At 40.4% G+C, this 115,343-nt stretch carries 109 protein-coding genes, 10 pseudogenes, 2 CRISPR repeat arrays and 1 riboswitch (2 of these 122 cut by a window edge); of the genes and pseudogenes, 24 read left to right on the top strand and 95 right to left on the bottom strand.

Annotation, left to right across the window (positions count from 1 at the left end; translation table 11 throughout):
* Positions 1-964: the 3' portion of an FtsW/RodA/SpoVE family cell cycle protein gene (locus NST97_RS02155; RefSeq protein ID WP_341342879.1), read on the top strand. The gene continues 206 nt to the left of window position 1, outside the view; 964 of the gene's 1,170 nt are visible here — the last part of the coding sequence; its start codon lies beyond the left edge, outside the window; its stop codon occupies positions 962-964.
* On the opposite strand, the gene NST97_RS02150 is transcribed toward NST97_RS02155, so the two are convergent.
* From NST97_RS02150 to NST97_RS02125, 6 genes are all read right to left on the bottom strand, one after another.
* Positions 868-2,724 (bottom strand): IS1182 family transposase, encoded by a 1,857-nt coding sequence (locus NST97_RS02150; RefSeq protein ID WP_341342878.1) that lies wholly within the window; start codon positions 2,722-2,724, stop codon positions 868-870. The two genes, NST97_RS02155 and NST97_RS02150, sit on opposite strands and share 97 nt — an antisense overlap.
* Positions 2,725-2,946: 222 nt before the next feature.
* Positions 2,947-4,140: an ABC transporter permease gene (locus tag NST97_RS02145; protein WP_341342877.1), complete on the bottom strand. Its 1,194-nt coding sequence runs from the start codon at positions 4,138-4,140 to the stop codon at positions 2,947-2,949.
* On the bottom strand, positions 4,137-4,826 hold the full coding sequence (locus NST97_RS02140) for an ABC transporter ATP-binding protein (RefSeq protein WP_063389626.1): 690 nt from the start codon (positions 4,824-4,826) through the stop codon (positions 4,137-4,139). Before NST97_RS02140 ends, NST97_RS02145 begins: the two co-directional genes overlap by 4 nt.
* On the bottom strand, positions 4,823-5,950 hold the full coding sequence (locus tag NST97_RS02135; protein ID WP_063389625.1) for an efflux RND transporter periplasmic adaptor subunit: 1,128 nt from the start codon (positions 5,948-5,950) through the stop codon (positions 4,823-4,825). Before NST97_RS02135 ends, NST97_RS02140 begins: the two co-directional genes overlap by 4 nt.
* Before the next feature lie 7 nt (positions 5,951-5,957).
* On the bottom strand, positions 5,958-6,647 hold the full coding sequence (locus NST97_RS02130; RefSeq protein ID WP_063389624.1) for a Yip1 family protein: 690 nt from the start codon (positions 6,645-6,647) through the stop codon (positions 5,958-5,960).
* Positions 6,648-6,878: 231 nt separating this feature from the next.
* On the bottom strand, positions 6,879-7,781 hold the full coding sequence (locus NST97_RS02125; protein WP_341342876.1) for a hypothetical protein: 903 nt from the start codon (positions 7,779-7,781) through the stop codon (positions 6,879-6,881).
* 174 nt (positions 7,782-7,955) lie between these two features.
* Between NST97_RS02125 and NST97_RS02120 the strand changes: the two genes are divergently transcribed.
* Positions 7,956-8,657 carry a Crp/Fnr family transcriptional regulator gene (locus NST97_RS02120; RefSeq protein ID WP_341342875.1) on the top strand — a complete coding sequence of 234 codons (702 nt, stop codon included), beginning with the start codon at positions 7,956-7,958 and terminating at the stop codon, positions 8,655-8,657.
* A 541-nt stretch (positions 8,658-9,198) separates the two neighbouring features.
* Here the strand turns inward: NST97_RS02120 and NST97_RS02115 are convergent.
* The 10 genes from NST97_RS02115 to NST97_RS02070 all read right to left on the bottom strand — a co-directional run bounded on the left by NST97_RS02115 (position 9,199) and on the right by NST97_RS02070 (position 20,854).
* Complete coding sequence (locus NST97_RS02115) at positions 9,199-11,091, bottom strand: XylR N-terminal domain-containing protein (RefSeq protein WP_341342874.1); 1,893 nt, start codon at positions 11,089-11,091, stop codon at positions 9,199-9,201.
* 17 nt (positions 11,092-11,108) lie between these two features.
* A complete protein-coding gene (locus NST97_RS02110) occupies positions 11,109-11,378 on the bottom strand; it encodes a 2Fe-2S iron-sulfur cluster-binding protein (RefSeq protein WP_063389622.1) in 270 nt (89 codons plus the stop codon).
* A 325-nt stretch (positions 11,379-11,703) separates the two neighbouring features.
* Entirely contained in the window at positions 11,704-11,943 is a 240-nt protein-coding gene (locus NST97_RS02105; protein WP_341342873.1) for a 4-oxalocrotonate tautomerase, read from the bottom strand.
* Between the two features lie 461 nt (positions 11,944-12,404).
* The gene (locus NST97_RS02100) at positions 12,405-13,262 is read right to left on the bottom strand and encodes an alpha/beta fold hydrolase (RefSeq protein WP_339195349.1); all 858 of its coding nucleotides are present in this window, start codon (positions 13,260-13,262) and stop codon (positions 12,405-12,407) included.
* A 541-nt stretch (positions 13,263-13,803) separates the two neighbouring features.
* The gene (locus NST97_RS02095) at positions 13,804-14,718 is read right to left on the bottom strand and encodes a catechol 2,3-dioxygenase (protein WP_063389734.1); all 915 of its coding nucleotides are present in this window, start codon (positions 14,716-14,718) and stop codon (positions 13,804-13,806) included.
* Positions 14,719-14,779: 61 nt separating this feature from the next.
* Positions 14,780-15,205, bottom strand: coding sequence for a GlcG/HbpS family heme-binding protein (locus tag NST97_RS02090; protein ID WP_339229089.1), 426 nt, complete (start codon positions 15,203-15,205; stop codon positions 14,780-14,782).
* 29 nt (positions 15,206-15,234) lie between these two features.
* Positions 15,235-16,095 carry an FAD synthetase family protein gene (locus tag NST97_RS02085; RefSeq protein WP_339199741.1) on the bottom strand — a complete coding sequence of 287 codons (861 nt, stop codon included), beginning with the start codon at positions 16,093-16,095 and terminating at the stop codon, positions 15,235-15,237.
* Between the two features lie 17 nt (positions 16,096-16,112).
* Positions 16,113-16,598: a flavin reductase family protein gene (locus NST97_RS02080; RefSeq protein ID WP_063389616.1), complete on the bottom strand. Its 486-nt coding sequence runs from the start codon at positions 16,596-16,598 to the stop codon at positions 16,113-16,115.
* 20 nt (positions 16,599-16,618) lie between these two features.
* The gene (locus NST97_RS02075; protein WP_341342872.1) at positions 16,619-18,124 is read right to left on the bottom strand and encodes a 4-hydroxyphenylacetate 3-hydroxylase family protein; all 1,506 of its coding nucleotides are present in this window, start codon (positions 18,122-18,124) and stop codon (positions 16,619-16,621) included.
* Positions 18,125-18,793: 669 nt separating this feature from the next.
* Complete coding sequence (locus NST97_RS02070) at positions 18,794-20,854, bottom strand: thioredoxin domain-containing protein (protein ID WP_341342871.1); 2,061 nt, start codon at positions 20,852-20,854, stop codon at positions 18,794-18,796.
* Between the two features lie 283 nt (positions 20,855-21,137).
* On the opposite strand from NST97_RS02070, the pseudogene NST97_RS02065 reads away from it, so the two are divergent.
* Positions 21,138-21,809 (top strand): annotated as a pseudogene (locus NST97_RS02065) (IS3 family transposase); the annotation flags it as partial.
* Between the two features lie 146 nt (positions 21,810-21,955).
* Here the strand turns inward: NST97_RS02065 and NST97_RS02060 are convergent.
* On the bottom strand, positions 21,956-22,828 hold the full coding sequence (locus tag NST97_RS02060) for an AraC family transcriptional regulator (protein WP_341342870.1): 873 nt from the start codon (positions 22,826-22,828) through the stop codon (positions 21,956-21,958).
* Between the two features lie 400 nt (positions 22,829-23,228).
* A complete protein-coding gene (locus NST97_RS02055) occupies positions 23,229-24,416 on the bottom strand; it encodes a glycosyl hydrolase family 18 protein (protein WP_130157876.1) in 1,188 nt (395 codons plus the stop codon).
* Between the two features lie 432 nt (positions 24,417-24,848).
* Between NST97_RS02055 and NST97_RS02050 the strand changes: the two genes are divergently transcribed.
* The 5 genes from NST97_RS02050 to NST97_RS02030 are packed head-to-tail and all read left to right on the top strand — an operon-like array spanning position 24,849 to position 29,020.
* On the top strand, positions 24,849-25,574 hold the full coding sequence (locus NST97_RS02050) for a hypothetical protein (protein ID WP_341342869.1): 726 nt from the start codon (positions 24,849-24,851) through the stop codon (positions 25,572-25,574).
* A 15-nt stretch (positions 25,575-25,589) separates the two neighbouring features.
* On the top strand, positions 25,590-25,988 hold the full coding sequence (locus NST97_RS02045; protein WP_341342868.1) for a GntR family transcriptional regulator: 399 nt from the start codon (positions 25,590-25,592) through the stop codon (positions 25,986-25,988).
* Complete coding sequence (locus NST97_RS02040) at positions 25,988-26,863, top strand: ABC transporter ATP-binding protein (protein ID WP_341342867.1); 876 nt, start codon at positions 25,988-25,990, stop codon at positions 26,861-26,863. Before NST97_RS02045 ends, NST97_RS02040 begins: the two co-directional genes overlap by 1 nt.
* Before the next feature lie 2 nt (positions 26,864-26,865).
* Positions 26,866-27,801, top strand: a complete 936-nt coding sequence (locus tag NST97_RS02035) for an ABC transporter ATP-binding protein (RefSeq protein ID WP_341342866.1) — start codon at positions 26,866-26,868, stop codon at positions 27,799-27,801.
* Entirely contained in the window at positions 27,794-29,020 is a 1,227-nt protein-coding gene (locus tag NST97_RS02030) for an ABC transporter permease (RefSeq protein WP_341342865.1), read from the top strand. Before NST97_RS02035 ends, NST97_RS02030 begins: the two co-directional genes overlap by 8 nt.
* An 88-nt stretch (positions 29,021-29,108) precedes the next feature.
* On the opposite strand, the gene NST97_RS02025 is transcribed toward NST97_RS02030, so the two are convergent.
* Entirely contained in the window at positions 29,109-29,912 is an 804-nt protein-coding gene (locus NST97_RS02025; RefSeq protein WP_341342864.1) for a DNA-methyltransferase, read from the bottom strand.
* A 953-nt stretch (positions 29,913-30,865) separates the two neighbouring features.
* Between NST97_RS02025 and NST97_RS02020 the strand changes: the two genes are divergently transcribed.
* On the top strand, positions 30,866-32,227 hold the full coding sequence (locus NST97_RS02020; protein ID WP_328101957.1) for an IS4 family transposase: 1,362 nt from the start codon (positions 30,866-30,868) through the stop codon (positions 32,225-32,227).
* A gap of 536 nt (positions 32,228-32,763) precedes the next feature.
* On the opposite strand, the gene ggt is transcribed toward NST97_RS02020, so the two are convergent.
* Together ggt and NST97_RS02010 are read right to left on the bottom strand one after the other, a co-directional pair.
* Positions 32,764-34,344 carry a gamma-glutamyltransferase gene (ggt, locus tag NST97_RS02015; protein WP_341342863.1) on the bottom strand — a complete coding sequence of 527 codons (1,581 nt, stop codon included), beginning with the start codon at positions 34,342-34,344 and terminating at the stop codon, positions 32,764-32,766.
* Positions 34,341-34,688, bottom strand: a pseudogene (locus NST97_RS02010) (MFS transporter); the annotation flags it as partial. The pseudogene NST97_RS02010 and the gene ggt, both read right to left, overlap by 4 nt.
* Before the next feature lie 695 nt (positions 34,689-35,383).
* Between NST97_RS02010 and NST97_RS02005 the strand changes: the two are divergent.
* The 4 genes from NST97_RS02005 (at position 35,384) to ade (ending at position 39,003) form a co-directional block, all read left to right on the top strand.
* The gene (locus tag NST97_RS02005) at positions 35,384-35,860 is read left to right on the top strand and encodes an Lrp/AsnC family transcriptional regulator (RefSeq protein ID WP_063388247.1); all 477 of its coding nucleotides are present in this window, start codon (positions 35,384-35,386) and stop codon (positions 35,858-35,860) included.
* An 18-nt stretch (positions 35,861-35,878) separates the two neighbouring features.
* Positions 35,879-36,445: a chromate transporter gene (locus NST97_RS02000; RefSeq protein ID WP_341342862.1), complete on the top strand. Its 567-nt coding sequence runs from the start codon at positions 35,879-35,881 to the stop codon at positions 36,443-36,445.
* Positions 36,442-36,981 carry a chromate transporter gene (locus NST97_RS01995; RefSeq protein WP_341342861.1) on the top strand — a complete coding sequence of 180 codons (540 nt, stop codon included), beginning with the start codon at positions 36,442-36,444 and terminating at the stop codon, positions 36,979-36,981. The genes NST97_RS02000 and NST97_RS01995 overlap by 4 nt, the downstream gene beginning before the upstream one ends.
* Positions 36,982-37,109: 128 nt before the next feature.
* Positions 37,110-37,211: riboswitch (purine riboswitch) on the top strand.
* A 49-nt stretch (positions 37,212-37,260) separates the two neighbouring features.
* The gene (ade, locus tag NST97_RS01990) at positions 37,261-39,003 is read left to right on the top strand and encodes an adenine deaminase (protein WP_003352561.1); all 1,743 of its coding nucleotides are present in this window, start codon (positions 37,261-37,263) and stop codon (positions 39,001-39,003) included.
* Positions 39,004-39,273: 270 nt separating this feature from the next.
* Here the strand turns inward: ade and NST97_RS01985 are convergent, their stop codons facing one another.
* From NST97_RS01985 to NST97_RS01940, 10 genes and pseudogenes are all read right to left on the bottom strand, one after another.
* Positions 39,274-39,459 carry a helix-turn-helix domain-containing protein gene (locus NST97_RS01985; RefSeq protein ID WP_063388251.1) on the bottom strand — a complete coding sequence of 62 codons (186 nt, stop codon included), beginning with the start codon at positions 39,457-39,459 and terminating at the stop codon, positions 39,274-39,276.
* 426 nt (positions 39,460-39,885) lie between these two features.
* Positions 39,886-40,182: a 4a-hydroxytetrahydrobiopterin dehydratase gene (locus NST97_RS01980; RefSeq protein ID WP_063388252.1), complete on the bottom strand. Its 297-nt coding sequence runs from the start codon at positions 40,180-40,182 to the stop codon at positions 39,886-39,888.
* Between the two features lie 115 nt (positions 40,183-40,297).
* Complete coding sequence (locus NST97_RS01975) at positions 40,298-41,812, bottom strand: cobyric acid synthase (RefSeq protein ID WP_341342860.1); 1,515 nt, start codon at positions 41,810-41,812, stop codon at positions 40,298-40,300.
* Positions 41,813-42,300: 488 nt separating this feature from the next.
* Entirely contained in the window at positions 42,301-43,074 is a 774-nt protein-coding gene (locus tag NST97_RS01970; protein ID WP_341342859.1) for an ABC transporter substrate-binding protein, read from the bottom strand.
* A gap of 344 nt (positions 43,075-43,418) precedes the next feature.
* Positions 43,419-44,285 (bottom strand): alpha/beta hydrolase, encoded by an 867-nt coding sequence (locus NST97_RS01965; protein WP_341342858.1) that lies wholly within the window; start codon positions 44,283-44,285, stop codon positions 43,419-43,421.
* A gap of 349 nt (positions 44,286-44,634) precedes the next feature.
* A complete protein-coding gene (locus tag NST97_RS01960; protein ID WP_063388261.1) occupies positions 44,635-45,660 on the bottom strand; it encodes a FecCD family ABC transporter permease in 1,026 nt (341 codons plus the stop codon).
* Positions 45,653-46,660: a FecCD family ABC transporter permease gene (locus NST97_RS01955; protein WP_063388262.1), complete on the bottom strand. Its 1,008-nt coding sequence runs from the start codon at positions 46,658-46,660 to the stop codon at positions 45,653-45,655. Before NST97_RS01955 ends, NST97_RS01960 begins: the two co-directional genes overlap by 8 nt.
* Positions 46,661-46,680: 20 nt before the next feature.
* Positions 46,681-46,890: pseudogene (locus NST97_RS01950) on the bottom strand (iron-uptake system-binding protein); the annotation flags it as partial.
* 150 nt (positions 46,891-47,040) lie between these two features.
* A pseudogene (locus tag NST97_RS01945) lies at positions 47,041-48,407 on the bottom strand (ISLre2-like element ISGsp4 family transposase).
* A gap of 188 nt (positions 48,408-48,595) precedes the next feature.
* Positions 48,596-48,766: a hypothetical protein gene (locus NST97_RS01940; RefSeq protein WP_341342857.1), complete on the bottom strand. Its 171-nt coding sequence runs from the start codon at positions 48,764-48,766 to the stop codon at positions 48,596-48,598.
* Between the two features lie 207 nt (positions 48,767-48,973).
* Here NST97_RS01940 and NST97_RS01935 point away from each other — a divergent pair, with 207 nt between their 5' ends.
* Complete coding sequence (locus tag NST97_RS01935; protein WP_339195154.1) at positions 48,974-50,752, top strand: IS1182 family transposase; 1,779 nt, start codon at positions 48,974-48,976, stop codon at positions 50,750-50,752.
* 29 nt (positions 50,753-50,781) lie between these two features.
* Here NST97_RS01935 and NST97_RS01930 read toward each other — a convergent pair.
* Both NST97_RS01930 and NST97_RS01925 read right to left on the bottom strand, forming a co-directional pair.
* A pseudogene (locus tag NST97_RS01930) lies at positions 50,782-50,988 on the bottom strand (PH domain-containing protein); the annotation flags it as partial.
* Positions 50,989-51,100: 112 nt separating this feature from the next.
* Positions 51,101-51,316, bottom strand: a pseudogene (locus tag NST97_RS01925) (PH domain-containing protein); the annotation flags it as partial.
* A gap of 420 nt (positions 51,317-51,736) precedes the next feature.
* Between NST97_RS01925 and NST97_RS01920 the strand changes: the two are divergent.
* The gene (locus NST97_RS01920; RefSeq protein ID WP_341342802.1) at positions 51,737-52,966 is read left to right on the top strand and encodes an IS110 family transposase; all 1,230 of its coding nucleotides are present in this window, start codon (positions 51,737-51,739) and stop codon (positions 52,964-52,966) included.
* A 140-nt stretch (positions 52,967-53,106) separates the two neighbouring features.
* On the opposite strand, the gene NST97_RS01915 is transcribed toward NST97_RS01920, so the two are convergent.
* The 3 genes from NST97_RS01915 to NST97_RS01905 form a co-directional block, all read right to left on the bottom strand.
* Complete coding sequence (locus NST97_RS01915; RefSeq protein WP_245566479.1) at positions 53,107-53,382, bottom strand: hypothetical protein; 276 nt, start codon at positions 53,380-53,382, stop codon at positions 53,107-53,109.
* A gap of 246 nt (positions 53,383-53,628) precedes the next feature.
* Positions 53,629-53,766, bottom strand: coding sequence for a LacI family DNA-binding transcriptional regulator (locus tag NST97_RS01910; RefSeq protein ID WP_233504918.1), 138 nt, complete (start codon positions 53,764-53,766; stop codon positions 53,629-53,631).
* Between the two features lie 263 nt (positions 53,767-54,029).
* Positions 54,030-56,201 (bottom strand): YhgE/Pip domain-containing protein, encoded by a 2,172-nt coding sequence (locus NST97_RS01905; protein WP_339195149.1) that lies wholly within the window; start codon positions 56,199-56,201, stop codon positions 54,030-54,032.
* 239 nt (positions 56,202-56,440) lie between these two features.
* Here NST97_RS01905 and NST97_RS01900 point away from each other — a divergent pair, with 239 nt between their 5' ends.
* Positions 56,441-57,610, top strand: a complete 1,170-nt coding sequence (locus tag NST97_RS01900; RefSeq protein WP_339199677.1) for an IS256 family transposase — start codon at positions 56,441-56,443, stop codon at positions 57,608-57,610.
* Positions 57,611-57,934: 324 nt separating this feature from the next.
* On the opposite strand, the pseudogene NST97_RS01895 reads toward NST97_RS01900, so the two are convergent.
* From NST97_RS01895 to NST97_RS01715, 36 genes and pseudogenes are all read right to left on the bottom strand, one after another.
* Positions 57,935-59,301, bottom strand: a pseudogene (locus NST97_RS01895) (ISLre2-like element ISGsp4 family transposase).
* Between the two features lie 509 nt (positions 59,302-59,810).
* A complete protein-coding gene (locus NST97_RS01890) occupies positions 59,811-61,676 on the bottom strand; it encodes a PTS fructose transporter subunit IIABC (RefSeq protein ID WP_341342856.1) in 1,866 nt (621 codons plus the stop codon).
* 13 nt (positions 61,677-61,689) lie between these two features.
* Positions 61,690-62,604 carry a 1-phosphofructokinase gene (pfkB, locus tag NST97_RS01885; protein WP_341342855.1) on the bottom strand — a complete coding sequence of 305 codons (915 nt, stop codon included), beginning with the start codon at positions 62,602-62,604 and terminating at the stop codon, positions 61,690-61,692.
* 2 nt (positions 62,605-62,606) lie between these two features.
* Positions 62,607-63,356: a DeoR/GlpR family DNA-binding transcription regulator gene (locus NST97_RS01880; RefSeq protein ID WP_094245600.1), complete on the bottom strand. Its 750-nt coding sequence runs from the start codon at positions 63,354-63,356 to the stop codon at positions 62,607-62,609.
* Positions 63,357-63,659: 303 nt separating this feature from the next.
* A CRISPR array of direct repeats spans positions 63,660-64,094; the repeat unit is 30 nt; unit sequence GTTTCAATTCCTCATAGTTAAGATAAAAAC.
* Positions 64,095-64,346: 252 nt separating this feature from the next.
* Complete coding sequence (locus tag NST97_RS19175) at positions 64,347-65,150, bottom strand: glucosaminidase domain-containing protein (protein WP_375338781.1); 804 nt, start codon at positions 65,148-65,150, stop codon at positions 64,347-64,349.
* 83 nt (positions 65,151-65,233) lie between these two features.
* Complete coding sequence (locus tag NST97_RS01865) at positions 65,234-65,809, bottom strand: hypothetical protein (RefSeq protein ID WP_341342854.1); 576 nt, start codon at positions 65,807-65,809, stop codon at positions 65,234-65,236.
* 66 nt (positions 65,810-65,875) lie between these two features.
* Positions 65,876-66,184: a hypothetical protein gene (locus tag NST97_RS01860; protein ID WP_311066959.1), complete on the bottom strand. Its 309-nt coding sequence runs from the start codon at positions 66,182-66,184 to the stop codon at positions 65,876-65,878.
* 28 nt (positions 66,185-66,212) lie between these two features.
* The gene (locus NST97_RS01855) at positions 66,213-66,455 is read right to left on the bottom strand and encodes a phage holin (protein ID WP_311066958.1); all 243 of its coding nucleotides are present in this window, start codon (positions 66,453-66,455) and stop codon (positions 66,213-66,215) included.
* Between the two features lie 14 nt (positions 66,456-66,469).
* On the bottom strand, positions 66,470-66,739 hold the full coding sequence (locus tag NST97_RS01850; protein ID WP_311066957.1) for a hypothetical protein: 270 nt from the start codon (positions 66,737-66,739) through the stop codon (positions 66,470-66,472).
* Between the two features lie 25 nt (positions 66,740-66,764).
* Positions 66,765-69,635 carry a glycosyl hydrolase family 18 protein gene (locus tag NST97_RS01845; protein ID WP_339195259.1) on the bottom strand — a complete coding sequence of 957 codons (2,871 nt, stop codon included), beginning with the start codon at positions 69,633-69,635 and terminating at the stop codon, positions 66,765-66,767.
* Positions 69,632-70,435, bottom strand: coding sequence for a hypothetical protein (locus NST97_RS01840; RefSeq protein ID WP_341342853.1), 804 nt, complete (start codon positions 70,433-70,435; stop codon positions 69,632-69,634). The genes NST97_RS01845 and NST97_RS01840 overlap by 4 nt, the downstream gene beginning before the upstream one ends.
* Before the next feature lie 6 nt (positions 70,436-70,441).
* The gene (locus tag NST97_RS01835; RefSeq protein WP_041820878.1) at positions 70,442-70,642 is read right to left on the bottom strand and encodes a hypothetical protein; all 201 of its coding nucleotides are present in this window, start codon (positions 70,640-70,642) and stop codon (positions 70,442-70,444) included.
* A 2-nt stretch (positions 70,643-70,644) separates the two neighbouring features.
* Positions 70,645-72,132, bottom strand: a complete 1,488-nt coding sequence (locus tag NST97_RS01830) for a phage tail protein (RefSeq protein ID WP_341342852.1) — start codon at positions 72,130-72,132, stop codon at positions 70,645-70,647.
* A gap of 5 nt (positions 72,133-72,137) precedes the next feature.
* On the bottom strand, positions 72,138-73,175 hold the full coding sequence (locus tag NST97_RS01825) for a hypothetical protein (protein WP_341342851.1): 1,038 nt from the start codon (positions 73,173-73,175) through the stop codon (positions 72,138-72,140).
* A gap of 13 nt (positions 73,176-73,188) precedes the next feature.
* Complete coding sequence (locus NST97_RS01820; RefSeq protein WP_311066951.1) at positions 73,189-73,935, bottom strand: distal tail protein Dit; 747 nt, start codon at positions 73,933-73,935, stop codon at positions 73,189-73,191.
* A complete protein-coding gene (locus tag NST97_RS01815; protein ID WP_341342850.1) occupies positions 73,935-76,757 on the bottom strand; it encodes a phage tail protein in 2,823 nt (940 codons plus the stop codon). The genes NST97_RS01820 and NST97_RS01815 overlap by 1 nt, the downstream gene beginning before the upstream one ends.
* The gene (locus NST97_RS01810; RefSeq protein ID WP_311066949.1) at positions 76,758-77,147 is read right to left on the bottom strand and encodes a phenylalanine racemase; all 390 of its coding nucleotides are present in this window, start codon (positions 77,145-77,147) and stop codon (positions 76,758-76,760) included.
* A gap of 65 nt (positions 77,148-77,212) precedes the next feature.
* Entirely contained in the window at positions 77,213-77,515 is a 303-nt protein-coding gene (locus tag NST97_RS01805) for a hypothetical protein (RefSeq protein ID WP_010899649.1), read from the bottom strand.
* Positions 77,516-77,543: 28 nt separating this feature from the next.
* Positions 77,544-78,074, bottom strand: coding sequence for a phage major tail protein, TP901-1 family (locus NST97_RS01800; RefSeq protein WP_311066948.1), 531 nt, complete (start codon positions 78,072-78,074; stop codon positions 77,544-77,546).
* Positions 78,075-78,088: 14 nt separating this feature from the next.
* Positions 78,089-78,499: a DUF5072 family protein gene (locus NST97_RS01795; RefSeq protein WP_311066947.1), complete on the bottom strand. Its 411-nt coding sequence runs from the start codon at positions 78,497-78,499 to the stop codon at positions 78,089-78,091.
* A gap of 5 nt (positions 78,500-78,504) precedes the next feature.
* Positions 78,505-78,882 carry a hypothetical protein gene (locus tag NST97_RS01790; protein ID WP_010899652.1) on the bottom strand — a complete coding sequence of 126 codons (378 nt, stop codon included), beginning with the start codon at positions 78,880-78,882 and terminating at the stop codon, positions 78,505-78,507.
* Positions 78,879-79,181 (bottom strand): hypothetical protein, encoded by a 303-nt coding sequence (locus tag NST97_RS01785; RefSeq protein WP_341342849.1) that lies wholly within the window; start codon positions 79,179-79,181, stop codon positions 78,879-78,881. The genes NST97_RS01790 and NST97_RS01785 overlap by 4 nt, the downstream gene beginning before the upstream one ends.
* Before the next feature lie 2 nt (positions 79,182-79,183).
* Complete coding sequence (locus NST97_RS01780) at positions 79,184-79,507, bottom strand: phage head-tail connector protein (RefSeq protein ID WP_311066945.1); 324 nt, start codon at positions 79,505-79,507, stop codon at positions 79,184-79,186.
* Between the two features lie 12 nt (positions 79,508-79,519).
* Positions 79,520-79,762 carry a hypothetical protein gene (locus tag NST97_RS01775; RefSeq protein WP_311066944.1) on the bottom strand — a complete coding sequence of 81 codons (243 nt, stop codon included), beginning with the start codon at positions 79,760-79,762 and terminating at the stop codon, positions 79,520-79,522.
* A complete protein-coding gene (locus tag NST97_RS01770) occupies positions 79,762-80,133 on the bottom strand; it encodes a hypothetical protein (RefSeq protein WP_311066943.1) in 372 nt (123 codons plus the stop codon). Before NST97_RS01770 ends, NST97_RS01775 begins: the two co-directional genes overlap by 1 nt.
* A gap of 16 nt (positions 80,134-80,149) precedes the next feature.
* Positions 80,150-81,139, bottom strand: coding sequence for a coat protein (locus tag NST97_RS01765; RefSeq protein ID WP_311066942.1), 990 nt, complete (start codon positions 81,137-81,139; stop codon positions 80,150-80,152).
* A 16-nt stretch (positions 81,140-81,155) separates the two neighbouring features.
* Positions 81,156-81,863 (bottom strand): DUF4355 domain-containing protein, encoded by a 708-nt coding sequence (locus NST97_RS01760; RefSeq protein WP_341342848.1) that lies wholly within the window; start codon positions 81,861-81,863, stop codon positions 81,156-81,158.
* A gap of 161 nt (positions 81,864-82,024) precedes the next feature.
* Positions 82,025-82,213, bottom strand: a complete 189-nt coding sequence (locus NST97_RS01755) for a hypothetical protein (RefSeq protein WP_041820884.1) — start codon at positions 82,211-82,213, stop codon at positions 82,025-82,027.
* A complete protein-coding gene (locus tag NST97_RS01750; RefSeq protein WP_341342847.1) occupies positions 82,200-83,669 on the bottom strand; it encodes a minor capsid protein in 1,470 nt (489 codons plus the stop codon). The genes NST97_RS01755 and NST97_RS01750 overlap by 14 nt, the downstream gene beginning before the upstream one ends.
* On the bottom strand, positions 83,653-85,005 hold the full coding sequence (locus NST97_RS01745) for a phage portal protein (RefSeq protein ID WP_341342846.1): 1,353 nt from the start codon (positions 85,003-85,005) through the stop codon (positions 83,653-83,655). The genes NST97_RS01750 and NST97_RS01745 overlap by 17 nt, the downstream gene beginning before the upstream one ends.
* Positions 85,006-86,412, bottom strand: a complete 1,407-nt coding sequence (gene terL / locus NST97_RS01740; RefSeq protein ID WP_341342845.1) for a phage terminase large subunit — start codon at positions 86,410-86,412, stop codon at positions 85,006-85,008.
* Positions 86,405-86,878, bottom strand: a complete 474-nt coding sequence (locus tag NST97_RS01735) for a helix-turn-helix domain-containing protein (RefSeq protein WP_341342844.1) — start codon at positions 86,876-86,878, stop codon at positions 86,405-86,407. The genes terL and NST97_RS01735 overlap by 8 nt, the downstream gene beginning before the upstream one ends.
* 112 nt (positions 86,879-86,990) lie before the next feature.
* The gene (locus NST97_RS01730) at positions 86,991-87,353 is read right to left on the bottom strand and encodes a DUF2513 domain-containing protein (protein WP_341342843.1); all 363 of its coding nucleotides are present in this window, start codon (positions 87,351-87,353) and stop codon (positions 86,991-86,993) included.
* 118 nt (positions 87,354-87,471) lie between these two features.
* Complete coding sequence (locus NST97_RS01725; protein WP_341342842.1) at positions 87,472-87,948, bottom strand: hypothetical protein; 477 nt, start codon at positions 87,946-87,948, stop codon at positions 87,472-87,474.
* A 256-nt stretch (positions 87,949-88,204) separates the two neighbouring features.
* Positions 88,205-88,606 (bottom strand): DUF1492 domain-containing protein, encoded by a 402-nt coding sequence (locus NST97_RS01720; RefSeq protein ID WP_341342841.1) that lies wholly within the window; start codon positions 88,604-88,606, stop codon positions 88,205-88,207.
* A 519-nt stretch (positions 88,607-89,125) separates the two neighbouring features.
* On the bottom strand, positions 89,126-90,994 hold the full coding sequence (locus NST97_RS01715; RefSeq protein ID WP_341343164.1) for a DNA primase family protein: 1,869 nt from the start codon (positions 90,992-90,994) through the stop codon (positions 89,126-89,128).
* A 76-nt stretch (positions 90,995-91,070) separates the two neighbouring features.
* Between NST97_RS01715 and NST97_RS01710 the strand changes: the two genes are divergently transcribed.
* Positions 91,071-91,862 (top strand): hypothetical protein, encoded by a 792-nt coding sequence (locus tag NST97_RS01710; RefSeq protein ID WP_341342840.1) that lies wholly within the window; start codon positions 91,071-91,073, stop codon positions 91,860-91,862.
* On the opposite strand, the gene NST97_RS01705 is transcribed toward NST97_RS01710, so the two are convergent.
* Positions 91,846-93,531, bottom strand: coding sequence for a hypothetical protein (locus tag NST97_RS01705; RefSeq protein ID WP_341342839.1), 1,686 nt, complete (start codon positions 93,529-93,531; stop codon positions 91,846-91,848). The genes NST97_RS01710 and NST97_RS01705 overlap by 17 nt on opposite strands.
* 91 nt (positions 93,532-93,622) lie before the next feature.
* On the opposite strand from NST97_RS01705, the gene NST97_RS01700 reads away from it, so the two are divergent.
* Positions 93,623-94,333, top strand: coding sequence for a hypothetical protein (locus NST97_RS01700; protein ID WP_341342838.1), 711 nt, complete (start codon positions 93,623-93,625; stop codon positions 94,331-94,333).
* 57 nt (positions 94,334-94,390) lie between these two features.
* Here the strand turns inward: NST97_RS01700 and NST97_RS01695 are convergent, their stop codons facing one another.
* The 15 genes and pseudogenes from NST97_RS01695 to NST97_RS01625 all read right to left on the bottom strand — a co-directional run bounded on the left by NST97_RS01695 (position 94,391) and on the right by NST97_RS01625 (position 101,433).
* Positions 94,391-94,873 (bottom strand): DUF669 domain-containing protein, encoded by a 483-nt coding sequence (locus tag NST97_RS01695; RefSeq protein WP_341342837.1) that lies wholly within the window; start codon positions 94,871-94,873, stop codon positions 94,391-94,393.
* Positions 94,874-94,878: 5 nt separating this feature from the next.
* Positions 94,879-95,079, bottom strand: a complete 201-nt coding sequence (locus NST97_RS01690; protein WP_341342836.1) for a hypothetical protein — start codon at positions 95,077-95,079, stop codon at positions 94,879-94,881.
* Positions 95,080-95,107: 28 nt separating this feature from the next.
* Positions 95,108-96,898, bottom strand: a complete 1,791-nt coding sequence (locus tag NST97_RS01685; protein ID WP_341342835.1) for an AAA family ATPase — start codon at positions 96,896-96,898, stop codon at positions 95,108-95,110.
* 36 nt (positions 96,899-96,934) lie between these two features.
* Positions 96,935-97,219: a VRR-NUC domain-containing protein gene (locus NST97_RS01680; RefSeq protein WP_341342834.1), complete on the bottom strand. Its 285-nt coding sequence runs from the start codon at positions 97,217-97,219 to the stop codon at positions 96,935-96,937.
* 1 nt (position 97,220) lies between these two features.
* Positions 97,221-97,538 carry a hypothetical protein gene (locus NST97_RS01675; RefSeq protein ID WP_341342833.1) on the bottom strand — a complete coding sequence of 106 codons (318 nt, stop codon included), beginning with the start codon at positions 97,536-97,538 and terminating at the stop codon, positions 97,221-97,223.
* Positions 97,531-97,719, bottom strand: a complete 189-nt coding sequence (locus NST97_RS01670) for a hypothetical protein (protein ID WP_341342832.1) — start codon at positions 97,717-97,719, stop codon at positions 97,531-97,533. The genes NST97_RS01675 and NST97_RS01670 overlap by 8 nt, the downstream gene beginning before the upstream one ends.
* A pseudogene (locus NST97_RS01665) lies at positions 97,712-98,957 on the bottom strand (SNF2-related protein). The gene NST97_RS01670 and the pseudogene NST97_RS01665 overlap by 8 nt, the downstream one beginning before the upstream one ends.
* 83 nt (positions 98,958-99,040) lie before the next feature.
* Positions 99,041-99,220, bottom strand: coding sequence for a YqaI family protein (locus tag NST97_RS01660; protein WP_341342831.1), 180 nt, complete (start codon positions 99,218-99,220; stop codon positions 99,041-99,043).
* Between the two features lie 172 nt (positions 99,221-99,392).
* Positions 99,393-99,557, bottom strand: a complete 165-nt coding sequence (locus NST97_RS01655; protein WP_341342830.1) for a hypothetical protein — start codon at positions 99,555-99,557, stop codon at positions 99,393-99,395.
* Positions 99,554-99,742, bottom strand: a complete 189-nt coding sequence (locus NST97_RS01650; RefSeq protein WP_144597907.1) for a hypothetical protein — start codon at positions 99,740-99,742, stop codon at positions 99,554-99,556. Before NST97_RS01650 ends, NST97_RS01655 begins: the two co-directional genes overlap by 4 nt.
* Positions 99,742-100,002, bottom strand: a complete 261-nt coding sequence (locus NST97_RS01645; protein ID WP_144597905.1) for a hypothetical protein — start codon at positions 100,000-100,002, stop codon at positions 99,742-99,744. The genes NST97_RS01650 and NST97_RS01645 overlap by 1 nt, the downstream gene beginning before the upstream one ends.
* 12 nt (positions 100,003-100,014) lie before the next feature.
* On the bottom strand, positions 100,015-100,227 hold the full coding sequence (locus NST97_RS01640) for a hypothetical protein (protein ID WP_144597903.1): 213 nt from the start codon (positions 100,225-100,227) through the stop codon (positions 100,015-100,017).
* Between the two features lie 7 nt (positions 100,228-100,234).
* Entirely contained in the window at positions 100,235-100,540 is a 306-nt protein-coding gene (locus NST97_RS01635) for a helix-turn-helix domain-containing protein (RefSeq protein WP_144597901.1), read from the bottom strand.
* A 15-nt stretch (positions 100,541-100,555) separates the two neighbouring features.
* Positions 100,556-101,179: a BRO-N domain-containing protein gene (locus tag NST97_RS01630; protein ID WP_341342829.1), complete on the bottom strand. Its 624-nt coding sequence runs from the start codon at positions 101,177-101,179 to the stop codon at positions 100,556-100,558.
* Positions 101,176-101,433, bottom strand: a complete 258-nt coding sequence (locus NST97_RS01625) for a helix-turn-helix transcriptional regulator (protein WP_340880987.1) — start codon at positions 101,431-101,433, stop codon at positions 101,176-101,178. The genes NST97_RS01630 and NST97_RS01625 overlap by 4 nt, the downstream gene beginning before the upstream one ends.
* Positions 101,434-101,616: 183 nt before the next feature.
* On the opposite strand from NST97_RS01625, the gene NST97_RS01620 reads away from it, so the two are divergent.
* From NST97_RS01620 to NST97_RS01600, 5 genes are all read left to right on the top strand, one after another.
* Positions 101,617-101,961 carry a helix-turn-helix domain-containing protein gene (locus NST97_RS01620; RefSeq protein WP_144597896.1) on the top strand — a complete coding sequence of 115 codons (345 nt, stop codon included), beginning with the start codon at positions 101,617-101,619 and terminating at the stop codon, positions 101,959-101,961.
* 9 nt (positions 101,962-101,970) lie between these two features.
* Complete coding sequence (locus NST97_RS01615) at positions 101,971-102,432, top strand: ImmA/IrrE family metallo-endopeptidase (RefSeq protein ID WP_341342828.1); 462 nt, start codon at positions 101,971-101,973, stop codon at positions 102,430-102,432.
* A gap of 76 nt (positions 102,433-102,508) precedes the next feature.
* Positions 102,509-103,732: a tyrosine-type recombinase/integrase gene (locus NST97_RS01610; RefSeq protein WP_341342827.1), complete on the top strand. Its 1,224-nt coding sequence runs from the start codon at positions 102,509-102,511 to the stop codon at positions 103,730-103,732.
* 99 nt (positions 103,733-103,831) lie between these two features.
* Positions 103,832-104,200: a CRISPR direct-repeat array (repeat unit 30 nt; unit sequence GTTTCAATTCCTCATAGTTAAGATAAAAAC).
* A gap of 441 nt (positions 104,201-104,641) precedes the next feature.
* Positions 104,642-105,220 carry an AHH domain-containing protein gene (locus NST97_RS01605; protein WP_341342826.1) on the top strand — a complete coding sequence of 193 codons (579 nt, stop codon included), beginning with the start codon at positions 104,642-104,644 and terminating at the stop codon, positions 105,218-105,220.
* On the top strand, positions 105,220-105,780 hold the full coding sequence (locus NST97_RS01600; protein ID WP_339195165.1) for an imm11 family protein: 561 nt from the start codon (positions 105,220-105,222) through the stop codon (positions 105,778-105,780). The genes NST97_RS01605 and NST97_RS01600 overlap by 1 nt, the downstream gene beginning before the upstream one ends.
* Positions 105,781-105,976: 196 nt before the next feature.
* On the opposite strand, the pseudogene NST97_RS01595 reads toward NST97_RS01600, so the two are convergent.
* Positions 105,977-107,067: pseudogene (locus tag NST97_RS01595) on the bottom strand (IS3 family transposase).
* Between the two features lie 400 nt (positions 107,068-107,467).
* Here NST97_RS01595 and NST97_RS19170 point away from each other — a divergent pair.
* Positions 107,468-107,848 (top strand): annotated as a pseudogene (locus NST97_RS19170) (hypothetical protein).
* A 662-nt stretch (positions 107,849-108,510) separates the two neighbouring features.
* On the opposite strand, the gene csx20 reads toward NST97_RS19170, so the two are convergent.
* From csx20 to NST97_RS01560, 6 genes are all read right to left on the bottom strand, one after another.
* On the bottom strand, positions 108,511-108,903 hold the full coding sequence (csx20, locus tag NST97_RS01585) for a CRISPR-associated protein Csx20 (RefSeq protein ID WP_339195163.1): 393 nt from the start codon (positions 108,901-108,903) through the stop codon (positions 108,511-108,513).
* On the bottom strand, positions 108,900-110,270 hold the full coding sequence (gene csx2 / locus NST97_RS01580) for a TIGR02221 family CRISPR-associated protein (protein ID WP_339199690.1): 1,371 nt from the start codon (positions 110,268-110,270) through the stop codon (positions 108,900-108,902). The genes csx20 and csx2 overlap by 4 nt, the downstream gene beginning before the upstream one ends.
* 137 nt (positions 110,271-110,407) lie before the next feature.
* A complete protein-coding gene (locus NST97_RS01575) occupies positions 110,408-112,348 on the bottom strand; it encodes a TIGR03986 family type III CRISPR-associated RAMP protein (RefSeq protein ID WP_341342825.1) in 1,941 nt (646 codons plus the stop codon).
* A gap of 20 nt (positions 112,349-112,368) precedes the next feature.
* Positions 112,369-112,776, bottom strand: coding sequence for a hypothetical protein (locus NST97_RS01570; protein ID WP_339229130.1), 408 nt, complete (start codon positions 112,774-112,776; stop codon positions 112,369-112,371).
* A gap of 1 nt (position 112,777) precedes the next feature.
* Entirely contained in the window at positions 112,778-114,070 is a 1,293-nt protein-coding gene (locus NST97_RS01565; RefSeq protein ID WP_339229131.1) for an RAMP superfamily CRISPR-associated protein, read from the bottom strand.
* A protein-coding gene (locus NST97_RS01560) for an RAMP superfamily CRISPR-associated protein (RefSeq protein ID WP_339229133.1) crosses the window boundary here: on the bottom strand, positions 114,054-115,343 show its 3' portion. The gene runs 969 nt beyond the window's last position; only the last 1,290 of its 2,259 coding nucleotides appear in the window; its start codon lies beyond the right edge, outside the window; the stop codon is at positions 114,054-114,056. Before NST97_RS01560 ends, NST97_RS01565 begins: the two co-directional genes overlap by 17 nt.

Below are 115,343 nucleotides of genomic sequence, written 5' to 3'. Positions count from 1 at the left end.
AATTCAAAAAATGACATGGTATTTATACGGTTTTGGGATATTTCTTCTATTTTTGTTAATGATTTCACCGGCAAAAATTGCTAAAGAAATAAATGGCGCTAAAGCATGGTTTACTCTTCCCGGTTTTTCGTTTCAACCTTCAGAAATCATGAAAGTTTTCTTAATCATTGCTTTGAGCCATATTATTTGCAAGCATCATCAAAAGTATTTGCATCGAACCATTCAAACCGATCTCATTTTGTTATGTAAAATGGGTGTGACGACAGCAGTACCGGTATTGTTCGTTATACTGCAGCCTGACTTTGGGACTGCGCTTGTCATGTTTGCCATTTTAGCCGGCCTTATTCTTGTTTCAGGTATATCTTGGCGGATTCTTACATTAGGGTTTCTCATCGTAACCCTCTTTGCTGCAACAATTTTTTATCTTGTATTGCGAATGCCTGAATTTCTTGCCAAATATTTAGGTGTCAAGCAATATCAGTTCGGCCGGATTTATGCATGGTTAAATCCCGAAGGATATAAAAGCGCTGAAGGCTATCATTTGCTCAATTCTCTAAAAGCTATCGGATCTGGACAAATTTTCGGAAAAGGGGTTGGGCATGGACAAGTATATATCCCTGAAAACCACACCGACTTTATATTCAGTGTGATTGGGGAGCAATTTGGATTTATCGGCACTTGTATTGTCATTAGTTTATTTTTCTTATTAATCTATCACATCATTAAAGTGTCAATTGAAACAACTGAACCGTTTAATAGCTATCTTTGTACTGGCGTCATCAGCTTGTTTGTCTTCCATGTATTTCAAAATGTCGGCATGACGATTGGCCTTCTGCCGATCACAGGTATACCGCTTCCTTTTATCAGCTATGGAGGAAGCTCCCTTATTGGCAGCATGATGGCGATCGGATTGATTTTCAGTATCCGATGGCACCATCGTGTATCTATGTTTTCAAAAGAATAGGGCTTGTCTAAAAAGTCCATAAAAACAGAGCGAATGGAGAAAACAATGAGTTTTTCCATTCGCTCTGTTTCCTTATTTTTGAAATTGGTTTGGGAATTTGCGGCCCATTTCAGTATGTTGTGGGCCATTGCCACAATCCCGAATTCTGTTCGGACTTTATGAAGCCCCCGTAACAGAAATCGAGTGAAACGCAAATTGCCCTTGATGTTACCGAACACACTTTCGACATCCACTTTACGCTTCGCATAAAGAGCTGCCTTTTGTTCGTCACCAAGAGCTGCTTTGGCTTTCGCTTTCATTTCTTCATAAATCGTGTTCCAATATACTCGACGATTTCCTTTGGCTTTCGTACACCCATTCTTCAACGGGCAATCCGTACAATCTTCACACTCGTACACTTTCAAATCTTGTATGTATCCAGATGCATTTTTTCTTTTTTGATAATACTTGAATACGACTTTCCGATTGTTCGGACAGATAAAGCAATCGTCTTCTTCGATGTATTTCCAGTTTTGTACTTTTGATAAATCCTTTTTAAACTTTTTACTTTGTTCCTTCAAATAGGTTTGGTATGGGGCTAATAATTCAAAACGAGGTTCTTTTTCTTCGCCAATCGCATATAAATAGTTTTCTTCACTCGCATATCCTGCATCGGCAATGACATACTTGAGTTTCTTTTCCTTCGGCATCGATTCCAATAACTTTTCCATAAATGGTTGGAAACAGCGAGTATCTCCTGGATTTTGATAAATTTCAAATCCCACGATAAATTGATGTTGTGTGGCGAGTTGAACATTATAACCCGCCTTGAGTTGGCCGTTTTTCATATGGTCCTCTTTCATTCGCATAAAAGTGGCCTCATGGTCGGTTTTCGAGTAGCTATTTCGTTCACCTAGAATCTGTTTTTGTACTTTGTATTTTCGTAATCGTGGAAGATAATCCGTTTGAATCGTTTTCAGTTGTTTGGTGAGTTGGGATTTTTTAGAGCGAAGTTCTTTTTTTCTTTCTTTGTCTTCTTCCTGTTTATAATCTTTTTCCAAAGCTTCTATTCTCTCAGAAAGTTGTGCCGATGATTTTTCTAATTCTTCTTCTAATTGTTCTTCTTTTAATTCCTCCAAGGCGATTTGGTGCGCTTCTTGTAGAAACGATTGAATTTTGGCTCGTAGTTTCTGATCATATTTTTCTACGGATTTTCGCCATACAAACGTATATTTGTTGGCATTCGCTTCTATTTTCGTACCATCCACAAAAATATGGTCGAGGTCGATAAGTCCTTGTTCTACTAGTTGAAGGACAAATTGTTCAAATACAGAATCCATCATGTTTGACATACGAACACTACGAAAATCATTTATTGTGCGATGGTCAGGGGTTTGCAATCCCGCCAACCACATCATCGGAAGATTTTCTTTCACCATTTGCGCTATTTTCCGACTTGAATAAACATTTTGAGTGTACGCATATAAAATCACTTTCAATAACATTTTAGGGTGATAGGGTGCACGACCCCCACCAACATAATGAGTATACAACACTTCATCCGGAATCGATTCCACCATTTCATCCACTAAACGGGCGACATGATTTTCAGGAATATACATTTCGATATCTAAAATGCTCATGACTTGACGATTGCAATAAGGTTGGAAAACTAGTTTTTTGCGTTTCTTATTCTTTTGAACCTCTATTTTTTGAATACCCTCTAGAGTCATTTCTAATTGCGTGTTATAATTTTCTTGAATAGTCATTTGATTATTCATAAGAAATCGTCCTTTCTGTAGAATGTTTTTTGGTCAATTTCATTCTATAAAAAAGGACGATTTTTTTGTACCCTAAAAACAGAAAAAAGGGCTGAGCCCAAGGTCGATTCAATCGACTTTTCGGACAGCCCCTTTTTTGTTTTGTTTAAAGAAACAGATTGTATTAGCATTCATTTTTGATTTTTTCTCGCCTATGGAAGGCAGAGGTAGCAGCTTTCTGTGTCACTCATATCTTAACGATTCGATTGGATCCAGTCTTGCAGCCTTGTTTGCCGGCAATAGTCCAAAGAGAATTCCAATAAACATGGAGAACAACAGTCCACCGACGACAACCTGCCACGATACTAATGAAGGCCAACCGGCAAAAATGGACACGATGGAAGCAATTCCTGCACCTAATAAAATCCCTAAGGTTCCCCCAATTAGTGTTAATGTCATCGATTCTATCAAAAACTGCAGCAAGATTTGGCTTCTTGTTGCCCCTAGCGCTTTACGGATCCCGATTTCCCTCGTTCTCTCGGTAACGGAGACAAGCATGATGTTCATAACGCCGATACCGCCAACTACGAGAGATATTCCCGCAATACTTCCGATAATCATGGTCATAATACGGGTAATTTGGCCAATGGATTCCGCAATTTCTTCAAAATTCACCACTTGATACGAATCTTCCGTCTTGTGCATTCTGTTTAGCAATTGCTCCGCTTTTTCCCCTGCAGCTTTGATTTCGTCAGCGCTAACTGCTTCAAGCGTTACTTGTGTATAATTCGTTTGGCCGAAAGCATTTCGATAGGCCGTCCATGGAGTGTAAATTTCCGACATGCCAAAGGCAAAAATTCCTGTCGGTTTTTCAAGTATGCCGATAATTTCAAACGGCTGATTCGATACCCAAACGACCTCGCCAATCGGATTTTGACTTTTAAATAAATCTTTTGCTAGTTGGTCGCTAATAATCGCAACACGCCTGCCGCCTAAAAAATCCGCTTCAGTAAACAGTCGGCCTTTATGAATGTTTAATTGATTGACATCCATATATGCAGCATTGATCCCATAGACCGTGGCATCGATTGTTTCTTCTTTATACCTTATTTGATAAGAACTTGTCGTGGAAGCAACAACCTGTTTAACTTCAGGGATCTCTTTCAACGCTTCAACATCTTCTTGGGTAAACGGATCCACTAACATTGCGTTCGGATTTGCTTTCAACTCTTCTTCACTTGGTTGATAATACACTTCTATCGTATTGCTGCTGCCTGCAATTTGGGCTTTTAAGGCTTGTTCGCCCCCTTGGCCGATTGCTACAACTAAAATAACAGATCCGACACCGATAATTATTCCTAGCATTGTCAGAATTGAACGGAGCTTATGGGCAAAAATGGAGGAAAACGCCATCCGAAAATTTTCCATCAAATTCATAATGTGCTCCCCCGTCCCAAATCTTCTTGTAAAATTTCTCCATCTCTTACTACAATCGTACGCTTAGCAAATTGAGCCACTTCATGTTCATGCGTTACGACAATGATGGTTGTCCCTTCTTTATTTAGCATTGTAAATTGTTCCATAATTGCTTCGCTTGTTTTCGTATCCAATGCACCAGTCGGTTCATCTGCCAAAATGAGCTTTGGATTATTCACAATGGCTCGAGCTATTGCCACCCGTTGTTTTTGGCCTCCCGATAATTCGTTTGGCATATGCTGAATTCTATCGCCGAGTCCAACCTTTATTAAAGCCTGCTTAGCGAGTTCATCCCGCTGTTTTTTTCCAATGCCGGCGTAAATCATTGGCAGCTCTACATTTTTTAAGGCGCTCAACCGCGGCAGAAGATGAAACTGCTGAAAAACAAAACCGATTTTCTTGTTGCGTATTTTGGCCAATTCTTGATCATCAAGGGACGATATATCCTTCCCTTCAAAATAGTAAGCACCTGATGTCGGGCGGTCCAAACAGCCAATAATATTCATGAGAGTTGATTTGCCGGAACCGGACGGCCCCATAATGGCCACAAAATCCCCCTGCCGGATTTCTAAATTGATTTTTTTGAGCACATCCATTGTTTCTTTACCGTTTCTATAAGATTTCGTCACATCTTCCAGCTTGATCATTTGATTGTCACTTCCACGCCTGCTTTGATTTCATCAGATGGTTCACGAACAATTTCATCATCTTTTGTTAAACCGCTCGTCACCTCAATATATTCATCGGTTGAAGTACCGGTTTTAATTTCTTTTCTTGTTATTTTTCCGTTTTTCACTACATAAACATATTGTTGATCATCATCTTGTTGAACAGCGGTAAGAGGAATAACATTCGCTTTTTTTCTTTCCGTTTCAATTTCCATAATCAATTTAAAGCCTGGCTTCACCGGAATGTTCTGATCTTGGACAAGAACTTCCACTGGATACTGGACAGCCTCGTTTCCTGTTTCCGCCGCCATCTCACTGCCTTGTTGAGGCAAAATGCCAATTTTCAATACTTTTCCTTTCCATTTTGCATCAGGCACCACATCAGATTTTAAAACTACAGGCTGACCTTCTTTAATTTTTAAAGAATCGTATTCAGAAATGACCCCTTCCACTTTCATTTTGTTCAAACTGCCAATATGTATGAGCGGCTTCACATTTTCGCCCATTGCTACTGCTGCGTCTTCATCTACGGTAATCACAATTCCATCAACTTCGCTTTTCACTTCAAGTTCTAAAATCTTCTTTTCTACTGTTTCCAGTTGAATCTTCTGTTGTTTAAGCTCAAGATTCGTCATTTTCTTATCCATTTGCAGTTGATTTTTTTCATTTTCTATTTGCTTTTCTGCTTCTTCTTTACCGACTTGTTTCTTCAATTCTTCTTCTTTTTTCTTCAGATCATCCAACTGCTCATTGATTTGATCTAGTTTGATATAGCTTTGTTCAATCGAAAGCTTGGCCTGTTCCTTTTCAAGCTCTAATTGTTCGTTTTCATAAATGACGAGAGGTGCTCCTTTTTTTATTTTGTCCCCTTCTTTGACAAGGATTTTTTTGATCTTTCCTCTTTCAGCATCATAATAAATTTTTTGTTCATTCATTAATTGAAGAGTACCGGGAATCATAACATTCCCGGTAATTTCTTTTTGCTCCAATTTGACTGTTTCTACAGTCGGATTTTCCTTCGATGCAGCACGAAAAATACTGATCCCAACAAATAAAGCGATGATAACTGCTACTCCTACACCGATCAAAACTTTCTTTCTCATACTATAACTATGCCCCCACTAATGATTGTGTTGCTCCAGATAATGTCAATAGCAGACTGCCAAGAATGAATAAAACGATTGAAATAGTCCAAGATGCACCTTTTGACAGTTGACCTACATGATGAAGCCCAAAAGCGGTCAATATTGTTCCCCAAATTCCAAAAATTTCGATAGATGACAAAAATGATCCAAGCGCCCCTTCAGCTCCTACAATACTGTTTAAACTAGTAAATACTTGATTAGTGATGTCTCCTCCACCGACAAAATATAAAATAATCGCATTTAACAGTGTTCCTATTGATGTAACAAGAGAAATAAAAACGGTCATTGAAAACATTTGTTTAAAACGAATTTGTTTTCCGGCAATTTTTACAATGGCAAAAAGAATGAGTGCCGAAATCAATAGTGTAATAAGTCCGCCAATGATACCAGACACAAGTGCACCGACTGTTGTAAATGCGCCGACGTAAGCTGCTCCTTCTGCACCTAATTCCTCTTCCACGATGCTATAGTCGACTGATAACACTGAAAGGTAAGCTGCCAAAGATGAAATAATAATGACAACAATTAATGGAAGCAATACTTTTGGCTGTTGTTTGATCCGCTCAAGCGTCTCAATCGGACTTGTCACAATCCCTAACAACGACGGTTTATCCACTTTTTCATTTGAATGCTGAATGTTCAGTTGCTCACTCATTAAAGTCATCTCCTCCATTATAATGATTATTTTCAATTTATTTTACGAGATTGATAAGAATGAAGTTTCACATTTTTTGAATTTCTTACAAATATTTTGAAAAACTTCCCTTAACATGATGAAAAGACCGCAGAAATACATTCTACGGTCTTTTACAGGTTATTAACTCTTTGGTTATCATTTTGTCCGCATGTTGTCTAGCTCTAATTTGCTCCTGCTTGCCACGTTTTTTTAAAACGGAGCTTGGGTTTGCTGTGCTGATTGCTGGTTTTGCTGGCGCACTTCATTGACGTTTGTTTGGCTCGCTTGTCCGCTTAACGGATTAAAGCTGAAGCCGGACGTTTGCTGCGATTGATACTGGTTCGGTATTTGCTGCGCTGATTGCTGATTTTGCTGACGCACTTCATTGACGTTCGTTTGGCTTGCTTGTCCGCTTAACGGATTGAAGCTGAAGCCGGATGATTGCTGCGATTGATACTGATTCGGTATTTGCTGTGCTGATTGCTGGTTTTGCTGGCGCACTTCATTGACATTCGTTTGGCTCGCTTGTCCGCTTAACGGATTAAAGCTGAAGCCGGACGATTGCTGCGTTTGATATTGGTTCGGTATTTGCTGTGCTGATTGCTGGTTTTGCTGGCGCACTTCATTGACGTTCGTTTGGCTTGCTTGTCCGCTTAACGGATTGAAGCTGAAGCCGGACGATTGCTGCGCTTGATATTGATTCGGTATTTGCTGTGCTGATTGCTGGTTTTGCTGGCGCACTTCATTAACGTTTGTTTGGTTCGCTTGTCCGCTTAACGGATTGATGCTGAAGCCTGATGATTGACTTTGATATTGATTTTGCGGTTGTTGAGCTTGGTATACTGCTTGATACTGGTTTTTCGGTTGATAATTTTGCAGCTGCTGTGCTTGACTATGAAGCGACTGAGCCAAATTTTCAATTTGCTGCAAATTTTGCACCGCATTTTGTTCCTTTTGTCCAAATGCTTGTGTCTGTTGTGCTGTAAATTGATTTGAGCTAAATGCTTGATTAGCGTTTTGCTGTTCTTGCTGTTTCAGTACTTTGGCAATTTGTTGAATTTGCTGCAATGCTTGCTGCGCTTGATTTACATACGATTGAATGCGTTGCGGCACTCTTTTTCCCTCCTTATCATTTAAATTCATTTTATTTTTTTGTAATCACCTAATTTTTATTCATAAAAAAATGTGCTTTACATCACAATTCACCATTTTTTCACAATCAAGATTCCTAGGTTCTGGTAAAATATTGGTATATAGATGGTTTCCTTCTTGAAAGGAGGTTTTATAATGGTCAAACAAGTGGCGGATCCATTCTTAACCGATCCATTGAGTGCTTTGCATGAATATTTCGACGGAATCATAAACGTGAGGGAAGGGACGTATCTTTTTCAAGAAGGCATGGAGGTTCATGAATTATATTGCATCCAATCCGGCTTGGTGCAAATAAGCAAAACAACTTCAGATGGAAGAGAATTGGCGCTAAAGATCTGCAAAAAAGGCGACCTTATTGGTGAATTTTCTTTTTTTTCAAATGATCCGAAGCACATATTTAACGCAAAAGTTTTGGAAAACAGTTCTATTTATTTTATAAAAAAAGAACGATTAGAATGCAAACTGTTTGAAAATCCGAATCTTAGTCTTTCGTTCCTAAAATGGATGAGCGAGCAATATCAAATTACTCAAACAAAATTCCGCGATTTGATTTTAAACGGGAAGAAAGGTGCCTTATACTCCACACTCATACGAATGGCGAACAGCTATGGAGTAGAAACTGAAAATGGCATTCTCATCAATATCGACATGACCAATCAGGAGCTTGCGAATTTTTGCGGAGCGACTAGAGAAAGCATCAATCGAATGTTGAGCAATTTGCGGAAAAAAGGCGTAATTTCTTTTCAAAATAAAAAAATCACCATTCACGATCTTCAATATTTAAAAGATGAAATCAATTGTGAAAATTGCCCCGTTTCTTACTGCCGAATTGATTAAATTGTAAAAACATCTTATATGCGCCTTGTCTTTCAGAGATGGAGCCGGAACTTTAAACTGGCAAATCGCCAGTTTCTTTGTTTAGTTTTCATTTAACAAAGATCTTGTCGTGCATATATTCTGTCAAGTAAAACAATGAAAATCGGGAATACTATGCCGGGACAATGATTCGATCGCAGGACAGGCATTTTTTTAAAGCGGCTAAGGCTGGAAAAATGAGAACCTGTTCGATCGTTTCGGGGTGTGCTTCATATAAGTGTCTTTAATCTTTTCCTCCAAATGAAAGGTTCCTGATTTGAGGTTTTGTCTTTTCTTTGCCATTAAAAACCCCATCCCAGGCAGACTCTTTACACATCATATAAAATGCATCTGTTTTTCTTGTCTACCTGAGTAGGGGATACCAAATGGAATTTAACTCAAAATTTGGACTTGATTCCTGTCAATTTTAGAATTTCCATATGAAACTTTTATTATGAATACAAAAGCACAACCGGTGCCATTCCCATGTAGGAAAATGTCCGTTCCTTTAGTTCCTTCATTATTATTTAATGCCGATATCGATCTCTCCAATCATCATTAATGACTGGAACGATAAAAGAAGTTGATGATGAATTATAGGATTTCGCAGTTCCTGCTGAATAATGCTTTCGATTTTGCTCACCCTGTAACGCAATCCGCTGATGGATAACGCCAAATCTGCCGCTGTCTGTTCCAAGTTACCGCCATTGACTAGAAAGATGTACAATGTTCGCAGAAACTCGATATTTTTGGGATCATCCAGTTTTAAGTTTCCAAGGCAAGCTTTGGCTATTTTTTTTACCTCTTGTTCATTCTTTTCATTAATCAGCACACCAACAACTCCTAACGATTCAAACGAAATGATTTGTTGGTGTTTCGATGAAACCCTGACCGCTGTAAGTGCTTCTTTATATGCTTCCCCGGCATTTGACACATTGTTTGCTTTGGAGCTGATTCCCCCGTAAAATTTAATAGTAGAGAATTGTGAAGATAGTAAATCAACGATTTTTGACAGCCATGTTTGTATACCCTTTTTGGCAACTTGATCTTCTGTTACCAGCAAAATAAGATGTTTAGCACGCTGGCCAATCAACATGTTTTGTTTTTCATCTTTGCCGTAAGCGGAAAGAAAACTTAAAACTTCTTTTTGCATTTCCAGCTCTTTCGATAAATCATCTTCTTGAAACCGGCAATCCAGCACACAAATATAAAAAGGCTTGGATAAATCCACTCCTATTAAACTAGCTTTCATGATTAAGTCGTGATCATTGCTTTGTTGTCCCGCATTAATGATTTCCTCTAAAAAAAATCCTTTAATCCGTTCATACGATTCTAGCTTCGCTTTTTCATTGAGCAAGCATACCGAGCTGACAGAGGCCAACCGCTCTAAAATCATAGGAGAAATTGAGGCGTTATATTGATGCAAATCGCGATAAACAAACGAACAATATCCTACAATTTTGTTTTGCAAAAATATTGGTGTCATCAGGCAATCATGATGGCGCAAATGAAGAAGTTGTGTTGATGTGACGATGGCTTGAGGCTGGCAAAAAGGATTTTTTCCTACATAGTCAATAAGTTCGTTTTTATATTGTTCTAATTCATTGGAAGTAATCCCGGCATAGGCCATCGGATGAAGGTGCAGGTTCTCAATTAAAACTGGAATATTCGTCGATTGAAACACTTGACGAACTACGGAGTCTAAATTGTTTCCTTTAATGATTTCCTCAGTGAGCTTCTTATGAACAGCCGTCACAAATTTTAAATTATTCCGTTCTTCTAAAAGTTTTTCGTATGTTGCCGCCAACTCTTCTAAGATTGGGGACTCTTCAAGATAGCACAGCTCTTGTTCCGCTTCTTCTCCCCATCGATCCACCGTTTGGCCGATCCAATGGCATTCTTCTTTTCCCATTCCTTGACAAGCAATTTCTTTGAAAATCGTCTTTTCTCCGACAATTTCTGAAACGAAGCCGCTGGCATAACCAGAAAGGGTAAAGCAAACCGGGATGGATGATGTCTCAAAATGGCGCACATGTTCTTCTGCTTCATAGGAATGACACCAATATCCTTCCATTCTGACTTGATATTTTCCATTTTCCCTTCTGACTTCTAAAAAAGTACATCTCGCTTTCACATGACCTTTCATCGTATGCAGCTTTGGGCCACCTTGAATGTACTCCTCTACTGTACAGTTTGCATGATTCATCAATTCTTTCGCGTCTTGTCTACCTAGATTCCATCCATACCGAAACAAAAAACCTTTCATCCGTTCAAATCCCATGTTGCGAATTAAATCTCTGCGCAATAATCCGAGCGCATTTGTCGCCACAATCATCGAGCGGGACTTCCCCATATAAATGTAACCGTTATCAAAATTTAATTCCAGCTGATCTAATGCCGATCTTTTTTTGTTCATATGTTACCACCTTAGCTTTATTCAACAAGATCACCAATCAAGTGGCTGAGCGGATACGTTTTGCAAGCCAATACATAACCTTGTTGCCGCTCCTCATCCGAAAGAGCTCCTTTCGAACACAATCCAATTTTGTATTCTCCCTTTTGGATTTTGACTTTGCACATTCCGCAACCTCCATTTGCACATCCATAAGGAATTTTTACTTGATGAGATCTCGCAGCTTTTAATAAATCCACGCTCTCTCCGCAAGAAAAAATTTCTCCGCCTATATGAATTTGATATACCATTATTATCTCCCTCCCAACATGATAATTTTTTCTATTATTCAAGCATGCTCTACAGCATAACGTTATGCGCCATTTTGCACCTGCTTTTACTAGCGCTGGCGAAAAGAAACAAAAATGCCATAGCATTGATCGCATCGTTGATGAACATAACATCATGGCTATCCGACACCTATAAGCATAATAAATATTTTTGCTTAAGGTATGTTTTCTTCTTCACGACCAATGCCGCAGTTCTTGAAAGCGTCGAACGGAGTTCTTAATCACGCAACATGTTCCCCATTCATAAACAATTAACTTTCTACTTTTGTATCTACCGATTTCATCTCTATTGTTCATGTCCTCTCCGTTTTTTCACAGATTCTCCAGCAATTCCCCAATGTTCTAGAGGCATTTCTTGAATCATGATGCGGACATTTTCTTTCGGCGCATCCAATACTTTGCACACCGTCTCCGTTAATTCATAGATAAGTGTCTCCTTTTTTTCCGGAGAACGACCTTCTAACAAGTGAACTTGAATGAAAGGCATACGTTTTGACTCTCCTTTCCAAAGATAAAAAGGCTTCAACCGAACGAAAGAAGTTCAGGCTTATGGAGAAAACGTTTTGCTATTGCATCGGCTAACTCCCGCTTAGAACGATTTCTACCATTGCACTGATTCCTGGTCACGAGAAAGTTTGTTATTGTTCAAATAATGGCCCCTGACACACTAGCACCGCAACCGTCGAAATAATGGCACCATTCCTTTAAAAAACTATAAAGATGAAGCATACATATGATCCAACATTTTTCGTAAATCGTTCTTTTAACATGATGCGGGAAGACAGCCGCTAAAGTGAGAAAATGCGATGCCGGCTGCAAAAAATTTCAAATCGCTTTTAGTGCAGGCTGTCTTTCTAGATAAAGCGTCAATGATTGAAATGTACAACAACCGTAACTGTTGTGTTGTACTAGGCATATTCGCAATGCTGTCTGGCTTTGAAAAAAGCGAATCATAACCTTGTTTTTGATAAAAACATAAAAATATTCTTATATTTCATTGTGAAAAAAATGCAAAAGCAAAGAATGAAAGCTGTCTCGATATTCCACTTGCGTCCAATGGCTGCATTGTCCGTAAATCATCATTTTTACCCACGGAAGATGTTTGGCAAAATAATAACTTGTCTCAACAGGAACGATCGGATCATTCAGCCCGTGAACGAGTAAAACTTGTTGTTGTATGCGGCACAAAGTGGCGCTTGGCAAAACAAGATCATCTACTATCCGCTGGCGAAGCGGAGGAAACATTGCTTCATAGGAACGGCGCACGGCAGGATTCATTGCCGCCTCAAAGCGCATTTTACTAATGCTGTCAAGATTGTCTTTAATAAAGCTTTCATCATATGCAAACCAGCGAATGATCTGCGTCATTGCCTCTGCGGATGGATCCTCATAAAACCCCCAAACGCGGTCAAGTTCTGGAGTCAATCGAAACGGAGCACCCGCCGAGCCCATCAACACAACGCGATCAATTCGATCAGGCGCCTCGGCCAATAAATGAAGAGCAACAGCCCCGCCTAAAGAATTTCCCACTAAATGAACGTTTTTCACTTCCAATTCATCCAAAAGGTCTTTAAGCTGATCCACCCATAACCTCATCCATGACCGGATGCCTTTCGGAGGTGAAGACGGATGTTCCGACATTCCAAAACCGATTAAGTCTGGCGCGATACAATCAAATCCCTTTTCCTTGAAAAAAGGGAGCGCATATTGCCAATTAGACCAAGCAGTTGCTCCAGGACCGGACCCATGGATAAAAAGAATCGCTTCATTATTTCCGATGCCGGTGCGGTAAAAATAAGTTTCATAGTCTCCGGTTTTGACACGGACACTTGTCGCTTCTTGCAAACCAATTCCTCCCCTCTCGACTCTATTATCGAATCATTTTCCAACACGTACTCCTGACACGAAATTAATTGACGCAATTTTTAGAAAATACTAATTATCCCAATCGTAAACGGTATTTATTGTTTATACAACTCCATTGTTTCATAATAAGAAACAAAAGGAAAAAATAACAAATTTTTTCATACATTAAAACAGATCCTTGGATAGACCTAACAAAGTGGAACGTGCTGTTAAAGAAATTTCCAGAAAAAAATGGGCATGAAATCGCAACAAAGCGAAACGTACTGTTAAAGAAATTAAAATTGGGCATGGAAACCGCATCAAAAGAACAATCCGTAAATTATGAATTCGCATGTCCGTATATAAAGAAGCTGACCCCAAACATCGACTTCAAGCGATTTTCGGTCAGCCATCTGAAGCATTTCTTTTTTAAGAATGCAAAATAAATAGCGAAGGGGCTGCAAACATCTCCTTACGTGTTTCCCGAATCAGAAGAGATGATCGAACCCCTTTAACAAGAATATTCTTAATCTTTGTATTTTTATGTTAGTGCTTTAGAGAATGATTCAATGAGTTCTCTTCGATGATAGAAAATACCTGTTCCAATTTTATCTTCCGTCCAAGTAATGGTCGGAAAGTCTGCATAGCTCATATAACCGCTTGTGTATGCTTCATTTCTATTGCCGGATGGATCAAAAAAGTAAACGGTAAGGCCTCGTGTAATGCCGTGTCTTGTTGGCGTCACTTCTGCTTGAACATTATTTTTGGTTAAAATATCTGCTGCCTTTAATACTTCATACCAGTTATCGACATAAAATCCTGCATGATGAAATTTCGCATCCGGTCCTTTCACGAATGCAAGATCGTGACCTTTGTTCGTCACTGACATAAAGCTTCCGACTAAATCTTCTCCATCTACCGTAACGATTTTCTCGGTTTGTCTAAAACCGAGCACTTCCGTAAAGAAGCGGGTTGCTGTTTTTAAATCATCGCCTGTTAAAAGAGCGTGATCCAATCGATGCGGAGCAATTCCTTTTAGTCCATCCGGCCATGGATCTGGGTTTAGATTCCCAGTTTTTGTCCCTACTTGTTCTATTTCCGTATACAGCTCCATATGATGGCCTGTTGGAAGCTGAAAACGAACCGCTTCTCCTTCTGCTAATCTAGTACCTTTGGAAATTCGGGAAAGTTTGCAGCCAAATTGCTCAATTTTATATTCTAATTTTTCCAGCTCGTAAATATCTTTTACCTTAAATGCCATATGATCCATTCCAGCTGTATCGGATTTTTGCAAAATGATGCTGTGATGGTCATATTCGTCCCAAGCTTTTAAATATACTCGATTTTCCTCGCGTCCTGTCACTTCAAGCCCAATGACATTTGTGTAATATTTTACAGATTCTTCTAAATCCAACACCCGAAGCTCCAATCGCCCTAATCTTAAAATTTCGCTCATTTGAATCCTCCCTTTCATTGAAAAATCTTATTTTAATGAATTTGATCATCAGCTCTTTCCATTAAAGCGTTTCCAATAAAGATAACGCAGCCTCGCAGCACAATCTGTCTTCTTCTTCTGAGCCGCCGCTGACCCCGATTCCTCCAGCTAAATCGTTTCCGTCATAAATCGGGTACCCTCCTCCGAAAACGACAAGCTTTTCTGTATGGACAATCCCAAGGCGCAAACTCGGCTCATCTTTGATCATGTCATACCATTGATGGGTCGGAATCCCGAATGCCGCTGCTGTATAGGCTTTATTTTGAGCAATTTGTATGCTTAAAAGAGGCGCCTCGTCCATCCGGAAAAACGATTTCAAATTTCCGCCTTGATCCACAATAGCAATGTTCACTTTCACTCCAAGTTCTTCAGCCTTTTGTACCGCTTTGTCAATCATTTTTTTCGCCAAGTCACTGCTGATGCTTTTTTGCTGTAAAAACGCCAACATTTCTTCCCCCTTTCCTAAAGTCAACACCGCTATCCTTTTGTAAATACTAGATTTTTCTCTTCCTTTTCTTCGATCTCTAATGTGAAATCGAAACTTCTGGCAATCCATTTTACTTTGACTCGAGAAATACTCCACACAGAAGATATGGATGGACCAAGCCAATAGATTTTTTTCTGCTTAGTAACAAGCACGCGTCCCTCAAACCACCCTTTTCCTATATCAATTGCCACGTCGTAGCATCCTTTTGGAGGAAGCATATAGTACCGATCCAAAATCAATTCATCTTTTGCATCAGTATGGATCATTTTTCCTTTTGTTTCGTAAAATTCTCCCAAGTAATCAGGAAGTTCTTCCATCAATCCTGATTGAATCTTATTTCGAATCAACGTAGAACTAATTTTTTCATCGTTTCGTTTGACATTTTCTACTTTCGTGACAGTGATTGAGTATCCGCTGTCTTCCTCCATCGTATCTAAACTTCCTTTTCCTTTTCGGCCGTACGTGAAGTCATATCCAGCTGCTACATGCTTGATTTGCAGCGGAACTAAATATTTCTGGACAAATTCCTTCGGCTCAAGTCTTGCAAATTCCGATGTAAATCGTATTAAATAAAAGTAATCAATGTCTAAATGGGAAAACTTTTTTGCTTTTTCGGCAGGCGGGAGCAAATATTGGACACGTTTTCCCGTTTTGCCGATTATTTCTTTAGGGTGCGGAAAAAAGCTGATAACCGCTGTTTTTACCCCCATTTTTTCCGCCAAGTTTTTAGCGGTCTGAATGACTTTTTGATGTCCGAGATGAACGCCGTCAAAAAACCCTAGTGCAGCAACGACAGGGCAAGAGGCAATAAGATCTAGATCATTTTGATGATCAATGATGATTGTTTTCAATGAAATGCCCCCTTTTTTTAGCTCGACGCCGTCGCTTGTTCGCTTTGAGCAAGCTGGTGGTATTTTCCGCTGAAAAACAGAAGCGGATCTTGCTCTGTCATGTTTATATCCGTCACTTCCCCGATGAAAAGGACATGATCACCTGCTTGAACCTCATTAACAACTTGGCAGGAAATTTGCGCAAGAGCATCTTTAATGACCGGCAGCCCCCCTAGCTGTTCAAATTGTACATCGACTGGTTTTTCCAGCTGCCCGGCAAAATTCATCGAAAGCACTTGTTGATCGTGCGACAAGATGTTAACAGCATATTTTTTTGATTGTTGAATTTTTTCCAGCATTTTCGCTTTTTCTCCAATGGAAATTAATACAAGCTTCGGATTTAAGGAAATGGACATAAAGGCATTTGCTGTCATTCCATGAATATCTCCGTTATGCTCCGTTGAAATGACCGTCACCCCTGTAGCAAATTTCCCCATCGCATTGCGAAACAAGCGATCGTCCATATCCACCAACTCCTTTCTTTTTATTTCTGCACAAGTTCTTTTTGTGGAGATACCCAAGTATCATTGAGCCAACCGTTTAGATCGTAATCATCCAAAGCGGAATCGACAAACTCTTTAAATCGGTCGGAATCTCCAGTTACATCAGCAATTTTTAACGTCTCTAGACGAATGTTCTCATGGTTGCCCGCATAGTTGATTTCATAAAGCTCATGACGTCCGCCAAATTCCGTTCCGATCGCATCCCAAATCATTTTCATCAATTTCACCCGCTCTTTTGCATCAATGCCTGAACCGCGATAATAACGATCGAGATACGGTCGCAGCTCCGGATTTAAAAAGTCGCTGGCACTGGAAGGCAATTGAATGAGGCCCCCCGCAACGATTTGTTCAAAAATTTGTTTGACGCGCGGCCATACCATTGGAGCGAGCACACGGTAAGCAGCGCCGTACTGAAGGTTCGGAAGTGCAACGCCATTTTTCGTTTCACAATTGGCTGCCATTGCGGTAGAAAGAGCCCAAAACATATTGCGAAGGGCAATAACCTCACCGATATTTGCCTGAACCCCACGAAACTGCTTCGTACCTGCCGCCTCTGTCGCTTTCATTAATAAGCCGACCATAAAGTCAAGCTTGACGGCAAAACGCGTACAACCTTGGAATGTAAAGCGGTTTACAAATCCCGTTTCAACAAAAAACCCGTTTACTACGTTTACATTTTTGTAGGCAAGTACGTTCTCCCAAGGAATAAATACATTATCTAATACAATGACTGCATCGTTTTCATCAAAACGGCTGGAAAGCGGATAATCAAACGGAGAACCTAATGTTTTTGCGATTTGTTCATACGATTGACGGCTGATCATTTTTACGCCAGGCGCATTCATCGGTACAAAGAAGACGAGTGCATGGCTTTGATCACCATCTCCTAAATCTTGAGCTCCATAGTTAGAGACGAAGTTATAATGAGTTAGTGCAGCTGCCGTTCCCACCATTTTGGCACCGTTTACAATAATACCGTCATCCCGCTCTTTTACAGCGCGAACATAAACATCTTTATTTTCATGAAGAGGTTTTGAACGGTCGACCTGCGGATTAATAATCGTATGGTTAATAAACGGAACTTCTTTTGTTGTTTTTTTGTACCAATTTCGCGCATTGTCCTCAAAACCTTCGTAATAATCCGCAAACGCTTTCAAATGTGCTGTGAAAGAAGCTTTATAATCAGGGGTGCGCCCCATAAAGCCATAGCTCAGCTTGGCCCATTGTGCAATCGCATCTCTTGCTTCTAAAAGATCTTGAGCATTTTTTGGTTCTTTAAAAAATTTGTGAGTTTGATAGCCTTCTTCAGTAGTCGTCGTTAAAATTTTTCCCATCTGTTCATCATGAAGAGCATCATACATTCTTGCTATGGAGCGAGCAGAGTTTTCGTATGCAGAATGTGTTGTAACATCATCAATCTTTTCTCCATTTAAATAAACAACCCTGTTATCTCTTAAACTTTCTAAATATTCCTTACCATTCATCATCTTTTATCACCTTCCTAAATGAAAATATAATGAACTTGTATTTCCTCTACGGTTCTATCATATAATTGATTTGAATTTTCAGACAATGACAGCGTTTGTTTAAAAATCATTGAAAACTAAACAATTGTTGTTGAAAATACACAAAAAAGACTGCCTCATTGCCAAACACCAGCATTGCGTCAAAATGGCAACAAGCTGGCGATTTGAGCGTGAGACAGTCTTCTCAAATAATATTCATACATATCTTGGCTTCGATCGCTTCCGGTGAATAGTCTCCAATCTTTTTTTATCATATAACGCTCTTACATATCCCTGTCTAATGTACTGAAATGTTGTAATCACATTTCCCGCTGATCTTTCAATGACCTAACAATGTGAACTTTCTTAATCCCTTGTGCTATCTGGGCATTGCTCTTTATTCCAACATGTTTGCGGCACCGCCGATAAGATCAGCGTTTCTTCTGCGCTGTCAGAAGCCGAATCGTCAGCAATCGGATCAAGTCACCGATCAGAAAGTGCTCTTTAAACTGCAAACGAACGACTCCCCGTTTTCAGGATTGTCCTTTCACATAAAAACCCCAGTCCGAGGCAGACTTTTTCAAAGCATCGTATTAAATGCATCGTTTTTTACTGCCTGCCTGTTGGGGATAATAGTATCGTACATTTTCATTATAAGTTCAATGTATTTATAACTTCCTCTACATCTGTTGTCGGCTGTTGGCAGGCAAAGTTTTCACATATATAAATAGTTGTTTCATTATTGATCATGCGATAATTTTTCGCAAATTCCGCAATTTGTGCAAATTGATTTGGATCTTCAGCAACTAACACTGAAAGTTCCATTGTATACGCCTGTTGAATACGATTCAATAATCTTTTCCTTTTGCTGCAATCTTTCGGACCAATAATGACAACCTCTTTTTGCGGCAGCTGTTCCATCAAAAGGCTTTGCAAGAAAAACGTATGACCGCTTGGGTATTGCTCCACTTCTTCTTTAAAAATAGAATACATTTGCTGAACGCTTTCGTGTAAATCCAAATTGCCGGTCAGCCTGCTCAATTTCAAAAGCGCGAAGGCCGCAACGCTGTTTCCTGAAGGGAGCGCACCATCATAAATTTCCTTCTCCTTGACAAGCATTGCTTCACTGTCATGACCTGTGAAGAAAAATCCGCCATTTTCTTGATCCCAAAAAAGATCAATCATTTTATCAGCAAGCTGTTTTCCTTTATGCAAATAAGTTAAATCAAATGTCGCTTCATACATTTCGATATAGGCCCAAAGAAGGTATGCATAATCATCAATGAACGCCTGTTGTTTTACTTCGCCATCGCGATAGCGCACCATAACTCTTCCGTCTACAATTAAATGATTTTCAATAAAATTCAGCGCCTTTTTTGCCATTTCGATATATGCTTCCTGATCAAAAACAGCTCCTGCTTTTGCTAGTGCAGCAATCATGAGAGCATTCCACGCGGTCAGCACTTTATCATCAACATGTGGAAACGGTCTTTCAATTCGTTTTTCAAAAAGCTTTTGTCTCGCCTGCTCCAATTGCTCTTTCAGCTCTTCCAGCCCCATTTGATAGGTAATTGCCGCTTTTTCTTCATTCGTATGAATAAGATTCGGGATATTTTTTCCTTCAAAGTTCCCTTCTTCAGTTATATCGTAAATATGACAAAACTGTTCGCCTAATTCCTGCCCGAGAATCTCTACCACTTCCTGTTTTGTCCATACGTAAAATTTCCCTTCCTCCCCCTCAGAATCTGCATCAATGGCAGAATAAAAAGCCCCTGATTCATTCCGCATGTCCCGTCGGACAAATTCAATGATTTGTTCTGCAATTGTTTTAAATTGAGGGTTTTGGGTCACTTGATAGGCCTCGGAGAATGTATAAAGCAAAAGGGCATTATCGTACAGCATTTTTTCAAAATGCGGAACAAGCCACATGGCATCTGTCGAATATCTGGCAAATCCGAAGCCGATATGATCCCAAATCCCTCCCTTTGCCATTTGCACAAGCGTTTTATTCACAAAATAAAGAGCATTTTCATGTTTAGTCCATTCGTGATATTTCATTAAAAACATGAGCATGTGAGGAATGGGGAACTTTGGTGCCTGACCAAACCCTCCATAAATTGTGTCAAAATTGCTTGAAAGCTGATGAAACGTTTCATGAAGAACGCTTTGCTTCAGCTCACCTTTCTTATTTCGACTGGCATTTTTATTTAAAACTTCCGTTATGCGTGCTGCTGTCTTTTCAATTTTTTCATGCTCTTTTTGATAAATTTCCGAAAGCTGCTGCAACACATCGATAAATCCCGGACGGCCAAAACGGCTTTGCTTAGGAAAATAAGTGCCTGCATAAAAAGGTTTTTGATCCGGTGTGATAAATACATTGAGCGGCCATCCGCCTTGCCCCGTGAGAATCTGGCATACCCTCATATATATGGAATCAATATCTGGTCGCTCCTCACGATCTACTTTTATAGCGACAAACCGTTCATTTAATATCTTTGCAACTTCTTCATCTTCAAAGCTTTCATGAGCCATGACATGGCACCAGTGACAAGTTGAATAGCCGATGCTGACAAGCAAAGGTTTGTTTTCTTTTTTTGCTTTTTCAAAAGCTTCTGATCCCCATGGATACCAGTCAACAGGATTATAAGCATGCTGAAGCAAGTACGGAGACTTTTCAGTGATTAATCGGTTAGGTTTATTGTTCGTTGACATACGACACCTTCTTTTCTCATGAATTTTTATTTTCATAATTGCCTTGCCCTAAATTCAAGTAAAAAAATTCGCTTAAAGGATCATGTCATTTTTGAAATGGAAGTCTGCGATCTGCTTAATAAAATAGGATACCGTTATTAACTATTCGATCTCCTGCTGCATATAACCTGCTTTAATATATAGTTCCTTTTATTGGATTCGGTATTTCACGAACTTTCATCTCTTTTACGATTTCTTCATTCTGAAGTTCTCGGGAGGAAGGCGAACGTTTTAACCACTTATAGGTTACCGTCGAATGACGTTGAATATAAATCGAAAGCTTGGTCAGAACTTCAATCATAAACGAACAAATTTATAGATTGATGAAAGTTGCCGGTATACAATCTGTTATTCGAAAAAAAGAAGAAATCTTATAAGCGTTCTACCCCTCAGCATGTTGCAGAAAATATATTGAATCGTGAATTCACAGCGGAAAAGCCAAATGAAAAATGGGTAGCTGATGTCACAGAATTAAAATATGGTGCATCAAAGAAATCCTATTTAAGTGCTATTCTCGATCTATATGATGGATCAATTGTGAGCTATGTTTTAGGACATTCCAATCATCATCTTGTATTCAAAACATTGGATCAGGCCACCGCACTTTTAAATGGAGAGCATCCACTTATTCATAGTGACCGTGGGTTCCAATATACCTCTCATGGTTTTAAACGTAGGATAGACCAAGCAGGGATGACACAAAGTATGTCAAGAGTAGGCAGATGTATTGATAATGGGCCAATGGAATCTTTTTGGGGAACGCTTTAAATGCGAGAAGTATTATTTACATAAGTATCAGACATTTGAAGAATTAGCTCTTGCGATGGATGAGTACATCCGCTTTTATAATTATGAAAGGTATCAAAAAAGATTAAACGGCTTTAGCCCCATGAAATATAGAGCTAAAGCCGCTTAGGTATATTTTTATTATTTCTACTGTCTACTTGACAGAGGGCAGTTCATTATTAGACAGCCCCTTCATATTTTTTAAACTATAAACACTTGAAAATTAATATACCATTATTAGGAATTAATTACAAAAAGAGATATCTAATGCTTTTTTTACTTTTTCAGTACCGGAATCCAAATTTCACATTTTACAGTCGGGGAAGTTAAATCTTTGCTTCCGATTGATAAGATTTCTGGACCTTCTATTTGTTCATAGTTTGAGGTTGGAAACCATTCAGAATAAATGCGTCCCCATACATCCTGCAGTGTATCAGGAAATGGTCCGATTGCTTCGAATACTGCCCATGTTGAGGCAGGAACTACAAGTTGTGTAAATTCAGCTGGACATTCCTTAGTTGTTGCTACGCCAATATAGTGATCAAGCTCCCCTTTTTCCTCCATTCTGCCTTCAGAAAAGTTCGTGGATGCTTGAATCAGGCCTAAAGGCTCGACATTCGAAAGTATTTTAAGTTTATTGATCTTTTCATCATCTAAGCTTTTCCACATCGAGGCAATTTCCGGATTAATTCCTTTGAAAATGATCGGAACTCTTTTTTTAATACCAACAATACGAAATGCCTCTTTTTCTACAATTCGATAGTTCATTTCATTTCCTCCCTTAATTGTTAACTGGAAGGTCATTCGTGGATAAGCTTTCAATAAATGACCACGATTTCTGGCTTCTGACGGTGTTATACCATGCAAGTTTTGAAAAGCTCTTGCAAAAGAATCTGGTGAGTTGTACCCATATTTTATCGCAATGTCGATGACCTTTACGCTGCTATCTTTAAGTTCAAATGCTGCAAGAGTCAGGCGTCTGCGGCGGATGTATTCTGATAGTGTAATACCTGCAAGAAAAGAAAACATCCTTTTAAAATGATATTCGGAACAGCAAGCGATTTTTGCCACCTCTTTAAAGTCAATATCATGTGTAAGGTTTTCTTCAATATACTGTATGGCTCTGTTCATGTTCTTAAGCAAATCCATTATATGACCTCCCTTGATTACAAGAATAGCAGGAGCTGAATGGATCTACACGATATTTTGTGCACAATTATGCAGGGTGGTGATATGATCATGTGCATTTTTGCGCAACCTGCTCAGTTTATGAATAAAAACGGTTTTATGATGGAACAAGTGAAATAGATCAGGTAAATAATGAAAGCAATATGTTTGTTTAGTATTTGGTGAAATGATCATTATCATAAATAAGCAAAAAAACGGCTCAATTTTCATAAACGGTTTTCGAACAAGTCCCTAAAATAAATCAAGTAGAGAAAAACGAGCTGTTTTTCTCTACTGATTTTGTATACCTTCGATTTTGATATGCAAGCAGTTGACGCCTTCTTCTTTCAGAATGTTGCGGGCTAATGCCATTTTTCTCCGCTTAGTGTCTTTGAATAATAAACTCCTCTTCAAGCAAAGTCCAATTTTGAGGGAAAGGCTCGCCAAGCACCCAATATGCCACTCCATTCAGTCCGTATTCTTTTACGAGATTAAACTTTGCCTGCATGCTTTGTTCATTTTCAAACCAGACCTCATGTGTTTTGTTTTGATCATCGGTGTAGCGAAACCAAGGTGCCTGCGCCTCGTTGTCATACTGAATTTCAACTCCTTCTTTCGCCGCTAGGTCTGCTGCTTCCGCCGGAGCGATTCGTTTGGCAAATTTACCGCCTTTTTTGTATGGTAAAGTCCAATCGTACCCATACAAAGGGGCGCCCATCACAATTTTGTTTCGCGGAATGACGGAAACGGCATAATCCAGTACTTTGCGAACTTGCGGAATCGGTGACACCGCCATTGGCGGACCGCCGGACCATCCCCATTCATACGTCATCAAAATAACAAAATCTGCTAACTCTCCATGTCTCTTATAATCATGGGCTCCGTGCCATGGTCCTCTTTGTTCATCGCTCGTTTTTGGGGCCAATGCAGTTGAAACCGTAAAGCCGGCTTTGCGAACCTGCGGCAAAATCGTTTCGAGAAAGCCGTTATACAGCTCACGATCCTTTTCCCGAATATGTTCAAAGTCGATATTTAAAGCTTTATATCCTTTTGCTTTCATCGTCTGAATAACGCCATTGATCAAACTTTTAGAGGCTGTTTTATCTGTAAAGATCCGATGAGCAATATCCGGTGAAAAATTTCCTTCTGTAAAATTGGTGATGACCATCATCGGAATCGCACCGGATTTTTTAGCAGCTGCGAGTGCTTCACTGTCTTCAATTGGAACAAGACTTCCATCGGCGTTCACTCGGTAACTGAAAAAAGCTACATATGATAAATGCTGGCTGACACCTTTTAAGTCAGAAACGGATTGCTGCGGAGTGATCGGCTCAAGAAATCCAATTGAGTTAATAGGTCTTTTGTCGCGGGCCGTCTGATCAGGCTTTACCTTTTGTATTCGTTTTGCTGGAGATTGGCTATGCTGTATCCTAATGAGCGAGCTATCTCCTTCATTCTGAGTTGTCGTTCCTTGCTGTTGATCATAAGAAGCGCCCTGCTTTTTATCATTTCCATTTCCGCATCCAGAAAGAGCGAGTGAAAGGCAGAGCAAAATGACAAATTTTCTCATCACAACATCTCCTCTTGTTTTTTCTTATACTTCCTACACAAGAGGATGAATATTCCCGAGTTTTTCACTTCTGTCCATAGATTCAGCAAACATGCGCTAGAAAAAGTATTTAAAAAAAGACTGTCGCAAAATACATAGAAATTTTTCATCTGCGGTCGACCTTTTTTACAGTTCCATTTTGCTGCGTGTTTCTCCGTACATTTTTTTCATCAGCTGCTTCGAATTTTTTTATTTACATCCTGAGCTCCAGAAGTTGCAATTTTTTTGTAGTCCTTCTACATACCGTTTGGAGTTACTTCAAAATTTTTAGAACGAATGTTGTTGATGCCTATCCATACATTTTTTCAAAAAAGACTGGTCAAATTTAACAAAATGTTATATAGTGTGTATATAGATATATACAGTAAAACAGTTCACTTGGAGGAGATCAATATGAACGATTGGAAGGAAGCGTTTTGGCTAGCAAAGTTTGAATTAAAAAAATTGAAATTAGGTTTTGTATTGCTTGCCTTGATGGCCATCATGTTTTCGATGTTTTTCGCCACTGTCATTCCGAAAAATATGGAAAGAAGCACCGTTATGCTAGATATTTTTTTCTTTATTGTATTTGGTTTTGGAACTGCATGGATCAAACCGAAAGAATTTAATCATCAAAAAATAGGCGGCGACTTTTGGGCATCCCCTTTTTTTATTACACTTAGGCAGCTGCCGATCCAAAAGGATGTGCTCATTAAGAGCAGATTTATTATTTTTTTCGCTTTTGCCGTTCCTTACTATTTAGGGGTATCCATTCTTACTTATGCGTTTTCCCCTGATCTTAGAGCAGCGTTGGACTTAAAGGAATATTTCGCATTTATCATGATTTGGATTGGTATCGGCATTCATTTAGGAGCTTCGTTTCCAGCTAGTGATGTCGGCTACCGGCTTTCGACGGTGAGGTTTGCCCTTTATATATTCGCTTTATTCTTTGGATTCATGTTTATCTTTACGATATTTAACATTTTATATGGAAACGGCTTTGTGCCCTTGACGATGCTCATCGCTGAAAAATGGCCTCTAGTAAGTATTATTGCGTCAGTTTTTTTCGCTGCTATAGGCGTGCTCTACTCGCAAAAATATATGTCCAAAAAAATTGAAAAAATGGATTATTTATTTTAAGAAGGAGGAAGTTGAATGGAGCTTCCTATTCAGATTGCAAAAGATTCTCCGGAGCCTATTTATTATCAATTGGAAGAACAAATTAAAGCGCTGATTGCAAGCGGTCAGCTTCCTGCTGGTTCGCCGCTGCCTTCGATCCGCACCCTTTCAAAAGACCTTGAAATTAGTGTGATTACGACTAGACGAGCCTACCAAAATCTTGAATATGAAGGGTTTATCCAGACAACACAAGGGAAAGGAACGTTTGTAGCTGACATAGACGATACTAAAAAAGAAAAAGTAAAGACAGAAACGGTGTACAAAGCTATTCAAACCGCGGTACAAACGGCGCTCCGCCATGACTATACGTTTGCAGAGATTGAGCAAATCTTTCAACAAGTAATGGTTGAATTGCGAGAAAAGGAGGGTTCTTAATGCAGCCTTGGTTAGAAATCATGCAGTTAAGAAAAACGATCGATGATTTTCAATTAGGGCCAATTGATCTTTCATTTGAGCCTGGAACGATTCATGCACTCATTGGGAAAAACGGAGCTGGTAAAAGTACACTAATGAAAATGCTGATGAATCTTGCGAAAAAAGATGAGGGGCAGATCCGCTTATTTGGTCAATCAATACAAAATCGTGATGAAAGCTGGAAGCAGCACATCTCGTACCTGCCGCAGACATTGATTGGATGCAATTCCTTTACCGGATTGGAATTGATGAAGCTCACTTCCCATTGGTATTCAACATGGGATCAGAAATATTTCGACCAGCTTGTACAAATGTTCGATATCCCTTTAAGAAAACTATATCGAAATTTATCACAAGGTGTTCAAAAGAAATTAAGCATCGCCTTAACTTTAGCCTGCGATACCGACATTTTGATTCTTGATGAACCAACCGCTCATATGGATATCCCTTCAAAACAAATGCTGATGGATATTCTCGTAGAATGGATGGAAAGAAGCGAAAAGCTGATGATCATTGCCAGCCATCAAACAGATGATATTCGAAAGCTTGCTGATTATCTAATTGTACTGAAAAACGGACAATTGCTTGGAAAATTTGAAAAAGAAGAATTAGCCAGCAGATATAAACGTTACTTTTTGCAGCGGCCTCTGCCAAATAAACCGATACCGGGTGAAGTTGGAAGAAAAGGAAAGCAAATTGTCATCACTCAACAACAAGAAAATACAGAACAGTATTTAATAGAGCATCAATACGATTGGATCAAAGCAGAATCGTTAGAGTTGGAAGAGATTATCACGATTATGCTCAATCAACCAATTTATCAGAAAGGAACATAAATATGAACGAAACGGTTTTAACAGTCGAAAAATTAGGAAAATCATTCAAACATCAGCCGATTATCCAAAATATATCGTTTGAAGTGAAAAAAGGGGAAATTATGGCGGTATTAGGACCGAACGGGGCTGGAAAATCAACGATCATTCGAAACATTATGGGGATTATGTATCCAGATGAAGGAAGCATTACATTCCACAATAGCCAAAAAAATATAATCCCGCGCCATAAAATTGGCTATTTGCCGGAAGAACGCGGTTTATATAAAAATGTCAAAGTAATGGATATTCTCCTTTATTTAGCAGATTTAAAAAACTACCCATTAAAAAAAGCAAAAGAGCGGGCTAAAGTCTATTTAAAAAAATTTGGCTTAGAAGGAAAAGAACAGTCATCAATTGATGAACTATCAAAAGGAATGGGACAAAAAGTACAGTTTATCGCTTCGATCCTGCATGAGCCTGAACTGCTCATCTTAGACGAACCGTTTTCCGGATTAGACCCTGTGAGCCAGGAGTTATTTAAAAAAGAAATAAGAAGCTTAGCTAATAACGGCACAGCGATTCTTCTATCTTCCCATCAAATGAATATAGTAGAAGAGATGTGTGACAGATTATTTATGATCCATCGCGGCCACAAGGTGGTTTATGGATCGATAGAGGAAGTAAAGAAAACATATGCGAATTTCAAATGTGTCATCCGCGGAAAAAATGACCGCGCCGTACTAGAACAAATTTCTGGTGTTCAACGAATAGAACAAAATGAAGATGTATCAACTCTTTATTTAACAAAAGACATTCAACCTGCCAAATGGTTAAAAAACCTTCCGGAATATATGATAATTCAAGAATTATCGCTTGACCGCATTTCCCTGCATGAAATCTTTATTGATGTTGCCACAGATCAAAATTTATTACAGGAAGCTGGTGAAAATTATGAGTAATACTATAAAAATAGCAAAATGGGAAATAAAGCGGAATTTAAAAAACAAATCATTTATCATCAGCTTGTTTATAACGCCTATTCTCTTTTTAGCTTTTTTCCTGCTCGGAAATCTTGCCAATTCAGATGAGGATCAAAGTGTAACAACTGTTTATGTCAATGATAAGCTGAATATTTTGCCAGCCTTGCAGGAAGCAGTACAGCTTCACAACCTTCCATTCAAGCTTCAGAAAACTGGCATCGCGGAAGATAAGATAGAAGATTTGCTAAAAAATAGAGAGAATACAGCCTATTTGTTTATCGGTGAACAGTCATTAACGGATGGCGTTGTCCCTGTTTACACAAGCGATGTGATTAGCCCGATGTTTGCCAATCAAATTCAGCTGCTGGCAGAGCCGTTAAAAGCTTTGCAGTTGGAGCAGCTTGGTTTATCGAAAAATCAATTAGCAGCCATTTCGAAAGGAATCGTCTTTGAACAATCGACCGTTAGTGAAATCTCAAAAACTGAAGGCGGAGGAAGAGAAACGGAAAAAATTTTAGAACGCATTGTACCAGGGGCCTTTGCCAGCATCATTTTACTATCCATTGTTTTTAGCGGCATGATGATTTTTCAAAGCGCCTCGCAGGAAAAGAAAGATAAAATTGCGGAAATCATTCTTTCATCGGTCACGCCAAAAGACCTCATGCAAGGTAAAATTATTGGTTATTTCCTATTAGGAATGTTACAAGTTGTTGTATTTTTCATTTTTATCATTCCAATCGTTTTATGGAAAATTGATGTTCCGATATTTCACTATTTGTTCGTTCCTCATCTTTTTCTTTTCATCGGGATTGCCCTTTTAGGCTACTTGCTGTTTTCGTCAATTTTTGTCGGCATCGGCGCCACAATGGCAGATATATATACCGCCGGCAACTTTCAAGGATTAGTTATCCTGCTGCCATTTTTGTCATTTGTTTTTGTCGGACCTGTGCTGACAGATCCAAGCGGGCTATGGGCGCAAATCGGCACCTATCTTCCATTCACATCACCCGCTGTTTTGATTCTTCGTTTGGCGATATTAGAGGAATGGCCATGGGCGGAAATTGTCATATCACTTGCAATCTTAATAATAAGTGTTTGGATCTTTATGAAACTAGCTGGAAAAATATTTAAAGTCGGCATCTTAATGTACGGAAAAAATGCCACGCCAAAAGAAATATGGACTTGGATCAGACAATGATCAAAATAAAAAAATCGGCTAAACGCCGATTTTTTATGGTTTGGTGAAGATGAATAACATTTGCAAGCTGCGTAGTTATGATCAGTCTTTATTCCCAAAATACCGGTTCGCCTTCGATATGGCAAGGCTTGGGCTGATAGATGTCTTCTTTTGTTTTAAGATAGTGATGAATTCTTTCTACATTGGCTGTAAAAGCATTGCTTGCGATATCGCATCCTAAAAAGCGGCAGTTGTTTTTTATGGCTGCAATAGCTGACGATCCGCTCCCTAAAAACGGGTCGCAAACCGTAAATCCCTCTTCGGCACTTGCATAAATCATCGCTTGGAACAGCTCAACCGGTTTTTGCGTCGGATATTTCGAATGGTGAATTCGTTTAAACCTCCATACATCCGGAAAAGACCGGTTTCTAATTTTGCGGTTGTTTCCGTTCGTAGCAAAAATAATATATTCGTGCCTTCTTCTAAAATAATGCCCCATTCCCATATTGATTTTATCCCAAGTGATGATGTTTTTTACGTCAAAGTACTCTCTCATTAAATGCCCTAAGCTTAATAAAGAAAAAGAATCAAACATGATGTAAATGTGCCCTGTATCTTTTTTCAGCACCCTCTTGCACTCTTGTAAAAAGAGATGATAGTTTTCTTCACTGTCTTCAAATTCCGCAAACCATTTCCCATTTTCCGTTCCCTTTTGCTTATATTCACCGACGATTCTGCCCTTCCCGAGCTTCAGCTTGTTATTCATTCCAGAATAAGCAGGGTCTGTTACAATCAAGTCGATGCTTTCATCTTTTAAAGAATTTAAAAAGGATATGCAATCATTTAGTTCAATTTTTACTTCGAGATTGTTTCCATATTTAAACGTTCTCACAGATGCAGTTTCTGTGTCCATATCCAAACACCCTTTTAAAAATAAACGAGATAACTATTTTATCATACTATAGAAGAACGTACATTCTCAACCGATTTAGCTCGTATCTAGCATTTGGCGCAGCGACTTTCAGTGGATTGTTGTCTTGCCTATTTATTTTAATTTTCGTATTTGGGCGTTATCGCGTGCAGATTATCTGATTATGCTTATGACCTTCTCCGCATAATCCTCTGGGGACGTTATTTCCTTCTTGATCTCTGTCCAGTTTGCTCGTCCAATCAAAGTTTTCCAACCTACAGCCAAGGTATTTATCATGCACTCCAAAGCTCTCAGGTTTTTTTGTTATTTTGAAACATTTTCAGCACTCACTTTCAGATGTATGTTGCTCAATTGGCTACAGTCCTAAACTGAAGAATAACTTTCCCGGTGTTTCATTCTGTTTCATGAGGATTCAACCATTAAGCCCCTATTTATTCCATATTTAATGACTTCGTCAACGAAGAAAAAAAAATAACGGAAATAGCTAAAGAAAAAACTGCAAAAACCATAATACAATAGCAGGCAATATTCCGAAGATTATATGTAAAGCAAATGCGAAAAACCTTTTGGTAATGAAAGCAATTGCTATCGATATGGGTAGTCCATAAAAGAACACCCCAAAGCTTACAGATGAGATATCATGAGAAGATTGTGAAAAGAAGATCCTGTTTGTTGGTCAGAAAGACATGCTACTGGCGAAATAAAATCGCTATGATAAAAGTAGAAATAACAAACGTAATGAGCGCTGTTAAAAATTTTCTTTTTATATATTACTCAGCTTTCGCAGTCCAAAATCTTGTTTAAATGCTTGATGTAAATGGTTTTGGGAAGTACAAAATTATCATTTGACATTTTTTAAAACATAAAGAAAGACACCTATTCTTTTGGTAAAATATTGGTGACGAAACCAAATCCAAAAGAAAGGTGTCACCACTATGATAACGAATAAAGACTACTTTGCGCAATTACCAAAAGAAATTAAACAAGGATTTTCCGAATTAAATATTGGATATCATTTAAGAAAAGCGAATATTACGAAACTTTCCGGGTATTCTTGTCTTACTGTTTTCAAACTGATTTTTCTTTTAGTCTTCCAATATAAGAACTGGTTTCGTGCTTTTATGAGTAAACGATCTCAGGATCTGCCCGGAAAGGATACAGTCTATCGCTTTTTAAATACACCAACCTATCATTGGAGAAAGTTTCTGCTTTCATTAAGCAGTGAAATGATCCGTCTGCTTCAACCATTAACTTCAAAAGATCGTGTCACAGCTTTTGTGATTGATGATTCTGTCTTTTCAAGAAACCGTAGTAAGTCGGTTGAACTGTTGGCTAAGGTTTTTGATCACTCTACCCATCAGTACTTGAAAGGGTTTCAAATGCTTACCCTTGGCTGGACCGATAGTTTTACTTTTATTCCCGTTGATTTTGCTCTTCTAAGTTCACCGAAAAAGGAAAATCGCCTGCAAGAAATCAATACCAATATTGATAAACGAACATCTGGCTATAAGCGTCGCCAGGAAGCTCTGAAATCAAAACCGGACGTGGCTTCAGCTTTACTTGATCATGCGCTTGAAAAAGGGATTATAGCTGACTATGTTCTCATGGATTCCTGGTTTACACAAGCGCCTTTAATTGAGAAGATTACGAACAAAGGGTTATTTGTCATTGGCATGGTGAAGCAATTAAAGCAGCGATACGTTTACAATGGTGAACGTTTCACACTGAATCAACTTTACAAATTGGCAAAACCTCACATGGGTAAAAAAGACATTCTCGGATCCGTTTATGCTACTTTAGACAATGGAATTCCAGTAAAAATTCTATTTGTACGAAACCGTAATAAACGGAGCGAATGGCTTGCCATTCTCAGCACAGATACAACATTAGAAAATGAAGAGATCATTCGTATTTACGGCATGCGTTGGGACATTGAAGTCTTCTTCAAATGCAATAAATCCCTTTTAAATTTAGAGAAAGAATTCCAGGGACGTTCCTACGACATGTTAATTAGCCATACAACCATTGTTTTTACACGATATATTCTCATTGCTTGGCAAATGCGAAAAGAGGAGGATCCTAAGACGATTGGCAACCTTTTTTACATCCTTTGCGAAGATGTAAAAGACATAGATTTTATTACTGCCCTTCAATCACTTATTGACCTTTTCCAAACTTTGGCGGAAGCCGAGGTTTCTTTGAACATGGACATCTTTAAAAATCAAATGAATAAATGGTTGGCCACTATACCTAATTATATCAAGCAATGCTTAAATATTTCTGTGTGCGAAAGTTGAGTATATTAGTTATACCCCTTATTATTACTTGTAAATAATCAAATACAAATTTGATAAGTAAAAATACATAAAAAATGTTCTAATATGATTGCCTGTGTAGATGGTGAAGGAGATTAAAATGGTCATCATGGCATTTTTGGCTATTTGGTAGCAATTATATGGACCAGTATTGCGGAATATAAAATTTCATTTTGCTGTTTGTTTTTGACGAAAAGCAGCTGGAAATCAACGTAAGTTTTGTTAAGGAGGTTTGATGAAAGATTTAGTCCACGAAACAGCTTGTTGCAATCGTTGGTGTTTTAGCTTCCCTATATATTTCTACTAAAACCTTTCTTTTGGCTGTAGCTTCTCCTAATTTATTTCCAGGGTTGAATATACCGATGTGAGAGCCTCTTCAAATGATAAAAGCCTGTAGAATTCCAATAATGAATTCTGCAGGCTTTGCCCTAGCTGGATACTTTCCGTAAACCCTTCTCCTATATATTTAAATATGAAACAACGGATAGCATAAATCCCCGCTTTTTATGAATTCGCCGTTACCAACCGATTGCCGCACCGTCTCCTCTTGGATCAACCCCGCCATGTAAAAAGCTTTGGTCATCAATTAATATGGCGTTGGCATGCCCCATTATTTTATCAATAGGTTCAACAACTTTCACAAGATGGCCAGCTTTGATCATCGATTCGATCACTTCTTTTGAGATGCGGCCTTCCATCTTCAATTCTTCCGTCTCTTCTCCCCACGTTCTTCCCCACACAAACCTTGGCTCATATATTGCTTCTGCAGGGCTCATTCGATAATCAATCATTCTTGTAATGATAGCTGTTTGTGTTTGCGGCTGCCCTTCTCCTCCTTGTGTTCCGTATAAAATATACGGCTTTCCATCTTTAAAAGCCATTGCAGGCATCAGCGTGTGGAACGTTCTTTTTCTCGGCGCCAAGCAATTGACATGCGAACGATCAAGAGAAAAGAACGATCCTCTGTTTTGCATTAAAATCCCTGTGTCACCAGCAACAACACATGAACCGAATTCAAAATAAAGACTTTGTATAAAGGAAACCGCATTCCCCTCTTCATCCACGACAGCCGCATGGGCAGTGTCGTTTCCGACAGGCTGAGTCTTCACTTCGCTTGCTTTTGTCAGACTGATCGATTCGGCCAGCTTTTTCGCATATGTTTTGCTTAACAATTTATCAAGCGGAATCTGGTAGAATTCGGGATCTGTCAATACTTTGTTTCGGTCTTGAAAGCTTTTTTTCAATGATTCTGTCAAAAGGTGATAATACTGAAAAGAACCGTGCGGAATCGTTTTAAAATCAAAGTTTTCTAAAATATTTAGCGCCATTAGCCCGGCAAAGCCTTGTGAATTGGGCGGAACCTGATACATGGTATAACCGCGGTAAGTTCCGCTCAGCGGTTCGACCCAATCTCCGTGATGATCCGCAAAATCATCCTCTATTAAAATCCCGCCTTTTTCTCGAAGGCTTGATACAATGCGTTTTGTTAAACTGCCTTTGTAAAAATGATCTCTTCCTTTGTTCGCTAACTCTTTCAATGTATCCGCCAATTGCTTCTGAATAAATTTTTCATTTATGCTCGGAATTCGATGATGAGGCAGGAAAATCGATGATGTTTCCGGAAATTCTCGCAGAATTTGAACATTTTTTTGCGTGTTGACATATTGATCCTTTGAAAAAGGGAATCCATTTTCCGCATATTCGATAGCAGGCTCTAAAACCTCCGCCAATGAAAGTCTTCCGTATTCTTTTATGATGGCATCCCAACTGTCAACCATTCCCGGCACGGTGATAACACTTTGAATGCCTCGATACGGAATGGCGGGTAAACCTTCGTATTTTTCAGGCGTGGCGTTATAGCCTGACCGGCCGCTGCCGTTATACGCACGAACTGCTTGATCCTTTTTACTGTAAAACAGCCAAAAAGAATCTCCCCCGATCCCTGTCATGTGCGGATAAACGACCGCTAAGCAGGCGCTGACCGCTACCGCTGCATCGAAAGCATTTCCCCCTTTTTGCAGTATGCGGCAGCCAGCTGCCGATGCTAAATAATGCGGACTGACAACCATACTTTTCGTTCCGATCATTGATTGGCTCATATTGCTTGTTCCTCCCTCGGTTTATTGTTTTGAACGAAATCGGACATGCGATTTGAACCTTCCGTAAATAGAAATAAAACAGCGCCGATGATTAGCAAAACACCTGACAAATAAAAACCGATTTCAAGCTTGCCGGTTATATCGGCAAAATAGCCCGTAATATAAGGTGCAAAAATTGAAGAAAGCATTCCGCTGAAATTGAAAAAACCATACACTTTGGAGTACATGGATGACGGCGTAATTTCAGCCATATAAGATATTAATACGGGATCGAGCGCCAATTTTCCTAGCAGTCCGTAAAAAACTAATCCTGCTAGCAGCAAAGAATAATTTTGACAAATTGGCTAACGCTAAAAAATAATAAGCAGCTTTTTCATTTATTTGAAACATAACCGAAGAAAACAGCCTCTGCCGCAAAAAGATATTTTCCTGTGTCGATCCTTCTACCTTACAGAATATGAAGACAAAAAGATTGTTTCTTGTAATCAGACCTTTAACGATTTATCCATTTTAATTTTACGGAACATCTTTTTTTGTATATCTGGATCGAGCACAAGCGAAACAGCACAGTTTGAGCCCAAACAGCTTGCTTCTATAAAACAAAATGAAATGGAAAAAGTATTTCCACTATTGATGCCAACCGAAAAAAATTTCTTATTGCAAACCATATTATGTTCCCCTGAGTGGACATCGGCAAAACAAAGCAAAAAACGGATAACAATTCTTCCAAACTGATCAGTCATTATGTGATAAAAAACGGTAGATTTAAACCTCCTGTTAATCAATAGAAATGCCACCGACTTCAATTTCCTCCATCACATAAAATCATGATAGCCAGGATGTACGTTTTGACTCGATTTCATTATAAAAATCCATATAAAAAGGTGCTTTAATATTGTCACATTTTCTAACGATTTTTTTCGTTCCGTAAACAAATAAATATTTTCATTTTTTTATAGAAATCATAAAACATATTTTGTATACTAAAGGAAATTATAATTAGAAAATTAACTACATAACGAAATAAAGGGTGGTATGAATGGCATTCGAATACAACATTCCGAATTTAGACATAGACCATATTGATAAACAAATTTTAGAGAAGCTGCATGAAAACAGCCGGATATCGTATACCGATCTCGGAAAAGAAATCGGTTTGTCTCGAGTTGCCGTTCAGGCGAGAATAAACAACTTAATTGAAAAAGGAATTATCGAGAAATTTACGACGGTTATCAATCCGACGAAAATCGGCATTCATGTTTCCGCCTTTTTCAACGTTGAAGTGGAACCGCAATATTTAGAGGAAGTGGCAGAACAATTGGCGGAGGAGCATGCCGTTACAAGCTTGTACCATATGACTGGACCAAGCAAGCTCCATATGCATGGAATCTTCAAAAATAATCAAGAAATGGAAAATTTTTTAACAAAAAAATTGTATCCGATGCGCGGCGTCGTCAGTGTTGACTGTCAAATTCTCATTAAACGATACAAGAGCCGCATGGGAATGAAATTATAATGGATGAGGGGGAGGAACATGCAAACATCTTATAAAAATCTTATCATGGCTATGCTGAGAACCGGAATTTTTGGATTCGGAGGCGGTCCTTCCGTCATTCCGTTATTCCGTTATGAGGCCGTTTCCAGATACCATTGGGTAAAAGATGAAGAATTTGCTGAAATATTGGCCATTGCCAATACCTTGCCCGGACCGATCGCGACAAAAATGGCCGCTTACTTAGGATATAAACAAAAAGGGGCATTAGGCGCTTTTATTTGCGTTGCGGCACATATTTTGCCTACTTGTTTAGCCATGATTTTATTGTTCAAAATGGTCACAGCTTTAAGCGGTTCACCTGTTATCCACGGTATGATTTCTGCTGTTATGCCGGTGATTGCCGCCATGCTCGGGCAGATGGCTTACGAATTTTCTTCAAAGGCCGTGAAAGGATTGGGAAAATGGCTTGGCGTCCTCTTGATGATTGTCTCGTTTTGTCTGCTGCAGGTGATTTCGATTCATCCAGCTATTGTAATTCTAATGTTTTTAACATATGGAGCTTTCCATTTAAAACGGAAGAGCAGAAGCAAGGAGATGTCTGCATGAAAATCTGGATCAGTTTATTCATCGGGTTCTTTTTGGCCAACATCCTCGGTTATGGAGGAGGACCCGCTTCCATTCCGCTCATGTATGAGGAAATTGTCAATCATTACAAATGGCTGACAAATGCTGAATTTTCCAATATGCTCGCACTGGGAAATGCTTTGCCGGGGCCAATTGCAACGAAGATTGCGGCATACGTCGGTTATGATGTGTACGGCTGGTGGGGGGCTTTCATCGCCTTGTTTGCAACTGTATTTCCATCAGCTTTCGCTTTGATTCTGTTGTTAAAACTGATTCAGCGCCACCGGGAATCTTTAGTTGTGAAAGGAATGACCTTGCTTGTCCAGCCTGTTATTGCTGTCATGATGCTGCTTTTAACTTGGGAAATGATAGAAGACTCTGTCCATTCGCTCGGAATTATCCAATCGCTCATCATTGCTGCTGTATCGTTCTTTGCCTTAGAAAAATGGAAGGTTCACCCTGCCATTCTCATTATGATTTCCTTTGTTTATGGAGGAGTTGTTCTGCCCAATTTTTAAAACCGGTCTGTTTGGAGCACCAGAGAAACTGTGATTCTCAGCTTTTCGCAATACCTGAGAAAATTTTTCTGTCAAGAAATGCGCCAACTATCTTGCTTTGTTTCAATTAGAGTCGTATAATCTCTTTTTAAAAATACGAATGATTTTCTCGTATAAGTTTGGAAATACGGTCCAAACGTTTCTACCAAACTACCGTAAATAGTTTGACTACGAGAGACGATACACAACTCTCCCTGTCAAACTCAACGCGCGAGTTTACTACAGAAGGGAAAAGTGAGAATGGACAAAAACATTTTAAAGAAAAGAATCCAAGTGGCTAGCAAACAAATTCCGGCAGACATTGTGATTAAAAACGGAAAAATTGCCGATGTTTTCAATTTAGAAATTTTGCATGGAGACATCGCCATTGCGGACGGAGTGATTGCTGGAATCGGAGAATATGATGGGGTAAACATCATTGATGCCGAGAATAAATTCATCGTTCCAGGTTTCATCGACTCTCATGTCCATATTGAATCTTCGATGGTGACACCGAAGGAGTTCTCCAAAGCAGTTCTGCCCCACGGTGTGACAACCGTTATTATAGATCCGCATGAAATTGCGAATGTCGCCGGGACGAAAGGTATATCTTTTATGCTGGAGGATTCAGAAGGCTTAGATTTAGATGTGTATTGCATGCTGCCTTCCTGCGTTCCGGCGACTTCGTTTGAAAATGCCGGCGCTGTGTTAAATGATGATGAACTTGCACCTTTTTACAAGCATCCTCGGGTGCTCGGGCTTGCGGAAGTGATGGATTTCCCAGGTGTTCAAAATTTAGATGACCGCATCATTGACAAGCTTTTAACGGCATCAGCATATAAGATCGACGGACACGGCGCAGGTCTTGGCATTGAAGGAGTCAATGTTTACAGAGCGGCCGGCATTCAAACAGATCATGAATGTGTGACAAAAGAGCAAGCAAAAGACCGCCTTGCTCGCGGAATGTACGTCATGATCCGTCAAGGATCTGCTGCAAAAAATTTGCCAGAACTAATCGGCGTGGTCAATGAAAAAAATAGCCACCGCTGTCTATTTTGTACGGATGACAAGCATTTAGACGACTTAATTGCCGAGGGAAGCATTGACTACAATATTCGTCTTGCCGTCGAGCATGGACTTGATCCTCTCATAGCGATTCAAATGGCGACGATTAATGCCGCCCAATGTTTCGGACTATCGCAAAAAGGAGCGATCGCACCTGGATATAGAGCAGATCTTGTCATAGTAGATAACTTCAAAGCTTTTACGATTGAAAAAGTTTTGAAAGCCGGAAAAGTGATAGCGGAAAACGGTCAATATATAGGATCTATAGATCAACCAAAACCTTCCGTTTTATCAAGAAATTCTGTCAATCTAAACATAAACGAGGTTACAAAAGAACGGTTGGCCATTCACGTAAAAAATAACCAAAAAGCGCATGTAATAGAAATTATTCCGAATCAAATTGAAACGGTTAAAAGAATGATGGAAGTTCCGAGCGACGGTGTTTGCTTCATCCCTTCCATTGAAAAAGATTTGGCAAAACTGGCTGTACTCGAACGCCATAAAAATACTGGAAACATTGGCCTTGCCATTGTAAAAGGATTAGGCTTAATCGGCGGTGCAGTCGCCACAACCGTCGCCCACGATTCCCATAATGTGATCGTTGCCGGCACAAACGATGAGGATATGATCTGCTCCATTCAAGAGATAAAGAGAATCGGCGGTGGGCTAGTAGTTGTGAATGATGGAAAAACGCTCGCCTCTTTGCCGCTTGTGATCGGCGGATTGATGTCAGATCAAGCATATCCAATCGTCGCCCATCAACTCGATGAATTGAACAGCAGCTTGCACAAAGTGAGCAAACATCGGCATTTCAATCTCTTCCTCACGCTCTCTTTTTTAAGTTTGCCTGTCATTCCAGAGCTCAAAATTACAGATTTAGGATTATTTGACGTCACAACGTTTCAGCACATAGAAGTTGCAGCCGAGCACGGCGTTTAAATATCGTGTAAAAAATGATTGTATGGGCTGCAAAACACATAAAAAAAGAAAACTCCGGCAAGGGAGATTGGCTCATCTGCCGGAGTTTCATTTGCCTTTTTTCGCTTAGAGTTTAAATTCTTTAAGCTTGCTAAAGCTTTCCAATACGTGTCAGAAATGATTCATTCATAAATTCGCAGGAGATGTTTTTTACACGCTTGCCCGATAGCTTAACCGTTTTTTCCGCCGGACTTTATCCCGTTCCAAAATCCTTTGCTCGATCAATAGAATTCACCTTTTTGCCAGCTCGCTTCGGTCAAAATCAAACAAATTATACAGCTTGTATGCCATCATGAGCTCAAAGCGCATATCTGCATGATTTAAATCAACATTGAGTATTTCTTCAACACGTTCAATGCGATATTCAAGTGTGCTGCGGTGTATAAATAATTCTTTCGAAGCTTCGCGGTAAATCAAAAGGATTTTTGCAGCGCTTCGGTCATGGTCATACGATTAAATTCGGCAGGTTGTTTTCCTTCAACATTGTCAATGATATCTTGAATGGTGCTATGACATGATCCGATCACTTAAAAGTTTTCCTTCAACAACATCAACTAACATCCTTGTTGCCTGCTTTGTGTGTGCAAAATTTCGTCATTTTTTTTATCCATAAATGCAGATTTTCCCCAAAAAGACCATATACACGCTTCTTGCAGCTCCGCATCATTTCAGCTGCCCATCTATTCGAGAAAAACAGGATGCCTTTTAAATCGCATCATTTTTTTGAAAACCGCTCTCCTTCTCAAGAGGAAAGAAGTCCCTTATATCGTAACTTATGGTGCGGCGGAAAATGCGGCTTTCTTCACGTCATCCGCTTCACATATAATCCACTTTTTTCCGTTCTTACCCTGCTTTTATTTTTTCATAAGCTTCATCATATTTTTTCGCCAGTTCGAAATCAAGCTTTGTGAGTCCTTTCGCTCTCTGAGACGAAATTTTTACCGTGATGAACTTATAGTCAATAGAAATGAAGGGATGATGGTTTACTTCTTCAGAAATGTCCGAAATTTGCCGCACGAATTCGATTTCTTGCAAATCGTCTTGAAAGAGGTACTTTCTTGCAATCCATCGCTCTTCAAGAAGCTTCCAATCTTCCATCTCTTGTAAAAGAGATTGCACTTCTTCATCTGTTAACCGCATGACCGTTTCCTCCCGGATTTTTATAAAAAAACAGACAGCTAAAATCACAGTGCAAAAAAGATTGCCATATGAATATAAAGAGGCGAACAAACATATCAGATTTCCGTTTATTTTCTTAGAAAAAAGATTTGCTTTGAAACCGTTCCATTTCCCGATAAATACACTCGATGTCCACATGCTTCCGGAGACAATCGGCAAGCCGGTCAAATGCTTCTTCACGAATGTTTTTCATTGATGGCCGCTCATAAATCGCCGGAAGACCTTTTCTTTTTCTTATCAAATTCAAAAATGCCGTCCGAAACTCATCGTTATGAAATATACCATGAAAATACGTTCCAATTAGGAGGCTGTCTTGGCTTATGCAGCCGTCAACTCCTTCTTCCGTCGTAATAAATGGCGATACGTCCCCTTCATAAGAAGTTGTTCCCATATGAATTTCATAGCCTTCCACCGGCACATTACAATCAGCAAAGTGGGCCATCCCTGTTGTAAGAGTCGTCCTTTTCTCTTTCATCATGGCGGTGCGAATCGGGAAAAAACCGAATCCGTTTGCGCTCCCTATCGATGTTTCTACGTGATAAGGGTCTGAAATCTCCCTTCCGAGCATTTGATAACCGCCGCATATGCCGACAATGACTGATTTTTTCGCTCGATAAAGCTTTTCTATCGCATCCGCAAAGCCGGATTTTCGCAAAAGCAATAAGTCCTCAATTGTATTTTTTGTTCCCGGCAAAATGACAACATCCGGTTCTCTGAGTTCATTTGCCTCCTTTACATAGCGAACATGGCAATCCTTTTCATATAGAAACGGGTCAACATCGGTAAAGTTCGAAATGTGAGGAACATGAATAACAGCAATATCAATCTCGCTAGTTTTCTCATTTGTACGTGGAAACGTATCTAATATGACGGCGTCTTCCGCCTCAATGTTTAAATTAGAAATATATGGTACGACCCCTAAAACCGGTTTGCCTGTATACTCTTCAAACCAGCGAAGTCCCGGCTCCAGCAAGGAAATATCCCCGCGAAACTTGTTAATCACTACCCCAATTACGCGATCGCAATCTTCAGGCTCAAGCAGCTGCAATGTTCCTACTAAACTCGCAAATACACCGCCTCTATCAATGTCGCCGACAAGAATGACAGGAGCGTTTGTTAACCGGGCAATGCGCATATTGACAAGCTCGCGATCATTTAAGTTAATTTCCGCAGGGCTCCCCGCTCCTTCTATAACGATTCGCTCATATGTACTTGCCAAATGATGATACGCTTCTTTAATCACCTGCAAACCAAGTTCAAAAAATTCCTGCCGATACGCTGCTGCCTTATAATTTTGATACGGCTTACCGTTCACAACAATTTGTGAAGTGTGATCGCTCACAGGCTTGATCAAAATCGGGTTCATATCCGTCGTTGCGACCGTTCTTGCCGCCTCCGCCTGCACTCCTTGGGCGCGGCCGATTTCCTTGCCGTCAACGGTAATATACGAATTGAGTGACATATTTTGTGATTTAAACGGCGCCGTTCGATATCCGTCCTGCGCAAAAATTCGGCAAAAACCTGTCGCAATCACGCTTTTTCCCGCATCGGAATGCGTACCTTGAATCATGATGGGCAATGCTTTATTCATCTGTTTTTCTCCTCTCACAATCATTCACAAATGTTTCGCAAATTCCGAGTATGAAGCACCGCCGTATGAAAAGGCGGGCCAATAAATCAGGACTGCATGTAAATCCTTTATCTTCGAAAAAAAACACGGTGGCTATTTTTTTCATTGATCACGCCGATCAATTCAGGCAAATTTTTGGCAGCAGATCTTTGACGAATCATCACGTACATTCCACGGGAAAGTCGGTCTCTTGCTTGCTTTTTTGTCGCACATTTTTAACTCGCCCACATGATGCCAATTTCCCGACATTGCTTGCCGTTCCAACAATGATGATTCTTTTCCAACATTTTTACACGGTAACTTTTTGGTTGGATTCTACTGTTTCAACAACGATGATTTATTTCCAACTCATTCATGCTCCCTTTTCAAAAATTGATGATGACTGAAGTATTATAACATCCTTCATTTTCCGCTAGTATCATGATGCACGAGATGATCAAAAATAATTGCTATGTTGGAACAGATTCTATTTTTACATTTTCTTCTTTTAATTTTTCAAGATTTTCTACCGGCGGTCTAAAAATAATGTCCGCATCTTCTGATTGAAGCGCCATTTTTCGTGCATTGGCATCCTCGTTGAAAGCAAATGTTGCTTTTTCAAGCTTTGCTTTGCCATCCCAATACTTTTCAAATCGTTCGACCTTCAGCTCTACCCCAGGCACAAAAGAAGAAATTTTAAATGGCCCCGTACCGATTGGCCTTTTATCAATATCTTTTTCATCAACATCGACGATCGCTGTATTTGGATGTACGAGCTCTGAAGGAAATTGCGGGAATACTTCTTCCGTTTGAATCGTTAACAATTGACCATCGGCTTCCATTTTGCTGATTTTTAATGCCGCTTGAACAGATGGACTATCGTTGATTGCTCTTTCTAACGAGGCCTTCACCGCTTGAGCATCAACTTTTTTCCCATTATGGAATGTAACACCTTCTCTAATTTTAAACGTCCAGTTTTTCCCATCTTTACTTTTCCATTCTTCTGCAAGCCAAGGTTCAATTTTTTGCTGTTCACTAATTTTGACAAGCGTCTCTCCTACTCCCGCACGAACTATCGTATAGTTCGTGTCTAAATGCGGATCGAGCGTGTTGGTTGGAAAGTTAAAAAGCAATGTTAATTCTTTACTGCTCTTCTCCTTTTCTTTTGAGGAAGACTGTGAGCATCCGACAAGCAAAAAAATTGTTGTTAAAAGTATTAATATGCTTTTAAAATATCGAAACATTTTCTCACCTTCCTAAATCGTAATGATTACTATTTTTATTTTCCTATCATACATATATTCGCTATTTTTGTAAATATTATTTCGAACAAAAATAATTCAAAATCACATATTTTTGAAATGTCCATTTATTTCTCGACATTCCCACTTCAAAAAATTGATGAGTTTCTTCCAAAAATTCCATGCTGAATCACATATAAGGCAAAATTAAAAGGCATGAGTCCGGTGTAATACCGAATTCATGCCCAAACAGTTGCCTAAATTTCCGTGTCTAACTTTTTGGGTTCAGTTCAAATTTTTGAAAAAAGTTCGCTCTCTTTATTAAGCATGATAAGAGCCTTGACAGATTATGGGCCCTGCTTTTCGCTTAGTGCAAACCTCACAGCACGGTTAATCAACGCCGGCAGCACGGACACATGGCCTTCATCCTCAAATTCTTTAAATTCCACGTGAAAATTGTTTTGATCAAGTCGTAATAGTCGTTCTGCAAGCTCTTTAGCGTTCGCATTCATGCCGCTTTTATGGAATTTTTCCAATTCTCCTACAGTGATTAATAATCGTATATGATGCTTATCATTTTCTAGACTAGAGATAAATTTTTGCTCTGCATCAAGTAGAAGCGATTTATTCCAATGAATGGACGGGCTGCCTGCGATATACGTATTGAAGGCGTACGGCTTTGTAAACAATGTTTGTAATACGAAGAGGCCGCCGAGTGAATGACCAAAAATCGCTTGTCTGTCTTTATCAATTTTGAACCTGCTTTCGATCAGCGGTTTAAGCTCCCCATCAATAAATTGCAAAAACTGTTCCGCTCCGCCATATTCTGGTCTGTCTGTCCCCTCTCGTCTCGAATACAATTCCGAAGCTGGCGGAGTCAGTGTAAAATCATAATAGCGTTCAGGAGAAAACGGTTTTTCGATATGGTAACCGATGCCGACTACTAGTGCTGGAACGATTCCTGTCCTTTCGGGCCGCCTTGATTGGATACGGACTGCCTCAAACATTGTTCCGAATATAGCATTAGCATCCAAGAAATAAATAACTGGAAAGCCTGAAGGAGGAGGAGGCACATCAGGTATACCAAGCAAAATTTTGTATTGCCGATTTTCTTTTGAACGTATTAAAAATTGTTCAGTACTCGGAATGTTAACTTCTCGGCCAGCAGTATCTTTGTCCATCACATCAGCTTGTTTATCTTTTTTCCTATGCATGGTTAAACGCCTCCATATCATTGATTGATATCATCGGGGCAAAAATTACAACCCTCCAAATGAACATTTCAACCTCTTTTCCAAAGCCGACAAACATATGTATTCGCAACTGGTACTCTATTCTCTGACGGGCAAAACGGGCTCTTCCTTCATTAAAACAACCTGATGGGTAGCCGATATTTTGAATGGATCACCTTCTATGGTTCATAAGACTTTACCTAGTATTTAAGACATCGCTTAGTAATGCCAAAATGGTGCTGAACGATGATTCTCATCTATATGAAAATAATTAGGTCAGATGATGCGGGATGACCTTTGAACTTATGAATCATTTACACAATTCCACGTTTCATTTTTTACTATCTTTAAATAATAAATAAATGAAATAAGGAACACCGATGATGGAAATGACAATCCCGACTGGCAATTCAGCTGGAGAAAAAACAGTTCTGGCAATATAATCGGAGACAATGACCATAAGCATGCCGACCGTTCCGCTGACGGGAATTAGCCAAAAATGATGGATTCCGACCAAACGCTTGGCGATGTGCGGTGCTATCAAACCGACAAATACAATGTTTCCAGCCACAGAGACACAAGCGCTCACAATTCCGATACTGCATAAAAGGAACACATTTTTTTCTTTTTCCGTACGAATTCCCAGTCCTATTGCTCTATCTTCTCCTAATTGAAGCAAGTCGAGTATATACGATTTTTTTATAATAATAGGAACTAATATGACGAGCCAAGGCAAAATAGAGACAATGTATTTCCAATTAGCATTCCATATACTTCCATTCAACCAAACTGTCGCCATTTCAAAATCCTGAGGGTTCATTTTCAAGGATAAAAACATAGACAAGGCCCCAAACCCAAATCCTATTGCAATTCCAACCAAAATCGCTCGTTCGGAATCTAGTTTTCCATTTCGCCATGAGAATAAATAAATCAATAGTGCTGAAGCCAGTCCGCCTATCCAACCAAACAGCGGCATTGCCAAAGTTGACAGCCATCCGCTTCCCGTTATTTGCCCTTCAAAAAAGAGCATAAAAATAACGATAGCGGCTCCTGCCCCTGAATTGATTCCTAAAACGCCAGGGTCTGCAAGTCCATTTCTGCTGATCCCCTGTAAGGTTGCACCCGCCACTGCGAAACCAAATCCAATCAATGAAGCTATTAAAATACGGGGCAAGCGAAATTCAAATATGACCAAATCATGCTCAGAATTGGGATCAACCCGCAGCAAAGTCTTTACTATATCGATAACTTTAATATCAAATTCACCGTTTGTTAAGCTGACATATATTGCAGCAAAAATAAAGACTATACTGATCAGCATCACTGTCCAAAATCGTCTCGCCATTTGTTTATGCATATGTTCCTCCTCCTCTCTTGTAAATTAAATAGAGGAAGAAAGGAACTCCGATTAGGGAAGTGACAACTCCAATAGGAGTCTCAAACGGGTAATTCAAAAATCTGCTTAAAATATCGGACAGTGCTAAAAAAATACCTCCAAGTACTCCGGCGCAAGGAATAACCCACCTATAATCGATTCCAATTAAAAATCGGGTTATGTGCGGAATGATTAAACCAACAAATCCAATATTTCCTGCCAAGGCAACAGAAATACCAGTCAAAATGACGGTGCTGGCCATTGCTAACGCTTTGACCAACACCGTTTTCTGTCCTAAACTCACAGAAACTTCTTCACCTAAAGAAAGAATTGTGAGCGATTTGGAAATATAAAGAGCCATTATGATCCCGACAATTGCAAAAGGAATCGCAAGTTTTATTAGAAAGGGATCCATCTGATGCAGCCGGGCATTATACCAAAAACTGATGTTTTGCGATACTTGAAAATACGTTGACAAGGCAGCGGAAATACTGCTGAGAAACGTTCCAATAATAGTTCCGATGATCGCCATTCGAACGGGTGACATTCCGTTTGGCATAAGCGACGCCACGCCGAAGACGAAGCCAACAGCAATGGCTGAACCGAGTAGTGAAAATATTATCATGCTCAAAGATGATGCATCCGGCATGAAAATCATGCAGAGTGTAATAGCGAAAACCGATCCGTCAGAAACTCCCAAAATCGAAGGGGAGGCAAGATAGTTCCTCGTCATTCCCTGCATGATCGATCCAGATATGGCCAAGAAAATTCCGATTAAAAGTGCTCCAATCGCTCTTGGCAAACGGGAATGTATTACAATTTGGTGATTTACATTTTCCGGATCAAAATGAAAGAACGCCTCCCAAACCGTTTCGAAATTTATATCTTTCGCTCCATAAAGTATAGATAATAGAACTATGAGCACAAACGCAATAGGCGAAGAACATAAAATGAGAATGGATATAGGAATCTTTAAGCGCATATTATGATTCCCGCCCTGCATCATTCATTTGCCAATTTTTCAGTCGCTGCTTTTAAGAATTGAATTTTACTCCATGCTGTACCGCCTTGTGCCAACGGATCCACAACGTTTACGAATACTTTGTCGTTTTTAACTGCATTAATGCTTTTCCAGATCGGATTCTTTTGCAATTCCTCTAGTGCTTTTGGATTCTCTTGGTTCTCATCCTCTGAAAATTGGACAAAGAGATAAATCGAGTCAGTCAAGACTTTGTGGGAACTTTTTTGATTCCTGAAAACAGATGTAAGTCATAGGTTAGCGAACCATTTTTTTGAATTTCATCCGTAAGCGCTTTCGGACTCTCATCCCTTGCCATGACAGACCGATATGTATACCTTTTTTTACCATCCCTTGAGTTCAGACAGGGCATGATAGATCGGAGTCCCGGACGATTGCTGTAAATATGGCTTGTTTCCGCGTTACCTCCGGAAGAAGACGGCGGACGCGTTGTTTCGCCTTGTTCACGATCGTCTGTTTGGTAGATGCCGTTTCCTCCGCCGGATGCGACGATTCTTCTCCGAAACGACGTCCGAAAAGACGAATCCCATCCATCCGGGCAATCATTGCCTTGAAAAACGTCCTGAGTCCCTTGTCTGTCCAACTGCGGCGGTATTTCACCCGATACGCCAGCTGGCTCATCACGCTTTCAGCCCTCCCCATCGGATACATGCCCGTTGTGTCCACTCCTTGCTCCTTCAGCCATTCCCGGTAATTGCGGATACATCCCGGCATCGATTCAATCCGGTGGATCAAGGCAGCCAGCTGTTGTTCTTTCGCTTCGTCCCCCAGCGTGCCGAGGGCGCTGTTCAGTTCCACAAGCAACCCCTCTTCATCCTGCTTCGCCAGCTTTTGCCGAATCGCCTGCCACCGTGGATGGCCCGAGAGGCATTGGCGCAACTCACGCGCCACGTGGAATCGATCCAATTGGAAGCAGACCCGTCCTTTGAAATACTCCCGGCATGCGGTAATCCATGGAGCGCCGTCCCCGTTGATGACAAGAAGATCCCGACACGGATCATAGGCATATTCGTTCATCAAAAATTCCTCGAAGCCTTCCCACACCTCCCTCTTGCCCTCATGGACGTAATGGCGCTGATTCACGAATTCGATCCGTGAGCCGTTGCGCTTCCACCCTTCGTGAACGGTCAGGATTTTGTCTTCCTTGGCCCGTTTTCCCTTCCCTTGGCGAGAGACAAACAGTCCATCGGCCTCCACAAACAGCACCCGTCCATATCGCTGGTCAACCGGGCAGTGCAGCGGAACTTCAGCCTCGAGCACCAACTGGCGGATCGCCTCATGGCTCATCACCGGATACCCGACCATCTGGGCAAGCGTATGAGCCGCTTTGCGATAGGAAGAGCACTCCACAGCCAATCCCACCGCTGTTTCTTCTAGACAAGGGCTGATTGACTGTGATCCATCAAACGCTAAAAAGGAGTCAAGCAAAAACGTGGTAACGGTTTTGTTCTCGGTCTAAATAGTAGTTTCGCTCAAAGGTAACTTCGCCAAACAGGGTTTGAATCGTGGTGCGTCGTTTGTCTTTCAAGTGGTACCGGCGCTTGTCCCGGGTTTCCGCCAATTGTCGGTCGATGTCCTCCAACAGAGCCGTAAACAGCTCAGCGAAGGCGTTTTGCAGGGCTCGAAACAAATCAAGTTCGATCTCTTTCCATGTCAACGAATTTGTGGTAAGATGTTGTTGAATATTCATGGGACTCTCTCCTCCTGTTTGATGGTGTGGACAATGATCATCTTACCAGGGAGAGAGTCCTTTTTCATGTTTCCTGCTTGGGATCCTACCGCGCTTCGCTTGCTGGCCCCGATGAGGGGGATTGCGAACCTACGTTCCCAACCCCCTCATCGGGGAACTTCTAAGAATTTTTCCCACAAACATTTTACTCACACGACAAAAATGACGATGGCGGAAATAACGCCAAATGCTCCTCCGCTAGTCACGGCTACTTGGAAAATTTCCCAAAAACTCATCGAAAAGATAATGTTTTTCGTTTCTTGTTCCAACTCTTGATCATTTTGGGCAAAAGACGTTGTGCTTTCATCTTGCGGCAACATGTTCTCGATTGCTCCTGTTTTTTCTTTTGATTTTTGAATCAAGCGTTGAAGTTGTTTCGCTTCTTCCCTTGTCACGGGGCTGTCCGAAAAGTCGATTGAATCGACCTTGGGCTCAGCCCTTTTTTCTGTTTTTAGGGTACAAAAAAATCGTCCTTTTTTATAGAATGAAATTGACCAAAAAACATTCTACAGAAAGGACGATTTCTTATGAATAATCAAATGACTATTCAAGAAAATTATAACACGCAATTAGAAATGACTCTAGAGGGTATTCAAAAAATAGAGGTTCAAAAGAATAAGAAACGCAAAAAACTAGTTTTCCAACCTTATTGCAATCGTCAAGTCATGAGCATTTTAGATATCGAAATGTATATTCCTGAAAATCATGTCGCCCGTTTAGTGGATGAAATGGTGGAATCGATTCCGGATGAAGTGTTGTATACTCATTATGTTGGTGGGGGTCGTGCACCCTATCACCCTAAAATGTTATTGAAAGTGATTTTATATGCGTACACTCAAAATGTTTATTCAAGTCGGAAAATAGCGCAAATGGTGAAAGAAAATCTTCCGATGATGTGGTTGGCGGGATTGCAAACCCCTGACCATCGCACAATAAATGATTTTCGTAGTGTTCGTATGTCAAACATGATGGATTCTGTATTTGAACAATTTGTCCTTCAACTAGTAGAACAAGGACTTATCGACCTCGACCATATTTTTGTGGATGGTACGAAAATAGAAGCGAATGCCAACAAATATACGTTTGTATGGCGAAAATCCGTAGAAAAATATGATCAGAAACTACGAGCCAAAATTCAATCGTTTCTACAAGAAGCGCACCAAATCGCCTTGGAGGAATTAAAAGAAGAACAATTAGAAGAAGAATTAGAAAAATCATCGGCACAACTTTCTGAGAGAATAGAAGCTTTGGAAAAAGATTATAAACAGGAAGAAGACAAAGAAAGAAAAAAAGAACTTCGCTCTAAAAAATCCCAACTCACCAAACAACTGAAAACGATTCAAACGGATTATCTTCCACGATTACGAAAATACAAAGTACAAAAACAGATTCTAGGTGAACGAAATAGCTACTCGAAAACCGACCATGAGGCCACTTTTATGCGAATGAAAGAGGACCATATGAAAAACGGCCAACTCAAGGCGGGTTATAATGTTCAACTCGCCACACAACATCAATTTATCGTGGGATTTGAAATTTATCAAAATCCAGGAGATACTCGCTGTTTCCAACCATTTATGGAAAAGTTATTGGAATCGATGCCGAAGGAAAAGAAACTCAAGTATGTCATTGCCGATGCAGGATATGCGAGTGAAGAAAACTATTTATATGCGATTGGCGAAGAAAAAGAACCTCGTTTTGAATTATTAGCCCCATACCAAACCTATTTGAAGGAACAAAGTAAAAAGTTTAAAAAGGATTTATCAAAAGTACAAAACTGGAAATACATCGAAGAAGACGATTGCTTTATCTGTCCGAACAATCGGAAAGTCGTATTCAAGTATTATCAAAAAAGAAAAAATGCATCTGGATACATACAAGATTTGAAAGTGTACGAGTGTGAAGATTGTACGGATTGCCCGTTGAAGAATGGGTGTACGAAAGCCAAAGGAAATCGTCGAGTATATTGGAACACGATTTATGAAGAAATGAAAGCGAAAGCCAAAGCAGCTCTTGGTGACGAACAAAAGGCAGCTCTTTATGCGAAGCGTAAAGTGGATGTCGAAAGTGTGTTCGGTAACATCAAGGGCAATTTGCGTTTCACTCGATTTCTGTTACGGGGGCTTCATAAAGTCCGAACAGAATTCGGGATTGTGGCAATGGCCCACAACATACTGAAATGGGCCGCAAATTCCCAAACCAATTTCAAAAATAAGGAAACAGAGCGAATGGAAAAACTCATTGTTTTCTCCATTCGCTCTGTTTTTATGGACTTTTTAGACAAGCCCTCCGCTTCTCCCAGCTGATTGCCAGCTGTTTCTACATTTACTTTTACAACTCCAAACATTCTTTGCAGAAAGCCTTGTGATATGGAAATGCCTTGAATGCGTTCAAAAGGAATGTACCGTTTTTTTCTTACAAAAACGCCATATTCGATTCGCAATTCCCCTTCTTCCAAACGATAGGTAAAGCGAATCCAAGAAACAATTCCAATGACAATCGTATAAATGATAATGGCAAACGGCACGGCGATATCCCACATAGAGGAAATCGTTTTATTCCCGACAATAATGACGAGAATGATCGGTAAAATCGCGTCTTTCAGTTGTTTTACGATATTGGCTACAACGGAAATGGGGTGCAGTCGTTTTTTCTTAGACATCTTCATCCGCCACCCTCGCCAATCTGGAAATAGAATAACGCAGCTCCTCCGCTTCCTCCTCATCAAGTGCCGGAATTTCATGCACCGTTGCGGCAGTGGAAATGGTGACGGATGCCAGTCTGTATTTTTTTAATAATGGCCCTTGACTTGAATCAACATGCTGGACCCGAATCATTGGAATCAATGTACGTTTCACGACAAACAGTCCTCGTATACTAAGTTTCAGAAAGTTTTTTTATCGAATTTCCAGTCCGATACGCTCCTTGACAATCGCATATCTTGGGTGGTTGCCTTTGTGGGAGGGGCGCGCCCCTCCCACAAAGGGTTGAGCGTACCGGGGTTGGACTTTTCGCAATGTTCCTGGATAATGGTCTTAGGATCATCGGGGATACTCTTCTCACTCCTGTAGCTTTGACTACTTGTAAAGTCTGTCTCCTCGGCCCCTGTTTGGACGTCTAACCCGCAGGCTGTTCCCGTTGGTTTTCCCCATGCTGGAAGGAGCAGCTTCCAGGGCAGCCCATGGTCCAACGTGAGTTCTCATATGCGAGGGTGACTGGTCAACAGGCGCGATCCGGGGGCATCCCGAAGAGTCCTACCCCTCGATCCTACAACAATAGGAGGTGATCTCATGAAACTCTACGTCGGGATCGACGTGAGCTCACGCGACTTAGCCACCTGCATTATGGATCATGAAGGAAATACGTGCGCACGCTTCAAAGTGGATAATCATCTTCTGGGCGCCACCTTCCTTCGGGATCAAATCCTCCTGTGGGCTAACAAGCGAAAGCCAACCGAAATTCTGATCGGGATGGAAGCCACCTCGGTCTACAGTTGGCATCCAGCTATGTTTTTCCACCAGCAGGAGGCCTTGCAGGCTTGGAACGTCAAGGTGTTTACGATCAATCCAAAGCTCATTCGCAAGTTTAAAGAAGCCTATGTCGACTTGGAGAAAACGGATGACATCGATGCTTGGATCATTGCGGATCGGCTTCGCTTCGGCCGTCTGAAGATGACGGCTGTCCTCAAGGAGCAGTTTCTCGCGCTTCAGCGACTGACACGCATGCGATATCATCTCGTCCACCAGTTAACCCGTGAGAAACAGTATTTTCTCCAGCACTTGTTTTACAAATGCAGTTCCTTTACCCAAGAGGTGGACAGTTCGATCTTCGGACATGCCATTCTCGAACTGCTGCTTGAGTCGTGGAGCCTCGATGACATCTGCCAAATGGATGTCAAGCAGTTGGCCGACTTCCTGCGCCAAAAAGGGCGCAATCGCTTTTCCGATCCGGAATGCATCGCCAAGTCGATTCAAAAGGCGGCCCGTTCGTCGTATCGGTTGTCCAAGTGTGTCGAGGATTCCATCGACTTGCTGTTAGGGCTGTCGATTCAATCAATCCGCAGCCTGCAATCGCAGCTCAAAGAGCTCGATAAAGCCATTACCCGCCATCTTGAAGGCATTCCGAACACACTGCAAACCATCCCAGGCATCGGACCGGTTTATACCGCAGGCATCCTGGCCGAAATCGGGCAAATCGAGCGGTTTCACAACCAGGCCGCCTTGGCAAAATATGCCGGCTTGACATGGTCCAAGCACCAATCGGGCCGTTTTCAAGCCGAGGACACCTCCCTCATTCGTTCCGGCAATCGCTATCTCCGTTACTACCTAGTGGAGGCTGCCAACTCGGTGCAACGGCATGATGCGACGTTTCGTGCGTACTACCGGAAGAAGTATGAGGAAGTGCCCAAACACCAACATAAACGAGCCCTCGTCCTCACCGCTAGAAAACTCGTGCGTGTGATCGATGCGCTGCTACGCAACGGTCAAATCTACACGCCAAGAAAGGGGGAAGATCGATAAGAGGATCGATCTGGTATACCAATATCAACCTTTAGACCCAGTTTATTACATGTACCAATACTGGGTTTCTTCAGTATTGCCTTTTTTCGGATCATCGGACAAGGGAATTTCCAATTTCTATGATTTTTCACCTTGACATATTACCGCAGGACTTTTTGAATCTCGATTTCCTGTTCACGCACTTCATAACGCCATCTCCGCCAACGCAATGCGGGAATAAAGAAGATAAAAAAATAGCCTTCTCCAATCAATATAATAATCAGCATCGGAATAATCCATTTCGGTCCGTCAAAAACGATAATAAGGACAATGATAGCCGCAAAGACGATAAAAGAAACGGCCAATCCGATCATGCCGTATATCCGCCATACCGATAGCGCTCGTTCGGAGATTCTTTTTCCGGGCTCTCCATTCATGATTTCTCTATCCCCCTTAAACAAAGACAATCCATCGACGTAATGGTTATACGTATTTAGTATACAAGAAGTTTCCATCTTTAACTATCTGTTACTGTAGAATAACAAACTTTTGGAAAAGCAGGAAAATGAGCATGTTTCAAGAAAAATTATAGGATCGAAGCCATTGGAGAACGTGAATGATAAACCACTACGCTTATATTGTTCGTTCGCTGCGAAACCATCGCCCTTGCCAAGGCATTTGGTTTATACTGCAGCTCCTTCATCTTTAATACTTTTTTCACGCGTCTCTGGACTTGCAACCCCTTTTCCCGAAATGATGCGCGAAACCGTCGACTTCGAAACACCAGCCCTCAACGCGATGTCTTTAATGGTGTAGCCCACTAAAGTTAGCCTCTATACCGTTTGGTCCGGTTCGTTTTCAAAGCCTCATTCCAAGATGGATATTATACATGCATTCATTTGTCAAATCATTTGCAACTTCGTCATGAAAAAAGGCACGAATCAAATCCGTGCCTTCCGCCGTAACGAATCTATTTTTTTTAAAACAGCGTCCATATCCGCGCTGGCTGTTTCTGTTTCCCATCGATGGCGTCATCGGATATAAACAAAAAAGCCAGGCGGTCATTTTGCCTATGCCGCATGGTTTAATGAAACAATCCGCTTTTTTTCGCTTTCGCATGCAGCGAATGCATGTATTTGTTCAACGGTTCTTTCAGAAGCGTACCTAATAAGAGAGCCAGGACGGCAAACATCATGAGACGAACCGCATCGTTTTTCACTTTTCCCCACACAATGCCGCCGACTGCTTCGCGCATCAAATCAATCGCATACGTAAACGGCAAAAACGGGTTGATGTTTTGGAAAAATTCCGGAATAAGCTGAACCGGATACGTCCCCCCTGCTCCGGCGATTTGGAAAACGAGCAGGACGATGGCCAGCGCCTTGCCGACGTCGCTGAATACTGATACGAGCGTAAAGACAATGACAATAAACACAAAGCTGCATAACAGCCCAAAGAGGATGAACCAGCCGGAGTCATGAATATAAATATTCTTTAAAAGAAATACATCTCCTAACGTGACAATAAGCGCCTGAATACTGCTGCATGTCCAAAACGTCAGCAGCCGGCCAAAATAAATTTCTCTGCTGGTATACCCTTCTGCCTCATAAGGTTCGGTAGAAAGTAACGACACTAACAGCAGACAGCCCACCCATATGGACAAGACGGTATAAAACGGGTTCATCCCCGATCCATAGTTCGGAAGCGGAAACAATCTATGCGTCTTTAAGTCGACGGGATGGGCCAAAAATTCACCTTTTGCTCTTGGATCATTTTTTAATAAACGAATGATGTCGTAGATGTTTGTCTCTTTTTTCAATTTTACAAGAAAGGAAGCGATATCGTTGACTTTCCGCGCAAGAAACGGATACTGATCGCTTGCCGTCTGCAACATTTCTTCCCCCTGCTTGAGACCGCTGCCGGCGTGCTGAAGAAACCGCTCTAATTCCAGAATGGTGTTGGCGATGTCCGCGAGTATGCGGCGGGCGTCTTGAAGCGTCTGCTTCGTTTCGTTCTTTTTTTCTTTCATGAGTGGTGCGATATGTTGCTCGTATTCATTCATCACCCGATCGACTTGCTTTACCGCAGCTGCCGCCCGCTCATTTAGGTCGGTGAGAAGATGGTTGCCTAGCTGCGCCCCGTTTTCACTTTGCTCGTACGCTAACTTGGCAAGGCGTTGTGCTTCTCTTAAATTGGATTTTATGCCTGTCAGACGGCCGGACAATTGTTCCATATTGGCGGAAGCCGTGCGAGAGAAAGCTCGCTTTTCGATCATGTTATTGAATATGCGAAGCTGTGTTTGCGCTTCATCTGCCATTTGTTCCCCAGCTGCGGCCATGCTCTGGACGTCGGAAAGCCATTGCCGCTGCTGGGCAAGGGAAAGGTTTTCTTGCAGCTTGTTAGTTACGGCATAGATGGACATGGCGATTTGCTGCAGCGTACGCAAATTTTCCGTGATTTGCGGCGTCAATGTCTTTGCTTTTGCTTCCGCTTTCGTGAAAAACTGATTCATTTCATCAAGAAACGCAATGCCGCTGTTGACGATCCGTTTCGCTTCGGGAAGCGTTTTTTCCGCTTTATTGACGAGCCGTTCCGCCTCTTTCGCGTCGGACATCGATTGGTTTAACAGCCGCTTGATTTCCGGCAGCTTCGTCTGCAGCTGAAAAATCAGGGTCTCAAAATGGCGAATATCTGGCAGCTGTTGTTCTAATGCCACCCCCGCTTCATGAAAGATAGAAAACAAAACGCTGTTGACAACAGCGACAAATTGATCGCTTACTTGCTCGGTGATGGTGCTTGCTCCTTTGGATGTGATTCTCGGCGCAATCGCGTTCTTTTTGTCATTTTCATAGTAATGAATGACGGCCTGCTCCGGCCTATCTTGCACAATGGTAGCCAATTTTTCTGAAAAATCGCTTGGAATGACGATCGTCGCAAAATAATCGCCATAGCGGACGTTTTTCATTCCTTCTTGTTTGCCAACAAATTTCCAGCCTAAGTCATGATTGTTTCGTAGCGCCCTAACAATTTCTTTTCCGGCGTTAAACGCATGTCCTTGAATTTTTGCCCCTTTGTCTTCATTGACAATTCCTACTTTAATGTTTCTCGTGTTGGCATACGGATCAATAGAAGCTTCGATATTCACCCACGCATAAAGCGATGGCAGAAGAAGCAATCCGCCTACCAATACCGCCGCTACCCAGTTTGTTGCTATTTGCTTCATATCGTGAACATAAAGATTCCATATCTTTTTCACGAACCTCAACTTCCCTTTAGTGTGATTAAACTGCTTTTGTTAGTATAAACCAATGAAAAAAAAACTAAACATAAGCGGCGGATTGGAAACGAGCACAGTATGTTTACAAAAAACTGCTGGCTAACCAGCAGATGATGTATAAAATTTTGTGTAAAGCATTTTGCTAGACCAAAAGAAAAAAGGTAGGGTATTCTCTGATTTGGACCACAACACATTCCAGAGAAAGGAGAACCCTACCTATGTCTAAAAGAAGTATACCGAATGTCGACTGGGCAAATCAACTGGAAAGTGTCATTCGTCAGTTTGTAAAGGAAAAATTAGAACTGATCATGCGGGAAGAAATCAAGAATTTCCTCGAAATAGAACAGGCCGGAACATCAAATATGAGAAACGGCTACTATCAACGAAATCTAGATACGCAATATGGCCGGATTGAAGGTCTTTTGGTCCCTAGAGACCGAAACGGAGAATTTCAAACCCAATTGTTCGCTCCTTACCAACGCCACACCGGCTGGCTGGAGGAAGCCATCATCAGGATGTATCAAAGTGGCATGAGTACGCGTGAAATTGGCAAGTTTATTGAACGAATTTTAGGCAATGCCTATTCTCCCGCAACAATCAGTCGTATTACCGATGTCGTGAAGGAAGACATCGAGAAATGGCACACTCGCCCTCTACACAAGCGTTATTCGGTCTTATATTTGGATGGCTTATACGCAAAACTTCGTTGCGAAACCGTGGAGAAAGAAGTCATTTATGTGGTGTTAGGGGTGAATGAAGAAGGGTATCGCGAAATTCTTGATTTCTTTGTGGGAGGACAAGAAAGTGCCTATGTATGGCAGGAAATTCTTCAAAACCTCTACAAAAGAGGCGTCAAGGAAGTGCTTCTGGGCGTATTCGATGGACTACCGGGTCTAGAGGAAGCCTTTAAGGCGGTGTATCCGAAAGCCGATGTACAGCGTTGTGTCGTTCACAAAGTCCGTAACACGCTCAGTCGTGTTCGGAAAAAAGACCAATTCGAAATGGCGGAGGATCTGAAACTCATTTATCGTTCTCCGAATAAAGAAATCGCATTGGAGATGTTTCAACAGTTTCAATCCAAATGGTCTCGCGAGTACCCAAGGGAAGTCCAATCTTGGGCCAATGAGTTGGATGTCCTCCTTACATTTATGGATTATCCAAGCAGTATTCGAAGTGTGATTTACACGACCAATGCCATCGAACGAACGATCAAGGAGATTCGGAAACGCCTAAAACCGATGAACAGTTTGAATAGTTTAGAAGCCGCTGAAAAAATCGTGTATTTGACCATTCAAGATTTTAATGAGAAATGGGCAGGGCGAAAGTTGCGAGGATTTGCCGAAGCGCATGAAGCCCTCGAGCGAATGTTTGAAGAACGTTATCATTAACCAAATATTGTAAATAAACAAAATAAGGGGATTCTCCCTTTCCACACAAGAGACTGAATATTCAGTCTCTTGTGTGGAGGAAATATCCCCCCTCTATTCTAAATCCATTTCAGAGATACCTTATCTATCTTACATTACACAAAATTCTTGACGGTACCAATGTTTATGTGTCCGCTTGAGTCAGTCAAGATTTTGTGGGAACTTTTTTGGTTCGCTGAAAACAGGTGTAAGTCATAGATTGGCGAACCATTTTTTTGAATTTCATCCGTAAGCGCTTTCGGACTCTCATCCCTTGCCATGACAGACCGATATGTATACCTTTTTTTACCATCCCTTGAGTTCAGACAGGGCATGATAGATCGGAGTCCCGGACGATTGCTGTAAATATGGCTTGTTTCCGCGTTACCTCCGGAAGAAGACGGCGGACGCGTTGTTTCGCCTTGTTCACGATCGTCTGTTTGGTAGATGCCGTTTCCTCCACCGGATGCGACGATTCTTCTCCGAAACGACGTCCGAAAAGACGAATCCCATCCATCCGGGCAATCATTGCCTTGAAAAACGTCCTGAGTCCCTTGTCTGTCCAACTGCGGCGGTATTTCACCCGATACGCCAGCTGGCTCATCACGCTTTCAGCCCTCCCCATCGGATACATGCCCGTTGTGTCCACTCCTTGCTCCTTCAGCCATTCCCGGTAATCACGGATGCATCCCGGCATCGATTCAATCCGGTGGATCAAGGCAGCCAGCTGTTGTTCTTTCGCTTCGTCCCCCAGCGTGCCGAGGGCGCTGTTCAGTTCCACAAGCAACCCCTCTTCATCCTGCTTCGCCAGCTTTTGCCGAATCGCCTGCCACCGTGGATGGCCCGAGAGGCATTGGCGCAACTCACGCGCCACGTGGAATCGATCCAATTGGAAGCAGACCCGTCCTTTGAAATACTCCCGGCATGCGGTAATCCATGGAGCGCCGTCCCCGTTGATGACAAGAAGATCCCGACACGGATCATAGGCATATTCGTTCATCAAAAATTCCTCGAAGCCTTCCCACACCTCCCTCTTGCCCTCATGGACGTAATGGCGCTGATTCACGAATTCGATCCGTGAGCCGTTGCGCTTCCACCCTTCGTGAACGGTCAGGATTTTGTCTTCCTTGGCCCGTTTTCCCTTCCCTTGGCGAGAGACAAACAGTCCATCGGCCTCCACAAACAGCACCCGTCCATATCGCTGGTCAACCGGGCAGTGCAGCGGAACTTCAGCCTCGAGCACCAACTGGCGGATCGCCTCATGGCTCATCACCGGATACCCGACCATCTGGGCAAGCGTATGAGCCGCTTTGCGATAGGAAGAGCACTCCACAGCCAATCCCACCGCTGTTTCTTCTAGACAAGGGCTGATTGACTGTGATCCATCAAACGCTAAAAAGGAGTCAAGCAAAAACGTGGTAACGGTTTTGTTCTCGGTCTAAATAGTAGTTTCGCTCAAAGGTAACTTCGCCAAACAGGGTTTGAATCGTGGTGCGTCGTTTGTCTTTCAAGTGGTACCGGCGCTTGTCCCGGGTTTCCGCCAATTGTCGGTCGATGTCCTCCAACAGAGCCGTAAACAGCTCAGCGAAGGCGTTTTGCAGGGCTCGAAACAAATCAAGTTCGATCTCTTTCCATGTCAACGAATTTGTGGTAAGATGTTGTTGAATATTCATGGGACTCTCTCCTCCTGTTTGATGGTGTGGACAATGATCATCTTACCAGGGAGAGAGTCCTTTTTCATGTTTCCTGCTTGGGATCCTACCGCGCTTCGCTTGCTGGCCCCGATGAGGGGGATTGCGAACCTACGTTCCCAACCCCCTCATCGGGGAACTTCTAAGAATTTCTCCCACAAACATTTTACTCACACATTTGCTTGTGCTCAATAAAGAGTTGAAAGAGTCGTCGATTCCCGGGGATTTTTGCACGTTTGGGGGTCGACGACAACAGTTCTATTACTGCAGTAAGTAAATGACATGGGGCATCTAAAGCTTTTACAAGTTTCGTCCACTATTTCTAGTTTACAAAGAGTCTATTCCGAGGGTAAGTCGTAAACAATATCTCCCCGCCGACAAGCATTTTTCTAAAAATATCGTCACACCTTTTCAGTTCATACCGCAAACATAAAAGGGTTCAGACCCTAGATCCGAACCCTTAAAAGAAATTTGCTGCTCGTATTAGTCTTTTATTCTTTTACTTCTTTCTTTAAGAAACCGACCATAAGAGCTGTTACAAATGAACCAATTAAAATAGCAAGTACATATAACCATGGACTGCCGCTTATAAACGGGATGACAAATATGCCTCCATGCGGTGCTGACAAACCAATTCCAAATACCATCGTTAACGCACCGGCAATTGCGGAGCCTACGATAATCGATGGAATTACACGTCCTGGATCAGCTGAGGCAAAAGGAATGGCTCCTTCTGTTATAAAGGTTGCCCCCATAATATAGCACGTTTTTCCTGCTTCTCGTTCTGCTTTTGTAAACTTCTTTTTAAACAAAGTTGTTGCAATGGCTAGTCCTAATGGAGGAACCATACCGCCAGCCATAATCGCAGCATGCGGGGCGTAGTTTCCTGCATCAATCATCGCTAAACCGAATGTAAAGGCTGCTTTGTTGATCGGACCTCCCATATCTACAGCCATCATTCCCCCTAAAATCAAACCTAAAAGAACTAAGTTCCCAGTTCCTAATCCTTCCAGCCAAGCTTTCAATCCATCGTTAATCGCTTTAACAGGATCATTCACCACATACATCATAATAAAACCTGTAATTAAAATACCGAATAAAGGATATAGTAAAACTGGCTTAATCCCTTCTAATGATTGCGGCAGAACCTGAAAGATTCGTTTTAAAAGAACGACTAAATATCCGGCTAAGAAACCGGCAATTAATCCGCCAAGAAAACCGGCCTCCCCATTTGCTGCCAAAAATCCTCCGACCATTCCCGGAGCAAATCCCGGACGATCCGCAATACTCATGGCAATAAATCCGGCTAAAACAGGAATCATTAATTTAAAGGCATTTTCCTTGCCAATAGTCATCAATGCTTCAGCAATCGGATGGTAAGATGGATCGTTCGGATCGAACGCTTTAATCCCAAAAATAAATGAAATGGCAATCAAGATACCGCCGCCAACGACAAATGGCAGCATGTTTGAAACCCCATTCATGAGGTGCTTATAAAATCCTTTTCGTTCTCCGCGTTGAAACGCTGAATTTGTTTCTTTTCCCGAAGCTTTGTAAATAGGTGCGTCTTTCTTTAATGCTCGTTCAATCAACTCTTTTGGTTGGCGAATGGCTTGTGCAACAGGGACTTCAATGACATGTTTGCCATCGAAACGGTCCATTTCCACTTGCTTATCTGCAGCCACAATGATTGCGTCTGCCTCTTCGATCTCTTCTGGCGTCAGCTTATTTTTGACACCGCTTGAACCATTCGTTTCAACCTTAATGTCAACGCCTAACTCTTTCGCTTTTGTCTTCAAAGCATCCGCTGCCATATACGTATGAGCAATACCAGTCGGACAAGCGGTAACGGCTAAAATTTTTCCTTTTTTAGAATCGGTCTGCTCGCTCTCTTCTTCATTTTCCTTTTCTTTTTCATTGATAATTCCAATGATTTCCTCAGCAGAATTGGCTGATTCAATTTTTTTACGAAACTCTTGATCCATTAACAATGTCGATAAACGGGAAAGTGTTTCTAGATGAGCATTGTGGACGCCTTCACTAGCTGCAATCATGAAAAACAAATGGCTGGGCTTACCATCTAAAGACTCAAAGTCAATGCCTGCTTTTGAACGACCGAATGCGATCGCAGACTGTTTAACTGCATTCGTTTTAGCATGCGGAATCGCTATCCCCTCGCCAATTCCAGTCGTACTTTGAGATTCACGAGCAAGGATGGCCTCCTTAAACGCTTCTTTATCGTGAAGCTTCCCTGCCTTCGCAAGCGTTTCTATTAATTCATCAAGTACTTCCATTTTGGTAGCAGACTGTAAATCTAATATAATCGTCTCTTTCGTTAATAAATCCGTGATTTTCATTACACAATCCTCCTTACCGATAAATTTCCAAGCGAATATTTGGAAGAAGCTGTTCCACGCTTTCCTTTGTACATAAATCTTCTGAAAATGCTGTTGCACTTCCGGCACTGACGCCGTGTTGGAATGCTTTGATCGCGTCATGGTTTTGAAAATAGGAGGCTAAGAAACCGGCAACAGTTGAATCCCCAGCTCCTACTGTATTTTTCACGTTACCTTTTGGGACTTTGGCCAATACGGTATGATCAGTATTAATCAATACTGCTCCGTTTCCTCCCATGGTAACGATTACATTCCTTGCTCCTTCATTTTGCAGCTTCTTTCCGTACTTTATTGCATCTTCTATCGTCTCAATGTTTACATGAAACAACTCTCCTAATTCGTGATGGTTCGGTTTTATTAAAAAAGGTCTCATAGGTATCAACCGTTTTAGACTCGGTCCTGATGTATCAACGACAAACGGTATTTCCCTTTCCTGACAAATCGATGCTATCGTCTCGTAAAAATTTTCAGGAACTGTTGGAGGCAAACTGCCAGCAAGCACTAAAACATCATTTTTATTCAAAGAAGAAATTTTTGATAATAGCTTTTCCTGCTTTTCTTTTGAGATGGCAGGTCCATTCCCGTTAATTTCCGTTTCTTGATCTCCTTTCAGCTTTATATTGATCCGGGTAGGCTCTTCCACCTCAGTGAAATCAATGGCAATATTTTCACTAATTAATGCATTCTTAAGAAAGTCTCCTGTAAAACCGCCTGCAAAACCTAATACAACACTATCGATACCAAGGCGTTTCAATACGCGGGACACATTGATCCCTTTTCCTCCCGGGAAGTAAAGTGTTTCTTCCGCTCGGTTCAATTCTCCTATTTTTAAGTGATTAATACGGACGTGATAATCAATCGATGGATTTAAGGTAACCGTATAAATCATGATTATTTCACAACCTTTACTGCGGTTTTGGCTGAAAATTCTTCTAAGATTTCTTGATCAATTTCATCTGTAATAATGACGGCATCATTTAAATCTGTAATTTTTGAAAAGGTAAATTCATTAAATTTTGTATGATCAGCCAGAACAAATGACTTTTGTGAGAGATTCATTGCGAGGCTTTTCACAGCCGCTTCTTCTGGATCAGGAGTTGTATAACCAAACTCAAGGTGGATGCCGTTAACACCCATAAAGGCCTTATCAAAACGATACGATTGCAGCCCCTCTTGAGCCCCCTTACCGATGAGAGCTCTTGTGGTCTTTTTTACATAACCACCCGTTAAATAGGTTTCGATATTTTGTTCAAGCAGTGCTTCCAAATGGGTTAATCCATTTGTTACTACTTTTATTTTTTGAGCAGAAATGTACGGGATCATTTGAAAGGTGGTTGTACCCGCATCCAGATATATACAATCACCATCTTGAATGAGACTCGCTGCATATTGAGCGATCATCCGCTTTTCTTCTAAATTCTTTGTCGATTTTTCGGAGATGCTCAGCTCTTCACTTCTTTGTTGAAATAAGGAAGCTCCGCCATGAACTCTCTTTAACTTTTTTTCTTTTTCTAATTGGCTTAAATCTCTTCGAATCGTAGATTCTGACGAAGAGGTTGCCTCCACCAATTCTTGAATTTTGACGACTCCCTTTTGTTCCAACAGCTCTAAAATGATCCGGTGTCTCTCTGGTGTTAGCAGCCTTATCAACTCCCATCTGGATGTTTTCTCTTTCTCTAATTTCATTATAGTGTAAGCACTTTCGAAAATCTATCATTTTTTATCAAAAACATTCAAAAATGGTCGTTTTATGACAAAAATCAGTCACAAACGATCATATGACAAGTCCATTTAATCCAAAACGAGAAAAAAAAAGGAATCTTCTACATCATGTTCGCCAATAAAATAACCCTTTCTCCTACAGACATCTGTCAAGGAGAAAGGGTAGTAAATAAATTATGAAAAACGTTGCCCTGCGTGTTCTGAATCAGTCCGAATGAATGAGATTTAAGTTCTTATAGTTAAGATAAAAACCTAGCCATCAAGATTTACCTCGACGATAGAAAACAAAAGTTTCAATTCCTTATAGTTAAGATAAAAACGTCCCAAAAGTTACATGTAAAAAGTGCTTGAAACTGTTGTTTCAATTCCTCATAGTTAAGATAAAAACGTACATGGTCGATCAATTCATACATATACGATGTTTGTTTCAATTCCTCATAGTTAAGATAAAAACTTGAAGATGAATATAGCTTCGTTCGTGTTGCCGAACGTTTCAATTCCTCATAGTTAAGATAAAAACAAAAGTATTGCTGAGTTAAAAGATATGGGGATGCGAAGTTTCAATTCCTCATAGTTAAGATAAAAACCCGTCTACAACAGCAAAACGAACTCGTTTAGGATCATTTTGTTTCAATTCCTCATAGTTAAGATAAAAACCTTTACGACAACGGAACCGACAATACCCAAAATGGAGTTTCAATTCCTCATAAATTATAACATTTATCTTGTGAATTGTTGCTAATTTTTAAAACCCTTGAAAATCAAGGGTTTTTCTTTTTCATCTTAGCGTAAATCCGAGTGAATTTTATGCCCTCCAAATAGCTTTTGCCCCCAATTTGTCCCCTTTAATTCTTCCGATTACATCAAGAAAAGCAGGTAAAAAAGCACGGCCTTTTCGGTCGTACTTTTTTACCTCACACGCAACTTTTGCCCGACAAGAATCAAGTCTGGATTTTTGATATTATTGAGCTTCACTAAATTTTGCACGGTTGTTTCGTACTTCTTTGCAATTTTAGTTAGGGTATCACCCTTCTTTACAGCGTAATACTCATCTTTTTCTGTTTTAGCAGGCACTTTTAATACTTGCCCGGTGATGATCAAATTTGGGTTTTTAATGTTGTTCAGTTTAACCAATTCATTAACAGTCGTTCCATATTTTTGAGCAATTTCTGAAAGGGTATCGCCTTTTTTGACTGTATAAACTTGATGTTCTTCTTTTTTCGCTGCAGCTTCAGGTTTTGTCGGCTTTTTATTTCCAACTTTATCGTATTTGTGCAGCTCATATTTTTCAATGATTCGGATTAACTTTGCTGCATAGTTTGGATCGGTTGCGTATCCGCACTCTTGGACCTTTTTGCATGCAGTCACATAGTTCGTTTCACCGATAATTGACTTGTATTTGTTTTTATCCCAAGAAACACCGTTTGTGTAGAGCTGTGCTAAATCTTCCAGGCTCTCTACCCATGAAGGATACTTCCGAAATGCGGCATCCGTTTTGTATGGCTTGCCGTTGCGATATTCAGTCGTTTTCATCGTTACCGACTGACCGTTGTAACTTCCTTTGATTCCGAAAAGGTTTTTCCCATTTTGAGCTAATCCACTTTGGCCAAAGTTGCTTTCCAAACACGCTTGCGCAATCACAAGCGATGCAAGAATTTTGTACTTCTCTTGAATTTTTTGAGCGTGCGGAGCGATTTGTTTGATGAATTCCATTTAATCATCTCCTTATGAAAAAAAATAAAAAAGAGCAACCAAACACGATTGCTCTTTTCTGGATCAAAAAACATTCTTGACTATCATTTCTTTGAGGCTAAATAAAGACTAACCCTTTTAAATTGAGATTCTGGGCTAAATGTACGAGTTACATTATATTCAACTTTTTCTCCGTTTATAGCGGAATTTAAATCTGTAAAAATTTGATAGAGATAGCTTAAAGAAGGTTTATCATAGTAATTTTCTGCCTGTAGTATTAAGGCCCCCGCAATATTTAAATCATTCAAAATTTCTGATTCATCAAATCCATAATATTTTAGATAAGCAACATCCTCCACAAGCTTCTGCCATTTATCATTAATCTCTAAGTTCTCAACTGCATGGAAACTTGTGCCATGATCTGTCAGATCATCTAAATACTTTTGAACATTCTTCAAACGTTGCTTTGCTATTTGTTCGTTTTTAAATACGACTTTATCTTCATAATCAACGTATTGGAGGGATAGAGCGAATGCGTAAGAATCATTTTTAAATATGTCTGACAAATCCTGTTCTTCCGCCGTACTATCTTCAGTTTTATAACTTTTAACTTCATCTGAACTTATATTAAACATCATGAAGTTAAATGCGATTCCCATAATAAACAATAAATTTTTCATGGAAAAATCCCCCTATAACCATTTGGAAATATCATACCAAATGATTTTTAGGGGATCAATAATTTTTTATTTTACCAAGTAAATAGTCTTCTGTGCAGAATAAAGTAACTTACCTGATGCACTGTACCATTCAACCTTTACGTAGTATGTTCCTCTTTCATCGGTAGGATATATTCTTATGTTATTTCTAAAATCCATATGCCCATTTATTCCTACAACTTTATTGTGTACAACTATTCGCCCTGTCGTACCTCGAACTAGGTATACACCTGCATAAAGATGTGCGTTCCCATTGTATGGCGTACAATTTGCATAAACCTCAATGTATTTTGCTTTAGGTCCATAATATGTCGCGTCAGTTTTTATAAAAGGCATGATTTTATTCCCCCTTTCCGATTTCCCTTTACTTAAAAGATTCCAAATAATGATCTGCTTGTTGCGCTTTTTTTGTGAGGCTATTATTCTTCCATGCAGTCCACATGGAAACAATGACTGTCAACACAACTGAAACGCCTTCATAAATTTCTTCATCAGTAAAAGGCAGCAATTGAAAATGAAAAAAAGAGATTGATACTTGGTTGATTAATACCAAAAATAAAGTGATAATTCTAATCCAAGTACTTTTTGTAACACCCTTCCAATTCATACTCTCACCTCCTTTCAATTTTGAATGATGTTCACGATAAGCATTAAAATAGCGACAATCCAACCGCCCCATTCTCGAATGGCATCTAAAACGGTTGTCTTGCCGCTTTCAGCTGCTTTAAGTTTCTCAATTTCGCTTTCAATGTTGTACAGTTCTTCTCGCAACCCGTTGTATTTTCTGATGATGTCTCTGGTTTCTTTCATTTCAGAGCGTAGACTAATAATCTCATCTCTCATCTTCATAATTTGTTCGAATAGTTCTTTGTTCGAATACCATTGTTCCACCAATACTCTTCCTTTCTGCCATCTATCATTCAGGAGTTGGCAAATATGTGAACACGCGCGGATCTTCCTGCCCGACGGTCCACATGGCTACGCCTTTGCATCCATACTCCGAAATGTATCGGAGTGTTCGAATGAATCCTTCTAGATCACTGTTCCAAGCGATGGAATAGCCTTCCGAATCGCCGATATAGAAGTTTCTCAACCATACACCAGCATCCACCATCCGGATACGGACTGTTTTTTCACCAACCCAGGACGGAATATTGACAATCGGAAAGTTATCGTAATCATTGTCAATGTCAATATCCAGGCCTTCATCCGGATTAAACCCGCTGTATACTAAATAGCCCAATTCATCATACGAATAAGGACGGTCCTCTTCTAAAGCAACATATTCCCGCCCATCAACAATCGCTGACACTTTCTCCATCGGTTCATACCGGTCGTTTGTAGCAATGTGCAGGCGATAGCAACGGATTCTTGTACCATTCGCATAAACGCCATGAGCACCCCTAGACAAAGAACCAGGTAAAGAACCGGAATAATTGATATATTCGACAGCACCGACCAGAATTTTTATGCGACCATTGTGAACACGAACGGTGAGAGTATGGCGACTTCCTAGGCCGTTAGCCAACGTTTCCGACATGGCCGCAGTCGCCAAGACCTGACTGGATCCGCCGCTTTCGTAAACCAGTCGAACTGTTCGATTGCGATAGTTAAGCTGTGCAATATAACCATTTCCGACCGTTCCAGGATTTCTCGCGTAAAAACGAATTCCATAAATCGCATTTGAATCCAAGGCTCGAATGTCAGCCTCAATATGAGCGTTGAAGGAGAACTCACGATTTAACACAAGCTGTGCCGAACTATTCCGAGCATCACAATAAACATGAGCTTCATCACCGCCAGACGCGGCAACTGGCCGCCATGTTCCATTTGAATAACCGATATTTTGAAGTGGACCACGACAAGCCCCATCAACCGGATATGGTCCATTTGGTGCCCGGAAACCGGTAATCGCCCTCTGGTAATAATTCGTTTCCGTCAAATTCTCCACTTCTTGATCAGCAAAAGGACCAAACAAGTCTTCCCAAAAAATCGCCGGTCTTGGATGGCGACGGATTAATTCAGCAGTCAGCGTTACTTCATCCGGCATATCTGCGTCCACTTTCGTAACAACACCATCAACAACGGATCCTCTCTTTTTGGGAACTTGAAGATTAACGTTATATTCAACTTCTCCTCCGGACATTCCATGTTCAAAATCCCGACAGATTACAAACCCCATGATTTGAGCTAAATCTTGAGTAACACCAACTGTAATCGTATTTGATGTGCTAAACGAAAAAGTGCCGCAATCGAAAAAGTGATGGGATGGATTGACGAAAAACGGATACCAATCCGGAATATCCTCGCCAATGACATAATCAACCCCATTCACGTTAATAGGAATGCGGCAATTCAGATAAGGAAAATATACCGTCGCTACCAGGCGATACGTTCCAGGCGTTGATAAAGAAAACGAATAAGTGACACGCCCATCCTGACCAATAGCACCGCTGGCCCGGACGCACGAATTCGTCGCTTCGTCGTAAAGATACTGGCCAGGTAACGTATTGTAACCATAAAAGGTATAACCAGGCAGATCATCCTTAGGTTCCCAAACAGAATGAGCATCGCTGATATGTCCAGAGGTCGAGGTCGCCTCGGTCAATACCCTTTGAATCCCGGTAAATTTGGCACGTTGGTGTTTGGAATAGCTGGTGATGTATTCCGCGTTTCGATAAGTCCCCCGATAAACCACTTGACTGTTATTGTAAGGCAACAGACGAGCAAAGCGAGCCTGAAAACGATCGTAACAATGCAAAAAAGTATATTCATAGCCCGACTCTTCATCATGGAATCCACAATACGGAATAAACGATTGATCGAACCAAATGAACTCGCCCTGGTCGTTTCGTTGCCCGGCGTTATGCTTAAACAGGCCATTTTGCCACTGTAGCAACTGCCAATAAGCAATCGCAGTACCCAAACGGTCACGATTTAAGGACCAACGCCGCCCATAGGCCGCATTCCCGATAAAAGTCTTTTCCGGTGGTAAAACATTCCGAACATGATCCAAGACCTCTAAAAGCCACCAGACAGGAGTCGATGGCCCCGGTGCGGTATTTCCAGCCGAGAAATCATATGACATGATTTGATATTCATCCAGATCCGCTTCAGCAATGGTCGAATAATTCGTCCAAGCATACCAGGACGGATTATACTCACCGGTCATGGCATGAAGGTTTACACGAATCTCCAAACCAAGTGGCCGGCAAACTTCGTCTTTTACACGTCTCAAAAGGTCCCGGTATTTTTCCGGTTCTTGAGCCGACCGCGGCCTTGATGTAGTTTTCTCGAAGTCCATCTCAATCCCCTTGATCCGTCCAGGAAACCGGTTCAAATAAAGCTCGGCTATTTTTTTAAATTGCCGAACAAAAGTGTCCTGTGCTCCATTCACATTATCGAGGATCGGCTCCACACGAGATGCACCGAAACAAACCATTTGCAACGACCATTTGATATCTGGATAATGGTCGACCAAAAAACGAAGTGAATCACGCATCCACCATCGAATGGCCGTCTCATCTTCATTTAGAACCGGGTATCCCTCGCCGGCTTTATAGCTATAAATCGTACCGTCGGCATTTACACCGAAATCATGCAGGCCAACTCCGTAAATTTTATCATGATGATTCATGAAAGCGAGCCAGAAATTCTTTTGATTGCCGCCCCAGTTTTTCCAGGCGTCCGGATTAAGGATCCGCCATTCACCTGGTGAAACTTCGGTCGCGTATTCCGCAAACTGTGCATTAGACGGTTCATTCAAGGTCCATGAGATGAACTTCAAAACTTAGACCCCCCTTCTTCCCAATGGAACAATTCAGCAATTCCCCAAAAACCAATCCCGGTATCACGCATAACGCCATCCACCAGCTTATAAAATTCAATACGGATCCGATTTGAACCGTAGGCCAAGCCCATAAACATCTGGCGTCTTATCGGCAATTTCCCTTCGCCAACAGAGATAACACGACTGGCCAAATTGGCCGGCTTCCCATCAACGGTGGCCACACGTTGAGTGCCCAGCAATTTAATTTCACTCCCAGGACCACCAGGAATATCAAAAATAAATTCACGCGTATACCGTTTGTTCAAAGGATGATCCGGTTCATCCTCGTAGGCCATTTCACCATAACCTGTTTTAAACGCTCCATAATTCGACGAAATCCGCAATAAATCAAACTCATTTTTTGCATAAAGAGTTAAATCAACTGGAGTCGTTACCGTCGGCTCATTAAAATTGGATTCAAAAATATTCGGAACCACAATCACTTCATGCCCGCGACCGACGATGTTATAAAATCGGTTTTGGACATTTTCAAAGACTCTCGGCTGATCACCTAAGTAAACATCATCGCCAACAGCAGTGACAGTTTCATCCAGTGTGCCATATTTCGCTTTGAACCATTCGGACGTGTTCGGAATGGTCGCGGTTACTTGCTCGCCATCCTGCAATTGAAAATCGGTGATATGAACTGAACCCTGTTCCGCATTTTCCACCACAAACTCAATTTCAATACTAGAAACTTTTTTCTCTTTTGCTCCTTCAACTTTAGTGAAATATCGCGTCCAGGATTCTTTGTTCATCTTTCATCACCCATCCAAAGACCAACGCATCTCCGATGGATGCCCGGTCCACATCGTCGCGATCGTTCCGCCTTGCAACATAATATCCGTTACATTAACGGAACCAGACTGGCAATTTTCCACCACAAACTCAATTTCAATCGCAGAAACACCGCGACTAGGATCCGGAACATCTATCTTCCGGTTGAAAAAATTAAAAAATAACATGACTACTCATCCTCACTTAACGGAATCCAGATAGGCTCTTCTTCCGTTCCATCTTGATATTTGAATTTTACATAAACACCCACGCGGCCATTTCCGACCCGTAGGTTTTCTGTTGCTACTCGCAGACTTAATGAATACGATTCGCGGTGTGCAGGATAAATTGTTTGCCGCAATGATTTCTTCACGCCAGGCTGGGCTGTCGCACGAAATGAAGCATTTCCGCTGTAGCCATTTTCCGCATCCAACTCCCAGCCATCGTTTGTCCAGTAATTAAAGCCATCATCACCGCGAGAATTCATCAAATAGTTAAAAACATGAAGGTTCAGCATTTCGTCTCGTTCAACAGCGTCCTCGGAATACAAAAACTCGGCCCCTTCCTGGATCCCAGTTAACAAATCAGACAAGCTCGGCTGTTTAGATTCCAGCTGAAGTTCTGTATTCCAAGGCTGGATAACATTATACTTCCAGGACACGATCCGAGTCCGAACATTAATGCCGAGTTCTTTATCATAGACTAAAACCTCGTCGCCCAGGAAAAACTCTTCATGCGACATACCGGACAAAGCCGATAAATCAGCCGCTCTTAACACATAAGAGGACCGAGGACGAGCAAGGACCTTCAGAGCTTCCTCGCCGCGTTCCTTTAAGTGGTACGGATTCGTGAACCGCTCGTCTTTAGTGACCCGAACCCGAACCTTATCGGTAAAGGAAAAGTCGGTCAAATAAGGAACGCCATCATTCGCATCCGCGATTGACATGTTGTTTTTACCATACAGATAAAGTTTTGTGACCAATTCCTCGGTGTCGTAAATCGCCTCGACTTCTTCCAGGTTTTTTGAATAGGCGATAGCCGCCCCGGATTTGCGACCAACTGGTTCTGTAAAATCAACCGTCATGGTATCGGTATTAAAATGTAATTCACCACCAAAAAGACTAGGCAATTCATGCAAAGCCTTTAAACGATTGGTAAACCCTGCTTCCAGTTCAAGTGTGCGTTCCCGAGTAATAGTCACTTTTCCGACACGCCAACCAGTGCCATCCAGGATGTCCTTCATAATAACTTCAGGCGTAGCACTTTCCCAACGAGCATGCTCCACTGGCTCAGCAAATTGTAGATCATACCAGAGAGCCTCCGCGTAAACTTCAATTTCAGCCGGCGACAACCCGGACCGTTTCACGCTCACACGACGGATGATATAAATGCTATTAACCAGCTGGACCAAGTTCTCATTAACTAAATATTTTCTCTTTTCGTCTTTCCAAGGCAACGTAAACGTAACCTGGTCAATCCCGTTTATTTCTTGCTCCAGGATTATATTGTCGGCATTTTCCAGGACTGCCAAACGTCGGCGGTTTTGATCAAGAATAACCGGCCTAGCTTGAGCTAGACGATTAAACAACGGTTTGACTTCCCGGGCACCCCGACTGTTATATTTAATTCTTCCAAGCTGGTTATATCGCACAGAACCAAGCTGGTTATATTTATTCATTCACATCACTCCACAACAAGCCAAGGCGAACAATAGTGAGCACGCTGGAACAACTCACCACTCGCAGGATACGGATCCGGCATATTTCCAAACGGAATATCCGTCGCTCGATAGCCGCCATAATAAGTGTGTGGATTCGGCCTTTCAGTGAGGTCACGCAAAAAAGTAACCGCGTTAAATGACACCAAAGGAATAACGCTTTGTTGTCCTAACCCATTCCAGTAGGCTGTGGTTCCATCATGCCGAGCAATCCAATAAAAACCAGGCTCTAGTTCCCAGTTAACGTCGGCATAACCCCAGCCGCCCTCGGCAGGAATCGTTATTGTTGGACTTTCATACAAGAGCCGGCCAGGACGCATAGAACCGTTATCTTGATAAATTCCGACCTTCACATTGACGGTAGAACTGGCATAGTTCAAACTCATAGCCGCTTGTTTGAAACGTGTTTTTGTTGTAACCGGAAACGGAAAGGCATCAATGGTGTTCCCGTAGACAAGAACTGCAAAAGACGGCCTATGAGTGTCCACATTTACAGAGCCATCAGGATGAAGTGGATTATAATCACGACGAAAATGCGTTAAATAAGAACCGGAAACAGGATAAAAATGAAAAGTCCCTCCCGGATTATTGGCAAGCAAGGCCGAATATTGATCAATCCCAGACTGCAGGCTTTCAATTACCGAGGACCCGGCAGTTATGTGCGTAAAATCTGCTGTGATTTCGTCCGTTGATGCTTGCTGTTGATGGAATACCACTACACCATGAGCCGGAGAAATTACATAATCATTCGGATCCACTACCGAGCCATTCCGATAAATAATCGGTTCCGGCTCTTCCAACCAGCCACGAATTGACCCTTCATAAATGCGAAAACGTAAAGAAGGATCGTCCTGGTCATCAACCGGCCGCAATTGGTGACCTGTTGTTTGTGAAGTTTTCATATCCAGGACTAACTCAATTTTATTGACGGAATGCTGCAAACCACTCACATGAGCCGCCAAAATATCCTCGCTTGACAAATCGCGATAAGGTGTAATGGCCATATTATCCCCCCTTTTACTTCCAGCAACTACGAGCTGTTACTTTGAACGTTGAAACCGTCGCGTTTCCTTCGACCGATATCGATAAACGATTTGCACCAGGAACTAAAACCGGCATGTCGATATTGTCAATGTCATTTAAAGCCGATTCTTGAGTGCCATCCGTTTTTATGATGTAAGCAGTAACGAATTTGGAATCCAATACAAGCGTTTCTCCGGCCGCAAGCTCCCCGGTAAAAGTAATATCCGCGTTATCAGTCACCAGCTGAATTGAACCGCCTACATTAGACCCTTGAATTTCGATCTTTGGATAAGACACCGCCGTCCCTTTCCGGTCAAGCGTATAGGTTCCCGGACCATTCCATGACATCACGTCGTCCTCAATGGCGTACCAATATGGATCAGGACAGAAAAACTGGATTTCCCCCTGACCGACCGTCGCGATTTCATCCAGGACGGACTCATCGGCCAAAATTCCTTCAATGAATTTGTCCGGCTCATCCGAAAAAATCATCGGAACAGGTTCTTCGGTGTCCAAATAAACCGCTAATTCACGAACCAAAGACCGGTAACTTTGATGATCCTTTTCATGCAAAGTGACTTCCACTGGCAACAAAATAGGACCGTCTCTTTTTTCAAAAAAGAAAGCACCAGGACGCCCATAAATCTCCTTAGTGCTTAGGTGCCGCGGTGCGAGAATTGGCCGGCCAACATTATTCACAATGATAAGGTCGCTCAAATCGTGACCATTAAACGTCAGCATTAAAAACCACCCCTTGAACGAATTCTGGATCGTTGAATATGGCCCAATTCGCGGTCCATATACGGTGCGGTAACACGAGCAATCTCGCGACCATCCAGATTGACCGGCACAACAACCTCTTTAGGACCATTGTAGACCGTAAAATCTCTTAAATCGCTTCCGCCCTGAGAGAGCTGGGCATGGTTTTTCCCAATTTCTCTCGCATACCGCATGCTGACGTCATGAGGTATGACTTGAGTTCCAGAAGGCAAAAGGACGAGCTCTCCGCGACCCCCCTCGTTGATTCTTGCAAAACCGCCTTCCCAGTCATCCGTACCTCGAGCCAGGTATGGAATTTTTGATATGTTTACCCCAGGAATTTTGTTAATCAGACCAATTGCCGCGTTTATTCCACCGATAACGCCATTGATAAAACTTTTTACTTGATTGACAAGTCTTTGTACCGCATTACCGATACCGCTAAAAACACCGGAAACAAAGCTGGTCAAGCCAGACCAGGAACTTTGAATAGCATTAAACACTCCAGTTATGACCGAGCTCACCCGGTTCATAATGCTGGATGCAATCGAGAAAATCCGGTTAAACACTCCGGAAACGACACCACTCAAAGAGCTGATTATGCTAGAAACGGTACGGATCGCCGAAGTTACCGTCCCTAAAATGTTACGAAATACGCCGGAAATAATACTAAACACCGTACTAAACACGCCGGAAACAAATGAAGTGATTGGCGAAATTACGCTGAAAATCGAGCTAATAATTCCAGCGATAAACGTGACGATCGGCGAAATTATGCTAATGATTGACGAAATGATGCCAGCAACAAAAGCGACAATTGGTGAAATGGCCGAAATGATATTTGCTACGACATTAACGACCGTCGATAACACCGCCATCACCACAGGAATGATGGCATCAAACGCCGAAGCAACAGCTCCGAGAATCGCAATAAGAGCCGGTGCGACAGCCTGAACGATATTCAGGACCGTTTCAATCAAAATCATTAAAACAGGAACCAAAGAGCTGACCAGGATAGTCACTAATGGTGCGACTTGAGCAATAATGCCGGCGAAAGTAGTCACCAGCTGAGTGATGATCGGTAACAATTGACTAAAGACATCAATCAAAATCGGAATTATGGCCATCGCTAAATCCATGATGGTCATCCCTAAGCTCATAACGACAGGCATCAGAGCACTGATCACATTCATGACCATCGGAATTATGGCCGCTGCCAATTGCCCCAACGATTGACCGAGCATGGTGAGTAACGGTAATGCCATAGATGCAATTTGACTAAATCCCTGTGCAATTTGAGGACCGAATTCTTGCAGTATTAACAAAGCCATGCTTAAAACCGGATTAAACCCTAGGAACAAGGAAGAAAGTGATGTGACCTCGCCACCGGCACTTTGGAAACCTTGGATAAAGCTAGAAACGAATTCCGTAACAGCACCAATAACCGTCTGCAGAACGGAAACAATCAATTCGAATCCATTTATTAATCGACCGCCTACTGCTTCAGCAAAAGATGCCAGGCCTTCACGAGCACCATCCCACATTGTCTGCAGGATCGGCGACACCGTCGCAATTACGGTAGAAATAATGCTTGCTAAATTTTGAAAAACGCCAAAAACAAGATTCCTAAACTCTTCACTTTTTGCCATTGCCACCCCAAAGGCAACAGCCAGCCCCGTAATCCCGACAACAACCAGACCGATCGGACTTAACAACAACGACGTGATATTCAGTAATGAACCAAACTGTGTCGTTAAAAAACCTACAACCTTCAAAGCAGGCCCGATCCCAACTAAGAACCCAGCACCAATGGCTACAGCCCTTGTAATAAGTGTTTGGACGGAAGGTGATAGGCCATCAAACCAGGATTTTAGCTCACGAACACGATCAATAACATTATTAAACGCTTGGCCGAACGCAACACCCCAATCGGCCGCCTGTTCTTCAACTTGGGCCAAAAAGCCGCGGAATTCGGTTAATAGTGGCTTGACCGTTGAGAAAAACCCTCCGGCTTTGCCGCCAGCATCAAGGAAATTAGCACCGATACGAGCAATGTCGGCTCCGATATTCGCAATCGCCGCAGAAAACGATTCTTCCCCCATGATTTTGGCCGCACCGCCGATGTTTTTCTCAATGGCATTCAAGAGCATATCAGTGGAGATTTCTCCCTTACTTGCCATATCAAAGATAGCGTCCGCGGTCGTATTTGCTTCTTCAGCCAGCCATTGATAAACCGGCAAACCTCTGTCGGAAAGCATTTGTAGTTCACTGTTGTAAGCTCGGCCAGATGTGGTAACTTTGTTCAGGATTGCACCGATTTCACCTAATGACGCACCAGCGATCGCCGCAGTGTCCGCTGTTAAGCTCAAATAACGAGTTAGCTCTTTCCCCGGTGGGATTCCAGCCGCTACCGCATTGGCCGCAGTCGTAGCCGCTTCATCCAAGCCGAAAGCTGTCCCCTTAACAGACGCCAACGCGGAATCCATGATGCTCTCAATAGCCTCGGCATCATGGCCTAAACCTTTCAGTTTAGCACGAGCAGAATCAATCCCTACCAGACGGTCAAAACCTTTTACAAGCGTAATGCTAGTGAGTGCCGTCGCCGCCCCTACCGCTGGTAAAGTTATATTCCGCGTCAATTTGCTACCAAAATCCGAAATGGATTTCCCGATCGATTGAAACCTTTTCCCGGTTTGATTCACTCGGCTTTGAAGGTTTGCCAAAGATTCCTGTGCTTTTTGGAAACCAGCCCTGAATCCACTCGGATCCGCTGTTAATTTAGCTGTAAGAGTGTAATCTGCCATTTAATCACCAACCTTCCGTCCCGGTTTCACCGGCCGTTTCAGGCCCGCTTCTTTGTAAATCCTGTCAATCCAAGACTTACCGTCGCGTTTTTCCATTTCCGTAATGATTTGAATCGCGTTTTCGTTGTATTCTTTGTCCGCTTTGGCCTGTTTCCGTTTGAACAGCTCTATGAATTTTTTGTTTTTCTTTCTAAAGGCGTTATTGATTGCATTCAGAACCGCGTTTCTAAGATGCGTCATTTCCGTAACCAGTTTTGTTTCATAGGCCTTGTAAATAAACGCCTTTTCCACTTCGGTCAATTCGTTATAATCCCGTTTCGTAAAGCCAAAATTGACAACAAAAAAAGCAAGTTCTCGTTCACGAGAATAAGAACTTGCTAATTCCGCCAATTCCTTCTGTTTCCCGGTTCGCGGTTCGACCTGGGAAGTATCAAAATATTCATATTCGACCAGCTCTAACGGAATAAAAAACCCAGGTCTTCTTGCAGTTTAGAAACAATAACCGCATTTAAATCGCCATAGCCATGCTCCTCAAGTAATTTCTCGAAAATTTCCTGTGCTTTTTTACCGCGAACTGGCTGTTCTTGAGTGACGTTGTACAAGCCAACACTAAACAGCCCTTCCATCAAGTGAAAGGAAAGGATCCCCTTGCTTTGGCTCAATTCAGACATCAAAGAGATTTTATACAAGTTTTCAAGGTTTTTTATTTTTTGCAGATTAAAACGAAGTTCTAATACATCGCCATCGACTTCAAACATGCACCATCATTCTCCTTTTTAAAAATTTTTAAGCCCCAGCTGGTTCACCATTTCCACCGTCTCCATTTTCGCTGTCACCAGGCATCATGCCGCCTTCTTGATCAGACAAATCAACCAAAGGCCCGTTTCCTTCCAGGCTAATCGAATAGGTAACCGCATCATCAAACGGTGCCTCGATTGGATAATCCGTCACAATCGCAATACCGCCAAATAGTGCTTGTTTTGTCTTTTGATTAACGACCTTTAGGCAAACGAACTCATCATCATGAAATGCTTTTGACAGAGCTTTGTGAGATTCATCATCAGCAACATAAAGACCATCATTATCGATGGACCATTCCTTCATGCCGCCGATTTTGGCCTTCCACCCGCCCTTTGTATCTTTGGAAGTGACCTCAATGGAGTCTTTGGAACGGTTGATCGTTAAACCTTGCTGACCAGCAACAGCCAGCAATTTATCACCAGTGCTATTAAATACCGCCAATAAAATATCCTTTCCAGCTACAGCTTTTGTCGCTGTCCCGGAAAAATCGCAATAAAGATTGTTTTCAAAAGCCATCGCTATCACACTCCTTAAATCTTAACTTTAAAACCATAAGAAACCCGGAACAGGAACCCCAGCACTGCATGATGTTCCTTTGTTTGTGGTTCGATGTAATTTGAAACAAGGCCGCTTTCCACTTGACCCCAGAGCTCGTATCCTTCTGGCAGACGAATATACTCCGTCAAGGCTTCATCCACCGCCTGGATGTTCCGGTAATGAGGAACACTGCTACCAGGTGGAGAAATAATATGAACATGAACCTGGTATTCATGGACAAACATCGTTTTTGTATTCCGCGGCCGAGAATTAATAAATTCCAAAAAGGTAAACGGTGGCTTTTCAGTCCGCGGAATATCATCCAGGCATTTCAGATCAGTTCCTTCATGGATCCGATCCTGGATCGGTTTGTGAAGGTCCAAAAGCGAAAGTTTTCTTAGCATTTAACTCACTTCTTCCTCAGTTCTTCAAGTAAATCTTGACGGAAAATCGGCTGTTGGATGTTGACGTTTGTCCGCAAATAATATTGACCCGGAACATAACCAATCGTCCGGCCACCACGAACAAGCCTGTGGCCGAATTCCACATGCGGTGCGTAATCCTTGGTATAACCAAATGTATCGCCAGCCGGATTCACTGTCGCACTCAACCGCAATTCACCGGTGTCTTTTGGAGTTCCACCCTTAGACGGATCCGTCGACCGAACAGCTCGATTCCGCAATTCAAGAATGTTTTTTTGTTCTACCTTTTTGAAATCAGTTTCGCTTTTACGCTTTAAAGCCCTAGCAAGAGATTCAACGCCCATCCATTCATAGTGAATTCTCATGGATCATCAGCCTTTACATGGCAAAGACGCCACCGACGGAAATCCTTTTTTAAATCGGTGATGGCATAGGAAACGCCTTCTATTTCGACGCGTTCAGCACGCTCCAGGACAGAACGCGGTGCGTCTGTTAATAGTTTCTGATGCGTTTCTAAAACTTCACGATCCATAACCGCAATTTCTTCCAGCGACCATTGAGTTAAAACCCCTTTATACGAACCAATAGGAACCGGTTCATAGATTGGATTGTTTAGATCATCGCGGCCGACTACTTCCAAAGCAAAAAAATGGACCGGCTTCATCCTCATAGAAACCGGACCTTTCTATCTTCGTCGTCTTTCAGCATTTCCCGATATTCCATCAATTCCGCTTCATATGGCCGCAACAGATCATCAATGAACCGGATGGAAAAGACGTCAACTTTTTCTTCAGTTACGCCTTCATGGTTCATTTGATGGCGATTATACATAGCGGTGACAATTTCCACGCCGATCGATTCCAATTCATCCGGTAAAGATTCCTGCCGCAAACCGATACGCAAAAGGATCCGGTCGGTGGCTGTTTTGATTAATTCTTCCGCCAGCGTTTCGTCAATGTCCGGAATTCGGACCTTTAAACGCTCCAACATATTATCACCGCTTTATTTTTTTGCTTTTGTTTTGGACGTCGGCTTTTCCGTCGTTTTCTTTTCTTCTTGTTTTTCCTCTTTAACCAGAACTTCAACAATTAAAGGCTCTTTTCTTCGGTTTTTGTCGCTGGCCAATTCTTCAGCACGCTCCTCATCCAATTCGATGCCTTCACGCGGATAAAAATCGCCAGCCCGATAGATATAGCCATTATCCTTTAGGTCTTTAAAATCTTTAATTACAACGAATTTCCGCATTAACTATCACCTCCACCAAACACTTCACCTTCGAGAGCTTCCAGCCGCGAAATGATTTCATTGTATTGTTCCTCTGTGCCAAACCCTGGTGGACCTTCAGGACCCTCTGGCCCTTGAGGTCCTTCAGGTCCTTGTGGGCCTCTTAAATTTCCTTGTTTTTGCCAGGTTCCGTTGACATTGCTGAAAATATCCCCGGTGCTAGTATTCAAAAAGACATCACCAGGCTGGCCATCGTTTGAAGTGGGATCGCTCGTGCCAAAAATAAATCGCATACTCGATCCACCACCTGCATCACCACCGATTATTTTTACCGGCAGTGGATTTTTATCCGAAACGGACTTCCCATCCGGTGTTTGTAAAACTTCAGCCAAAGCGAACCCCCCTTTCTTATGCACCATCCACGTCTAACTCAGTTTTAAATTTGAACTTCACGATACGGATCGCTTTTGGCTCATAAACACGCTCCCAGTTTGAACCATCGGCCAATTCTTCATTTGTTGGGAATACATCGGCAACATTATTCTCCGTCCATTTCACACCGCGAGGATGCAAAATCTGGATACGACGGTTAATTAAGAAATCTTCACCGCTAGAAGATTGACTGTTTCTATCAACCTCTGTCGGTAAAATGTTTGGATGAGAGCCAACGCCAGATGCAATCGCACCGGTACCAAAGAGGTAAATAACCCCTTCTTTTGTTTGAGTGTCATAAGGCATGGCATCATCGACGATAACACGTTTGTTCATGAAATAAGGAATTCGGTCGGTTTGATCGGCTTCTTGAACGTATTCAATTAACTGACGTTTTGCAAGATACGCTTCTACAGCAGAATGCATCATCACGCCTGTTAAAAGGTCTTTCGCATCACCCATGAGCTGGCCAGCATCAATAAAGCTATCGCCATCAAGCAACGCGTCAGAACCAGGCTCACCAGTGATGTCCAAAACCTTATCGGCCATGCTATCAGAATTGAAAATGCCTTCCAATGTCGCTAAAAGCATTTTCTGGTCCTGACGGATCCAGTAATCGGCCACCAAATCTGCGATTGCTCGCATTGGATCGTCACCAGAAAGCAATGCAGATAAACCACTTGCACCCCACATACGAGCTCGTCCTTGCTTGCGAGCTACGTCTTTACCAGACGTGATTTTTCCAGCAGTTAGGTTCCCTTCATCACGAATAACCTCGGAATCGCCCGTTAAATCGTTCCAGAAAGGCATATTAACCAGCGTATTCGGACCACTGGCCAAAGCATCAAATTCAGCGTTTCGTTCAATGATGCCACTTTGAACCAGTGCCGATTTTTCCGTCGTTCTTTGGACAACATATTCAGTGAAAATTTCCGGTTGAATAATATCCTGTAGACGAGTAGTCACTTCACATCACCCTTCATCATTGATTTTTCGCTTGAGCTTTTAGACGTTTGTAAAGCTCTGGATCGGTTCTGAGTAAACGTCCTTGTTCGGTTAAGTTGAAATGCTCTTTGCTAAACGGATTTTTAAAACCACCCTGCTGACCGTCCTTTTTAGGTGGTCGCCCTTTCAGTTTTTCCTTCATTCTCATATCCGCAAGTTTGTCGACAAGCGAAATGAAAGTTTTCACCGCTTCTTGTGTTTGTTCAGCATCATCGCGGACTACGAAGGAAAGAACATCATCGTCGGCCATGATTCCGGCCTCGCCTAGCATTTTTGTGGCTTCCCTTCCCAATTCGTACCGCAGCTGTGCCTTTTTCAGCTGTTCATTTTCTCGGCGTAACTTTTCCAGTTCGTACTCCCGTTTTTGTTCAGCGTTCATTTTCGCGAGTTTTTCCGCTTCTTTGATTGCCTCCTCTTTATCCTTTAAGGCACGTGCCAAACGTTCTTTTACAATCCGATTGACCTCTTCCTGGGTAAAAAGTTTTTCCTTTTTGTTTGGCTTTTTATTTGTATTATCGTCGTCTTCACCGGAATGCGGTCCCGGTTCAGTTCCAGGATTTTCGTCATCATGCCCCTCGTAACCAGGATCGTCATCTCCAGGATTATCATCCTGTGCGAAAAATTGAAGATCCAATTTAAGCAAAGGGTCTTTCTTCTCGTCGATTTCATTCATAAAAATTGTCATTCCAAACTCCCCTTTTTTACGTCTTGTTTGACGGTTATTCCTTGCACCTTTTAACGCCTTGAGCAAGTTTTGGGCACAAAAAAGCACAGCCTTTATAGCTGTGTTAACAAAAAAGTATATAAAAAAAAGCACCCAACTACTTTTTTAATTAGTCGGTGCTTTTATTGAAAAATAACCTTCCCAGTTTCAGGATCGATAATTTTAAAATCTCCTTTTTTCGTCGTGAATTTATCTTCGCGAGAGTATTCTCTTCTGACTTTTTCAAGGTCAACGCCTTTCGCTTTCAGCCTAGCATCCGTTTCAGCATTAAGGCGACGCAAAAATTCTTGATCCTCTTTACTCAACATCATCAATCATCTCCATTCGTATAACGGTCATTCGTCCTTCTTCGACAACCTCAGTTATTCGGAACGAAGCACCGCGTTTTATTAAAAATTCGTATTCTTCATCTTTGAAAAGGCTTATTTCATTGATATAAGCCCCTCGACCCTTTCCACCCGGAACAGTTATTTCAAACATGACATCATAAGACGAAAAAGCTCCTTCACGCAGAACGCTGGTGCTCATATAACCGTCATCTTTATAAATTGTTCCTTCCAGGTCTTTCAAGCGTTCCGAGCTTGAAGGAAGTGCGTCTCTGCCCACATTTCTATACACCATTATACCATCTTTTAACTCAAATTTCCTTATAGCTTCGTCTATGTGCTTTATTTGTTCTTTGACCCGTTCACTGCCCGGACGTTTACCACGAAGATAACCGTTTATTTTTTGATAAGCAGTACCAGTATATTCCCGAATAGCTTCATTTTCATCCGCTGATAATCCCTTAATCCAATTCAGATCATCTTTACCAAGCCACTCTCTGACTTCATCTGGAGATTCAAAACGCTTCGGATCAATGGTCCGCGGTTCCAAAACACCAATGAAGGTCGTCCGGCAATGCGGATGGAATGGTGGAAAATTGACGCCCACTTCCAATTCATCGAACCGAAAGACTTTTCCATGCATCCTACGACAAATATCCGACGTTTTACGGTCGATAATTGCCACCAGCTCGTATTCTTCCACACCAGCGTTTTTATAAGCATGGAGATGAGCCTGATTCAAGATAAAAGCCGCTTCAGTCCAAACAAGCCGCCTAGCATCATAATAGCTGACACCAAAACGCTCCCGGACTTCTTTAATTAACTTTTCATAGTTATCCCCCCTCGCTAAAGCATCACGATAGCGAGTTTGCAGATGGTTCAACAGTTTTTCTTTGTTGTTCCAAATACGATCCGAGAAATTCTCATCATTTATCCAGCCAGAATAAATGGTGTCTCGTATAATCGCTTCATTCATGGCCAGGAAACGATGACCAAGACCAAGTTCACGCATCATTTGTTCATAATGATAGCCATAGGTTTCTCTCAAGTGACGCTCCAATTCCCGGTTTTCAATCGCCCCCAATTCCAGCAATTTCAGCATGGTAGAATAATGCAATCCTTGAAGGCGATTCAACTGGTAAATGCTTTCCCGGACCGGCAACAAGTGAGCAAACTCCGGATATTTTTCAGCAAAGGCGTCCATATTTTGAAATAACAATTCCCGGTCCTCTTCAGACAGCTCCTGCATCATGACCCGGAATTCAATAACATTGTCTCTACCGTAACGCTGAAAATAATCGGCTATTTCTTTTTCTAATTCCCTGGCGATTCGGTCGTATTCCTTTTTTAGTTTTCGAGTGGCTTTTTCGTCTTTATTGTCCTGACGGTTAAGCCATTGCTGGTGACGACCGATCCAATATTCTCTATTCTTCCTGGCCATCGTCTAACTCACCGCTTCCGAAAAAAGGCGAATTCATGGCGCGATTAAAGGAATTGATTTCTTCCCCTTCCTTCTCTTTTTGGATTCGGTCCAATTCATTCTGGACGTTATCGACAACAGACAGAACGGATAGCTGTGTCTGTCTTGAAGTAATTCCGGCCAATTTTTCCGCCGTTTCCGCTTCTTCCAAAATGTTGTTTGGAATGTTCCGCGTAAAAACATATTCGATGTTCAGATATTCGTCCGGATCCACGCCAAAGTTCGTCGGAATATTGAACATCATTTTAAAACGCCGGATCATGCCATTGTTGAATTTCCGCTCTTTTATTAGAGCGATGTTTTCCATCGGCTGGAGTTTGTATTTCAATGCAATCCCGGACGAAGTGCCGAACTTTTCGTCGGATATATTGGCCACCATCGAAATCTGAAAAATAAGCCTCTCCAGCCTTTCAATCAAATTCTCCTGAGTAGTGTCCGCGTTCGGTTTGTCCAGGAACTCCAGTACGATTTTTTGACCGTCTCCGGATTTCAGATTGATCACGCGATTATCCCGGATTTGCTTTATCGTTTCCTCGTCTAATTCAGCACCCAGGATGGCCAAGTAGGCGTCGGCAAAATAATCAACATCGTTCGCTTTTTCTGATATCGCCTTATTGTAGGCGTTGATAAGTGTCTCCACATTTTCAAAGGCCGACTGACGCTCGTTATTTTCGACATATTCAATTAAAGGAACATCGCCGAAAAAATGCTCCTGGCCTTTTTCTTCAATCACAAGTTCGCCATCATCGGACATAAAAAAATCGCGTTCATCATAACGCGAATAAATCGTCCCATAAGGCCGCTCTTCATCGTCTTTCAGCACACGAACGCCGTATAACGGTTCCTGGGCAACCGTATTGTCGTAGATCACAAACGCCTCACGCGGATCCACATAGGTCACCCTAGTATGAGCATTTTCATCCTGATAAAGAAATTCATAGGCATGACCATAAATTGAACACATCTTCGAGAGCTCAGCGTTATTATCGTTTTGACTGTTTCGTTTAGCAATTTCTTTCATTTTGGCCGCCACTTCTTTATTTTCATGAATGGTTTTGACCGGAATGCCAATAAAATAACCATTCAGCGTGTCAACAATGTATTTTGCAAAATTGACCACTAAACGGTTGTTCGGTTTTCCTAGCTCTTTTTCTTTTTCATACAAAATCGGATGTTTACCCATGTACATATTCATCAATCGCTCGTAGCGAGGAAGTCTCGCCGCATGACGGTCCAGGAAATCCTTTAATTTTTCGCTCGTTAGTTCTTCATTCGGATCCATGATGAAAATATCCACTTAAAACAGCCCTCCTTTAAACAGCTTAACGGTCGTATAATCTTGAACCGATTCAGCCACGCCAGTCAGAGCATCCGGTGCGTCGTCATATGCGTTTTTTCCTTCTCTTTGGTAGGTCGTTAAGGCCTGGTAAAGTTCCGGCCATCTATGCCGCCAATTGGCAGGAAAATAGATATGTTCCATCACCCAGGTAGCATTTGAGAGGATCCTCGCCTCTTTGTTTTTGCTTTGGTAGAAAAAATCAAAGCTCGTCCGATTGGTGCCATATTTTTCTTTTAGGATACGCTGGACACTTCGACCAAAGCCCCGGCCGCCATTATTCGATTCAATCCTGGCCAGGTTCACTTTATGTTCATACAGTTTTTGAGCCAGCAAAGGCTCGGTCACTTCCATCGGCTCTTTTGTATAAATGGCATCCAGAATATAGGCTTCTTTGTCCTTTGTTTCCGCATAAATGAAGGACGCCAAATAATCGCCACCGGTATCGGCAGTGTCGGTATAGGACGCAATCCTGACCACATTTGATGGCAATTCATCATACGTTTTAAACCGCGAATACAATCGGCCTTTGATATCGATCGGTTCTTGCTGATAGTTTGCACTGGCCACTTCAGGACTCATGGCGCTTGTTTTTTGTTCATATTCCTTCCGCGTTAATATTTCATCACACAGCATAGAGCCGTCGTCCTGGATCGCCTTCATTTTGATGTGCTTCACCGAATAGCCCAATTCCGGCAATTCACGTAAAGCTCTACCGGCCAGATCGTCCGAATGCCAACGCGTCATAATGATAATGATTTTTCCGCCGGTTTCCAGCCGAGAGAGCATGGTGTTCACGAACCAGGACCAATGTTTCTCCAAAACATCCGCATTAAAGGCTTCCTCGGCATTTTTTATCAAGTCGTCAATGATAATAAGGCTTGCACCGAACCCAGTCGCTGTCCCGGTCGGGCTTGTGGCCAGGTAATTGTTAAAACCGCCTTCCAGGCTCCACAGGTTCATGGCCGCATCGCCATGTTTTATCCGAACTCCAGGAAAAATGTCCGAATAAACGATTTTCCCTTCATGAGCCTTTACTTCCTGAATCGAATTTCTGACCTGTTTTGAAAAAACGGTGGAAAGCGTCTCGTTATAGGAACCAGTCATAATTTTTTCATGTCGATTCTTACCAAAAACCCACTGAGCGAATAGCCCGGCAGTCCGCGACTTACCATGCCGCGGTGGAATGTTGATCACCAGGACGTCATCCTCACTAAAATAAAACTGCTGCATGCTGTTACACAATTTAACAAGGAAATTTCTCTCCGGCCGGTAAAAGTCCGGTGCCAAGGCATGGCAAAAATAAAAAAACTCGCGTCTTGCGAGTTCAATTTTTGCCCCTAGCCTTATTCGTTCTCGTTTATCCATCTTCGACCAACTTCTTCAATTCTTCCGTCGTTAGATCAGCAAACGGATTGTGAAGATTGACGCCCCCGGAAAGTTCGGTTTCTTTTTTATCTCGCCAAACTTCCGGCTTCCGGTTTTTGAGCCAGAATATTTGAGCCGTCACATCGCCAGGAACGTGCTTAACCGTTTTTTCAACACGTTTCTTTTTCTTACCGTCCGATTCTTCAATGTACGTTTTAACTTCTTCGTATTCGTAGCCGAGTGCCCTTTTCAGCAAAACATTTTCAACTTCGCGATCAACAACCTCTTTTCCTCTTTTTAAGGCGTCAGAAATGTCAGGATATTTCTTTTTCCAATCATAGAGTGTTTGTCTTTTGATGCCCATATTATGTGCAATCTGTTCATCTGTCAGCCCATCTCTTGCCCATCCCTCTAGGAGTGTTAAATTCTCTTGAGTTAGCCATTCCTGATACTTCCCTTTAGCCATCTTACATCACTCCCCCACCTCCGTAATTATGTTTGTTTTGCAAAAGAAAAAGCACCTCGAATGAGATGCAATCTTTCGGTTATCCATATTTTGTTTCAAAGTATTAATATTTTTATATTCCTAATTTCTCTTTCAGCTTAAACTTTACAAAATCTATTAAAACGCTAAATGAAACTTGACCTAATTCAAGCCCTTTTGATTTAATTCCCTCTTTGACCTTTTCCCATACAGTGTCATTTTTTACTGAATCTAAAAATTCATGACCATCCCATGTTAAAGAACTATATATCCATAATGGCTGATTACCAGCATATTTAATATTGTTTTCTGTATAACCAGCTTGTTCTAACAATTTTAAATGATAAACTGCAACTTGTTTATCAATATCGGATGGTATTTTTAGTTCTTTATGTGGATCATCATGTTCTTCGATTAAAAACAATAATTTTCTAATCAACTCCATATCTCTTTTCATCTTTCCACCACCTCCTCCCGCCGAACACATTCGACAAAAGGAGGCATTTTCCTGCTACTTTTCTCCTAAATTACATTGTTTTCCCTCTAAAATAAAAAGACACTCGAAAAGGATGCTATTACCTTGATCTCAACTGCTCCTGATAAATCGCTTGATAATCAATAAACCTTCCTATTTTTAACAGAGAACTAATTTCAATATATCTGTTTTTAAATGCATAATCTTTATATTCCATTACGCTATCAATTAATTCTTTATATATATCTTCATTATCTCTGCCAGGGACTGTTACCTCGATACCTGCCGCTTTCCCATTATTAACAAATTTCACTTGAGTGCCTCTCCGATACTTTTGCTTGTCTCCGTAAAATGTCCGCCCTTTTATCTTCGTGAAATCTAAATAAAGCTCAAGCCAAGCTACTATATCATTATACTTATAATGATAATACTCTCTTTCTCTTATTCTTTGCAGCGCTCGTCTATAATGCTCTTCATTATCGTATAATCCCTCTAGTTGTTTTTTAGCATTACGCTCAAATTCTTCTTCCCACTCTAGAGGACTCACTCTATAAATCGGCAATGAAAACAATAGCATCTTTAATTCTACTCCTTTCGTCTACTCAATTCGACAAAAGGAAACTATTTTCCTACATCTTTCGTTCGACAAAATTCAACAACCCACAGACAGCTTGTACGATATTTTCAAGGGAGTCTTTTCAACTCCTTTTCGTTATTTTTTTGTTGCCTGTGGGTTGTAAAAAGCTACCATTGCGAAATGAACGATGTCCTTTTAGATAGAATTCTATGCTATAAGAATAATTCATTTTTTCAATAGAAAACATGGACAGAACTTACGGTAAGTTTTGTGAAAGTAATTCTGCAAACTTAATCCTCTTAACAATTTCAGCATGTTTTTTATAAATGTAACTAGGACTATATCCTAAATCGTAAGCAATATTTTCTAACGTCATGCCGTCAACGTACTTCATCTTTAAGATTTTATGATCTAATCCTTTAAACGTTTCTATTAACCGAACTAATTTTAATTTTTGTTCTCTTTTAATCTCTAATTCACGTTTAATCTTTTCAATGTTTTCCTCAACTTTAGCACCGTCTGAATCATGCTGCAGTTTAATTTTTGCAAGATCACCTTCAACCCATCTTTTTAATTCTCGCTCAGTTTGCTCTAAATTAAATTCTAAGAAAGCAATCTCATCTTCTAATCTTTGATACTCTTTTAGCCATTCATACAAGTGAAAACACCTGCCTTTTCGGTTACACATTGGTTACGCAATTTATAAAAAACTGTAACCGCTCTGAACCCTTGATACTATTGGGTTTATTATACCCTAACTAGGTATTTGGTTACGCATTTACCCCCCATTTTTCTTTATATAAGAGAAAATATTTATAAATATATAAATATATATTTTTTAAAAGAAGTTGATTTTATCTGTAACCTGTAACCAAAGTGCTAAAACACTTGATATATCAATATTTTTAACGGTTACGCATTCGGTTACAGGTTACGCATTTGACCTATTTTTTTGATGATTTTTATTAAAAATGGTCACAAAAATGAGTGATTTTGTGACCAAAAAACGGTCAAACCAATTTTTAAAAGTCAGTCATATCAAAGGTTTCAAAAACACATTGAGCAAAAAATTGGTCACTACACTTTGACCATTATTACTCTCGTTAAACCCTTGGAAGACGTGGATTTGAGCGATTTTCAATAGTCAAAAAACCGATATTTTTAAATGTAATTTTGGTCACTCAATTTCTCTAACAAACAATCTCTTACTCTTACCATCTACTTTTTGCACTTTGGTTTCAAAACCATACAACCGTTTAATAGTTTTGCTAAAGCTAATATTGCTCACTGCTTGGTATCCATTTTCACTACAATAAAGTTTGTACTGCATATACACATCAGCAACTACTGCACGATCAAGTTCTACATTTTCATTGTTCATAAAACTAATAACTGGATTATTTTCTTCCTGGTATTTTCGAAGTTCTTTTTCAACTGCTTTAGATTGAGTGAATTTTTTATTTTTAAGCAGCCGGTTCAATGCATTTAGCGCTAATACTAATACATATTGCATGGATTCTTCAGATAACAATTTATCGGTGATAAATGGATCATAGTCTGGATCATCTGGACTAAACTTTGCTTTGAACGGTACAATTTGCAAACGTCTAGCGAGACCATCTGTATAATCATTGATTCGTGGCATTTCATTTGCTGAAAATATCAATTTTGCATAGTTCGTAAAATCAAATGGATCTTTTCCTTTCCTCTCAACGTTTAATGATTCCCCTGTAGCCAATTTTTTAAGTACGGATGTACTTTTAATGTATGCTTTATCAATATCATCACCGATATTAACCAATTTCCCGAACAATTCGGCCGTTTTGAATCGTTGATCAAGTTCTTTTAAATCGAGTGATGATGTATTTTCTGAACCTACTAATTTTCGAATCATTTTCAAGTATGATGATTTACCGTTGGATCCATCGCCGGTTAGTACGAATATGGCGCCAAATTCATTTCGACGGAACAATACATACCCAAAGATTTCTTCTAAAATTGCACGCACTTTTTTATCATGACGTGCTATTTTATCTAATGTTTTGTCCGTTACTTCATAATAAGCGTTTGGAATGTAAGCAACCGGTATTTTATTTCGTGTGATGATCTCCGAGCTAAAATCTTCAAGTTGCCATGTGTCTAAGTTAAAAACACCATTTTTAACTACAACGTATTTCACTGGAGCAAATTGTTTTTCCGGTGCTTTTAATTGTAAGTATGCCAACGTTTCCTGTCTTTGCATTCGTTTTAAATTCGGTATGTGTTTTATCATGGCCGCTTCAATGTCTAGTTGATTATCCGAATAAACGCCGTCTTTATAAATATGCAACACATTGGTGATTTTACAAATGTGATGTTCGTTGATCAAAAAATCACCGAATTTTTCATGTTGGAAACTGTTTTTTATGAAAAACGATTCTTTTAAAAATGCTTCATCACGTAGAATCGTGTTTAATTCTCGGTCACTCACGGGTTCTTCCAAAATATATTTGTTAATAATGGATATTGTTTCTTTGATGTCTTTTTTGGCCATTCCTTGGGATTGCATTTTCAGAATATAAGTGAAAAGCTTGTCATTGCGTCCATCGCCTTCACCCAAATTCATCAGTCCCGGATTCTTTTTTGAATATGGATATAGCCAAATTGGCAATGCTTCATGTTCTTTGACTTTCCGTATCCATTTTCTTGTAACACCATTTATCTTTAAAGGATCTGTTGTATTTTTAATACCCAATTTATAATCAGCCAAAATACCAATGTTGGAATACCATTTGATTTTATTTGCGGTTAAATCATAACCTTTAAAATAAAAGTGCATGCCGTTATCCGTTTCTAATACTGAACATTGAATATCCTTATCTTCAACAATATCGAGTAAAATTTCAGCTTCTTCAATGTCGTCTACATCTACCATAATGTATTCATCATCCAAGACACCTACAAATGAATCGTATTTTCTGGCCGTGTGATAACTTAATAGTTTTGCATCATCTTTAAATCTTGTTGCAGCACGTTTTCCGTTTCCTTTTAAATAACCTTTATAAATGTTATTCACCTACTTTCTGTGGTAAAATATTACTATTATTAATTAAAAGTTTAATTAAAAGGATGTGTAGGTTACATTGGAAATTAGTTTAGTAAGTACTATTATCACTACAATAGCTGCAATTTTTACAATTTTTCAAATTACTAAGGACTTTATTAAACCAAAATCTTCTGCATTAATCCAACAAGAAAATGTTAGTGGAGATAACATTTATATTGATAACTCCACAACAATAAGCACCTCTACCACTATAAATAATCCTCCTCAGAACTATAGAAATTATGGTTTTGAAAATGTTGCTTTTAGTGTCGGTGTTGGTTTATTGGTATCTAGCATTTTGTTAAGTATTTATTCCTTAATTTATAAGTTTATTTCTTTGATTTGTTTATTAATTCTAAGTATCAATGTTTACAAGGATACTACCGTCCCTTTTGAGAATAGAAAAGCTAAATTTCAATGGGCAGTTCATAAAATTACATACATTATTATTATTTTTATTCTTTCATTCATTCCCAAATCAGTAATAGAGGTTATTGATCAAGTACCAGCATTGCATTTCGAATCTTTCAAAAGCTTATTGGACTCTCTAATTTACAACATTAAGTTTATTTGGAATCTATATTATGATTCGATGTTAACCACTTTTAGTGTAATGTGCCGTGTCTTAGTTACTCTTGGCCTTATTTTTTACTTCATTGTCTCGATGGTAACTAAACGAAAAATACATGAGGTATATAGCCTAAAAGATTCGATCACTTTTATTCTCATTATTTTAATAATAATTATAGGGTCAAATATAGAGTATTTTTGGCATTTAGCAGAGCCTTTAAGACATAATATAGAGATTTGGTTTAATCATCCCCAATAAAATCATTTATTCGCTTAGTCGCTAAATCGAGATACCACCAGTAATCTAACTTGCTTGGTATCTCTTTTTTTGTTACATCCCCATTTTCAATAAAACAACGTTCTGGAACATATGCTATTTTTTCAACTCTACCATTTTTTACTTTTTGCAACGTTTTATCATTTTCATCAACACTGGCAAACACTCGAAACACACGCTCTTTCATTCGTTTTCTTCCATACAATGCATAATCATATTTACTACTGATTTTGACGATCTTTTGAAATTTAATTAATTCATCACATTTAAAAATGGTTTCTTCCGGGTCAATACCTCTCACGAAATAATTAATTAACGCTTCATTAACAATTGGTAAATCATAATCCAATTTATTTTGTTTTTTTACATAAGCACCCTTGCTTTTATAGGTCCCGTCATCCCTAACTAAAATATAATTGTTTACATCTTTCTGAATGACTTTCACGAATGTTTCAAATTCAAGTTCCATTCGTGTACGTTGTTCCCATTCCCAACAAATATCATCGATCAGATCAAAGTCATCTTCGTTATATAATTTAATTAATAATCCATCAGTATTAGACTGGATAAGCTGACAATACGGTTCCAGCTTCTCAATCAAGTCTAGCAATAATACTTGTCCACCAATACAAACATTGTTGGCCATAAGTGGATCATACAAATCATTAAATTTATCTTTCATAGCACCATACGTTGAATTAATAACAATCTTAAGTGGTGCTTGTCGTTTATCTTTTGCAGCTTTGTATTTTAATCGTCTATCCCGTATTTCACGGAATTTATTAGGGTCCTTAACATTGCGACTTAAGTATTCATATTCAATCATTAATGCCGGATAATAAGAAGCTACATCTATATTGATAAAAAAACCAGTGTCAACATAATTGTTTCTAGCACCATGAAGACCACCCCAAGCAAATGTATGCGGTACACCTGCCACATCAATTTCTAATACTTTGTTATAATCTCGATTATTCTTATAAAACTCCAGGACTACTGTATATTTTTGAATGGCCATAGTTGGAGGAAACGTAAAATCAAATTCATCCTTACGTGAAATTTTTGGTTTCTTAGCTTCTAAAATAACCGCTGCCAGCTGCGCTTTTGTCTTGGAGATGTATTTCATTGGCAACTTGAACATTTTTAATAACTCGATATGTGATTGAAACTCCTCAATGTTCTGCATGAAAATATGCATAGTTTCTTGAACATCATGTCGGCAATATTTAATGACTTCTTGAACCTCTGAATCTGTTAGCTTACGATCTATATCAAATGAAACATCAGATTCTTTAATGTTATGACCCATAAAACCTTCTAGTTGTTTGAGTGACTTATTTTTGTCGGTCATGACATCGTAGTTGTATAACTGGATCTTCCAAAAATCCTTATAAAATTTCCAACCTGGCTTATGATTTTTAATAATCCATTCGGTTATTTCTTGTGGGCTGAATCCGCAAACAATGGCTTTTAAAATATATTGGTCATAATGTCTACTATTGTATCCTACCCAAATGTCCTTTTTATGTTCGTTGTAAAAGTCAATTAATGCTTGTTCATTATTAACAAAAACATGTTCTTGCTTAGTTTCAGTATCGATGATGACAACTAACCAGTCGAACTTAAAAACCTCAAAGTCATAAAAGAGCATGTAACACCATTCCCTTTTAAATACATTTTTACATATTGTTGATAATCCATTATGCTATTAAAAGAAACATTTAAGTTAGGAGTATATATATATGGATAAAATAGAGACTTTAAAAAACTTCTTGCTAAAGAGCATGGACTTATTAGAATATGATTCTGTTTGTGGGAAGAACTACAAATCTCCAAATTTTGATTTATATCCAAATGACTATTTAAAATTTGCAAAAATAGAACTAGATCGTTTAACCAATAATAAAAATGATAAGCTGCATATTCTTAATTGTGTTTCTCATTTAAAAAGGGCTGTAGATTGTCAACTTGATGTATTTCTATATCAATTGAACTTGTATCATGTAGTAAAAGATAATAATCTAAAGTTTGAAAAAAAATTAGACTTTATAAAAGGAATTGGTATCATTGAATCATCTTCTCTCGCTAGACTTAATCGTTTAAGAAATAAAATGGAACACCATTATAAATGTCCTGATATTCTAGAAATTCAAGTCTACTATGATTTGGTAAATGCATTTGTATCTCTAATAGAATCTAATATAGTGATATTTTTATCTTCCTCTAAAATATACTTGTACACAGATGAATGTAGTTTTAAATTAGAATATATATTTGAGGATAATCCGAAAATTATCTTCAATTTAAGATATTGGGAAGATTTAGAACCTCCTTTATCTGTAACCGTGGACTTTTCAGAACGTAAGGAATTTGAATATTATTTAAAAGTGTTAATTATTCTTGGGAAATGCTTTTTACTTAATATTCATTTAGATAAAGATAAGTTATTATAAACGGTTCACCTAGATAAATTAACTATTAAAGGGAGCATTACAGCTCCCTGTATTCAATTATTCGATTTCATACACTTCCAAAATCTTAAATTGATCAAAACCGTTTTTATCTGTTTTCTTTTCTAATAGATATTCAAATTTTCCATCAATGTCTTCGTGAATATCAAGTATCAAATTCGCATAGTCTTTAAATCCAGTGAATTTCACATCATCCTTTTCGCAATCCCAAAGAGCGCGAAGCATTTCGTTATTCCGATGCACTTGAAATCCAAAGGCTCGTTCATTCTGCGGCTGCATAACACCGTTGTAAAAAATCTTTTGGTTTTCATATTCCCCAGCAATGATTTTGAACCAAATGGAAAGCATCGGATCACCTTTTTTAGATTGAATAAGCTCCATTTTTTCGACAGCAACTTCATACTCTCCATCGGGAACCGGATCAAAATTCCCGGTTCCACCGTTTTTTTCTACTTCTTCGACATCTTTTTGCAGTGACTCTAAATCTACTTCTTTATCAAACTTTTCCCAATCGAATGCCATAGTTATTAAACCTCCATGATTTCTTTTGGTGTGTTATAGGTAAATGTCAAATCAACTACAAAATATTGACCGTATTTATTATGTTTTTCACTGATTTTCCAAGAAGTTAAGTGCTTATCTTCTTTCGCTTCTTCAACAATGGATTCAGCTTCTTTACGAGTAGTAGCAAAATGCTGCTCTTTCGTATTTAATTCATATTTAGCCATTTTTTATTACCTCCAAAATATTTTTTATTTAAGCAGTCCGTGTTCTCCGTCTGCGTGTACGCTTAGGCTTTTCTTCTTCCTGATCATCACCAGCAGTTTCTTCTTCTCCTGGCGGCGTTTCGTCGTCAGTCACTTTACGCTCACGGCGTTTTCTTTCACGTTTTGGTTTTTCTTCATCTTGGGTAGCTTCATCCACATCGACATTTTCAACGTTGTCATTTTCTTCTGGATCCTCATCCGCTTTTCTACGTCTACGTTTAGTTGTTTCTTCTTGCACTTCTTCATCCTGTTCCAAACGTTGACGTTTTGTTTTGGTCTTCGTGACTTTACCTTCCTGTGCCGCTTTTAATTCAGCAATGAATTCTTCCATATTTAATGGACATTCATCTACTTGGAAATTAAAACGACCTCCACCAAATACGTTTGCTTTTTTTCCTAACTGCAATAATCGTTCCCCGTCAGAATTAATAAAGGCACGCATTGTTAAATCGACTGTCCCCGTTAGGAAATTTGCAAATTTATCATCAATGTTTGGTTTAAATACAGTTCTTTTCGCCCCACCTTTTAAAGTGATTTCTTCTACTTTTTCTTTGGAAATATAGATTAATTGATAACCTAAAGATTTTAAGCGTTTAATGGCTTTTTGCCATTCTGTTGTGACTTTCGACCAACCTTTACCATAGGAACCATCAGATTCGTGTTCCCATCCGTTCTTTTCAAAAACGTAATATCGGCAATGTTCTTTTAAATCCTCAATCAAATCAATTGCAACGGCTTCAAAATCATTTTCTTCCGTTTCAAGTGCACTAATTACATCTAAAAATGTTTCCCAGGCTAACTTTCGAATTGTACGGCGTCCCTCTTTTGTAACCTCGTCTTTTATTGGAATTACTGGAGCAGTAGTGTTATCTGTGTTACCATCTGTGTTAAGCATCATCACATTTTCTAATTGATCCACAAATGTTGATTTACCTACATAGGAATCTCCATAAATCCAAAAGTCCGGTTTAGTATCAATTTTTCTTTCCCTACGTTCATTTTTCGGTAAAACCATTTCAAATTCTCCTTCCTCATTCGTAATAATTTCTAAATAGTTTGGTGCAAATCTTGGGTTGCAAGAAAAGCAATTACCGCTGACATTTTTTGCTGAAAAATCTTTAGTAGATTCGATTTTCTTAATGTTGTTCAAAAAATAGATTGTTTCCATTTCATCAAATTGGATCGGAATAAATTTGACTTCTGATTCTTCAACTGCTGCAATAATTCGTTTCCGATAATGGAATAGATCTTCATTTTCTTTTTGCTTAATATTGACTTTTGGAATAAATAGATAAGCCAACCTTTTAACTTTGAAGCCATCTTGTTCTAAGAAGTCTTTGTAAATATGCAGCTGACCACCTTCCAAATAATTTCCAATATTGTTCGAGTACTTAAAATCCATTACCATGCATGTATCATCCGGAGCTTTAATGATTAAGTCTACGTAACCGACATAATTAGGAAAATCTAGTTTGTATTCATGAATAAGCTCACAATTCTCAAAATTTTCTTCTAGGAAGTTTTTAACTTTCGGTATTAATATTTCAAGTTTGATAGCTTCATGGATGATGTCATTCGTTAATACCGGGAATGAATTAAAGTACTCATCCAATGCTGTTTTAACATCTGTTTCGATTCCTTTATGAAGTGCTGAGCCAATTATTAAGGGATTGTCTGCATCTAACTTAGGTATTTCAGTCAGCTTATCAATGTAACGTAATTTATAATGAAACGGACAGTCATTAAAAAGTGTTACTCGGCTGTAACTATATTGGGTCATAATTTTTCACCTTTATAAATTGCATACTCTTGTTTTTCAGCCATTGAACCACTTCGCTTTCCAGGTTTCAAAGTCTTTCGGTCTTAAAATATAAGCCTCGCCACCTGCTTCTTTGATTTTTCGAATGTTATATAGTTGTAATTTGGTAGGATTTCCAGTATCAGTTTTAAGCTCGATACCGTGAAACTTACCGTTGATACAGGCTAAGATATCCGGTACGCCTTGCTTGGTATAATAAGCACCTGCCCAATACTTCAGGAACCATACATTTTGTGTTTTAAGAAAATCAGTTACTTTTTTCTGAAAAGCATTTTCCCTCATGTCATTTCACCGTGATTTTTACATATGCTTTTCTAGTTGTAACTTTCGGATAATCCTCGAGCAGTTCATCATAAAGTGCTGGCTCTTTTTCTTGAAGTTTTTTAAGATCTATGGATGTGGAAGAACTAGCTGCTACTCGAGTAATTTTTAAATAATCATTATCTATACTCTTGATGTCATACTCATCCATTGCTTTTTCCAAATCAGCTTTTAAAGCTTTTTGTTTATCTTGCAGATCCTTTACTTGTTTCTCCAGTAAAGCAATGTTTTCCATAACAGCCATGTATTTATTTTCGAAAACTTGAATTTCATTACTCATTTAAAACGCCCCCTAGATACGATTTGTTGACCAATTCAATCGCTTTACTAATTGTTGGTGCAATTGCTTTTTCAATCAATTTGTAAGTTTCATTGGAATAAACTTCGACCACCCAATCACCGGTTACATGTTCAATGAATATTTCAACGTCTTGAGTGCGAAAGGTTATTTGTTCAAGCATTACTGTCCTCCTTCTCAAACAAAGCGTCTGTATAGTCTTTTCGCTCTTTCAGCACCTCGAGCATTCGCCATTCAATGGATCCTTCCGTTAGCAAGTAATAGTAAAAACATGGTTTATCCTGTCCGATCCTGTGGATCCTCTTTTTCGATTGCTCGAACATCTCTGATTTATCAGTCAAAGTAAAATACACAATCTTGTTAGCCTTCTGAAGATTCAACCCCATTGCTCCGGCTTGGTATTGGATTAAAGTAACACTATTTTCATACTTTTCGTAATTACTCAAGTCTTTTAAGTCACCATTAACCGTGCTTATTGGTTTATCCGTTAATGATTTAAGCATTTCGTATTCTTTCTTGAAGTTATAGAAAATAATGATTCGGTCATTCGTGCTGTCGATTAGGTCTTTTACGTACTGCAGTTTATTCTCGTTATAAACCCCGGCCAATTGACGTAAATAAAGCTTTTTAGCTGCCGGTGTATCGCCGAGCAACTCTTCCCCATTCACTTCAACGATGTGATGTTTTTTAAATTCGTTATACTGTTTCGTGCTCGGTATTTTTACAGGTATCTCATTAATGGCTGGCAAATCAAAGACCTCATCCGTTTTCATAAACACTGCCCCATGATGCCGCAGTTTTCGCTTTAGCCTGTCCACGTTTTTATAACCGGTGATTTTAAATCGTTGGTTTAAGTTATCCCATTCTTGGACAATGTAATGTTTGTAAAAGGTTTTCTTGTCTATGGACCAACCCAATAAATGAAGTTGTGACCATAATTCTTCATACTTCCCTCCGGTAGGGGTACCGGAAAGTAATATGACGTTGTCCGGCTGAAGCTGCAGAATGAATTTTGACCGGTTGGAATTTTCGTTTTTTATCATGCTGCTTTCATCCAACATGAGGGTGAAGTTTTTTAATTGTCGCAGCTGTGGCCGGCGCCAAACTTTGTCATAATTAATGATTAAAACGCTATTTTCCGGAATGTTATTAATTGGTTGTTGGTCATAAACAACAACGTGATAATCGTAAAATGTTTTAAAATGCTTGACCCAATCTTGTATTTTTGATTTCTGGCAAACTACTAAATTGTAAGGTGCGTTTAGTTCCCACATTTTTTCCGAACCGACGAATGTTTTCCCAAGACCCATGCTACATATCGAGGTAATAAGCTACCCGATTGTATTCATAAGTTTCATTTAAAACTCTTTCTTGGTGCGGAAATAGCTTTACCTCGTTCATGTGCATCACCTGCCTTTTGTGTGTTATAATGACGGTTGAATAATGATTTTTTGAGTCGTCTCACTCTGCCAAGTGAGGCGTTTTTATTTAGCAGTCGTCTCTTTTACGCCGAGAAATTTAATAAGGTATTCCGGCAGGTTTTCCAACAACACAACGTCACCGTTTGGAAATTCGAAAATAGTGTCACCGTGAAAAATCTCATCTCCGCAAGCGTCAATTCCCCAGTGAGAACTTTTTGATGAGCTGTTCTCCACACGTGCCATATACCTCACCCCTTTCCTCACATACTGATGTGCTAGTGCACATCGTCATGACCAGGAACAAACGTGACGGTCGGGGGAGAACCTGTTTGATCCCAGCCATGACGACAGGCACTAGACCTGTCTTTGGACATGTAGTACAATAAAATCGTGGCTTTTGGTTAAATGGCTAGTGTTAGGCACTGGCCGTTTTTTCTTTCTGCAAAAAACGTTTGTAAATTTCCTCTTTCGCTTTAAGTTCTGCAGCTAGCAACAATGCCGGATTCTCTCTCATTTCCTGACATAATCTACGAACCTCAGAAACTTTCATCAGACGGCTGGCTGAAAAGCATACACTCATTTGTCTCCCTCCAATGCTTGCTCTAATACATATTTCACTTTTGACCTTGTCCCAGGACCACCGTATTCCATCAGTTCCAGTGCTTCTTTGATTGCTGTTTCATACTGTTTGTTTTTGAGAAGTAAATCACTAACCATTTCAGCCCATTCTTCTTCTGTTCTTTCTTGACAATCGAAATCCGCCATCACTCATTACCCTTTCTCAAAATAACCGCAACATAAAGCTTGACTTTGCCATTCTCACCAAAATGGATAAGGTCGACAACAAACAAATCCACAATACTATATGAGCCATTTTTTGCTAATACTTGGAATCTTGTGAGAGGATAATTGGTCTCTTGGTCGACGATTTCTAGCGTTGATTCTGGGTATTGGTTTGAGATGACGTTGAGCGCCACACTCAAAGCTTCGTTTTCAGCTGCAGTATCCACGTATACGGTTTTCATTTTTTCACCTCCTCAAATACTCCGTGCTTCTGACACCGCTCGATAAAGCTGCATCACGAACGGGTTTGCTGTTTCAAACGATTCGTTTCGCAAAGACGGTATTCCGTATGCTTGCTCCAAATCCGTCATGAGATTTGCTAGGCGTACGTCTCGCCAGTGGCTCGGCTCTTGTCTCAAAATCTCTTTGAACCGATTGGTCCAAGCTAGCATTTCACCGAATGTCATTTGGATTTCACCTCCCTTCCACATAATTCTTTTCTTCCTGTTCACGGATCCACTGATCGAGCCTGCTGCTGCTGAACAAATATCGGGGGTTCTTGCTGCCGTCCGCACCGTGTACCCGATGTGGGATGCGTTTTTCTCGGCACAACCGGCGCAAGGTGTATTCAGACATGTGCAGGTACTCGCATGCTTCTGAAAATGTGAGTGTGCGATCGGGTGAAAGATTCATCTCCGCTCGCAACTCTTGGAGCAGCTCAGTTTTGAGCTGTTCTTTCAGGTCAGCAATGATGGCAGCGAACGCTTTTTCAGGAGCCATGATTTATCCTCCTTATCAGCTGATCATGTATTTGTTATAGATTGTTTTACTAACAGACAGCTCAAGGCCGAACTTTTTCACCAAAGCCATCAGGTTTACTGTGTCTTCAAGTACTTGCTGCCGCTTAACAAGCATGTCTGGCGTCATGTCATTTTTCTTAATTATCTTCGGGTATCCATACATGGAGGACACAGCTTTGTTTGCGATTGTGTTTGCCTTGATGAAATCTACCCGAACCGGTTTCTCCAAAGATTCTTTGAGCTTGCGCATAGCTTCTTTTTGGTGCTCTTTGTCGAGCATGCGGAATATTTGGAAGCCTTCAAGGCCGGTAGACTGGCGGAGTTGTTTGATTACCTGTTTGACCCACTTTTTGAACGCGTTTGCTTCCTGACGCCGGCTGTTGAATATTGCTTCATAGATTCCTGTTTCAGAAATAACGATCATTTCTTGATTTCCTCCAGGGGTACGCACAATGTGCGTATCCTTTTCCTCATTATCCATAAGCCGTGTCATGTCAGAAGCCATTCGGTAACCCAAAGCACCAGCTACATCTTTAGCGACCGCCCACCAATCGCCCGGGTCCTTTTCTACAAACCGAATTTGGCGACTGTTCCAGATTTCGGTTTTTAAAGATGTCATGTCCGCACCTCCTTCCATGAAGTTTTTTGTTCCTTTTTAGGAACGTTTGGTTCAAAAAAATATTCGATTGGAACTCTAAACCCATTATGAAGTCGTTTGACTTCACTTAAAGTGAAATCGCCACCGAATCCATTTAATTTCTTACTAATTGTGTTTGGTGTCATATCAAGTAATTCAGCTACATCTTTATGTTTTATTCCATTCTCTACTAGAAATGCTTTTATCTTATTGTAAGGTTGCCTTTTCCTCGTCATTCAATATCACCTCCTTTTATCGTTCCGTTTTAGGAACAATTTAAATATACTCCTTTTTATTTTCTGTGTCAATAAAATTTGTTCCTTTTTAGGTATTATTTTTATTAAAAATGTTGCGTTTGTGGAACATGTATTATAAAATATTCCCGTAGAAGGAATATTTTTTTAGGATGTGAATAGAAGATGAGCACTTTCGGAGAGAAAATTAAAAAGCTAAGAAAGAGTAAAAATTTAAGCATTGGAGAATTAGTGACAGAATTAAATAAAATTTACAAAACAAACATTAGCAAGAGTATGATTTCTCGATATGAAAATGATACTGCTGATCCGAAAATGGAAAACATAAGAATTCTTGCCGACTATTTCAATGTATCTGCGGATTATTTAGTAGGGATTAAGGATGAAAACAATAATATAACCACAATAGCTGCTCACCACGACGGTGATGAGGATTGGACCGAAGAAGAATTAGAGGAAATTGAACGCTTTAAAGAATTTATAAGGTCCAAAAGAAAACGCCAGGAGTGATGATCATATATGACGTACGAAAATTTGCTGCGGGAGGCAGAACAGCATGGTATAGACACTTACGAAAAGCCGATGACACCGACTATCAAGGGGTTGTATTCCGATAAAGTGATTTGGATAAACAAGAATATCCCTACTAATGACGAAAAAGCCTGCATCCTGGCTGAAGAATTAGGACACTACCACACATCTGCAGGAAATATATTAGATCAGACTAAGATCGAAAACCGTAAGCAAGAAAAACGAGCTCGCACTTGGGCATATGAACGTCTTGTTCCATTACAAAAAATTGTACAAGCCCACAAAAGTGGAGTCCGTAACCGATATGAATTAGCTGAATATTTAGGCATTACAGAGGACTTTCTTATCGCTGCCATAAAACGTTATAAAGAAAAGTACGGTTTATACTTTTCAATTGAAAATTACACTATTTGTTTTGAACCTTTAGGTGTAATGGAATTGTTCGATTGATTTTCGGCAAATTCCAGCCGCAAGGCTGTTCACATATATAAAACCGAACATACATTCCCATGGAAGGAGAGTTGACATGAAAGGAAGCATCGAAAAAAGAGGTAAAAATTCGTGGCGGCTGCGGATCGATCTTGGATACAATCCGGACGGCACCCGCAATCGACCGTCGAAGACGATCACGGTCGAGGACAAAGCGTTGCTAAGAACGAAAAAGAAGCTCCAGGATTACCTTGAGGATCAGTTGGCTATTTTCAAGCAGGAGGTTTTAAGCGGCCAGTACATTAAACCGGAGAAAACGACATTTCGCGACTTCGTGGACAAGCATTGGCGGCCGAAATTCGCTAGTATCCCAGACAACTTGGCACCGTCAACACTCGTTGTATATGATCAGCACCTTGCAACGCACATCATACCACGTTTCGGGCATATGCGACTGAACGACATACAGACCATGCATGTTGTTGATTTCCTTGCATACCTCCGTTTGCCGGAAGCCCGAAAAGACGGAAAGCCAGGTACACTAGGAAATGGTACACAGCGAGACATTTTGAAGGTTTTGCGCAATGTTTTGAACATTGCGGTAGAGTGGAAATTCATTGCCCAGAATCCATGTGACGGGGTACGCTGGCCGAAGAAGCCGGAAACGAAGATCGAGGTGTACGATGAATCCGAAATCATGGAGATCATTAACGCACTTTACCAGCAACCTACCGTCTGGCGGCTCCTGATCTTGGGGACGTTTTTGGGCGGATTCCGACGCGGAGAGATTGTCGCAGTTGAGATTTCCGACTGCGATTTTGGGGACAACAGTATATTGATTGATGAAAACATCCCAATGAAAATTGATCGGGAATACCTCATCAAGTCTCCCAAAACCCGTTCATCCGTCCGAAAAGTCAAAATGCCTGCCTGGTATATGGAAGAACTAGAAGTATACGCAACAAAAACATGGAAAAAGCAGATGTGGGAAGCAGGGACAAAATGGAAAGCTCCAAAGGATCGGCAATTCCTTTTCCACAAAGGAGACGGTCTACCCTATCACCCCAACTATGTTACACGCTGGTGGAGAGAATTTTTAAAGAAGAATGGATTTCGGCACATCAAATTACATGCTCTACGCCACACATCTGCAACGTATCTGCTTGAACAGGGTCTGACAGCCCGCGCTGTAGCAGAACGGCTTGGACATGCAAACGAAAAAACGCTCTTGTCCACATATAGTCATGTGACCAAGAGCATGGAAGAAAGGGCGGCAACTGAATTTGACCGATTCGCACGCCACCCAAAATCCAATATATAGAGTCCGTCCCCAATTCGTCCCCAACACGAAACAGGGACGGTAGCTCACTTCATTAAAACCCTTATACCACAAGGGTTTATAGAAACATCACGATATGATGTTTCAATTCCTCATAGTTAAGATAAAAACAGTGAAGAAGTGAGAGAAAACTTACTCGACTTTCAACTGTTTCAATTCCTCATAGTTAAGATAAAAACTCACTTGAAAGAGAGGAGCAAAGAATGCCGACGCATTTAAGTTTCAATTCCTCATAGTTAAGATAAAAACGAGCGAATTCCCTTGAAGTTTTTAAGGTTGAGTGTGTTTCAATTCCTCATAGTTAAGATAAAAACGTATTGGTTTCTTATGATATTTTGCTTTACTTTGCTGAGTTTCAATTCCTCATAGTTAAGATAAAAACGATGTTAATTATCCGAAAGAATCATTTTATGATTTTCTGTTTCAATTCCTCATAGTTAAGATAAAAACCCCAAAAAATGTTGTTAAATAAGCATTTCATTTTTAATGCTTGACTGGTTATTTTTATTTTAACGAAAAGGGGAATTTTTATCAAACCTTTGATTTGCTTGGGCTCAATAAAGATTTGAAAGAGTCGTCGATCCCCTGGGATTTTTGCACGATTGGGGGTCGACGATTCTTTTTTATTTCCGTTTAAAACAGATTTCAAAGTTTGCCTGCCGACAATAAAATCCATGTTTTATCAACCATTTTACCTGATCCACCTGTTTTAATAAAGTAAACATCCGGCTCATTCCCTTCTCATTCAATTGAAGGAAGAGTGAGACCATATTTTTAACGTTTCATTCTGGAAAAATTGGTTTAGGTCTATTCGATCGGTTCCTATGACCTAAAATAAGAACATTTCGTGCGGAAAAAGGCATATTCCCCCGCATTAGAAATGCTAAAAGCTTGGCAAAAGAAATCCCGCACCATTTGAAAAACAAAAGCGCAAACAGTGCACTGAAAACCGCCCGGTTCGTAGACAACGCCCTGACCAATCTGAAAAATTCAATCCCTGACCGGCAAATGGGATTTGCCATGGAAGGGATTGGGAACGTTAAAGTTCCGGTCGAAAACACCAATGGATTGGAGAATAAAGTTCGAGCTTATCTAAGTGAGAAGACGGGGTTAAATCTAGGCGGAGGTAAAGCAGGCAACGATGGCGTTGAACTTAGCACTAAGGGTACGGGTAAACCTTTACAAAAACATCATTATGCTACTAATAAAAGTAAAAAATATACTCCACAAATAGAGGCTATAACGAAAAAATATGGACTAGATTTGGATGACGTTTGGAATATAGAATTACTACCTCATCAGGGAAGACATCCAAATGCTTATCACGAGTATGTGTTAAGCAATATTAGAACTTTTGATAAAATAGCTAAGGGGGATAAAAGGAAATTTTTAAGATTATTCGAACAATTAAAACAGGAAATTAGAAAGAACCCGGAGATGCTTTATAAAGATTATTGGAGGAAGAAATAATGAGATTTTATAAGTTGCTAATGGATGATAGTGATGATAGAGATGTAGTAGCATACTGTATAGATACAAAGGGATTTGAACAATATGAATTATCGGAAGGTAAGTATATTCATAATTGGAATAGCGAAATCACCTTTTACTTTGACCCTAAAGAAGGAGAAAGATTAACAGATTATTTAGCAAACAATTTAGGGTGGTTTATAGTTTCTGAAAGATTTAAAGCGATTTTAGAGGAAGTAGATGATGGTATACAATATCTGCCTATAAATGTAGTGAATAAAGGTGAAAACAAAATTTTAAAAGGTTTTTCGGTAGCTAACATTTTGAATGTTGTTGATGCATTAAACTTAGAAAATTCAGATTATAGTGTGTTTGAACTTGATGGTGAAAGTATATATAGTATAAAAAAATATGCTTTATGTAAGGAGGCGATACAATCAAAGCATATTATTAAGCTCAAGGGTGATGAAATTCCAATATTCATATCAGAAGAACTTAGAGAATTAATAGTGAAAAATAATATAACAGGATGTGACTTTTTAGAAGTTAAAGTAATCTAAATATAGGTATTTTATACGGGAATAAGGCTCTGACTCATAAGGGTCTAATGGTATTATGTCAAGAAAATAGGACACGTAAAATCGAGAAAAATTTAAATTCCTACTACCGTACTTCGTTTGGTGACCTCTTGAGAAGGAGAACGGTTTGGTAAACCATTCCCCTTCTCAAGAGGAAAGATGTCCCTTATATCGTAACTTATGGTGAGAAACGTTGCTGCTTTTTGTCTTGCCGATGCATCTTCTCATACTCCATTGGGGACATGTACTCATTAGCGGAATGAATTCGCTCGGCATTATAAAAACACTCAATGTATTCAAAAATCCGTCGCTTCTTCCCTTGTCGTAAAGGTTTCGTGGAAAATGAGTTCTTTTTTCATGATGCTGTGAAACGATTCGGCACATGCGTTGTCATAACAGTTTCCCTTTCGACTCATGCTCGTCTGTATGCCGTATTGCCTCAACATGGCTTGGTATTCATTCGATGCATGCTGGCCCCCTTGGTCCGAATGGTGAATCAGACCAGGTTGAGGACTTCGCTGATGGATGGCCCGGTAACTCCTTTGTCATACGCTCGGAAAGATACCAGCCTACGATTTTACGAGAAAACAAATCCATGATGGAGGCTAAGTACAACCAGCCTTCTTTCGTCCAAATATACGTAATATCCGCCACCCATACTTGATTCGGCTCATCTGCTTCAAACTGCTGATTTAATAAGTTCGGATACACCGGCCAATGATGCTTCGAGTTCGTGGTTGCCTTATATTTTTTCTTTGTTTTTGAACGAATATCACCATCTTTCATGATTCTGGCGACCGTCCTCAACCCCTTGCTTCTGAAGGATTTTTGTGATTTTTGGGCTGCCATACGTTTCTCTTGACTCGATGTGAATCTTTTTGATTTGCTTTTTCAACGCTTCCTGTCTTTTCTTTTGTTGACTTTCTGGGCGTTTGACCCATGTATAATATCCACTTCTTGAAACACCTAGGACTTCGCACATCTTCGCCACACGAAACTCCTTTCTATGCGTATGAATGAATTCATAAATTACTTCTGGTTTTTGGCGAAGATGCTCATGGCCTTTTTTAAGATGGTGTTTTCCTCCTCCAGATCCCGAATGCGCTTTTGAAGTTCACGCTTTTCTTGATCTTCTGGTTTAAGGTTTCCGCTTCCGACAAAACTATGTTCGGCATCTTTTTTATAATCTGCGACCCATTTATGAAGAGTTTTTGGTGAAATATCGAGTTGTCTTGCGATTTGAGCGACCGCCTTTCCTTCCTCGACCACTTATCAAAACGTCTAGCCATTATAGACACTCCCTATGATTGATAGATTTACTGTACATTTCTCTATGTTGCTCTCTTAACTCAAACACTCGTTGTACGGCTTTGGCTTTATCCTCGTCGACTCTTAACTGGACAATAAAATTAAGGTCAAGTAGACTAAACACCAAATTTGGGTATACTGAATTAAGGTACAATTTGAATATAAAGGAGAGACTAGAACAGGATACGTGAAATTTATGGGTAACAACAGAGATGGTAAAACTAAATTTGAGTTTGTAGGTACGAACAATAATAGTGAATTACCACTTATCATACTCAAAGTGGCAAGAAGTTTTGGAAAACTATAAACGGCAAAAACATTCCGATAATCAATTCTGTTGAGTAAGAAGAGGGGGTTAGAGATGGAGTATTTTGCATTAGTTAAAAGATTAGACCCGCATATAGAAGAAGGAAGTCACCTTAGAGGTGGAAGGAATTGAATTTACAGGCTTCTCTTCTGTATGTCCCTATGAAATTGAAGTAGGAAAAAGTTATCCTGTCTCAATCGGTTTTACAATTTTAGATGAGTTAGAGATTAGAGTAATATACGATGAGAAGAAGAATTGGAGCGTATTGGCTCGGGTTACTATATTCGAGGTATTTTAAATAAGGACTCAATAGACGCAGGAATAACGATCCTAGATGAAGATGAGTATTTTGCTGATTATCTAGGTTTAATTGGAAAGTATTTGGAGTTGCAAGTTTTTAAAAAGATCGGATTAACCCCCGAGTTTTGGATATAGTTACTCTTAGTCTATCTTTTTCTTAAAATAGTTTTTTTTGGTGGCCATGCAGATCCAGGTGGAACATTTGCTATAACCTCTCAGGCAGTCAATAGGATACAGACTAAAATTGACTTAGCTTTACTTCCAGAGTGGAAAATACAAAAAACTATAAAGGTGTAATTGAAGTTCCAACAAGAGCTGTATTCGTATAACAGTCAAGTAATAGTGATGTTGTTGATGATCTGTGATTATCCCTGCGACTGCAGAGCATTCGCATACAAGGCAGCTTAGTTAAAAATGGGGTGTTTCGTACACGACTATTTCTTCAGACGGATCTTAGTTAGGATTAAACTCTGTAACTCCTTCACCATAAGCGATGTCGGACGGGTTTCAATTCCTCATAGTTAAGATAAAAACTGATGACGGTACAAAAACGAATGGCGGCAAATAGCAGTTTCAATTCCTTATAGTTAAGATCTAAACCCTAAAATTGCTTGATAAATCAACATTCGACATGATTTGAAAATTCCTTCTTCTAATTCTCTTGACTTTCTCTTGACTTTTGTAAAACCGTATTTTCTTTTAAACTTAATAAATTTCAGCTGTTTTCTCTTTTTTTCATTTTGTCGTCGACCCCCTACGACTGGAGGTCGACGACACCGGTATGACATTTTTTGCATCTAATCGATGTCGGGATATTCGCGAAAACAGACGTGTTGAAAGCGGCGTATCGTTTCTACTGTGCCGTCGGGCTTTACTTCTTCAACGACTTTTCTTTCCGTTGTGGCATAATACACCGCATAACCGTTCTTTTTGAGCCAATAAACAAGGGAAAAAGTGGCGCCAAATTCCCCTTGAACGATCACTTTATCCCCCTTTGCCAGCTGGTTGGTTAACCATTCTTTGATTTCTTTTAGGAATTCGTTTTGCCACGGACCAACAGGCGGAATATTCATCCATTGCTTTTTTAAGGGTTCAGGAAAATCGATGAAGGATTCAGCGTTGAACCGCTGGCAAAGTTCCTGCTTTTGTCCTTCTGTTAACTTGTGTGACATGATAACCAATACTTTCATTTGCTACGACTCCTCTGGGTTTGTAGTGTGGAATAAGGATACTCACGGGGGAGCTGCTCAATTAATCTCTTTCCATTACTTGAGAAAAAAAGTTTCTCTGTTTCTTTAATGAACTGATGGGCTTTAGTGATGACATCTTCGCTATTATTTTCAGATAAAAACCCGGCATGGGCGATGTCATTGCGAAATTTAGAAACACATTTGTAAAGTTTATGCATTTTCTGATAATGCTCGTTTGAATTTGTTTGTAAATAATGATTAATCAACTTTTTAATGTTATCCCGAACTATACGTTTCCCAACATCTAAGTTTCTTTCCACTTTGCTATAAACATAGGCCACATGGGTAATCATCGATTCTGCTAGACAAATATAACCGTTGGCATACCGTTTATGATCAAAAAACCACTTTGCCAATTGGAATTGGAATTTGGCATCAGTGTCAGCTCCTTTAAAATAATCAAAAAAACGATTCAAATGTGGTTTAAGGTACGGGAAAATTGGTAGACCGTTTTTATGCTCGTATCCTTTTTCAAAATTGGAGCGAAATTGATCCACTTTACTTTTTAAACTTTTAATGTGGTTTAAATCCGCCAAATTGGATATATGTTTTAAGCTTTCTTTATAACTCTCATGATCGATTAACTCAGCGAAAAGATCCGCATGACCATAATGAATAAATTCATAAACCCCCCGAGTCCATTGGGTCACTTCAAACAACGCCTTCAAATCAACAACAGGAGTCACATTATCGTTTTTTGCTTCCAACATGCCATAGTATACACCCGACAGCTGAATGTTTTCGTCCTTTCGCAAGGTTTGCACAAAGTCAATCAACACAAACAAAAACAGGGGAATCGAACGAAAGGAATGAGTGATGTCTAAATACACTTCATCACCGGGCTTGATAAGCTGGCTAAATTCCATAAAGATCAGAAAATTTTTTATAATCTCTTCTGTATTTTTTCCATTTTGAATCAGCTTGCAACAAGATCCCCCAGTTGCTGAAGGGTTCATTTTTTTCAAATAACGGTCAATCGCTTCATTGACACAGGTCAGATCTGCTTCCGTTAGCGTTCCCTTTGATTTTTTTTCATCAAGTTCTAAGTACACGTCTTCTCCATACGAATTTTCTTTTACTTCACCAAAATAATAATAAACTTCCTCCCACATCGACTGATCCGTTCCAATCATAAAAATTTTATCCAATTGCAGATGTTCACTTAATGCCGATGTGATAAACGAAGTGTCATACCCCTTATCACTGTTTGCAAATTTATAAGTAGTTTTTATGTATTTTCCTCCAGCGGTTGTTTTTTCTTTTTCCCGTATCCCTTTACCGAGGGGCGAGATGAGTACTTTTGCCATTATTTGATCTCCTCTCTATTCTTTCATGACATGCCCCCACCATCTCCCTACACTTGATGGGGGCACGGGTAAATTCTCTCAAACAAAAGCTTCTTTTGAAAAAATGAAGGAAACGCTTTAACGCTTAACAGAGATTATTATTTTTCTTGTCGATATATTTTTTTCAACTGATCCGCAAGGGCAGTGTTTATACTTTGAGTCCGATCGTTTACTTTGTGTTTATTGGAACAGTTTGATGGATTTTTCTTTTTTGTTTTGTACGACTGGTGATTATTTTTTTGCTTGCTTTGACGTTGCTCTTTTTCGTTATTGAGCAGCGATTGAACAGTCGGTAATACGAGGGTTTTTTTATAATTATTTAAAGGCATGTAATTCATTTTACTATGCGGAAGCGGCGACCAGTCTTTCATTTTCAAGAAAATCCTAACACTTTCCTGCTGTTCAATATCAATGCCGAATGTTTTTTGTACATATTGCTTATACTTTTCAATGTAATCAGTCGGCGAAACGAGCTTCATCTTTAAATCGAAAAAGGTGGATAAATGATATAAGCTCGCCTCATTTTTGTAAACGAAAACGGAGAAATGATCAAAGGCAACGATGCCGTAACCATACGGCTTACCCATACCCATTTGATGGTATTTCGGTCCTTGAAGGGACCAGAGCAACAGTCCCAGTTCATCTTCATAAAGCTGGTCAAAAAGAATTTTTGCCCTAAATGTCGTTCCTTTTCGTAACAAATGAAGTTTCTGTAAAACGTTTTTATTTTCAGAACTTTGACTTTTTTGTTCTGTTTTCAGCCAATATTGTTTTAACCCCCGCAGTTCAGCGGAATCATCATTATAAGTCCAGCGAATTTTGGAATCAGGCTGTTTTAAATACATGCCGATCGCCGAAGCTCGGGGCTGTCCTAAAATGACATCCACCGTTTCCTCTCCGCTTTCCGACATCACCTTCGCATTGAGAAATGACAGTCTTGAAGCGTAACTTTTCTCTTCTGAATCTTCTTGAGAAGATTCAGGCATCACTTGTTGAGTAAAGCCGAATAACGCCTTTGCATAATCAATGGCTACATCCGTCTTTTGCAAATGTTTAGGCAGCAACTTTTTGGTTGACCAGTTATACTTTAGTCGCAAATAAGGGCTAAAACCAAAATATACGCGACTATTCAAATAAATATAAAAACACGGCTTCGCATGTTCAATCCCCTTTTTGTCCGGCAATTTAAAGAATTCTTTTTTCTTCTCGTCATTTTCAAATTTTTTGCTACGAAACTCATAATCAGCTTGATACGCCTTTACATCTGCCGGATCAATTTTGATGGGAGTTGCTTCTTTGTCAATGTCATTGATCACATAAGCGGTTTTTTTATTTTTCATAGTCCCTGAAAAAATCAATTTGCCGTCAAATGCTAATTTTTCCTTTTTCGATGTATCGAGGCGAACCACTTTTCCATTTTTATCGACTGAAAAACTAACATTACAAATTTGGAATCCTTCTTTGATCTTCTTTCTTAAAAACGGAAAACTACTTTGGTGGCATTTATAATACGTAAAACCCTTCCTTCCCCCGTCCGATCTCGCCTGATAGATGACATATTGGCCGTCGCTTTCTTTGACGATATAACCCGCTCGAACATTTCTTGCGCCATGATCCTCTCTATCTGTTTCATTCCCTGAAAAGCCAAGAATACTGCGATATTCTTTTCGCACATGTTTATTCCCAGCAACAGAACGGTAGTAAAACGATTCATCTTCAATTTGTTCCGCCCAGTTGCTTAATGAAAGGACGCTAAGGGTTTGGCGAATCAAGCCCCTTAACGATGATCCGGGAATTTCATACTTCCCGTCCACATTTTTCACAAAATACCTAGGCTCATTTTCCTTGCTTCGATCGGTGCCGTCAGCCACTAGTACGGGAGTTTGAGCAGTGATGTCAAACTCGATTTCCCCGGATAACAAGCCTTTGCCGCTGTTATTACCGTCATGACTAGGTAAATCGTCATATCGTGCGTACCGAGAAATAATTCGCTCTGGAAACGGAACAAAGTTATAAGGCGCATAAGCTTCTTCATTCATGATCATAACCACCTCTTTCTCTACTTGAAATTAATCGGGCAAGAATAAGCGATGTAAGCTTGACCGTCTTCATCCCATGCGATTGTTTGGTGAATAATTAGTTTTGTTTTTTTGATTTTTTGTCTGATATGTTTGGATAGATAGTGCTCAACTTCCATTTTTTCCTCTTCTTTAAGCACGGACGGATCATAAGCAGTGCACATCCATTCATCATCCCGTTGCCAAATATGCCACGAGCGCTTGCCGTCAAACGCCCACGCCTCATAAAGGGTTTGCAGGTTTAAAGGTTTTAATAACTTCTCTATTTGCAACTCACTATGATAATAGACAAGAGTATAAGCGTCCGCTGTGACCTCTTTCGGCCAATAAAGTTTATCGCCTTCATTTACAAGAACTGTCGTTTCAAATGGCAAATGTGCCATTTCCATTTCACACCTCCACTGATTCTTTTGCGTGATCAAGCGCCTTTTGCAAATTCTCTAACCAATGGGATTCGTCCTTTATTTGTTTGTCCTTAAAGTTAAACAAAACGTTACCGTCAGCGAATTGGACATGGATGCTGGAAATATCCAAATACCCCCAACCAATCGATGCGCCGCTTCCCACTGTCAATTGCTGCATGCCAAGATCCCGCAAAGCAAACAACAACAATGCCAATACAACTTTATCTTCCGTTGTCATTTCTCCCCCTTTTTTTAGGCGGTAAGTCAAAATTGTTGTAAAAGACCCTTGAACGGTTTTCATGTCCAACAAAGCACCGTTTTTGACACCGCCTGTTAGCGGATTAATTTGGATCCGGTAATACGTCTTTGACTTTTCCTGTTCCAAAAACGTGTCTTCTAACAAAAGATTTCCGCTTCTTTTTGTATGCTCTTGACTGTCCGTTCCAAAAAGTTGCGCTACGTATGTTTCTTTATCTTTCAACTGCATGATGTTTGCAATCCGCTGGATGCGATGACGCAAAACACCCTTAAAGCTAGAAGCAGGAATAATCGCCCGTTCATTTCCATCTTTATCTATTTTCATATAGACCCGATCGGCTTGATCACTATCAAAAGTATTTTGTCCGGCAACTAAAAGAGGGGCTGCTGTTTGACCTTTGATGATAAAACGGATAAACCCTCGATTTCCATCATTTTTTTTAGGCGACCAAGCTGTTTTCTTTTTCGTTTTGTTCACGTAATCGAACAAGTCTTGCTGTTTTGAACAATCATAATGAACAAAATGTCCGTTGACGATAGAAACTTTGCCTCCACCTATGGATTTATCAGCCCCTATGCGGATCGTCCCCTCATTTAACGCCGCGAGCATGTCTTCCACAACATCTTTGTCCGCTTCACACGATGTTTTTAACACGAGCATCACTGTAAAAACAGAACCAGAAGAAACGGTCACTCTCTCAAACAATCCTGATTGAACCGTTTTAGATTTACCATCTAACGCAATTCTCGGCTGCACAAAATACGACTGAGATGTTCTGCAAACACCGTCGCTAAAGATAAGTCGACTTGGTCTCAGTTCATCCCCTATTTTTCCAAATAATTCATTCGCCACATCACTACCAAACGCTTGCTCAACGTAAGATCGACACGCGCCAGCCAATGACGTCCCCGGAAGAAATGGCTTTCCAGCGGCATCCAATAATAAGTCGCCCTCATTATCGCCGATTCTTAACGGCGATTCGGCTCTCAATTCAAAGTTCCACTCAAACACGTGCTGCATGTTGATGCTCCACCTCCCTTTTTTCATTTTTGCTGCGAATGACTTGACGAATCAGTAATTCTAACGCGCGCATGTTCCATTCTGCATAATTCACTTCCACTTGTTCTGCAAGCCTTTGATCAACTTCCCACTTTTGGTCAATTAATTCTAAAATAAAATCTTTTAATTTTTTGTTGCCAACACGCACCCCGTCAAAACTAAGCTTCGATTTAGCCTTTAATCGACGGCTTGTATCTTCCCAAAATTTTTCCCAATAAGTTTTAAGAAAACGAGACGTTCTTTTCTCTTTCGGTTGATGTAAAAACTGTGATGAGTGTTGTAGCAATTTTCCCCATTGAGAGCTTGTCAAATGGTCAGCACCAGTTAACTCCCTTTTCCACTCAGACACTTTCATCCTCATGAAATGGGTTAACATTTCCCTCAATAATCCTTCTTTCAATCGCAATAGCTGTGATCCGTCTTGCTCCTCAATCTTCTGTAAAGGTATAGGCATCCGCACTTCTTCCTTCGCTTCTTTTAAGTAATGATAAGACCAACCCGGCAAAATCATTAAGCGGCCGAAGCCTTCATTTCTCCTTTCTCCAACCCCCCGTTCAGTTAAAGCCATTAACTTGTTGACATCGATCTTTCCCGACTTGACTTCATAATGATAAACCGATCCCGCCTTTACGGCACGAATCATCGGTTGATACGCTTGCCATTGTGAAATATATCCGCCAGTCAATTGCGTCTGCACCACTTGGTTTTTTAACTCAAGGGAAACTCCCAGCTGTTCGCCCAACCACTTGTCATCTAAAGCACTCACCAGTTGTCCAAATTCGTTTCTAATAATCCAATCGGATGTAGCAAGGACATACAGTTCTTGAGATCCGGCCAAATCATCTATATGCACCCACCGCTGCTCAGGATGATCGTTTGCAAACCCGACACGGATGATACAGCGTCCATAGCCGCTGTTTCGTGCCCCTCCAATCCATACGGTTAATTCTTTTTGCTTACAAAGCCAATCGACAAACGGATCACTTTCTTTAACAGAAACAATCGCTTCAAATGTTTGCTTCGGACTAATCGCTTCATAACGGTAAAGATGGCGTTTATCCGCATCATTGCGATTGCCGTTAATGCTCATATGTAAAGAAGATGTCGTTTTCACTGTTTGTCCAGTCAACTGTTGATTTGACTCTAAAAGCATGGCATCTCTTTTGATCTTTACAGGTGAATCTGAACGAATCAAATTCATCTCCTTTTCATCCATAGCATTGTACACTCGTCG

The sequence above is a fragment of the Aeribacillus sp. FSL K6-1305 genome, assembly GCF_038050115.1.
Taxonomy (GTDB): Bacteria; Bacillota; Bacilli; order Bacillales; family Aeribacillaceae; genus Aeribacillus; species Aeribacillus composti.
Note: the sequence above shows the minus strand (reverse complement) of the source record. Positions and strands in the feature narration are given on the sequence as shown.

What these genes read in the sequence shown, in the direction of transcription:
- NST97_RS02150 (WP_341342878.1), bottom strand. Translation starts at nt 2,724, where the DNA reads ATGAATAATCAAATGACTATTCAAGAAAATTATAACACGCAATTAGAA.
- NST97_RS02145 (WP_341342877.1), bottom strand. Translation starts at nt 4,140, where the DNA reads ATGAATTTGATGGAAAATTTTCGGATGGCGTTTTCCTCCATTTTTGCC.
- NST97_RS02140 (WP_063389626.1), bottom strand. Translation starts at nt 4,826, where the DNA reads ATGATCAAGCTGGAAGATGTGACGAAATCTTATAGAAACGGTAAAGAA.
- NST97_RS02135 (WP_063389625.1), bottom strand. Translation starts at nt 5,950, where the DNA reads ATGAGAAAGAAAGTTTTGATCGGTGTAGGAGTAGCAGTTATCATCGCT.
- NST97_RS02130 (WP_063389624.1), bottom strand. Translation starts at nt 6,647, where the DNA reads ATGAGTGAGCAACTGAACATTCAGCATTCAAATGAAAAAGTGGATAAA.
- NST97_RS02120 (WP_341342875.1), top strand. Translation starts at nt 7,956, where the DNA reads ATGGTCAAACAAGTGGCGGATCCATTCTTAACCGATCCATTGAGTGCT.
- NST97_RS02115 (WP_341342874.1), bottom strand. Translation starts at nt 11,091, where the DNA reads ATGAACAAAAAAAGATCGGCATTAGATCAGCTGGAATTAAATTTTGAT.
- NST97_RS02110 (WP_063389622.1), bottom strand. Translation starts at nt 11,378, where the DNA reads ATGGTATATCAAATTCATATAGGCGGAGAAATTTTTTCTTGCGGAGAG.
- NST97_RS02095 (WP_063389734.1), bottom strand. Translation starts at nt 14,718, where the DNA reads ATGAGCGAAATTTTAAGATTAGGGCGATTGGAGCTTCGGGTGTTGGAT.
- NST97_RS02090 (WP_339229089.1), bottom strand. Translation starts at nt 15,205, where the DNA reads ATGTTGGCGTTTTTACAGCAAAAAAGCATCAGCAGTGACTTGGCGAAA.
- NST97_RS02080 (WP_063389616.1), bottom strand. Translation starts at nt 16,598, where the DNA reads ATGGACGATCGCTTGTTTCGCAATGCGATGGGGAAATTTGCTACAGGG.
- NST97_RS02075 (WP_341342872.1), bottom strand. Translation starts at nt 18,124, where the DNA reads ATGATGAATGGTAAGGAATATTTAGAAAGTTTAAGAGATAACAGGGTT.
- NST97_RS02070 (WP_341342871.1), bottom strand. Translation starts at nt 20,854, where the DNA reads ATGTCAACGAACAATAAACCTAACCGATTAATCACTGAAAAGTCTCCG.
- NST97_RS02060 (WP_341342870.1), bottom strand. Translation starts at nt 22,828, where the DNA reads ATGGATTTGCTTAAGAACATGAACAGAGCCATACAGTATATTGAAGAA.
- NST97_RS02055 (WP_130157876.1), bottom strand. Translation starts at nt 24,416, where the DNA reads ATGAGAAAATTTGTCATTTTGCTCTGCCTTTCACTCGCTCTTTCTGGA.
- NST97_RS02050 (WP_341342869.1), top strand. Translation starts at nt 24,849, where the DNA reads ATGAACGATTGGAAGGAAGCGTTTTGGCTAGCAAAGTTTGAATTAAAA.
- NST97_RS02045 (WP_341342868.1), top strand. Translation starts at nt 25,590, where the DNA reads ATGGAGCTTCCTATTCAGATTGCAAAAGATTCTCCGGAGCCTATTTAT.
- NST97_RS02040 (WP_341342867.1), top strand. Translation starts at nt 25,988, where the DNA reads ATGCAGCCTTGGTTAGAAATCATGCAGTTAAGAAAAACGATCGATGAT.
- NST97_RS02035 (WP_341342866.1), top strand. Translation starts at nt 26,866, where the DNA reads ATGAACGAAACGGTTTTAACAGTCGAAAAATTAGGAAAATCATTCAAA.
- NST97_RS02030 (WP_341342865.1), top strand. Translation starts at nt 27,794, where the DNA reads ATGAGTAATACTATAAAAATAGCAAAATGGGAAATAAAGCGGAATTTA.
- NST97_RS02025 (WP_341342864.1), bottom strand. Translation starts at nt 29,912, where the DNA reads ATGGACACAGAAACTGCATCTGTGAGAACGTTTAAATATGGAAACAAT.
- NST97_RS02020 (WP_328101957.1), top strand. Translation starts at nt 30,866, where the DNA reads ATGATAACGAATAAAGACTACTTTGCGCAATTACCAAAAGAAATTAAA.
- ggt (WP_341342863.1), bottom strand. Translation starts at nt 34,344, where the DNA reads ATGAGCCAATCAATGATCGGAACGAAAAGTATGGTTGTCAGTCCGCAT.
- NST97_RS02005 (WP_063388247.1), top strand. Translation starts at nt 35,384, where the DNA reads ATGGCATTCGAATACAACATTCCGAATTTAGACATAGACCATATTGAT.
- NST97_RS02000 (WP_341342862.1), top strand. Translation starts at nt 35,879, where the DNA reads ATGCAAACATCTTATAAAAATCTTATCATGGCTATGCTGAGAACCGGA.
- NST97_RS01995 (WP_341342861.1), top strand. Translation starts at nt 36,442, where the DNA reads ATGAAAATCTGGATCAGTTTATTCATCGGGTTCTTTTTGGCCAACATC.
- ade (WP_003352561.1), top strand. Translation starts at nt 37,261, where the DNA reads ATGGACAAAAACATTTTAAAGAAAAGAATCCAAGTGGCTAGCAAACAA.
- NST97_RS01980 (WP_063388252.1), bottom strand. Translation starts at nt 40,182, where the DNA reads ATGCGGTTAACAGATGAAGAAGTGCAATCTCTTTTACAAGAGATGGAA.
- NST97_RS01975 (WP_341342860.1), bottom strand. Translation starts at nt 41,812, where the DNA reads ATGAATAAAGCATTGCCCATCATGATTCAAGGTACGCATTCCGATGCG.
- NST97_RS01970 (WP_341342859.1), bottom strand. Translation starts at nt 43,074, where the DNA reads ATGTTTCGATATTTTAAAAGCATATTAATACTTTTAACAACAATTTTT.
- NST97_RS01965 (WP_341342858.1), bottom strand. Translation starts at nt 44,285, where the DNA reads ATGCATAGGAAAAAAGATAAACAAGCTGATGTGATGGACAAAGATACT.
- NST97_RS01960 (WP_063388261.1), bottom strand. Translation starts at nt 45,660, where the DNA reads ATGCATAAACAAATGGCGAGACGATTTTGGACAGTGATGCTGATCAGT.
- NST97_RS01955 (WP_063388262.1), bottom strand. Translation starts at nt 46,660, where the DNA reads ATGCGCTTAAAGATTCCTATATCCATTCTCATTTTATGTTCTTCGCCT.
- NST97_RS01940 (WP_341342857.1), bottom strand. Translation starts at nt 48,766, where the DNA reads ATGTTGCCGCAAGATGAAAGCACAACGTCTTTTGCCCAAAATGATCAA.
- NST97_RS01935 (WP_339195154.1), top strand. Translation starts at nt 48,974, where the DNA reads ATGAATAATCAAATGACTATTCAAGAAAATTATAACACGCAATTAGAA.
- NST97_RS01920 (WP_341342802.1), top strand. Translation starts at nt 51,737, where the DNA reads ATGAAACTCTACGTCGGGATCGACGTGAGCTCACGCGACTTAGCCACC.
- NST97_RS01915 (WP_245566479.1), bottom strand. Translation starts at nt 53,382, where the DNA reads ATGAATGGAGAGCCCGGAAAAAGAATCTCCGAACGAGCGCTATCGGTA.
- NST97_RS01900 (WP_339199677.1), top strand. Translation starts at nt 56,441, where the DNA reads ATGTCTAAAAGAAGTATACCGAATGTCGACTGGGCAAATCAACTGGAA.
- NST97_RS01890 (WP_341342856.1), bottom strand. Translation starts at nt 61,676, where the DNA reads ATGAAAATCACGGATTTATTAACGAAAGAGACGATTATATTAGATTTA.
- pfkB (WP_341342855.1), bottom strand. Translation starts at nt 62,604, where the DNA reads ATGATTTATACGGTTACCTTAAATCCATCGATTGATTATCACGTCCGT.
- NST97_RS19175 (WP_375338781.1), bottom strand. Translation starts at nt 65,150, where the DNA reads ATGGAATTCATCAAACAAATCGCTCCGCACGCTCAAAAAATTCAAGAG.
- NST97_RS01865 (WP_341342854.1), bottom strand. Translation starts at nt 65,809, where the DNA reads ATGAAAAATTTATTGTTTATTATGGGAATCGCATTTAACTTCATGATG.
- NST97_RS01860 (WP_311066959.1), bottom strand. Translation starts at nt 66,184, where the DNA reads ATGCCTTTTATAAAAACTGACGCGACATATTATGGACCTAAAGCAAAA.
- NST97_RS01855 (WP_311066958.1), bottom strand. Translation starts at nt 66,455, where the DNA reads ATGAATTGGAAGGGTGTTACAAAAAGTACTTGGATTAGAATTATCACT.
- NST97_RS01840 (WP_341342853.1), bottom strand. Translation starts at nt 70,435, where the DNA reads ATGAACAAAGAATCCTGGACGCGATATTTCACTAAAGTTGAAGGAGCA.
- NST97_RS01835 (WP_041820878.1), bottom strand. Translation starts at nt 70,642, where the DNA reads ATGTTATTTTTTAATTTTTTCAACCGGAAGATAGATGTTCCGGATCCT.
- NST97_RS01830 (WP_341342852.1), bottom strand. Translation starts at nt 72,132, where the DNA reads ATGAATAAATATAACCAGCTTGGTTCTGTGCGATATAACCAGCTTGGA.
- NST97_RS01825 (WP_341342851.1), bottom strand. Translation starts at nt 73,175, where the DNA reads ATGGCCATTACACCTTATCGCGATTTGTCAAGCGAGGATATTTTGGCG.
- NST97_RS01820 (WP_311066951.1), bottom strand. Translation starts at nt 73,935, where the DNA reads ATGCTGACGTTTAATGGTCACGATTTGAGCGACCTTATCATTGTGAAT.
- NST97_RS01815 (WP_341342850.1), bottom strand. Translation starts at nt 76,757, where the DNA reads ATGGCAGATTACACTCTTACAGCTAAATTAACAGCGGATCCGAGTGGA.
- NST97_RS01805 (WP_010899649.1), bottom strand. Translation starts at nt 77,515, where the DNA reads ATGTTTGAAGTCGATGGCGATGTATTAGAACTTCGTTTTAATCTGCAA.
- NST97_RS01800 (WP_311066948.1), bottom strand. Translation starts at nt 78,074, where the DNA reads ATGGCTTTTGAAAACAATCTTTATTGCGATTTTTCCGGGACAGCGACA.
- NST97_RS01795 (WP_311066947.1), bottom strand. Translation starts at nt 78,499, where the DNA reads ATGCTAAGAAAACTTTCGCTTTTGGACCTTCACAAACCGATCCAGGAT.
- NST97_RS01790 (WP_010899652.1), bottom strand. Translation starts at nt 78,882, where the DNA reads ATGAGAATTCACTATGAATGGATGGGCGTTGAATCTCTTGCTAGGGCT.
- NST97_RS01785 (WP_341342849.1), bottom strand. Translation starts at nt 79,181, where the DNA reads ATGAAGCCGGTCCATTTTTTTGCTTTGGAAGTAGTCGGCCGCGATGAT.
- NST97_RS01780 (WP_311066945.1), bottom strand. Translation starts at nt 79,507, where the DNA reads ATGTTGGAGCGTTTAAAGGTCCGAATTCCGGACATTGACGAAACGCTG.
- NST97_RS01775 (WP_311066944.1), bottom strand. Translation starts at nt 79,762, where the DNA reads ATGCGGAAATTCGTTGTAATTAAAGATTTTAAAGACCTAAAGGATAAT.
- NST97_RS01760 (WP_341342848.1), bottom strand. Translation starts at nt 81,863, where the DNA reads ATGACAATTTTTATGAATGAAATCGACGAGAAGAAAGACCCTTTGCTT.
- NST97_RS01755 (WP_041820884.1), bottom strand. Translation starts at nt 82,213, where the DNA reads ATGATGTTGAGTAAAGAGGATCAAGAATTTTTGCGTCGCCTTAATGCT.
- NST97_RS01750 (WP_341342847.1), bottom strand. Translation starts at nt 83,669, where the DNA reads ATGGCCAGGAAGAATAGAGAATATTGGATCGGTCGTCACCAGCAATGG.
- terL (WP_341342845.1), bottom strand. Translation starts at nt 86,412, where the DNA reads ATGGATAAACGAGAACGAATAAGGCTAGGGGCAAAAATTGAACTCGCA.
- NST97_RS01735 (WP_341342844.1), bottom strand. Translation starts at nt 86,878, where the DNA reads ATGGCTAAAGGGAAGTATCAGGAATGGCTAACTCAAGAGAATTTAACA.
- NST97_RS01730 (WP_341342843.1), bottom strand. Translation starts at nt 87,353, where the DNA reads ATGAAAAGAGATATGGAGTTGATTAGAAAATTATTGTTTTTAATCGAA.
- NST97_RS01725 (WP_341342842.1), bottom strand. Translation starts at nt 87,948, where the DNA reads ATGCTATTGTTTTCATTGCCGATTTATAGAGTGAGTCCTCTAGAGTGG.
- NST97_RS01705 (WP_341342839.1), bottom strand. Translation starts at nt 93,531, where the DNA reads ATGCTCTTTTATGACTTTGAGGTTTTTAAGTTCGACTGGTTAGTTGTC.
- NST97_RS01700 (WP_341342838.1), top strand. Translation starts at nt 93,623, where the DNA reads ATGGATAAAATAGAGACTTTAAAAAACTTCTTGCTAAAGAGCATGGAC.
- NST97_RS01695 (WP_341342837.1), bottom strand. Translation starts at nt 94,873, where the DNA reads ATGGCATTCGATTGGGAAAAGTTTGATAAAGAAGTAGATTTAGAGTCA.
- NST97_RS01690 (WP_341342836.1), bottom strand. Translation starts at nt 95,079, where the DNA reads ATGGCTAAATATGAATTAAATACGAAAGAGCAGCATTTTGCTACTACT.
- NST97_RS01685 (WP_341342835.1), bottom strand. Translation starts at nt 96,898, where the DNA reads ATGACCCAATATAGTTACAGCCGAGTAACACTTTTTAATGACTGTCCG.
- NST97_RS01680 (WP_341342834.1), bottom strand. Translation starts at nt 97,219, where the DNA reads ATGAGGGAAAATGCTTTTCAGAAAAAAGTAACTGATTTTCTTAAAACA.
- NST97_RS01675 (WP_341342833.1), bottom strand. Translation starts at nt 97,538, where the DNA reads ATGAGTAATGAAATTCAAGTTTTCGAAAATAAATACATGGCTGTTATG.
- NST97_RS01670 (WP_341342832.1), bottom strand. Translation starts at nt 97,719, where the DNA reads ATGCTTGAACAAATAACCTTTCGCACTCAAGACGTTGAAATATTCATT.
- NST97_RS01660 (WP_341342831.1), bottom strand. Translation starts at nt 99,220, where the DNA reads ATGGCACGTGTGGAGAACAGCTCATCAAAAAGTTCTCACTGGGGAATT.
- NST97_RS01655 (WP_341342830.1), bottom strand. Translation starts at nt 99,557, where the DNA reads ATGAGTGTATGCTTTTCAGCCAGCCGTCTGATGAAAGTTTCTGAGGTT.
- NST97_RS01650 (WP_144597907.1), bottom strand. Translation starts at nt 99,742, where the DNA reads ATGGCGGATTTCGATTGTCAAGAAAGAACAGAAGAAGAATGGGCTGAA.
- NST97_RS01645 (WP_144597905.1), bottom strand. Translation starts at nt 100,002, where the DNA reads ATGAAAACCGTATACGTGGATACTGCAGCTGAAAACGAAGCTTTGAGT.
- NST97_RS01640 (WP_144597903.1), bottom strand. Translation starts at nt 100,227, where the DNA reads ATGACATTCGGTGAAATGCTAGCTTGGACCAATCGGTTCAAAGAGATT.
- NST97_RS01635 (WP_144597901.1), bottom strand. Translation starts at nt 100,540, where the DNA reads ATGGCTCCTGAAAAAGCGTTCGCTGCCATCATTGCTGACCTGAAAGAA.
- NST97_RS01630 (WP_341342829.1), bottom strand. Translation starts at nt 101,179, where the DNA reads ATGACATCTTTAAAAACCGAAATCTGGAACAGTCGCCAAATTCGGTTT.
- NST97_RS01625 (WP_340880987.1), bottom strand. Translation starts at nt 101,433, where the DNA reads ATGACGAGGAAAAGGCAACCTTACAATAAGATAAAAGCATTTCTAGTA.
- NST97_RS01620 (WP_144597896.1), top strand. Translation starts at nt 101,617, where the DNA reads ATGAGCACTTTCGGAGAGAAAATTAAAAAGCTAAGAAAGAGTAAAAAT.
- NST97_RS01615 (WP_341342828.1), top strand. Translation starts at nt 101,971, where the DNA reads ATGACGTACGAAAATTTGCTGCGGGAGGCAGAACAGCATGGTATAGAC.
- NST97_RS01610 (WP_341342827.1), top strand. Translation starts at nt 102,509, where the DNA reads ATGAAAGGAAGCATCGAAAAAAGAGGTAAAAATTCGTGGCGGCTGCGG.
- NST97_RS01600 (WP_339195165.1), top strand. Translation starts at nt 105,220, where the DNA reads ATGAGATTTTATAAGTTGCTAATGGATGATAGTGATGATAGAGATGTA.
- csx20 (WP_339195163.1), bottom strand. Translation starts at nt 108,903, where the DNA reads ATGAAAGTATTGGTTATCATGTCACACAAGTTAACAGAAGGACAAAAG.
- csx2 (WP_339199690.1), bottom strand. Translation starts at nt 110,270, where the DNA reads ATGGCAAAAGTACTCATCTCGCCCCTCGGTAAAGGGATACGGGAAAAA.
- NST97_RS01575 (WP_341342825.1), bottom strand. Translation starts at nt 112,348, where the DNA reads ATGAATGAAGAAGCTTATGCGCCTTATAACTTTGTTCCGTTTCCAGAG.
- NST97_RS01570 (WP_339229130.1), bottom strand. Translation starts at nt 112,776, where the DNA reads ATGGAAATGGCACATTTGCCATTTGAAACGACAGTTCTTGTAAATGAA.
- NST97_RS01565 (WP_339229131.1), bottom strand. Translation starts at nt 114,070, where the DNA reads ATGCAGCACGTGTTTGAGTGGAACTTTGAATTGAGAGCCGAATCGCCG.